This window comes from Streptomyces sp. NPDC057900, from assembly GCF_042887885.1.
Classification (GTDB): domain Bacteria; phylum Actinomycetota; class Actinomycetes; order Streptomycetales; family Streptomycetaceae; genus Streptomyces.
The window spans coordinates 1-115,343 of record NZ_JBHVOI010000015.1 but is presented as its reverse complement, the minus strand read 5'-3'; the positions used below and the strand labels follow the sequence as shown (position 1 = coordinate 115,343).

At 71.1% G+C, this 115,343-nt stretch carries 86 protein-coding genes, 1 tRNA gene, 1 other RNA gene and 1 pseudogene (1 of these 89 running past the window's edge); 32 read left to right on the top strand and 57 right to left on the bottom strand.

Translation table 11 applies throughout. From position 1 onward, the window contains the following. Window positions 1-1,245, bottom strand: partial view of an FAD-binding oxidoreductase gene (locus ACFVQ0_RS33595; RefSeq protein ID WP_390092954.1) — the 5' portion only. Its footprint begins 123 nt before the window's first position; 1,245 of the gene's 1,368 nt are visible here — the first part of the coding sequence; it begins with the start codon at window positions 1,243-1,245; its stop codon lies beyond the left edge, outside the window. Window positions 1,246-1,342: 97 nt separating this feature from the next. Between ACFVQ0_RS33595 and ACFVQ0_RS33590 the strand changes: the two genes are divergently transcribed. From ACFVQ0_RS33590 to ACFVQ0_RS33580, 3 genes are all read left to right on the top strand, one after another. Beyond that, window positions 1,343-3,022 (top strand): tetratricopeptide repeat protein, encoded by a 1,680-nt coding sequence (locus ACFVQ0_RS33590; protein WP_390092953.1) that lies wholly within the window; start codon window positions 1,343-1,345, stop codon window positions 3,020-3,022. Window positions 3,023-3,128: 106 nt separating this feature from the next. Further along, window positions 3,129-3,659 carry an SMI1/KNR4 family protein gene (locus tag ACFVQ0_RS33585; RefSeq protein ID WP_390092952.1) on the top strand — a complete coding sequence of 177 codons (531 nt, stop codon included), beginning with the start codon at window positions 3,129-3,131 and terminating at the stop codon, window positions 3,657-3,659. A 125-nt stretch (window positions 3,660-3,784) separates the two neighbouring features. Further along, window positions 3,785-4,582: an SDR family NAD(P)-dependent oxidoreductase gene (locus ACFVQ0_RS33580; protein WP_390092951.1), complete on the top strand. Its 798-nt coding sequence runs from the start codon at window positions 3,785-3,787 to the stop codon at window positions 4,580-4,582. A gap of 54 nt (window positions 4,583-4,636) precedes the next feature. Here ACFVQ0_RS33580 and ACFVQ0_RS33575 read toward each other — a convergent pair whose 3' ends face one another. Further along, entirely contained in the window at window positions 4,637-5,410 is a 774-nt protein-coding gene (locus ACFVQ0_RS33575; protein WP_390092950.1) for a glycosyltransferase family 2 protein, read from the bottom strand. 144 nt (window positions 5,411-5,554) lie between these two features. Continuing rightward, window positions 5,555-6,700, bottom strand: coding sequence for a 4-hydroxyphenylpyruvate dioxygenase (gene hppD / locus ACFVQ0_RS33570; RefSeq protein WP_390092949.1), 1,146 nt, complete (start codon window positions 6,698-6,700; stop codon window positions 5,555-5,557). Window positions 6,701-6,834: 134 nt separating this feature from the next. Here hppD and ACFVQ0_RS33565 point away from each other — a divergent pair, with 134 nt between their 5' ends. The 8 genes from ACFVQ0_RS33565 (at window position 6,835) to ACFVQ0_RS33530 (ending at window position 13,478) form a co-directional block, all read left to right on the top strand. After that, window positions 6,835-7,308, top strand: coding sequence for an Lrp/AsnC family transcriptional regulator (locus ACFVQ0_RS33565; RefSeq protein ID WP_390092948.1), 474 nt, complete (start codon window positions 6,835-6,837; stop codon window positions 7,306-7,308). Between the two features lie 16 nt (window positions 7,309-7,324). Then, the gene (locus ACFVQ0_RS33560; protein WP_390092947.1) at window positions 7,325-7,972 is read left to right on the top strand and encodes an ABC transporter permease; all 648 of its coding nucleotides are present in this window, start codon (window positions 7,325-7,327) and stop codon (window positions 7,970-7,972) included. Next, entirely contained in the window at window positions 7,965-9,227 is a 1,263-nt protein-coding gene (locus ACFVQ0_RS33555) for an ABC transporter ATP-binding protein (RefSeq protein ID WP_390092946.1), read from the top strand. Before ACFVQ0_RS33560 ends, ACFVQ0_RS33555 begins: the two co-directional genes overlap by 8 nt. After that, window positions 9,224-10,099 carry an ABC transporter permease gene (locus ACFVQ0_RS33550; protein WP_390092945.1) on the top strand — a complete coding sequence of 292 codons (876 nt, stop codon included), beginning with the start codon at window positions 9,224-9,226 and terminating at the stop codon, window positions 10,097-10,099. Before ACFVQ0_RS33555 ends, ACFVQ0_RS33550 begins: the two co-directional genes overlap by 4 nt. An 11-nt stretch (window positions 10,100-10,110) precedes the next feature. Next, entirely contained in the window at window positions 10,111-11,076 is a 966-nt protein-coding gene (locus tag ACFVQ0_RS33545) for a glycine betaine ABC transporter substrate-binding protein (RefSeq protein ID WP_390092944.1), read from the top strand. Window positions 11,077-11,160: 84 nt separating this feature from the next. After that, on the top strand, window positions 11,161-11,763 hold the full coding sequence (locus ACFVQ0_RS33540; protein ID WP_390092943.1) for an ArsR/SmtB family transcription factor: 603 nt from the start codon (window positions 11,161-11,163) through the stop codon (window positions 11,761-11,763). A 125-nt stretch (window positions 11,764-11,888) separates the two neighbouring features. Then, window positions 11,889-12,119, top strand: a complete 231-nt coding sequence (locus ACFVQ0_RS33535) for a hypothetical protein (RefSeq protein WP_390092942.1) — start codon at window positions 11,889-11,891, stop codon at window positions 12,117-12,119. A gap of 3 nt (window positions 12,120-12,122) precedes the next feature. Then, the gene (locus ACFVQ0_RS33530; protein ID WP_390092941.1) at window positions 12,123-13,478 is read left to right on the top strand and encodes an MFS transporter; all 1,356 of its coding nucleotides are present in this window, start codon (window positions 12,123-12,125) and stop codon (window positions 13,476-13,478) included. Here the strand turns inward: ACFVQ0_RS33530 and ACFVQ0_RS33525 are convergent. From ACFVQ0_RS33525 to ACFVQ0_RS33510, 4 genes are all read right to left on the bottom strand, one after another. Beyond that, window positions 13,408-14,196, bottom strand: coding sequence for a S16 family serine protease (locus ACFVQ0_RS33525; protein WP_390092940.1), 789 nt, complete (start codon window positions 14,194-14,196; stop codon window positions 13,408-13,410). The genes ACFVQ0_RS33530 and ACFVQ0_RS33525 overlap by 71 nt on opposite strands. Window positions 14,197-14,679: 483 nt before the next feature. Further along, window positions 14,680-15,321 (bottom strand): IclR family transcriptional regulator, encoded by a 642-nt coding sequence (locus tag ACFVQ0_RS33520; protein ID WP_024489166.1) that lies wholly within the window; start codon window positions 15,319-15,321, stop codon window positions 14,680-14,682. A gap of 337 nt (window positions 15,322-15,658) precedes the next feature. Continuing rightward, a complete protein-coding gene (locus ACFVQ0_RS33515) occupies window positions 15,659-17,677 on the bottom strand; it encodes a hypothetical protein (protein ID WP_390092939.1) in 2,019 nt (672 codons plus the stop codon). 156 nt (window positions 17,678-17,833) lie between these two features. Further along, window positions 17,834-19,456, bottom strand: coding sequence for a hypothetical protein (locus ACFVQ0_RS33510; protein ID WP_390092938.1), 1,623 nt, complete (start codon window positions 19,454-19,456; stop codon window positions 17,834-17,836). Window positions 19,457-19,730: 274 nt separating this feature from the next. Here ACFVQ0_RS33510 and ACFVQ0_RS33505 point away from each other — a divergent pair, with 274 nt between their 5' ends. After that, window positions 19,731-20,282, top strand: a complete 552-nt coding sequence (locus tag ACFVQ0_RS33505; RefSeq protein WP_390092937.1) for a hypothetical protein — start codon at window positions 19,731-19,733, stop codon at window positions 20,280-20,282. 120 nt (window positions 20,283-20,402) lie between these two features. On the opposite strand, the gene ACFVQ0_RS33500 is transcribed toward ACFVQ0_RS33505, so the two are convergent. Both ACFVQ0_RS33500 and ACFVQ0_RS33495 read right to left on the bottom strand, forming a co-directional pair. After that, window positions 20,403-22,184 (bottom strand): DEAD/DEAH box helicase, encoded by a 1,782-nt coding sequence (locus ACFVQ0_RS33500; RefSeq protein WP_390092936.1) that lies wholly within the window; start codon window positions 22,182-22,184, stop codon window positions 20,403-20,405. Window positions 22,185-22,464: 280 nt separating this feature from the next. Next, complete coding sequence (locus ACFVQ0_RS33495; protein ID WP_390092935.1) at window positions 22,465-23,946, bottom strand: MFS transporter; 1,482 nt, start codon at window positions 23,944-23,946, stop codon at window positions 22,465-22,467. A 183-nt stretch (window positions 23,947-24,129) separates the two neighbouring features. On the opposite strand from ACFVQ0_RS33495, the gene ACFVQ0_RS33490 reads away from it, so the two are divergent. Next, window positions 24,130-24,201: transfer RNA gene (locus ACFVQ0_RS33490), tRNA-Cys, on the top strand. A 65-nt stretch (window positions 24,202-24,266) separates the two neighbouring features. Here ACFVQ0_RS33490 and ACFVQ0_RS33485 read toward each other — a convergent pair. From ACFVQ0_RS33485 to ACFVQ0_RS33425, 13 genes are all read right to left on the bottom strand, one after another. Further along, window positions 24,267-25,709: an amino acid permease gene (locus ACFVQ0_RS33485; RefSeq protein WP_390092934.1), complete on the bottom strand. Its 1,443-nt coding sequence runs from the start codon at window positions 25,707-25,709 to the stop codon at window positions 24,267-24,269. Between the two features lie 81 nt (window positions 25,710-25,790). Then, window positions 25,791-26,624 (bottom strand): M55 family metallopeptidase, encoded by an 834-nt coding sequence (locus ACFVQ0_RS33480; protein ID WP_390092933.1) that lies wholly within the window; start codon window positions 26,622-26,624, stop codon window positions 25,791-25,793. Further along, window positions 26,621-28,000, bottom strand: coding sequence for a diaminopimelate decarboxylase (locus ACFVQ0_RS33475; protein WP_390092932.1), 1,380 nt, complete (start codon window positions 27,998-28,000; stop codon window positions 26,621-26,623). The genes ACFVQ0_RS33480 and ACFVQ0_RS33475 overlap by 4 nt, the downstream gene beginning before the upstream one ends. 208 nt (window positions 28,001-28,208) lie before the next feature. Then, window positions 28,209-29,870 (bottom strand): PucR family transcriptional regulator, encoded by a 1,662-nt coding sequence (locus tag ACFVQ0_RS33470; protein ID WP_390092931.1) that lies wholly within the window; start codon window positions 29,868-29,870, stop codon window positions 28,209-28,211. 67 nt (window positions 29,871-29,937) lie between these two features. Then, complete coding sequence (locus ACFVQ0_RS33465) at window positions 29,938-32,283, bottom strand: xanthine dehydrogenase family protein molybdopterin-binding subunit (RefSeq protein ID WP_390092930.1); 2,346 nt, start codon at window positions 32,281-32,283, stop codon at window positions 29,938-29,940. Then, window positions 32,280-33,959: a 2Fe-2S iron-sulfur cluster-binding protein gene (locus tag ACFVQ0_RS33460; protein WP_390092929.1), complete on the bottom strand. Its 1,680-nt coding sequence runs from the start codon at window positions 33,957-33,959 to the stop codon at window positions 32,280-32,282. The genes ACFVQ0_RS33465 and ACFVQ0_RS33460 overlap by 4 nt, the downstream gene beginning before the upstream one ends. After that, the gene (locus ACFVQ0_RS33455; protein WP_073738181.1) at window positions 33,956-34,852 is read right to left on the bottom strand and encodes a xanthine dehydrogenase family protein subunit M; all 897 of its coding nucleotides are present in this window, start codon (window positions 34,850-34,852) and stop codon (window positions 33,956-33,958) included. The genes ACFVQ0_RS33460 and ACFVQ0_RS33455 overlap by 4 nt, the downstream gene beginning before the upstream one ends. A gap of 288 nt (window positions 34,853-35,140) precedes the next feature. Next, complete coding sequence (locus ACFVQ0_RS33450) at window positions 35,141-36,775, bottom strand: beta-N-acetylhexosaminidase (RefSeq protein ID WP_390092928.1); 1,635 nt, start codon at window positions 36,773-36,775, stop codon at window positions 35,141-35,143. Between the two features lie 4 nt (window positions 36,776-36,779). Further along, complete coding sequence (locus ACFVQ0_RS33445; RefSeq protein WP_311305420.1) at window positions 36,780-37,628, bottom strand: carbohydrate ABC transporter permease; 849 nt, start codon at window positions 37,626-37,628, stop codon at window positions 36,780-36,782. Next, a complete protein-coding gene (locus ACFVQ0_RS33440) occupies window positions 37,625-38,599 on the bottom strand; it encodes a carbohydrate ABC transporter permease (protein WP_390092927.1) in 975 nt (324 codons plus the stop codon). The genes ACFVQ0_RS33445 and ACFVQ0_RS33440 overlap by 4 nt, the downstream gene beginning before the upstream one ends. Window positions 38,600-38,601: 2 nt before the next feature. Next, a complete protein-coding gene (locus ACFVQ0_RS33435; RefSeq protein ID WP_390092926.1) occupies window positions 38,602-39,906 on the bottom strand; it encodes an extracellular solute-binding protein in 1,305 nt (434 codons plus the stop codon). A gap of 250 nt (window positions 39,907-40,156) precedes the next feature. Next, entirely contained in the window at window positions 40,157-40,450 is a 294-nt protein-coding gene (locus tag ACFVQ0_RS33430; RefSeq protein ID WP_073723799.1) for a DUF3039 domain-containing protein, read from the bottom strand. Window positions 40,451-40,480: 30 nt separating this feature from the next. Next, window positions 40,481-41,041 (bottom strand): YqgE/AlgH family protein, encoded by a 561-nt coding sequence (locus tag ACFVQ0_RS33425; RefSeq protein WP_073738176.1) that lies wholly within the window; start codon window positions 41,039-41,041, stop codon window positions 40,481-40,483. A gap of 274 nt (window positions 41,042-41,315) precedes the next feature. Between ACFVQ0_RS33425 and murA the strand changes: the two genes are divergently transcribed. Next, window positions 41,316-42,656: a UDP-N-acetylglucosamine 1-carboxyvinyltransferase gene (murA, locus tag ACFVQ0_RS33420; protein ID WP_327337128.1), complete on the top strand. Its 1,341-nt coding sequence runs from the start codon at window positions 41,316-41,318 to the stop codon at window positions 42,654-42,656. Window positions 42,657-42,795: 139 nt separating this feature from the next. Here murA and ACFVQ0_RS33415 read toward each other — a convergent pair whose 3' ends face one another. The 5 genes from ACFVQ0_RS33415 to ACFVQ0_RS33395 all read right to left on the bottom strand — a co-directional run bounded on the left by ACFVQ0_RS33415 (window position 42,796) and on the right by ACFVQ0_RS33395 (window position 49,106). Then, a complete protein-coding gene (locus ACFVQ0_RS33415; RefSeq protein ID WP_003968811.1) occupies window positions 42,796-43,077 on the bottom strand; it encodes an HU family DNA-binding protein in 282 nt (93 codons plus the stop codon). Window positions 43,078-43,421: 344 nt separating this feature from the next. Beyond that, complete coding sequence (locus ACFVQ0_RS33410) at window positions 43,422-44,855, bottom strand: NAD-dependent malic enzyme (RefSeq protein WP_390092925.1); 1,434 nt, start codon at window positions 44,853-44,855, stop codon at window positions 43,422-43,424. A 459-nt stretch (window positions 44,856-45,314) separates the two neighbouring features. Continuing rightward, window positions 45,315-47,693, bottom strand: a complete 2,379-nt coding sequence (locus ACFVQ0_RS33405) for a HelD family protein (protein WP_390092924.1) — start codon at window positions 47,691-47,693, stop codon at window positions 45,315-45,317. A gap of 107 nt (window positions 47,694-47,800) precedes the next feature. After that, window positions 47,801-48,409, bottom strand: a complete 609-nt coding sequence (locus ACFVQ0_RS33400) for a CGNR zinc finger domain-containing protein (protein WP_390092923.1) — start codon at window positions 48,407-48,409, stop codon at window positions 47,801-47,803. A 112-nt stretch (window positions 48,410-48,521) separates the two neighbouring features. Further along, window positions 48,522-49,106: a GNAT family N-acetyltransferase gene (locus ACFVQ0_RS33395; RefSeq protein ID WP_390092922.1), complete on the bottom strand. Its 585-nt coding sequence runs from the start codon at window positions 49,104-49,106 to the stop codon at window positions 48,522-48,524. Between the two features lie 92 nt (window positions 49,107-49,198). Between ACFVQ0_RS33395 and ACFVQ0_RS33390 the strand changes: the two genes are divergently transcribed. After that, window positions 49,199-49,768 (top strand): DUF1772 domain-containing protein, encoded by a 570-nt coding sequence (locus ACFVQ0_RS33390; RefSeq protein ID WP_390092921.1) that lies wholly within the window; start codon window positions 49,199-49,201, stop codon window positions 49,766-49,768. Here the strand turns inward: ACFVQ0_RS33390 and ACFVQ0_RS33385 are convergent. The 10 genes from ACFVQ0_RS33385 to ftsE form a co-directional block, all read right to left on the bottom strand. Then, window positions 49,717-50,859, bottom strand: a complete 1,143-nt coding sequence (locus ACFVQ0_RS33385; protein ID WP_390092997.1) for a uroporphyrinogen-III synthase — start codon at window positions 50,857-50,859, stop codon at window positions 49,717-49,719. The two genes, ACFVQ0_RS33390 and ACFVQ0_RS33385, sit on opposite strands and share 52 nt — an antisense overlap. Window positions 50,860-51,150: 291 nt before the next feature. Further along, the gene (locus ACFVQ0_RS33380) at window positions 51,151-52,482 is read right to left on the bottom strand and encodes a nitrate/nitrite transporter (RefSeq protein WP_390092920.1); all 1,332 of its coding nucleotides are present in this window, start codon (window positions 52,480-52,482) and stop codon (window positions 51,151-51,153) included. A gap of 128 nt (window positions 52,483-52,610) precedes the next feature. Beyond that, window positions 52,611-53,930, bottom strand: a complete 1,320-nt coding sequence (locus tag ACFVQ0_RS33375; protein WP_390092919.1) for an acyltransferase — start codon at window positions 53,928-53,930, stop codon at window positions 52,611-52,613. Next, the gene (locus ACFVQ0_RS33370) at window positions 53,927-56,053 is read right to left on the bottom strand and encodes a glycosyltransferase (protein WP_390092996.1); all 2,127 of its coding nucleotides are present in this window, start codon (window positions 56,051-56,053) and stop codon (window positions 53,927-53,929) included. Before ACFVQ0_RS33370 ends, ACFVQ0_RS33375 begins: the two co-directional genes overlap by 4 nt. A 66-nt stretch (window positions 56,054-56,119) precedes the next feature. Further along, entirely contained in the window at window positions 56,120-56,815 is a 696-nt protein-coding gene (locus tag ACFVQ0_RS33365; protein ID WP_390092918.1) for a hypothetical protein, read from the bottom strand. Window positions 56,816-57,129: 314 nt separating this feature from the next. Next, window positions 57,130-57,517, bottom strand: a transfer-messenger RNA (tmRNA) gene (gene ssrA / locus ACFVQ0_RS33360). Window positions 57,518-57,638: 121 nt separating this feature from the next. Beyond that, on the bottom strand, window positions 57,639-58,127 hold the full coding sequence (gene smpB, locus ACFVQ0_RS33355) for an SsrA-binding protein SmpB (protein ID WP_311305408.1): 489 nt from the start codon (window positions 58,125-58,127) through the stop codon (window positions 57,639-57,641). An 18-nt stretch (window positions 58,128-58,145) separates the two neighbouring features. Next, the gene (locus ACFVQ0_RS33350; protein WP_390092917.1) at window positions 58,146-59,333 is read right to left on the bottom strand and encodes a S41 family peptidase; all 1,188 of its coding nucleotides are present in this window, start codon (window positions 59,331-59,333) and stop codon (window positions 58,146-58,148) included. 67 nt (window positions 59,334-59,400) lie between these two features. Further along, window positions 59,401-60,318 carry a permease-like cell division protein FtsX gene (gene ftsX, locus ACFVQ0_RS33345; RefSeq protein WP_024489198.1) on the bottom strand — a complete coding sequence of 306 codons (918 nt, stop codon included), beginning with the start codon at window positions 60,316-60,318 and terminating at the stop codon, window positions 59,401-59,403. 23 nt (window positions 60,319-60,341) lie between these two features. Further along, complete coding sequence (gene ftsE, locus ACFVQ0_RS33340) at window positions 60,342-61,031, bottom strand: cell division ATP-binding protein FtsE (protein WP_390092916.1); 690 nt, start codon at window positions 61,029-61,031, stop codon at window positions 60,342-60,344. Window positions 61,032-61,290: 259 nt separating this feature from the next. Here ftsE and ACFVQ0_RS33335 point away from each other — a divergent pair, with 259 nt between their 5' ends. Next, on the top strand, window positions 61,291-61,494 hold the full coding sequence (locus ACFVQ0_RS33335) for a hypothetical protein (RefSeq protein ID WP_390092915.1): 204 nt from the start codon (window positions 61,291-61,293) through the stop codon (window positions 61,492-61,494). Window positions 61,495-61,707: 213 nt separating this feature from the next. On the opposite strand, the gene ACFVQ0_RS33330 is transcribed toward ACFVQ0_RS33335, so the two are convergent. The 4 genes from ACFVQ0_RS33330 to ACFVQ0_RS33315 form a co-directional block, all read right to left on the bottom strand. After that, the gene (locus ACFVQ0_RS33330) at window positions 61,708-62,502 is read right to left on the bottom strand and encodes an LPXTG cell wall anchor domain-containing protein (protein ID WP_390092914.1); all 795 of its coding nucleotides are present in this window, start codon (window positions 62,500-62,502) and stop codon (window positions 61,708-61,710) included. A 345-nt stretch (window positions 62,503-62,847) separates the two neighbouring features. Further along, window positions 62,848-63,954, bottom strand: a complete 1,107-nt coding sequence (gene prfB, locus ACFVQ0_RS33325) for a peptide chain release factor 2 (RefSeq protein ID WP_390092913.1) — start codon at window positions 63,952-63,954, stop codon at window positions 62,848-62,850. 91 nt (window positions 63,955-64,045) lie between these two features. Beyond that, window positions 64,046-65,296: a serine/threonine-protein kinase gene (locus ACFVQ0_RS33320; RefSeq protein WP_390092912.1), complete on the bottom strand. Its 1,251-nt coding sequence runs from the start codon at window positions 65,294-65,296 to the stop codon at window positions 64,046-64,048. A 204-nt stretch (window positions 65,297-65,500) separates the two neighbouring features. Next, window positions 65,501-67,132: a protein kinase gene (locus tag ACFVQ0_RS33315; protein WP_390092911.1), complete on the bottom strand. Its 1,632-nt coding sequence runs from the start codon at window positions 67,130-67,132 to the stop codon at window positions 65,501-65,503. Between the two features lie 502 nt (window positions 67,133-67,634). On the opposite strand from ACFVQ0_RS33315, the gene ACFVQ0_RS33310 reads away from it, so the two are divergent. The 5 genes from ACFVQ0_RS33310 (at window position 67,635) to ACFVQ0_RS33290 (ending at window position 77,629) form a co-directional block, all read left to right on the top strand. Further along, window positions 67,635-71,180 carry an FHA domain-containing protein gene (locus ACFVQ0_RS33310; protein WP_390092910.1) on the top strand — a complete coding sequence of 1,182 codons (3,546 nt, stop codon included), beginning with the start codon at window positions 67,635-67,637 and terminating at the stop codon, window positions 71,178-71,180. A gap of 227 nt (window positions 71,181-71,407) precedes the next feature. Further along, a complete protein-coding gene (locus tag ACFVQ0_RS33305) occupies window positions 71,408-72,778 on the top strand; it encodes an ABC transporter substrate-binding protein (protein ID WP_390092909.1) in 1,371 nt (456 codons plus the stop codon). Between the two features lie 4 nt (window positions 72,779-72,782). Beyond that, window positions 72,783-74,207 carry a carbohydrate ABC transporter permease gene (locus ACFVQ0_RS33300; protein WP_390092908.1) on the top strand — a complete coding sequence of 475 codons (1,425 nt, stop codon included), beginning with the start codon at window positions 72,783-72,785 and terminating at the stop codon, window positions 74,205-74,207. Continuing rightward, on the top strand, window positions 74,204-75,127 hold the full coding sequence (locus tag ACFVQ0_RS33295) for a carbohydrate ABC transporter permease (RefSeq protein WP_390092907.1): 924 nt from the start codon (window positions 74,204-74,206) through the stop codon (window positions 75,125-75,127). The genes ACFVQ0_RS33300 and ACFVQ0_RS33295 overlap by 4 nt, the downstream gene beginning before the upstream one ends. Before the next feature lie 330 nt (window positions 75,128-75,457). Continuing rightward, window positions 75,458-77,629 carry a CDP-glycerol glycerophosphotransferase family protein gene (locus ACFVQ0_RS33290; RefSeq protein WP_390092906.1) on the top strand — a complete coding sequence of 724 codons (2,172 nt, stop codon included), beginning with the start codon at window positions 75,458-75,460 and terminating at the stop codon, window positions 77,627-77,629. A 66-nt stretch (window positions 77,630-77,695) separates the two neighbouring features. On the opposite strand, the gene ACFVQ0_RS33285 is transcribed toward ACFVQ0_RS33290, so the two are convergent. The 5 genes from ACFVQ0_RS33285 to ACFVQ0_RS33265 all read right to left on the bottom strand — a co-directional run bounded on the left by ACFVQ0_RS33285 (window position 77,696) and on the right by ACFVQ0_RS33265 (window position 85,711). Then, window positions 77,696-78,070, bottom strand: coding sequence for a hypothetical protein (locus ACFVQ0_RS33285; protein ID WP_390092905.1), 375 nt, complete (start codon window positions 78,068-78,070; stop codon window positions 77,696-77,698). 70 nt (window positions 78,071-78,140) lie between these two features. Beyond that, window positions 78,141-79,655, bottom strand: coding sequence for a methyltransferase domain-containing protein (locus ACFVQ0_RS33280; RefSeq protein ID WP_390092904.1), 1,515 nt, complete (start codon window positions 79,653-79,655; stop codon window positions 78,141-78,143). Between the two features lie 83 nt (window positions 79,656-79,738). Beyond that, complete coding sequence (locus ACFVQ0_RS33275) at window positions 79,739-80,914, bottom strand: glycosyltransferase family 39 protein (RefSeq protein WP_390092903.1); 1,176 nt, start codon at window positions 80,912-80,914, stop codon at window positions 79,739-79,741. Between the two features lie 322 nt (window positions 80,915-81,236). Beyond that, window positions 81,237-84,773 carry a CDP-glycerol glycerophosphotransferase family protein gene (locus ACFVQ0_RS33270; RefSeq protein ID WP_390092901.1) on the bottom strand — a complete coding sequence of 1,179 codons (3,537 nt, stop codon included), beginning with the start codon at window positions 84,771-84,773 and terminating at the stop codon, window positions 81,237-81,239. A gap of 320 nt (window positions 84,774-85,093) precedes the next feature. Continuing rightward, a complete protein-coding gene (locus tag ACFVQ0_RS33265) occupies window positions 85,094-85,711 on the bottom strand; it encodes a TetR/AcrR family transcriptional regulator (RefSeq protein ID WP_390092900.1) in 618 nt (205 codons plus the stop codon). 116 nt (window positions 85,712-85,827) lie between these two features. Here ACFVQ0_RS33265 and ACFVQ0_RS33260 point away from each other — a divergent pair, with 116 nt between their 5' ends. Together ACFVQ0_RS33260 and ACFVQ0_RS33255 are read left to right on the top strand one after the other, a co-directional pair. Beyond that, complete coding sequence (locus tag ACFVQ0_RS33260) at window positions 85,828-86,778, top strand: ABC transporter permease (protein ID WP_390092899.1); 951 nt, start codon at window positions 85,828-85,830, stop codon at window positions 86,776-86,778. Then, window positions 86,771-87,550 carry an ABC transporter ATP-binding protein gene (locus ACFVQ0_RS33255; RefSeq protein ID WP_390092898.1) on the top strand — a complete coding sequence of 260 codons (780 nt, stop codon included), beginning with the start codon at window positions 86,771-86,773 and terminating at the stop codon, window positions 87,548-87,550. Before ACFVQ0_RS33260 ends, ACFVQ0_RS33255 begins: the two co-directional genes overlap by 8 nt. A gap of 112 nt (window positions 87,551-87,662) precedes the next feature. Here ACFVQ0_RS33255 and ACFVQ0_RS33250 read toward each other — a convergent pair whose 3' ends face one another. Next, a complete protein-coding gene (locus ACFVQ0_RS33250; RefSeq protein ID WP_390092897.1) occupies window positions 87,663-92,696 on the bottom strand; it encodes an NAD-glutamate dehydrogenase in 5,034 nt (1,677 codons plus the stop codon). A 425-nt stretch (window positions 92,697-93,121) separates the two neighbouring features. Here ACFVQ0_RS33250 and ACFVQ0_RS33245 point away from each other — a divergent pair, with 425 nt between their 5' ends. Then, complete coding sequence (locus tag ACFVQ0_RS33245) at window positions 93,122-93,688, top strand: DJ-1/PfpI family protein (protein WP_390092896.1); 567 nt, start codon at window positions 93,122-93,124, stop codon at window positions 93,686-93,688. A gap of 29 nt (window positions 93,689-93,717) precedes the next feature. On the opposite strand, the pseudogene ACFVQ0_RS33240 reads toward ACFVQ0_RS33245, so the two are convergent. Together ACFVQ0_RS33240 and ACFVQ0_RS33235 are read right to left on the bottom strand one after the other, a co-directional pair. Beyond that, a pseudogene (locus ACFVQ0_RS33240) lies at window positions 93,718-94,371 on the bottom strand (HAD family hydrolase); the annotation flags it as partial. A gap of 63 nt (window positions 94,372-94,434) precedes the next feature. Next, window positions 94,435-94,941 carry a DUF6912 family protein gene (locus ACFVQ0_RS33235; protein WP_390092895.1) on the bottom strand — a complete coding sequence of 169 codons (507 nt, stop codon included), beginning with the start codon at window positions 94,939-94,941 and terminating at the stop codon, window positions 94,435-94,437. A gap of 289 nt (window positions 94,942-95,230) precedes the next feature. Between ACFVQ0_RS33235 and ACFVQ0_RS33230 the strand changes: the two genes are divergently transcribed. Continuing rightward, the gene (locus ACFVQ0_RS33230) at window positions 95,231-95,650 is read left to right on the top strand and encodes an Rv3235 family protein (RefSeq protein ID WP_390092894.1); all 420 of its coding nucleotides are present in this window, start codon (window positions 95,231-95,233) and stop codon (window positions 95,648-95,650) included. Window positions 95,651-96,146: 496 nt separating this feature from the next. On the opposite strand, the gene secA is transcribed toward ACFVQ0_RS33230, so the two are convergent. Further along, window positions 96,147-98,978 (bottom strand): preprotein translocase subunit SecA, encoded by a 2,832-nt coding sequence (gene secA, locus ACFVQ0_RS33225; protein WP_390092893.1) that lies wholly within the window; start codon window positions 98,976-98,978, stop codon window positions 96,147-96,149. Window positions 98,979-99,219: 241 nt separating this feature from the next. Here secA and ACFVQ0_RS33220 point away from each other — a divergent pair, with 241 nt between their 5' ends. Together ACFVQ0_RS33220 and ACFVQ0_RS33215 are read left to right on the top strand one after the other, a co-directional pair. Next, window positions 99,220-99,807, top strand: coding sequence for a GNAT family N-acetyltransferase (locus tag ACFVQ0_RS33220; protein WP_390092892.1), 588 nt, complete (start codon window positions 99,220-99,222; stop codon window positions 99,805-99,807). A 52-nt stretch (window positions 99,808-99,859) separates the two neighbouring features. Then, window positions 99,860-101,035, top strand: coding sequence for a winged helix-turn-helix domain-containing protein (locus ACFVQ0_RS33215; protein WP_390092891.1), 1,176 nt, complete (start codon window positions 99,860-99,862; stop codon window positions 101,033-101,035). Between the two features lie 33 nt (window positions 101,036-101,068). Here the strand turns inward: ACFVQ0_RS33215 and ACFVQ0_RS33210 are convergent, their stop codons facing one another. The 7 genes from ACFVQ0_RS33210 to mtnA all read right to left on the bottom strand — a co-directional run bounded on the left by ACFVQ0_RS33210 (window position 101,069) and on the right by mtnA (window position 109,581). Further along, window positions 101,069-101,824, bottom strand: a complete 756-nt coding sequence (locus ACFVQ0_RS33210) for a response regulator transcription factor (RefSeq protein WP_073738141.1) — start codon at window positions 101,822-101,824, stop codon at window positions 101,069-101,071. A 186-nt stretch (window positions 101,825-102,010) separates the two neighbouring features. Then, entirely contained in the window at window positions 102,011-102,700 is a 690-nt protein-coding gene (gene hpf / locus ACFVQ0_RS33205) for a ribosome hibernation-promoting factor, HPF/YfiA family (protein WP_327337159.1), read from the bottom strand. A 322-nt stretch (window positions 102,701-103,022) separates the two neighbouring features. Beyond that, complete coding sequence (locus ACFVQ0_RS33200) at window positions 103,023-103,751, bottom strand: ComF family protein (protein ID WP_390092890.1); 729 nt, start codon at window positions 103,749-103,751, stop codon at window positions 103,023-103,025. Window positions 103,752-103,854: 103 nt separating this feature from the next. Further along, window positions 103,855-105,624, bottom strand: a complete 1,770-nt coding sequence (locus ACFVQ0_RS33195) for an LpqB family beta-propeller domain-containing protein (protein WP_390092995.1) — start codon at window positions 105,622-105,624, stop codon at window positions 103,855-103,857. An 85-nt stretch (window positions 105,625-105,709) separates the two neighbouring features. Next, complete coding sequence (gene mtrB, locus ACFVQ0_RS33190; RefSeq protein WP_390092889.1) at window positions 105,710-107,740, bottom strand: MtrAB system histidine kinase MtrB; 2,031 nt, start codon at window positions 107,738-107,740, stop codon at window positions 105,710-105,712. A 1-nt stretch (window position 107,741) separates the two neighbouring features. Further along, on the bottom strand, window positions 107,742-108,431 hold the full coding sequence (mtrA, locus tag ACFVQ0_RS33185) for a two-component system response regulator MtrA (RefSeq protein ID WP_187740742.1): 690 nt from the start codon (window positions 108,429-108,431) through the stop codon (window positions 107,742-107,744). A 4-nt stretch (window positions 108,432-108,435) separates the two neighbouring features. Next, window positions 108,436-109,581: an S-methyl-5-thioribose-1-phosphate isomerase gene (gene mtnA / locus ACFVQ0_RS33180; RefSeq protein WP_390092888.1), complete on the bottom strand. Its 1,146-nt coding sequence runs from the start codon at window positions 109,579-109,581 to the stop codon at window positions 108,436-108,438. Window positions 109,582-109,721: 140 nt separating this feature from the next. Between mtnA and ACFVQ0_RS33175 the strand changes: the two genes are divergently transcribed. Genes ACFVQ0_RS33175 through ACFVQ0_RS33155 form a run of 5 tightly spaced genes read left to right on the top strand, consistent with a single transcriptional unit; the run spans window position 109,722 to window position 115,158 of the window. After that, window positions 109,722-110,921: a hypothetical protein gene (locus ACFVQ0_RS33175; protein ID WP_390092887.1), complete on the top strand. Its 1,200-nt coding sequence runs from the start codon at window positions 109,722-109,724 to the stop codon at window positions 110,919-110,921. 4 nt (window positions 110,922-110,925) lie between these two features. After that, a complete protein-coding gene (locus ACFVQ0_RS33170; protein WP_390092886.1) occupies window positions 110,926-111,615 on the top strand; it encodes a DUF4129 domain-containing protein in 690 nt (229 codons plus the stop codon). After that, on the top strand, window positions 111,612-112,838 hold the full coding sequence (locus tag ACFVQ0_RS33165) for a DUF4350 domain-containing protein (RefSeq protein ID WP_390092885.1): 1,227 nt from the start codon (window positions 111,612-111,614) through the stop codon (window positions 112,836-112,838). The genes ACFVQ0_RS33170 and ACFVQ0_RS33165 overlap by 4 nt, the downstream gene beginning before the upstream one ends. Next, on the top strand, window positions 112,835-113,836 hold the full coding sequence (locus tag ACFVQ0_RS33160; RefSeq protein WP_390092884.1) for an AAA family ATPase: 1,002 nt from the start codon (window positions 112,835-112,837) through the stop codon (window positions 113,834-113,836). Before ACFVQ0_RS33165 ends, ACFVQ0_RS33160 begins: the two co-directional genes overlap by 4 nt. An 11-nt stretch (window positions 113,837-113,847) precedes the next feature. Then, window positions 113,848-115,158 (top strand): DUF58 domain-containing protein, encoded by a 1,311-nt coding sequence (locus tag ACFVQ0_RS33155; protein WP_390092883.1) that lies wholly within the window; start codon window positions 113,848-113,850, stop codon window positions 115,156-115,158. Window positions 115,159-115,343 lie beyond the last annotated feature (185 nt).

Genomic DNA, 115,343 nt, shown 5'->3' with positions numbered 1-115,343 from the left:
GCCGTGTTCGCCGGTGATGGTGCCGCCGAGTTCGAGGCCGAGCGCCATGATCTCGTCGAAGGACTCGCGGGCCCGCCGGGACTCGTCGGCGTCGGTGTGGTCGAAGCAGACGACGGGGTGGGTGTTGCCGTCGCCCGCGTGGGCGCAGACGCCGATGGTGAGGCCGTACTTCTCCGCGACGGCGGCGGTGCCCTCCAGCATGGCGCCGAGCTGGGAACGCGGTACGCACACGTCGTCGATCATCGTGGCGGACTTGATGGTCTCCAGCGCGGTGAGCGACATCCGCCGGGCCTGGAGCAGCATTTCGGATTCGGCCGCGTCGTCCGCCGGGACGACCTCGGTGGCACCGGCGGCCGTGCAGAGTTCCGCGACGGCGGCCAGATCGGCGGCCGGGTCCGGCGTGTCGAAGGCGGCGAGCAGCAGCGCCTCCGTGGAGTCGGGGAGGCCCATGTTCGCCATCTTGTTGACGGCTCGGACTGTCGTACGGTCCATCAGTTCGAGGAGTGACGGGGTGTGCCCCCGCTCCATGATCGCGCAGATCGCGTCGCAGGCACTGGCCGCACTGGGGAACTCGGCGGCCAGCGCGAGCTGCCGGGGCGGCTTCGGCTTGAGCGCGAGCACGGCCTTGACGACGATCCCGAGGCTGCCCTCCGAGCCGACGAGGAGCCGGGTGAGGTCGTATCCGGCGACGCCCTTCGCGGTGCGGCGGCCGGTGCTGAGGAGGCGTCCGTCCGCGAGAACGACGTCGAGGCCGAGGACGTATTCGGCGGTGACCCCGTACTTGACGCAGCACAGTCCGCCGGAGGCGGTCCCGATGTTGCCGCCGATGGTGCACATCTCCCAGCTGGAGGGGTCCGGCGGGTAGTACAGCCCGTGCTCGTCGACCGCGCGGGACAGCACGGCGTTGATGACGCCCGGCTCCACGACGGCGATCCGGTCGACAGGGCTGATCTCCAGGATGCGGTCCATCTTGGTCAGGGAGAGCACGATGCAGCCGTCGGAGGCGTTGGCGGCGCCCGACAGGCCCGTGCGGGCCCCCTGCGGGACGACCGGGACGCGCAGGGCCGTGGCGGTGCGCATGACGTGCTGGACCTGCTCGACGTTACGTGGGAGCGCGACGACGGCCGGGGTGCCCGCCTCGCAGAAGCTCGCCATGTCGTTGGCGTAGGAGGCGGTGATGTCCGGGTCGGTGATCAGAGCCTCGGCCGGGAGCCCCGCACGCAGTAGTTCGAGAAGATCGTCCATGATCCAAGACTCGCATCCGGGCCCATTGGTGTGAACCCGTAAGCGCCTGTCATCCCAAGACGCGGTGCGATCTTCGTACTGACGCAGAGTGATCGGCATGGACGTCACTCCGCAGCAGCCCCCGGCGGCCCACGGGCCGGACCACTCCCCCGAGACCCCGGACACCGCCTACGCCCCGCCCTGCGAATCCCCTCCCGCCCTGCCCCCCGACCCCGTGTCCCTGGCCGAGCCGCCGCCCGCCTCGCTGCGCACGACGCTGCGCCGGGCCGCGTTCGGCGTGGTGGCGGGCGCGGTGCTGGTGACGGGTGCGGTGGTCGCCGTGCCGGACGAGGACAAGGACGCGGCGCCGCCGGTGTCCGGTCCGGTGTCGCGTGCGATGACCGCGACGGCGGCCGGTTCCCCCGCCTCGCTCTCCGATCTGACGGCGCTGATCGGGGACCGGCAGGCGTGGGTGGGCACCCACCCCTCGGACGCGCGGTCGTGGGCGGAGCTGGGCTCCGCGTACGTGGAGTGGGGGCGGCGGGGAGCGGACGCGGCGTACTACACCCGCGCCGAGCAGGCGCTGAAGCGGTCGCTGAACGTGCTGCCGGGCGACCGGGGGAACGAGGCGGCCTGGATCGGCCTCGCCTCGCTCGCCAACGCCCGGCACGACTACGTGACGGCGAAGAAGTGGGGCGAGACGGTACGGCGCCGGCAGCCGAAGCAGTGGACGGTGTACCCGGAGCTGATCGACGCGTACAACGGCCTAGGCGACCAGAAGTCGGCGATCACGGCGGTGGAGAAGTACACGGAGCTGCGGGCCGGGGTGCCCGCGCTGGGCCGGACAGCGGAGATGTACCGCGACCGGGGCTGGCGCGAGGACGCGCTCGCCACCGCCCAGGACGCCGCGAACCGGGCGAAGGCACCCGCGGAGAAGGCGGCCTGCCTCTCCCGGCTGGGCGACCTGGCCTGGGAGCGGGGCGAACCGGAGGAGGCCGTGGCCCAGTACGGGGCGGCGCTGCGCACCGACCGCGCCCACCACGCCGCCCTCGCGGGCCGCGCCCGCGCGCTGGCGGCCCTCGGCCGCACGGACGAGGCCCAGCGGGACTACCAGGCGGCGCTGGCCAAGTCCCCGCGCCCCGAGTACATGCTGGAGCTGGGCGAGCTGTACGAGTCGCTGGGCCTGGACGGCGACTCCGTCAACCAGTACACCCGGCTGCGCAAGGCGCTGTCCCGGGCCGGGACCCAGGGCGTGGACGAGGCCCTGCTGCTCGGCCGCTTCGAGGCAGCACACGGTGACGCGGACGCGGCGGTGGAGCAGCTGCGCGCGGAGTGGGACCTCGGGCACCGCAGCGCGGCGGTGGCGGACGCGCTGGGCTGGGCACTGCACCGCTCGGGCGATTCGGACTCGGCTCTGGAGTACGCGGAGAAGGCGGTCGACACGGGGGGCCAGAACGCCTCGTACGCGTACCACCTCGGCATGGTCCAGCGCGCGCTGAGCGACTTCGGGCCGGCCCGCCGCAACCTGGAGGACGCGCTGCGCACCAACCCGCGGTTCTCGCCGCTGGACGCCCCGAGCGCGCAGGAGGCCCTGGACACGATGGGCCCGCCCCCGGCGGGCGGCCCCCAGGACATGCGGCCCGCACCCCCGCCGGCCCCACCGCGGGCACCGGCCCCGGCGCAGGCCCCGGCCCCGGCGCAGGTCCCCGCGCCGCCGAAGCAGGGCGCGGCGGGTGCCCCGGCGACGGCCGCGGCCAAGCCGTCGGCGTCGGCGTCGGGGGCGTCATCGGGCCACTGACATCCGGAAATGCTCCCGCCCGAGGCGGCGCGGACGGTCCCACCCACCTGTGCGTCCGCCCGTCTCGACCGGCCGCCGGATACCGCGTCGTATATAGGCTCGGCCCATGACCTCGTTCGACGACCTCACCCGTCTCGTCCCTCCGCCGCAACAGCCCCATGGGGCGCATGGCGACTGGAGTGCGGTCGAGACGGCACTGGCACTGGAACTCCCCTCGGACTTCAAGCGGTTGATCGAGTCCTACGGGGCTTACTACTTCTCCGAGTTCCTGACGCCGCTCGCGCCGTTCGGCGGGCGGGACCTGCTCGTCGGCCCGGCCAAGCGGCTGCTGGACCAGGAACGCGGCTTCCGGGACCGTAACCCCGAGAAGTGTCCGTACCCCTTCTACCCGGAGCCGGGAGGGCTCCTGCCGTGGGCGGGAACCGACAACGGGGACCGGGTCTGCTGGCTCACCGAGGGGCCACCGGACGAGTGGACGGTCGTCTGCTGGAATCCGAGGGGCTGGTACTACGACGCCCATCCCGTGGGCGCGACCGGGTTCCTGGCCGGCTGGCTGTCGGGGGACATCAGCACCAGCGTCTTTCCTGACGCCGCCGAATTCGCCGCCGAGGAGGACGAGTTCGACGAGGAGGACTGATCCGCCAGCTGTCCGGCGCGCGGGATGAACCGGGCTTGTTTGTGCACAGTGCACACTATGTGTACCGTGAAATAGAAATGCATAGTGCACAACACTGCCGGGGCAGCGCCCGTAAGGAAGCGAACATGAACCGTCTGCACGACAAAGTGGCCGTCATCACCGGAGCCGGAAGCGGTATCGGCCGCGCCGCCGCCGAACTCATGAGCAAGGAGGGCGCCCGCGTCGTCGTGGCCGACCACGACACCCGGGCGGCCGAGGAGACGGCCGCGCTCATCACCGCGGCGGGGGGCCGGGCGATGCCCCTCACGGTGGACGTCATGGAGGAGGACTCCATCGTGGACATGATCAGCGCCACGGTGAACGAGTACGGCGCCCTGAACGTCCTGTGCAACCACGTCGGCGGCACCAACCCGCGTACCGACCTCGACGTGCTCCGCATGGACATGGACGAGTTCGACCGGGCCGTCGCCCTCAACATGCGCAGCACCCTGCTGGGTTCCCGGCACGCGATCCCCCACATGATCCGGGCCGGTGGCGGCTCGGTCATCAACACCGCGTCCGTCGCCGCGCTCGTCGGCGACGTCCTGCAAACCTCCTACGGGGCGGTCAAGGCCGCGGTGGTCAGCATCACCAAGTCGGTCGCCACCCAGTACGGGCCGCAGAACATCCGCTGCAACGCGATCGCCCCCGGCGCGGTGGTGACGCCCGCCCTGGAGAACAACCTCCCCCAGGAAGTGGTCGACAGCCTCAAGCGCGGCAACGCCCTCCCCTACCTGGGCGCCCCCGAGGACATCGGCCACACCATGGTCTTCCTCGCCTCCGACGAGTCCCGCTACCTCACCGGCCAACTCCTCGTGGTGGACGGCGGAATGACCGCGCAGTCGTCCGCCGCCCCGGGCCGCCGGGCCATGCTCCCCGCGTAGCGCCTCCGACGGGCCCGGCGGCGGAGGGGCCCCTGGGGATCAGCCGCCCCCGCGTCAGATGCGCGAGTTCCGCAGTGACTGCCACACCGCGCCGGCCAGTGCGCGCGTCGCCCGGGGGACCGACAGGTGCTCGTGCTCGCGGTAGAGGTTCCAGTTGTAGGGGACGAGCGACAGCTTGTTGGAGGACAGCGATCCCGCCTGGTGGGCCCGGTACACGGCGAGTGGTTCGGTGAGGCCCCTGGCGTCGGCGCCGTCGCGCATGATCGACAGCCACAGGGCGTAGTCCTGGCGCTTGCGCATCTCCGGCATCAGCCTCGTGCCCAGGGCGTTGCGGTCGTACATCGCGGTGAGGGCGCCGATGTAGTCCTTGACCAGCATCGCGCGGTAGTCCACGTGCGCCCGCGCACCGATCACCCGGCCGTTCGGGACCCAGTCGGTGCTGTCGCCCGCGTAGTCGGCGTCCATCTTGAAGTACGAGGTGAACGTCAGGGGCGCGGTGCCCTCCGCGGCGAAGGCGAGCTGCTTCTCGGTCTTCTCCGGGAGCCACATGTCGTCGGAGTCGAGGAAGGCGATGTAGTCCCCGCGGGCGCGCTCGATCGCGAGGTTGCGGGCGCGGCCCGCGCCGCCGCGCTCGGGCGCGGACTCCGGCAGGACGCGCTCGTCCCGGGCGGCGAACTCGCGGAGCAGGTCCATGGAGTCGTCGGAGGACTGGTCGTCGGTGACGAGCAGTTCCACATCGGTATGGGTCTGCGTCAGCACCGACCGGACCGCGGCGCCCAACGTGGCGGCCGAGTTGTACACGGGCATCACGACAGACACCAGGGGCACAGCGCATCTCCTTGTGGGATCAGGAACGACGGTCCATTCAAGCACCGCCGTGGAGCGGCGGCCGACACGCGGGTGGCCGCTCCGCGACCCGCGACGGGCGGGCCGGAAGCATCCGGTCCGCCCGTCGTGTCGTTCCCGTACCGCTCAGAGGTTGCCGCGGCGCTCCTGCTCGCGCTCGATCGCCTCGAACAGGGCCTTGAAGTTGCCCTTGCCGAAGCCCATCGAGCCGTGCCGCTCGATCATCTCGAAGAACACCGTCGGCCGGTCCTGGACCGGCTTGGTGAAGATCTGGAGCAGGTAGCCGTCCTCGTCGCGGTCCACCAGGATCTTCTGCTCGCGCAGGGTCTCCACCGGCACCCGGGTCTCGCCCGCCCACTCGCCCAGCGTGTCGTAGTACGAGTCCGGGGTGTCCAGGAACTGGACGCCGGCCTCGCGCATCGCCTTCACGGAGGCGACGATGTCGTTCGTGGCGAGCGCGATGTGCTGGACGCCCGCGCTGCCGTAGAACTCCAGGTACTCGTCGATCTGGGACTTCTTCTTGGCGACGGCCGGCTCGTTGATCGGGAACTTGACCTTGAGGGTGCCGTCCGCGACCACCTTGGACATGAGCGCGGAGTACTCGGTGGCGATGTCGTCGCCCACGAACTCCTTCATGTTGGTGAAGCCCATGACCTTGTTGTAGAAGCCGACCCACTCGTTCATCCGGCCGAGCTCGACGTTGCCGACGCAGTGGTCGATGGCCTGGAAGGTGCGCTTGGCGGGCGGCGCGACGATGGGCTCGGCCGCGGCGTAGCCGGGGAGGTAGGGGCCGTCGTAGCCGCCGCGCTCCACGAGGGTGTGGCGGGTCTGGCCGTACGTGGCGATGGCGGCCAGGACGACCGTGCCGTGCTCGTCCTTCACCTCGTGCGGTTCGGTCAGGCCCCGGGCGCCGTGCTCGACCGCGTAGGCGTACGCGGCGCGGGCGTCCGGGACCTCGATGGCCAGGTCGACGACGCCGTCGCCGTGCTCGTTGACGTGCTCCGCCAGGAAGCGGCCGTGGTCCGTGGCCGGCTTGATGACGGAGGTGAAGACGAAGCGGGCGGAGCCGGTCGTCAGGACGTAACTGGCCGTCTCGCGGCTGCCGTTCTCCGGTCCGGAGTAGGCGACCAGCTTCATGCCGAAGGCGGTGGAGTAGTAGTGCGCGGCCTGCTTGGCGTTGCCGACGGCGAAGACGACGGCGTCCATTCCCTTGACCGGGAAGGGGTCGGCCTGCCGTGCACTGTCGGGGGTGCTGTGCATCGTCTCAGTCATGTCCGAAGGGTCTCCCCGCTTCGCAAGGTGCGCAACAGTTCGCGAAATCACTGGGCAGTCTGTGCAGTGGTTGGCCATGATGGGCGGGCTATCTGTACATGCTGACCATCCCCGCGACTCCCCGGAGGCAGACCTTGGCGATCGACCGGCTGGACGGACGGCTCATCGTGCTGCTGGCACGTGAACCCAGGATCGGGGTACTGGAGGCTTCGCGCAGGCTCGGCGTGGCGCGCGGGACGGTGCAGGCGCGTCTCGACCGCCTTCAGTCGAATGGCGTCATCCGCGGATTCGGTCCGGACGTGGACCCGGCGGCGCTCGGCTACCCGGTCACCGCCTTCGCGACGCTGGAGATCAAACAGGGCCAAGGGGCCGACGTACGGGCGCACTTGAGTGGCGTACCGGAGGTGCTCGAACTGCACACCACCACCGGGCAGGGCGATATGTTCTGCCGGCTCGTGGCCCGTTCCAACGCGGATCTCCAACGGGTGATCGACCTCGTTGTCGGATTTGATGGCATTGTCCGGGCCTCCACGGCCATCGTCATGGAGAACCCCGTACCCCTGCGCGTCATCCCCCTCGTCGAACAGGCGGCGGAGGACATCAACTGAGCCGAGGAGTGCCGAGTTGAGCTTCTGGGAGTATCTGGGCAATCGGCACCAGCAGCTGCTCACCGACGCGTTCCAGCACGCCAGCGCCGTGTTCCAGTGCATGGTCATCGCGACGGTGCTCGGCGTCCTGATCGGCATCGTCAGCTATCGCAGCGGCTGGGGCGGCTCCCTGGCGATCACCTCGACGGCGGCCATCCTGACCATTCCGTCCCTCGCCGCGATCGGTCTGCTGATCCCGCTGGTCGGACTCGGTGTGGCGCCGACCGTGATCACGCTGACGCTGTACGGGCTGCTGCCCATCGTCCGGAACTCCATCGTCGGGCTGCGCGGCGTCGATCCGGCGCTCGTGGACGCGGCGAAGGGCATCGGGATGTCGCGGATCGCCCGGCTCTGCAAGGTGGAGCTGCCGCTCGCCTGGCCGCCGATCCTGACCGGCATCCGGGTCGCCACCCAGATGCTGATGGGCATCGCCGCCATCGCCGCGTACGCCTCGGGGCCGGGGCTCGGCAACGAGATCTTCCGCGGGATCGCCTCGCTGGGCAGCGCCAACGCGATCAATCAGGTGCTCGCGGGCACTCTCGGCATCGTCGTCCTCGCCCTGCTCTTCGACGCCGCGTACGTACTGCTGGGGCGGCTCACCATCCCGAGGGGGATCCGTGTCTGAGACCGAGGCGGAAGCCGGGGAGAAGCCCGCCGTCAACGCCACCTCCGGTGCCACCATCCAGCTGGAGAACCTGACCAAGCTCTATCCGGGCAACCCGAGCCCGGCCGTGGACAACGTCTCGATGGACATCAAGGCCGGCGAGACCGTGATCCTCGTCGGCCCGTCCGGCTGCGGGAAGTCGACCACGCTGAAGATGATCAACCGGCTGATCGAGCCGACGTCCGGCCGGATCAGGATCGGCGACGAGGACGTCACCGACATGGACCCGGTGAAGCTGCGCCGGAAGATCGGTTACGCGATCCAGTCGTCCGGGCTCTTCCCGCACATGACGGTCGCGGAGAACATCGCCCTGGTGCCGAAGATGATCGGCTGGTCGAAGTCGAGGGTGAAGGACCGGGTCGAGGAGATGCTCGACCTGGTCGGGCTCGACCCGCGCGAGTACCACGGCCGCTATCCGCGCGCCCTGTCCGGCGGCCAGCAGCAGCGGGTCGGCGTGGCACGGGCGCTGGCCGCGGACCCGCCCGTGCTGCTGATGGACGAACCGTTCGGCGCGGTCGACCCGATCACCCGCGACCACCTCCAGGACGAGCTGATCCGGCTCCAGCACGAACTGCACAAGACCATCGTCTTCGTCACCCATGACTTCGACGAGGCGATCAAACTCGGTGACCGGATCGCCGTGCTGCGCGAGCGCTCGCACATCGCGCAGTTCGACACCCCGGAGGCCATCCTGACCAACCCGACGGACGACTTCGTCTCGGGCTTCGTCGGGGCCGGCGCGGCGCTGAAGCGGCTCAACCTCACCCGGGTACGGGACGTGGAGATCGCCGAGTTCCCGACGGTGACGGTCGACGACCCACTCCAGTCGGTCTTCAACAAGCTGGGCGGCGGCCCGCACAACGAACTGCTGATGCTGGACCGCAGGAACCGCCCCTACAAGTGGCTGCGGCGCGGCGACCTGATGCGCGCCCGGGGTTCACTGGCGCGGGCCGGGCAGCTGGTGCACGACACGGTGACCAGGGACGCCACGCTGCACGACGCGCTGGAGGCGGTGCTGACCGACAGCGGCGGGCGGGTCGCGGTGACCGGGCGGCGCGGCGAGTTCATCGGGGTCGTCGACATGCACACCCTGATGAACTCGGTGCACGAACTGCTGGAGGCCGACCGGCTCACCGCCATCGAGCACCAGCACGAGCTCCAGGAGCTGCGCAGTCACCAGACCGTGCAGGAGCTGGAGGGCGGTGCGGACGTATGACTCCCAGCTCCCGCTCCCCCGCCCCCTCCGACCCCGAGTCCGACCGGGACCGCCCGCCGGGCGAGCACGACGTCAAGGGCCATGCCTTCCGTGACCAGGAGGATGAGGAGCCGCCCGCCGCGGCCCGGCCGGCCCGCCGGATCACCTGGCGCAAGCTGGTGACGGTGCCCGCGGCGCTCGCGGTGGTCCTGATCGTCACCTACGTATGGATCAACAACGTCCACCTCGACGCCATCGCGCAGAACTCCCTCGCGGGCGACACCGTCGAACTGCGCTGGTGGCAGCACGTCAGGCTGACCGCGATCTCGACCTTCTGGGTGCTGATCATCGCCATTCCGCTGGGCATCGCGCTGACCCGGCGGGGGCTGAACAAGGCCGCCCCGGTGGTCACCGCGATCGCCAACATCGGCCAGGCGACCCCGGCGATCGGGCTGCTGGCGCTGCTGGTCATCTGGCTGGGCATCGGCCCGTCGACGGCGATCACCGGCATGGTGATCTACGCGGTGCTGCCGGTGCTCTCCAACACCGTCGCCGGTCTGAAGGCCATCGAGCCGACCCTGGTGGAGGCCTCGCGCGGGATCGGGATGTCCGCGATGGGGACGCTCTCCAAGGTCGAACTGCCGCTCGCGGTGCCGCTGATCCTGGCCGGGGTACGGACCGCGCTGGTGCTCAACGTGGGTACGGCGACCCTGGCGACGTTCGGGGGCGGCGGCGGGCTCGGGGACCTGATCACCTCGGGCATCCAGACCCAGCGGATGCCGGTGCTGGTGCTCGGTTCGGTACTGACGGTGGTGCTGGCGCTGCTGGTGGACTGGCTGGCGTCGCTGGTCGAGGTCGTGCTGACACCGCGCGGGCTGGAGGCGGGGGTATGAGGAGGAGGCGGATGCGTACGGCGTCGGTGGCGGCGGCCGCCCTGGCGCTGGTGCTCTCCGGGTGCGGCCTGAAGAGCGGATCCCCGATGGTCGACGACGTGAAGCCGGGGTCCGTGGGGAAGGGGGAGCCGCTGCACGGCGCCTCGCTGACCGTCACCTCGAAGAACTTCAGCGAGAACATCATCCTGGGCCAGATGATCGGCCTGATCTTCAAGGCCGCCGGGGCCGAGGTGCTCGACCGGACGAACCTGCCCGGTTCGATCAGCGCGCGCGAGGCGATCCGCCAGGGCGACGCCGATGCGATGTACGAGTACACGGGAACCGCCTGGATCACCTATCTGGGCCATTCGAAGCCGATCACCAGCCCGCTGAAGCAGTGGGAGGCGGTACGCGACGCGGACCGGAAGAACGGGGTGACGTGGCTGCCGCAGTCCACCCTGAACAACACGTACGCGCTCGCCATCAGCAAGCGGAACAACGCGAAGTACCACCTCAAGACGCTCTCCGACGTCGCCGCACTGGCCAAGAAGAACCCCTCGGCGGTGACGGTCTGCGTGGAGAACGAGTTCGCCTCCCGCAACGACGGACTGCCGGGCATGGAGAAGGCGTACGGGATGTCCATCCCCGGTGCCAACATCAAGAAGATGGACGCCGGGATCGTCTACACCCAGGTGTCGAAGTCCAACTCCTGCCTGCTGGGCGAGGTGTTCACCACCGACGGCCGGATCAAGGCGATGAACCTCGACGTGCTGACGGACAACAAGCACTTCTTCCCCAACTACAACGCGGCGCCCGTCATCCACACCCCGACCTTCGAGAAGTACCCGGTCATCGCCGCCCTGCTGGACCCGCTCAGCGCCCGGCTGACCACGGAGGTCGCGCAGCAGCTGAACGCCAAGGTCGACGTCGACGGCGACGACCCGCACCAGGTGGCGAAGGACTGGCTGGTCGCGGAGGGGTTCATCAGGACGGGGTGAGCGGATGCGGGCCGCCCGGAGTTACAAAGAAAGCGATGCAAAGAATCTGTTGCAAAGCTTTCTTTGTAACTCTATGGTTGGGGCATGACAGAGAAAGAGACCGGTCGGGACGGCACCCCGAACATGCACACGGTGGACGCCCGCTCCCTGCGCGGGCTCGCCCACCCCCTGCGGATGCGGCTGCTGACCGCCCTCCGGGAGTTCGGCCCGGCCACCGCGTCCGGTCTGGCGGACCGGCTCGGCGAGTCCAGCGGCGCCACCAGCTACCACCTGCGCCAGCTCGCCTCGTACGGCTTCGTGGAGGACGACCCCGAGCGCGGCAAGGGGCGCGAGCGGTGGTGGAGGGCCGTCCACGGAGGCATGGCGTTCGAACACGGCGCGGACTTCCTCCGCGACCCGGACCCGGAGATCCGCGGCGCCATGGAAGTCGTCCTGCACGAGAGCGCCACCCGGCACGCCCAGGAGCTGAACACCTGGATCGGCACCACGCACGAGTGGCCCAAGGAGTGGGTGCGCTCCTCCGACCTCAGCGATTTCAAGATGCGCCTCACGCCCGAACTCGCCCAGGAACTGACGGAGAAGGTCCACGCGCTGATCGAGAGCTACTGGGATCGGGTCCCGGAGGGAACCGAGGGCTCCGCCTTGGTCCGCACCCACCTGCACGTCTTCCCGCGCCCAGCCGAGTGACCCGCGGAGTGACCCGCCGCTCGACCCGCCTGACGGGTCATTCGGCAGACCCGTTACCGACCGACTGACCGGCCGACCGGCCTGACTGGCCCGACCGGCCCGACTGAACGAGGGGACCACCAGCCATGCATCCCGAGACGCACCTTCAGCTGCACACCATCCGCTCCGCCGAACTCCAGCGCCACGCGGCCGACTTCCGCCTCACCCACCCCCGGCCCGGCATCGACACCGAGACCGGCGCCCGCGCCCCGCACACCGGCCTGCGCACCCGACTGGGCCTGACCATGGTCGAGTTGGGGCTGCGGTTGCTGCCGGACGGGTCCGCCGTACCGTCCCGCACCGCCCGAGCGGCGTAGTCCGTGGACGGGGGGAAGAACACACGGAACCGGCTGCCGCTCGTCGCCGTACTGTCCGCCAACTCCATATCCACCGCCGGTACTTCACTCACGCTCATCGGTGTCCCGTGGTTCGTCCTCGAAACCACGGGCAGCGCCGGACGGGCCGGGCTCGTCGCCTTCTGCGCGACCCTCCCGATCGTCGTCTCCGCCCTGATCGGCGGGCCCGTCATCGACCGGATCGGCCGCCGCCGGGTCTCCGTCGCCTCCGACACGGTGTGCGGACTGGCCGTCGCCGCGGTGCCGTTGCTCCACTACGCCGACGCCCTCACCTTCTGGATGCTCTGCGCCCTGATGGCCGTCAACGGGCTGTTCCACACGCCCGGCAACACCGCGCGCTACGTCCTGGTCCCCGACCTCGCCGAATACGCCGGCACCACACTCCCCCGCGCCGCCAGCCTCTTCGACGCGGTCTCGCGCGGGGCCAGGATGGTCGGCGCGGCGCTGGCCGGGGTACTGATCGCGCTGGTCGGCGCCGAGACCGTACTGCTGCTGGACGCGGCCACCTTCCTCACCTCCGCCGCGCTCATCGCGGCAGGGCTGCGGGGCGTGCGCGCGGCCGAGCCGGTCAGGAACGCCGAACCGGTCTCGCTGCCCACCTACAAGCGTGAACTGTGCGAGGGGTACGCCTACTTGTTCGGCAACCGGCTGCTGCTGGGCGTCGTGGTGATGGTCCTGTTCATGAACGGGACCGACCAGGGCTGGGCCGCCGTCCTGCTGCCGGTCCACGCCTCCGACGAACTCGGCGGGGCCCGGGATCTGGGGCTGCTCACCGCGCTGTTCGGAGCGGGCGGCCTGACCGGGGCCCTGCTGTACGGGGCGGTCGGGCACCGCTACTCGCGGCGGGCCGTGTTCAGCGTCTGCGTGGTGCTGTGCGGGGCGCCGAGGTTCCTGGTCGCGGCGCTGACCGGGACGACGCTGCCGCTGGCCGTGACGATGGTGCTGAGCGGTGTCGCGGGCGGCGTGCTGAACCCGATCCTGACGACGGTGATCTACGGGAGCGTCCCCGACGCGCTGCGCAGCCGGGTCTCCGGAGCGATCACCGCCGGCTGCGAGCTGGCCATGCCGGTGGGTGGTCTCGCGGCCGGACTGCTGGTGGAGAGCGCGGGCGCCTCCGGGGCGCTGCTGGCGATGGGCGGGTGCTACCTGCTCGCGACGCTGAGCCCGCTCGTCTTCCCGGCCTGGCGGACGATGGACGACGAACCGGCGAAGGAGCCGGGGGAGCCCTCGGGCCTTCCGGAGCAGCAGGTCAGCAGCTCGGGACCTTGCCCCCGTGATCCAGTGCCCGCAGCGAGGAGACCGCGCCCTTCAGGGTCGTGACCGGGATCAGCCGCAGCCCGTCGGGCAGCTCGGCGTGCGCCTCCTTGCACTCCGCCTTGGGCACGAGGAAGACGCTCGCCCCGTCCCGGCGGGCCGCCTGCGTCTTCAGCGAGACGCCGCCGACCGCGCCGACCTTGCCGTCCGCCTCGATGGTGCCGGTCCCGGCGATGGTGCGGCCGCCGGTGAGATCGCCCCCTGAGCCGTCGCCGTCGAGCTTGTCGACGATCCCGAGCGCGAAGAACAGTCCCGCGCTCGGGCCGCCCACGTCGGCGAGGTGCAGGGTGACGTCGACGGAGCCCGGCTTCCTGCCGAGGTAGTTCAGCGCGGCGTCCACGGCCGAGTTCTGCGATTCCACCATGTCGTCGAGGTTGTGCTTCTCGATCTCCTTCTCGGAGCCGCCGGTCGGGTAGACCGAGTCCCGGGGCATGACCGCCCGGTCCGTACGGAACCAGCTGTCGATCACGTCACTGATCCCGACATCGGCGTCGGGCCCGGTCGCCACGATCGTCGTCATCCGCAGCTGGCCCTTGGTGGGCCGGGTGGGGGTGCCCTCAATGGTGATCACAGGGGCGCCCTTGTCGTCCCCGAGCACATTCGCCGTCGTACCGGGCTGCGCCAGCGTGAACGGCAGCGGCGCGAAGGCGGCCACACCGAAGAGGGCGAGCACGGGCAGGGCACAGAGGGCGAGGGTGCGGGGGCGCGAGAGACGTGTGAGCACCCGCCCAATCTAACCGGACCGGCCTGTGCGGGGTTCTTTGGTGCGGGGTTCTGGGGTGCGGGCTGTTCGTGGGGTGCGCCTGCCCCGGTGGGTGGGGGGCGGTGCCCCTCCGGGGAGACTCCTCGGAAATGGCGTGTTCACCCAGGACCGAGAGGGACCCGGGTCGTACGCCATTTTCTGCGGGGACTCCCCTGCACGTCCCCACCCCGGCATCACTCGCGTCCGACGCGCGACGGGCGGGTTCGGGGGCGTGCAGGGGAGTCCCCGCAGGACGACGAACACAGACCCGGGTACGCAATACGGACCCGCCGCACGTTCGTCGTTCGAGGAGTCTCCCCGGAGGGCCCCCGAACCCCCACCCACCGGGCAGGCGCACCCCACGGAGCACCCGCACAAACAACCCCGTCCGGCGATTGAGGACGGAACCCCGCGCCAAGGAGACCGGCGCACGAACCCCGCGCGCCCGCCCGGCCGAGGGCCCCGTCAGCGCAGCGCGTCCGCCACTTCGCGTGCCGCGTCGACGACGCGGGGGCCGACCCGTTCCGGGACCGCGTCCGCGAGCATCACCACGCCCACGCTGCCCTCGACCCCCGTCACCCCCATCAGCGCGGCCGCCGCACCGCTCGCCCCGGCTTCCAGCTCACCGTGGGTGAGGGTGAACGCGGTCTCGCCCACCGGCTTCTGCCGGGCCGCGAGGATGGCCCGGCCCGCGGCGCCCCGGTCGAGCGGGTGGCGGAAGCCGGCCCGGTACGCGACGTGGTAGTCCGTCCAGGTCGGTTCGACGACCGCGACGGCCAGCGCGTCCGTGCCGTCGACGAGCGTGAGGTGGGCCGTGGCCCCTATGTCCTCCGCCAGTGAGCGCAGCGCGGGCAGCGCGGCCTCCCGGACGAGCGGGTGCACCTGCCGGCCCAGGCGCAGCACGCCGAGGCCGACTCTGGCTCTTCCGCCCAAATCGCGTCGGATCAGGGTGTGTTGCTCCAGGGTGGCGAGCAGACGGTAGACCACGGTGCGGTTGACGCCGAGTTTGTTGGACAACTCGGTGACCGTCAGTCCGTGGTCGGTGTCGGCAAGCAGTTTGAGGACACGCAGTCCCCGGTCGAGCGTCTGCGAGGTCTCCGCGGTCACGACGCCCTCTCCTCTTTGGTGAGCGGCGGCGGCTGGTTCCCACGGATTGTGCGTCACCGGTCCCAGCGGCGACGCACGGAGAGGCCGCCGGCCTGGCCAAGGCACCGGCTGCGCTCCGCGGCGGCGTTGCCACGGGGCGTTCACATTTTTGGGACAGTAGCGAGCCAGTCCGCTCAGCGGAAGACCTCGTCCAGAATCCGGGCGCCTGCGGAAAAGCGCTTGTGCGCGGCGAGCATAAGTGCCGGTCAGCGGGGCGCCGGCCGGATGGCGCGGATCTACGCGCGTCCATGTCGGCCGACTCCCTCGCGACGCTCCGTACACCGGAGGTGAACCAGCGTTAACTCACCGTGAACAATTGTTGGACGGTTTTACCGTTCACGAGCACTTCGCAGGCCCGGATCGACTTCGTCGCCGGGTCCCGGACGGTGAAGTTGAGGGCGAACGTGCCGTCGAGTCCGATGATCCGGGTGACGTAGGAGTCGGAGGTCTGCTTCCCGTCCGCGGTGCGTCCGGTCACCGAGACCGTGGCGACGGGTGCGAAACCCCGGCCGGTCACCTGGACCACCGTGCCGACCGGCCCTTCGGGCGGCGAGAGCGCGAAGGACGGGCCGGCCGGGACCGTGCCGTCCTGGACGGTGAAGGCGGCCGTCTCGGTACGTGGGTTGACGAGGACCTCGCGGACCCGGATCGCGACGGTGTCGGCCGCCTTGACGGTGAACGTCTGCGAGAACGCCCCGTCGAGGCCGACCACCTTGGTCCGCACCGGGTCGGAGGTCTGCGAGCCGTCCGCCCGCAGCCCGACGATGGATACGGTCGCGACCTTCGCGAAGCCCTGTCCCAGGACGGTGACCGCGGTGCCCTTCGGGCCGGCTGCCGGGGTGAGGACGATGTACGTGGGTGAGACGGTCAGCTGGGTGAGGGCCTCCGAGCTGCCGGCGGTGACGCGGAGCGCGTACACGGCGCGCGGGGTGGAGCCGGCGACGGTGACCGTGCCGCTCAGGTTGCCGTCGGCGGTGATCCGGAGGGTGGAGCCGCTGATCCGGGCCGCGTCGCAGCCGGTGCCGTCGGCGGCGCACAGCTGGGCGGCCGGGGTGACGCCGGACGGCCAGCCGTCGCCGGAGACGCCGATGGACCCGCCCGGTTTGACCTTGGCCGTGCCTGCCGAGAGCGTCGCGGTGGCCTCGGTCACGGTGAACGGCGTGGTGAGTACGGTCGCCGGGTCGTTGGCCTCGTCGACCTGGACCGAGGCGATCGCCGGGTCGGAGACGGTGAGCTCCACGCTGAACTTCCCGTCGGACCCGCTCTTCACGTAGACGGCGGTGTCGTCGAGGGTCGCCCCGCTCGCGTCGAGGGCCACCGTGTTGATCCACCGGTCCTGGAAGTAGTTGCTCCCGGTGACGGTGATGACGCTGCCGACCGGCCCGCTGCTCCGGGACAGCGCGATCGCGCGGGGCCCGTCGGGAACGAAGGCGCGGACGGTCAGCGGCGCGGTCGTCTCCTTCGTACCGTCGCCGACCTTCACCAGGTACGAGCCGTCCGGCACGGCGCCCGCCTCCGCGAGCACGGCCTTGCCGGTCAGCTGCCCGGAGCCGTCGATCGCGAGGGTGGAGGAGGCGAACTTGGCGGGGTCGCAGCCGCCGCCGTCCGCCGCGCAGAGCGACGGTACGGGGGTGGCGGACGGTGTCCACCGGCTGCCCGCCAGGGTGACCGCGGTGGACGGGCGCACCGGGGTGGTGGGGGCGATCAGCGTGGCCGGCTGTCCGGCGCTGCCCTCCACGGTGACGGTGCCGATGGACCCGCCGCCCGCGGTCACGACGCACGGCGTCTCGTAGGTGCCGCCGAGCACCTTGGTACGGGTGAGGTTGCGCAGCGGGGTGAAGGAGACCGGCCCGCTCGCGTTGGCGGGGACGATGAAGTCCCCTTCGTAAGGCGGGATCTCGATCGGTTTCCCGGACGGGATGTTGAGGGAGACCTGGGGTCCGGTGACGGTCACCGTGCCGGTGGCGCCGCCTGACATGGCGAGGTCGAGGCTCGGGGTGGTGGGCACGTCGTTGAGGGTGAGCCCGCTGGTGGCCGGGGACGGGCCGAGCGTCACCTTGGCGTGGACCTTGCCGCCCGGGTCGACGACGTCGGGGGTGAGTTCGACGTTCATCTGCTGCGGCCCGGTCGCCTCGCCCTGGCCGGCCGGCAGGGTGCAGTGCACGGTCGGGGTGACGGTACCGGCGTGCGCGAGGGGGGCCAGGGCGGCGGATCCGCCGGTCCAGACGAGCAGGGTGGTGGCGCCGAGTGCGACGGCACGGCGTAATGCCGAGCCACCCGGTCTTCTCGTGCCGGCGGATCTGCGATGCGCGAACATACGGCTCCTCCAAAGGAAGCGGAATGCGAATGATGCGAATGGTTCAGATGCTGGGAATGGACTGAATGGCGCGGATGCGGAACGGGAAACGCCCGTCCGCTCCATTGCCGTACGGAGCGGGCGGGCGTCCGGAAGGACTTTTCCCGGTGACCCCTGTTACAGCAGGGTCAGGGTCAGGGTCGCACTGTAATCTCCGGGCCGGGTGAATTCGGGAACGGTGAGGGCGAGGTCCGCGTCGGCGTCGAACTTCCCGCCGGTGAACGGACGTGATCCGTCCGGATCCACCCGGCAGAGGCTCGCCGCCTCGCTCCCGAGCGCGGTGGGCGCTCCGGCCACCGGCGTCCCCACACTCCCGTCCTGTGCCGAGCAGGCCGGGGTCCACCGCACGGCATAGGCCGGGATGATGTTCCCGTCGGCGTTCGTGAAGCGGCTCAGGGTGGCGGTCAGCGACCATCCGCTGTTGACGCCTCTGGCGTCCTCGACCTCGACCCGGTTGAGCCGGGCCCGCTGTGCTCCGGTGTCCGTGCCCAGCACCGTGGTGCCGAAGTCGACGGTGTCACCGGCCTGGGTCATGGACAGCGTCCCGGCCCTGACCTCGGTGGACAGCCGCTGCTCCGCCGTACCGCCGCCGTCCCCGCCGCCCTCCGTGGTGACGGTGAACGGCGCCGTGCGGACGGTCGCCGGGTCGTTGCCCTCGTCGGCCTGGACGGCGACGACGGCGTCGGAGATGACGGTGAACTCGACGGCGAAGGTGCCGTCCGGGCCGCTCTTGACGTAGACCGCGCTGTCGTCGAGCCCGGTGCCCGACGCGTCGAGGCCGATGATGTTGATCCAGCGGTCCGGGTTGTAGTTCCGGCCGCTGACCGTGACCACGCTGCCGACCGGGCCGCTGTCCGCCGACAGCGAGATCTCCCGGTTGCCCGCCGCGACGGCCTTCACGGTGAGGGGTGCGGTGGCCTCCTTCGTGCCGTCGTTGACCTTCACCTCGTAGCTGCCGTCGGGCACCGCCCCGGCCTCGCCGAGGGTCGCGGTGCCGGTGAGCGTGCCGTAGGAGTCGATCCGCAGGGTGTTCGAGGTGAACTTCAGCGGATCGCAGCCGCCACCGCCCGCCGCGCAGAGCGACGGTACGGGTTTGCCGTCCGGCGTCCACTGCGAACCGCGCAGCTTGACGGCGGTGTTGGGGCGTACGGGGTCTGCCGGGGCGGTCAGGGTGGCGGGCTCCGAGGTGGAGCCCTCCGCCGTGACGGTGCCGACGCTGCCCACGTCGCCCACGACGTCGCACGGTGTCTCGAAGACCGAGCCGAGGACCTTGGTCTGGGTGAGGGTGCGGACCGGGGCAAGCGATATCTCGCCGGAGGCGTCCACCGGAACCAGGAAGTCGCCCTCGTACGCGGGAATCTCGATGGGCTGCCCGGCCGGCACGTCCATGGTGAACTCGGCGCCCCGCACGGTGACGGTGCCGGTGGCCCCGCCGGACATCGCGAGGTCGAGGCTGGGGATGGTCGGCACGTCGTCCAGGGCGATGGCGCTGGTGGCGGGGGACGCGCCGAGCGTCACCTTGGCGTGCACCTTGCCGCCCGGGGCGACGACCTCGGGCGACAGCTCGACGTTCATCTCCTGCGGCCCGGTCGCCTCGCCCTGGCCCGCGGGCAGGGTGCAGTGCACGGTCGGGTTCACCGTGCCGGCCGCCGCCGCAGTCGGGTGGTACGGGGGAAGCGGCGCGGCGGCCCCGACGCAGCCCAGCGACAGTACGAAGCAGGCTGCGAGCAGACCGGTCACCCCGGGTCTTCGACGTCGGATCACCTGACACCCTTTCATGGCCCATTGATTGCGCACATTGAGGAGCTCTGGTGCAGAGAAGTCAAGAGAGACCGAATTGATCCTTTCGGAAATGCCCGAAAAGCATTTCAGCACGCGTTTTCGGCACATCCGTTGACATCTTTGAAGATCACCGTTTCACTGCACCCGACATGCCGGGCCCGGCACGCAGATCCGCAGGCTGGTACCGATCCAGCGAATCTGCGGAATTCAACCGGAAGGAGTTCCACCCGTCATGTCGATCTCCCCACGCCTCACCCGGAGCCGAAGACGCCTGCCGCTGGTGGTGGGCACCACGTGTGCCGTCGGCGCCATGCTCGCGCTGTCGTCCCCGACCGCCTCGGCCGTCGCCCCGCTCACCGCGACGGCGAGCTACAACTGCGGATCCTGGGGCAGCGGCGTCGCCACCCTGACCGCCGCCGACTCGGGCACGAACAAGACCATCAAGATCACCTCCACGGCGATCACCATGCCGGCCGGTACGAGTGCCGACCCGAACAGCATCACGACGACGCTCAAGCTGACCAAGACCTCGGGCGGCGTCACCAGCCAGGTCCAGTTCTCCGCGAAGGCCAACCCCGGCCTGAGCGGCGGCAACCCGATCACCCTCGGCCCGCTGAAGCTCACCTCCGGCACACTCGCGGCCGGGGACAGCACCAACTCCACGGTGCTGCCCGCTCCCCCGAGCACCACCAACTGGTCGCTGCAGATCGTGGCCTCGTCCCCGACGTCGGCCACCGTGCCGTGCGTGGCGACGACCAGCCAGTCCGCACCGTTCGTCTGGTAGCGGCGGGCCCCCTCGTGGCACCGGCCCCAGCCCGCTGAAGCCGGTCCTCCCATGACACCGGCCCGGGGCGAGGACAACCGTCCTGCGCCCCGGGCCGGTGCCCGTACGTTCCGGCCGGGCTCACGTCATGCGGGTGGCCCACTCCTGGACCTTCTTGATCCGCTGCTCGATCTGCCCGGCGGTGGCCTCCGCGCTCGGCGGCCCGCCGCACACCCGCCGCAGCTCGGTGTGGATGACCCCGTGCGGTTTGCCGCTCTGGTGCGTATAGGCCGACACCATGGTGTTCAGCTGCTTGCGCAGGCTCAGCAGCTGCTTGTGCGTGACCACCGGCCGGTCCTCGGCGGGCTTCTCCAGCAGATCCGCCTCGGAGGCCGGCTTCTGGCGGCTGTGCGCGATCTGCCGGGTCTGCCGCTTCTGGAGCAGCAGCTGCACCTGGTCGGGCTCCAGCAGCCCCGGAATCCCGAGGTAGTCCTGCTCCTCCTCGCTGCCCGGGTGCGCCTGCATGCCGAACTCGGCACCGTCGTACAGCACCCGGTCGAAGACCGCGTCGGATTCGAGGGCCTCGAAGGGCAGCTGCTCCTCGGTCTCCTCGTCCTCCAGCTTCTCCGCGTCGGCGAGGAGCTTGTCCTCCTCCGCGAACGGGTTCTCCTCGTCGCTGCCCTTCTTGGGCTTGTCGAGGACGTGGTCCCGTTCGACCTCCATCTCGTTGGCGAAGTCGAGCAGCATCGGGATCGTCGGTACGAAGACCGAGGCGGTCTCGCCGCGCTTGCGGGAGCGCACGAAGCGGCCGACGGCCTGGGCGAAGAACAGCGGCGTCGAGATGGTGGTGGCGTACACGCCGACCGCGAGGCGCGGCACGTCGACACCCTCGGACACCATCCGGACGGCGACCATCCAGCGCGAACCGTCCTCGGTGAACGCGTCGATCCGCTTGGACGCGGCCTTCTCGTCGGACAGGACGACGGTGGCCTTCTCGCCGGTCACCTTCTTCAGGATCTTGGCGTACTCGCGGGCGGACTCCTGGTCGGTCGCGATGACCAGACCGCCCGCGTCCGGAATGCCCTTGCGGACCTCGGTCAGCCGCTTGTCGGCGGCGCTGAGCACGTTGGGGATCCAGTCGCCGGTGGGCGAGAGCGCGGTGCGCCAGGCCTGCCCGATGGCGTCCTTGGTCATCGGCTCACCGAGCCGGGCGGCGATCTCGTCACCGGCCTTGGTGCGCCAGCGCATGTTGCCGCTGTAACTGAGGAAGATCACCGGGCGGACCACGCCGTCGGCGAGCGCGTTCCCGTAGCCGTAGGTGTAGTCGGCGGACGACCGGCGGATTCCGTCGTTGCCCTCCTCGTACGCGACGAACGGGATCGGGTTGGTGTCGGAGCGGAAGGGTGTGCCGGTGAGCGCGAGCCGGCGGGTCGCCGGGTCGAACGCCTCCTGGCACGCCTCGCCCCAGGACTTGGAGTCACCGGCGTGGTGGATCTCGTCGAGGATCACCAGGGTCTTGCGCTGCTCGCACCGGTTGCGGTGCAGCATCGGGCGGACCCCGACACCCGCGTACGTGACGGCGACCCCGTGGTACTCCTTGCTCACGGGGCCGGCGCTGTAGTCGGGGTCCAGCTTGATGCCTATCCGGGCGGCGGCCTCCGCCCACTGCTTCTTGAGGTGCTCGGTCGGTGCCACGACGGTGACCTGCTGCACGACGTGGTGGTGCAGCAGCCATGACGCGAGGGTCAGCGCGAAGGTGGTCTTACCGGCGCCGGGGGTCGCGACGGCGAGGAAATCGCGCGGCTGCTCCTGGATGTACCTCTCCATGGCGCCCTGCTGCCAGGCTCGCAGCTTCCCGGCCGTACCCCAGGGGGCGCGGCCGGGAAAGGCGGGTGAGAGGTGGTGGGAGGCGGTAGTAGTCACGGTCTCCGGTTCGGGTCTCTCGGGTACGTGGAGTGCTGTCCGCACGGACCGGGACGGGCCCGCACGCGATACGACAACCGGGCCACCTTACCGGGGGGCGGGGTGCGATCCGGCTCGGACTGCGCCGCCCGGTCCGCGATTGCGACGGCTCTCACACCTCGTCTACGACCAGTTCGCGCAGCCCCTGGGAGATGACTTCACCAAGTCGGCACGCTGCCGGAGAGCCTCGGCCTGATCGTCGCGAAGGTGCAGGTTCATGCCCATACGGGAACGGTATCGTTCACCGCTCGCGCACCCGCGTGGCCACCCACGCCCCCACCAGCGCGACCCCCGCCATCGGCAGGAACACCACCGCGAACGCCCCCGGGTGCGAGCCGGAGGAGCCCGCCTCGACGGCCTCGTGCACGGCCCCCACCGCTCCCCCGCCGAGCGCGCCGAACGCCGCGCCGCCGGCGGCCAGCAGCAGGGCGTTGGAGAGGCCGTCCGAGATCTGCAGGGCCGCGGAGTTCGCCCCCGCCTCGTGGGGTGCGGACAGCTTCAGCAGCAGCACGCTGGTCGACGCGATCACCGTGCCCATGCCGAGGCAGCCGACCGCCCAGGCCACGGCGACCGTCCAGACCGGCACCTCCTCGATCAGCACGGCGGGCGCGGCGGCGATCGCCGCGGCGACCAGCACCATGCCGCCCACCATCAGCCGCTCCCGGTGCGGCTCCAGGCGCGGCCGGGACTGCAGGAACGAGCCCAGCGCCCACGTCCCGCCACCGGCCGCGAGCGACAGCCCGGCCATCGTCGGGGACAGGCCGCGCTGGGTGACCAGCATCAGGGGTACGAACGACTCGGCGGCGATGAAAGAGCCGGCCGCCACCCCGCGCAGCAGCACCACGGAGGGCAGCCCGCGCGCCGCCCGTCCGGTGCCGCGGGGCAGCAGACCGCGCACCGCGGGGACGAGCAGGGCGAACCCGGCGACGAGCGGCAGCAGCGAGAACCAGTTCCGCTCCTGCCCGGCGTACTGGAGCAGCCCCGCGCCCAGCGAGATGCCCAGCGCGAGCACGATGCGCCGGCGGTCGAAGGGCTCGACGGGCGCCGCCGGGTCCGCGGGCCCGGACGCCATCCGCCGGATCGCGGGCAGCGCGAGCACCAGCGGGAAGACCACCAGGACCGGGATGCCGACGAAGACCCAGCGCCAGCCCAGGTGCTCGGTCACACTCCCGGAGGCCAGCGGCCCCACGACCGACGGGATGACCCAGCTCGCGGCGAACGCGGCGAGGATCGCCGGGCGCAGGTGCTCCGGGTAGGCCCGGCTGATCACCACGTACAGCGCGACGATCACCAGCCCGCCGCCGAGCCCCTGCACGGCCCGGCCCGCGATGAACATCCACATGGTGCCCGCGGTCCCGGACAGCAGCAGGCCCGCTCCGAAGGCGCTGATCCCGGCGGCGAGCGGCCCCAGCGGGCCGCGCCGGTCGGCCCACTGGCCGGAGAGCACCATGGCGAAGAGGCTGGTGGTGAAGTACGCGGAGAACGCGAACGCGTACAGCGGGATGCCGTGCAGCTCACGGGCGGCGACCGGCATCGCGGTCCCCACGGCGGTGGCCTCGAAGGCGATCAGGAACACGACGGAGACGATGCCGACGCTCAGCGCCCGGTAGGTCCGCCCGAGCACCCCTTCCATCGCGCCGACGACCGCGGTTCCGTGCGGTTCGACATCGATGGCTTCGGGGCGGGCCGAGACCTCGGCGTCACGCGGTTCCAGGGCGGTCATGAACCCTAGAGTAAGGGGCAAAATCCACCCTGGACCCTGTCGCGAGTCGCTCCCGTTCTGGTCCCTTGGTCGTAGGACCGGACGGCTGTTCGTGAACGGGGTGTGGCAGTCGCGTTGCGGGACGGCCCGCGCTCTTGGCGGCCGTGGTCACGGGCGCCTACGGTCGGAACCGGAACAACGCACGGCCGTGTGCCCGAGAGGCTCAGGGGCTCGACTGCAACTCGAGTTACACCGGTTCGAATCCGGTCACGGCCTCGGTATACGGAACCGCCCGCACCCCGTCCGGAAGGACGCGGGGGCGGGCGCTTCCGTGTGACGGCTCAGCCGGTGACCCCGGCGTCCGCCACCGGACGGCTGCCGCGCGCCCTGCGCACCGCGTACGCGACGAGGACGACGGCCAGGCTGCCGAGGCTGGTGAACAGCTGGGTGCGCTGGTCACCGATGACGGCCATAGCCACCAGTACCGCGGCGAATCCGGCCATCACCACCCAGGTCAGGTACGGGAAGAGCCACATGCGCAGGGTCAGCCGTTCGGGCTCCTCGCGCTCCAGCCGGCGCCGCATGCGCAGCTGGGAGACGCCGATCATCAGGTACATGAAGATGGCGATCGCACCGGAGGAGTTCACCAGATAGGTGAAGACGGTGTCCGGCGACAGGTAGGCCAGCAGCACCGAGATCCAGCCGACCACGGTGCCGGCCAGGATCGCGCGGGCCGGGACCTGGCGCTTGTTCGTCGCCACCAGCCAGGTGGGGGCGTCGCCGTGGGTGGCGAGCGCCCGCAGCATCCGCGAGGAGACGTAGACCGAGGAGTTGAGCACGCTCAGCACCGCCGTGAGGATCACGATGTCCATCACGACGCCCGCGCCCGGCAGCCCGATGATCTTCCAGGCCGCGACATACGGACTGGCCAGGACCTTGGCGCTGTCCCACGGGACGATGGTGACGACGAGGACGATGGAGCCGACGTAGAAGAGGATGATCCGCCAGATGATCCCGGTGGTGGCGCGGGCCACCGAACGCTCGGGCTCCTTGCTCTCCGCGGCGGCGATGGTGACGATCTCGGCTCCGCCGAACGCGAAGATGACCACGACGATCGCGGAGAAGATCGCGGTGAAACCGTTCGGGGCGAAGCCGCCGTGCGCGGTCAGGTTGGAGAAGTCGAAGGACGAGCCGGGCCAGCCGCCGAAGACGTAGAGCCCGCCGACGATCAGGAACGCCACGATCGCGGCGACCTTGACGGAGGAGAACCAGAACTCGAACTCGCCGAACGACTTCACGGAGAGCAGGTTGGTCGCGGTCATCACGACCATCAGGCCCATGGCCAGCACCCAGAGCGGCAGCCCGATCCACGCGTGCAGGATCGCCGCGCCCGCGACGGCCTCCACGGCCACGATGATGACGTAGTAGTACCAGTACAGCCATCCGATAGTGAAGCCCGCCCACGGCCCGATGGCGGTACGGGCGTAGTCGGCGAAGGAGCCCGAGGAGGGCCTCGCCACGACCATCTCACCGAGCATCCGCATGGTGCACAGCACGAGCGCGCCGGCCAGGCAGTACGACACGATCGCGGCGGGCCCCGCGGTCTTGATCACCGAGCCGCTGCCGACGAACAGTCCGGCGCCTATCGCGCCGCCGATCGCGATCATCGACATATGGCGGTTGCGCAGCGAACGGCTGAGTTCCGGCTGCGGGCTCCGCGGCGTCTTCTGCGAAGTCTTCGGCGGAGTCTTCTGCGGCGTTCTCTGCGGTACGGAGGAAGTCATGGCAGCTCCAGGTCATGGGCAACGTCGTACAAGGCGTGGGAAGGGCGTCATCGGCATCGGGCCGCCGGCGCCGCCGGGTCCTCAGGTCCAGTCGCCCTCGCGACCGCCGCCGATCACCCAGCTGAGCGCCCGGAAGCGGCGCAGGGCCGTCATGGCGTCCGGGGTGTCCATACGGACGGTGCGGGGGCCGGACCGTCCGACGCCGGACAGCGCGCTGGCGCGGTCCGCGAGGTGTGGACTGTCCACGTCGACCTCCACCACGTGCGGCGCGGGGTGCGCGGCGGGCCGGGGCGGGGGCGCCGAGAGGGCTGCCGCGGCCTCGCGGCGGATGTCGGCGCTCGTGACGGCCGGGGTGCGGCAGACGGCGGCGTGCCGGGAGATCGCCCTCTTCACGGTGACGGTCCGGCAGCCGGGCGCGTACCCGGTGGCTTCGCGGCAGGTCACGTCGTCGCCGGTGACCAGGACGACGGGGACACCGGCCTCGGCGGCGACCAGGGCGTTGAACTCGCCCTCTCCGACGGGCTCCCCGTCGATGCGGACGCCGAGGATGCTGTGCGAGAGGTAGGTGTGCGCGAGGACGCCCTGTTCGCCGGCGCCGGTGTGGTAGCCGACGAACGCCACCGCGTCGGGCCCCTCCGCCAGGCCCTCCATCATGCCGAGCGGCTTGTGCCGGCCGACGATCAGGACCGCGCGCGGGTCGAGTTCCTCGATGAGTACGTTGTCCATGCCGCAGTGCGCGTCGTTGACGACGATCTCTTCCGCGCCGGCGTCCGCGAACCCGGCGACCGCGGCGTTGACGTCCTGCGTGAGCAGTCGGCGGAAGCGTTCGTAGCGCGGTGTCCCGGCTGTGACGTCCGCCGGGGAGACGGTGCCCGTCGCCCCTTCCATGTCGGCGGATATGAGGACGTGCTTCACCCCGCCACCTCCTTCTTCGGTGTCTGCTCCGGCCCCCGCGCGCACAGCGCCACGAGCGCGTCCGCGTGGGAGAGGCCGCTCTCCTCGACGACTTCGCGCACGCTCTGGGCCTCGCGGACCATGGCGAGGCGGACCTGCCCCGCCGAATCCGTGCGATAACCGTATACAGCGGGTCTGGGCAGGGAATTGTATGAGAAGTGCGACGAGAAGTAGTACGCCCCGGTGTCGTACAGCGCCACCACGTCCCCGGGCTCGACCGCCGGGAGCTCGCGGGCGCTCGCGGTCAGGTCCCCGGCGAAGCAGCACGGCCCGGCGATGTCCACGACCTGGAGCGGTCCCTCCTTGGGCCGGCCGGAGGCGTCGAACACGCCGACGCGCAGGGGCCAGGCCTCGGGCATGAACACGGTGCGGGTGGCCACCTGGGCACCGGCGTGGGTCACCGCGATCCGCCGGCCGCCGGCCGACTTGGTGTACTCGACGAGCGAGCCGATGGTGCCGCTCTTCGCCAGCAGCGAGCGGCCGAACTCGGTGACGAGGGTGTAGCGGCCGTCGAAGAGCCCCGGGGCGGCGGCGCGCAGTTCGGTGACGTAGTCGGTGTAGGTGGGGCGGTCGTCCTCGCTGTCGAAGTTCACGGGCAGGCCGCCGCCGATGTCCAGGCCGGTGATCCGGGCGTGCCCGAGCAGGGTGTTGATCCGTTCCGCCAGCTCGTACGCGGCGCCGACCCCCTGCGCGATGAGCGGCAGCGGGCAGCCCTGGGAGCCGACGTGTGCGTGCAGGCGGTTGAGCCAGGGGCGGGTGGTGAAGGCCTCGATCACCGCGTCGACGGCTCCCGGGTCGCGCAGCGCGACGCCGAATTTGGACGTCGCGGTGGCGGTGCTCATCGCCCCGATGGCCCCGGCCCCGACCTGGGGGTTCACCCGGAGGCCGATGGGTCCGGCGGGCTCGCGGCCGGCCAGCAGGCGGTCGACGCGCTCAAGCTCCTGGAAGTTGTCCAGGTTGATCGCGATGCCGTGCTCAAGGGCGAACTCCAGCTCCTCGACGGTCTTCGCGGGGCTGTCGAACACCAGCCGGTCGTGGCTGAAGCCCGCGGCGAGGGCCTGTTCCAACTCGCCGGGCGACGCCACCTCGCAGCCCATGCCCGCCTCCGCGAGCAGCCGGAGCACCGGCACCAGTCCGCACGCCTTGGCCGCGAACGTGTGGTGGACCGTGGCCGGTCCCTCGAACGCCTCGTTCAGCGCGTCCACCGCGGCCAGCACCCCGTCGACGTCGAGCAGGCCGACCAGGGGCGATCCGGGGCCGAGCAGCCCGTCCTCGACGGCACGGGCGAGCGCCGCCTCACGGGCGCGCTTGCGCTGGGGGGCCGGACCGGAAGTCACCTGAAACACACTCCTACGTGATGGGTCGTCATGCACCGCGCCCGTCGGACCGCGGGCTGATGTGCCCAGCTTCGGTGCGCGGAGCCCGGCATGTCTTCGTCGTCAGGGACCAGGACCGACTGTTCCGCTTGTCTGTCCCGACAACAGAACGATCATGAACACAAGGAGCGGCGCCGCCCGAAAGACCGAACCGGAACCGGAACCGGAATCAGGTACGGGGCCGGCCGGGCCCGAGGCGCAGGCCGATCTCCGCCAGGAACCGCACCGCCGGATCGGCCAGGTCGACCCCGAACAGCTCCCGCGCCCGGCGCAGCCGGTACCGCAGGGTATTCGGGTGCACGTTGAGGTGTCGCGCGGCGGCGGCCGTGTCGCCGCAGGCGTCGAGGTACGCGGCGACGGACTCGCCGTAGCACGCCCCGTGCGACCGGTCGTGCTCCAGCATCGCGTGCACCGGCCCCGATATCTCCTGCCACAGCGGCTCCACCCGGTCGAGCAGCCGCAGCACCGCGGCCTCCGCCGCGACCTCCGCGTAAGACGCCACCGCAGACCCGGCCCCGGCAGGGGTCAGCCGCGCGGCGCGCTCCCGCAGCACCCGCACCACCAGCTCCGCGGCGTCCCGTGAGGCGGGCAGCTCCGCCGGATCCGAGACCACGGGCCCGGCTCCGGCGAAGACCACGCCCCGGGGCACGGAACGGGCCGTGGCCAGCAGGGTGCGCGCGGGGTCGCTCTCGCCGTCCGCGGCGGGCACCAGGACGTAGAGCCGCTGCCCGGACCGGGCGGTCACACAGCCGGGACGGTAGGCCGCGGCCTGTAGCGCCAGCACGTCGAGCACCCGCTGCACCCGCTGCCCGGCGTCACCCGGCGCGGGCTCCGGTCCGTCGTAGGCCTCCGCCACCAGCACGGCGTACGGCCGACCCCGGACGAGCCCCACATCGTGCGCCGCCTGCCCATTGCCCGACAGCAGCGCGTGCACCGAACCCTCGCGCGCCCAGGCCGCCGCCCGGCCCCAGGTCCGGTGGTGCGACAGGTGCGGGACGGCGGCGCGGGCCGCCGTCCGCAGCGCCGCCACCGCGTCCTCCGCCAGCGGCCGCCCGTCGGCCGCCGCCCAGATCGAGCCGAGCACCTCGGAGCCGTGCCGCACCGCGACGGCCAGCCGCTCGGCGTACCGCTCGTCGGCGGGGAGCCGCACCACGTCGTCGGTGTTCCACAGCGCCTGGAAGAAGCCGCTCTCCCGCAGCTGGACGACCCGCCAGCGGGGCACCTCCTGGCCGAGGATCGTGAGCCGGCGCATCGGGTCGGGCTCGTGGTCCATCCGCGAGTAGGCCAGCACCCGCGACTGCGGGTCCTCGATCGTGATCGCGCCGCCGACGAGGTCCGCCACGGTGTTGGCCAGCCCCGACAGATCGCCCAGCCGCAGCCCGTCCACACCGGCCGCGCTCCCCGACCGGTCCGGGACGCTGTGCACCAGCGCGGTCCGCAACTGCCCGAGCACCTCGGTCCAGCCCTGCCCGGCCCGCCGGGTCAGCAACGCCGTACGCCCCAGCTCCGCCGCCTCCAGCAGCGCCGCCCGGGGCCCCCGCGCGCCACGCCGCATCACCACGGCCGCCGCTCCGGCACGGTCCGCGGCGCGCAGCACGTCCACCGCCTCTGCCGAGGCGACCTCCACCCCGACCGCGAGCAGCACCAGCCCGCCGGCCGCCCAGGCGTCCTCGTCCCGCTCCTCACCCGGATCGTGCAGCACCACATCGGACACGGGCACGCCGGTCCCGCACGGCGCCACGACGACATCGAGCGTCCCGGCCGCGATCAGCGCGAGCAGCTGCGCCAGCGTGGGACCCCGCTCTGCCCGGTCCGTCTCGGAGATGTGCATCCGCCCATAGTCACCCCGCACCGCCACGACCTGCCATGTCCCCGGTCACTACGGGGCCGGGCAGGGCTCAGGACCTGGGGACCGCCACCGCCGCCTGCGGCCGGATCGGGAGGCGGTTGACCGGGCGGCCGGTCGCCGAGCGGACCGCGGCGGCCACGGCGGCCGGGGAGGTCACCACGGGGACCGCGGAGGCGGGTTTGGCGCCGAAGGGGGCTACCACGTCGCGCTCCTCGACGAGTCTGACGATGCGGATGTCCGGCGCGTCGAGGGAGGTCGGCAGGGCGTAGCCGGTGAGGTCGGGGTGGCGGACGATGCCGCGGGCGGTGCGGAGGTTCTCCGTGAGGGCGGTGCCGATGCCCTGGGTGATGCCCGCCTCGATCCGGGTCGCCAGCTGGGACGGGTTGAGGACCCGGCCGACGTCCTGGGCGACGGCCATCTCCACGACGCGGACGGAGCCGAGCTCGATGTCGACGTCCACCACCGCGCGGATCGCGCAGAAGGCGAGGCCGACGAAGGCGTCGCCCTGGCCGGACTCGTCCAGCGGCTCCGTGGGGTGGGGGCGGCACTGGGCGGTTGCCCAGAGCTCCTTGCCGTCCATCGCCTCCGTGACGGTCGTCGAGAGCACCCCGTCGTAACTGGTGATCTTGCCGTCGGCGATCTGGAGCAGTTCGGTGGACATGCCGAACTGGTGGGCCAGCGGCTGGAGCAGCTGGGTGCGGACCATCTTCGCTGCGCGTTCGACGGCTCCGGCGGAGACCCAGGTGTGGCGGCCGTGGGTGGCCGGGCCCGCCGGGGGCTGGTCGGTGTCGACGGAGGCCACGTGGACCTCCTCGATGCCCAGGGTCTCCTGGACGACCTGGCGGGCCAGTGTCGAGAAGCCCTGGCCCGTCTCGACGGCGGCGCAGATGACGGTGGCGACCCCGTCGTGGACCCGGACCGTGGCCGTGGAGACCTCGTCCGCGCCCTCGGCGCCGAGCATGTGGACCATGCCCAGCGCGTAGCCGACCCCGCGTCGTACCGCGCCGGGTTCGCCCGCGCCCTCCGGGCCGCCCGGGAGCAGCCAGTCGTCCTCCGGGGAGTCCTTGGGGAGCGAGGGGAGCCGGAAGTCCCGTACCGCTCCCAGGAGTTCCGCGACGGGGGCGGGGCAGGTCACGGTCTGTCCGGTGGGCAGGATGTCGCCGGTGGACAGGGCGTTGCGCAGCCGCAGTTCGGCCGGGTCGATGGAGAGCTTGGCGGCCAGCTTGTCCATCTGGCCCTCGTACGCGGCGCAGACCTGCATCGCGCCCTCGCCCCTGACATGGCCGGACGGCGGGTTGTTCGTACGGACGGCCCAGCCCTCGATGAAGGCGTGCGGGACGACGTAGGGGCCGCAGGCGAACGCGACGGCGGCGGCCAGCGATTCGGACGAGTCGTCGGCGTACGCGCCCGCGTCGAGGAGGATCTGCGCCTCGACCTTCACCAGCCGGCCCTCGGCGTCCGCGTGGTGGCGGTAGCGGAGCAGCGTCGGGTGGCGGTGCGCGTGGCCGAGGAAGGACTCCTCGCGGGTGGCGGCCAGCTTGACCGGGCAGCCGGTGCGCAGGGCGAGCAGCCCCAGCGGGAGCTGGAATCCGGGGTCCTCGCGGTCGCCGGTGGCGCCGGGGACGCCGGTCACGACGACCTTCACCCGGTCCGGTTCCAGGCCGAAGCAGGCGGCGGCGAGGTCGCGGTCGGTGTGCGGGTCGGTGGAGGCGGTGTAGATCTCCACGCCGCCGTCGGGGCGGGGTACGGCCAGCCCGGCCTCCGCGCCGATCGGCGCCGGGTCCTGGCGGCCGATGCGGTACAGGCCCTCGACGATGACCTCGCCCACGATCTCCGGATCGCCGTAGCGCAGCGGGATGTGGCGGATCAGGTTGCCGTCGGGGTGCAGGGGTTCGGCGGCGAAGGCCTTCTCCGGGTCGGTGACCGGTTCCAGCACCTCGTACTCGACGGCGATGGCGGCGGCGGCCAGCCTGGCGGTGTCGGGGTGGTCCGCGGCGACGGCGGCGATCGGCTCGCCGTGGTGGCGGACCAGGTCGGAGGCGAAGACGGGGCGGTCCACGACGCGGCGTCCGTAGGCGCTCTCGCCGGGCACGTCCTCGTGGGTGACGACCGCGCGCACGCCCGGCATTTCGAGTGCGGCGGAGGTGTCGATCGACAGGATGCGGGCGTGGGGGTGCGGGGAGCGGAGGACCGCCGCCCAGAGCAGTCCCTCGGCCCACAGGTCGGCGGCGTACGGGAAGGTGCCCTCGGTCTTGGGGCGGGCGTCGGCCGGCGGCAGCGAGGCGCCGAGGCCGAACACCGGCTGCTCGCCCTCGGGGCCGTCGGGCCCGTCCAGCGAGGGGATGCTGATCGCCGTGTGGGTCGCGCCGCCCGCGGTGGCTGCGTCGTTGCTCACGCCATGCCTCCGTCCTGCAGATGGGCCTGCACACTACCCGCGCCGGGGGGCGCCTGGTGCGGGATGCGCGCCTCGTCCTGTTTCGCGGACTGTTCCGTGGCCTGTGCCGACGGTTGTGCCGCGGATTCCGGTGCGGATACGGAGGCCGCCTCACGGCCCGCGATGACCTCGTTCACGGCGTCGAGCACGCCCCGGTACCCGGAGCAGCGGCACAGGTTGCCGCAGAGTGCCTGACGGGTCTCCAGCTCGCTGGGGGCGTGGTTGCCCTCCAGCAGGTCGTGGACGGTCATGGCCATGCCGGGGATGCAGAAGCCGCACTGGACGGCCCCGCAGTCGGCCAGCGCCCGCTGGACGTCGGACGGTTCGCCGTCGACGGCCAGGCCTTCGACGGTCCGCACCTCGCTGCCCGCCGCGGTGGCCGCGGGGACCAGGCAGGAGGCGACGAGCCGGCCGTCCACCTGGACGTTGCAGGCACCGCACTCGCCCTGCGAGCAGCCGTCCTTGGCACCGGCGAGGCCGAGGCGCTCGCGCAGCACGTAGAGCAGTGACTCACCGATCCAGGCGTCGGTGACGGGCCGGTCGACGCCGTTCACGTGCAGCGCGTACGAGACGGAGGGGTGCTCGCTGGGCAGGTCGAGCCGGGGGGCCGGGGCGGCCTCGGGGTCGGAGGCGCTGATGTCGGGGTCGGCTTCGGCATCGGCTTCGGCTTCGGCTTCGGGGGCGAAGTCGGTGGCTCCGGGGTCCGTGGCGTCGGCTTCGGCGGGCGTGTCCGCCGCGTCCGGGGCCGTGACATCGGTGTCCGGCGCCGCTTCGGCGTCCGTGGCCTCGGTGTCCGGCGCGTCCTCGGCAACCGGTTCCGCGACCGGGGCCTCGTCCGCGTCCGTGGCAGGTTCCGCCACCGGCTCCGTGACCGGTTCGGCCGGGCCGGGGTGCTCCATGGCGGGCTGCGACGCGTCCTGGAGGGCTGCCTCCGGCGGGACTTCGTGCGCGTCCGGTGTCCCGGTCCCGTCGTGGTCCGGCCCCTGCGGCGGGGCGCTGTCCCCGTCGTGGGGCTCCGGATCGCGCGTCGCCCAGGGGGCGGGCGCACCGCCGGGCAGGGTGGCCGGCGGCGTCCGGTCGGCGTACCAGCCGGCGGCCGCCGAGGCGGAGAACTCGCCGGACTCCTCGGGGAGATCGCCGTCGGCGACCGGGATCTGCCACTGGCCGGTGTGCCCGGCCGGTTCCGCGGCCTCGGCGGACTCCGCGAAGTTCCACTGGCCGGTCGCGGCCCGGTCCTCGCGGTACCGGTCCGGGTACTGCTCCCCCGGCGGGTGCGGCTGGTACGGGGTCGCCGGGTATCCGTACGGCGCCTGCTGCTGGTTCGGGTCGGGCCAGTGCACCGCCTCCGGGGCGGGCTGCTCGGCGTCCGGAGCGTGCTCCTGGCCACCGCCCTGCCCGTCCTGGCCGCCCGGTGTCCGGACGACCCAGCTGCCGGTGGCCGCCGGGTCGACCCCGGCCGCCGGGGTCAGCGGCAGGATCATCGGCGGTACGTAGCCCTGGCCTGGCGCGGCCAGCGGGATGTTCGCCAGGTCCTCCGGCGGCAGGTGGACGAAGGCGGTCGACTCGCCGTCGTAGTCGCCGCTCTGGGGGATCGGCTCCCATCCCCCGTGCTGTTCGGTGTGGTCCTCGTTGCTCACGACAGTGCCCTCCCCAGCGCGCGTCGGGCCAGCGCGGCGACGGTGCGCCGCAGGTGCAGTACGGCGGGGGACAGCGGTGGCGCCTCTCCCCCGTCGGCGGGCGGTGGCTCGTCCGGGATGCACGCCGCGGCGACGTACTCACCGAAGGCGGCCAGCGCGTCGGGCGCCAGGCCCCGTTCGCCGTCCCAGTCGATCAGCGAGGCGATCCAGCGTTCGGCCTCCAGCGGCCGCAGCGGCATCGGCGCGATGGCGCCGACCGCGCAGCGCACTCCGCGCCGGGCCGGGTCGAGGACGATCGCGACGGAGGCGGTGGCCCGGCCGGGGCCGGTGCGTCCGGTCGCCTTGAGGAAGACCTGCGGGGCGTGCAGCAGCGGGACGCGGACGAAGCCGATCAGCTCGGCGGGCTCCAGCATCTCGCGGCCGGCCAGCAGGTGCGAGACCGGGATCTCGCGGCGGGCGCCGCCGGGACCGGCGATGACCAGCTCGGCCTCCAGCGCCGCCAGGACCGGCAGGGCGTCTCCGGTCGGGGCGGCGGTGGCGATGTTGCCGCCGAGCGTCCCGGCGTTGCGGATCTGCGGCGGGCCGGCGGCGCGGGCGGAGGCGGCCAGGGCGGGGATGAGGGCGGCGAAGTCGGGGCGGCCCATCCGGGCGTGGGTGAGTCCGGCGCCGAGGAGGGCGTGGCCGTCCTGGTAGTGCCAGCCCCTCAGCTCGCTGATCCGGCCGAGGCCGACCAGCCCGGAGGGGCGCAGGAGGCCCTTGTTGACGGCCGACATCAGGTCCGTACCGCCCGCCACGGGGACGGCGGCAGGCATGGCGCCGAGTGCCGCCACTGCCTCGTCCAGCGAGGCGGGCAGCGTGACGGACTGCGTCGCCTGCGGTGCTTGCGTGGTCAACCCAGCTGCCCCTTCCCGGTGTCCCGGCTGTCCCGTCTGTTTCGCCGTACGGTACGTGCTCAAAGCCTGGACGTGGCAACTCTGGCACATCTTCGGACCGGCCCGACGCGAGGGTCCGCGAAGGGAGTATCCGTCCCTGGCCAGGGGGATGATCCCGATTCGCACCTCTTCGGAGCAGAGTGCGAATTGCCACTATTCAGCGAGCATGTACGACTTATTCCGTTCCACGGAAGGGTGGAACGGACGAGTTGGACGGGAGGGTCCGGGAGCACCGGGAAGGGGGAGGCCTCACACGTTCGGGGGCGCTCCCTCAAGCGGGCGGCCGAGGATGCCGGGCCGCCGCTGCCACGGCAACGGGCCGCCCGCGGGCCGGTAGTCGACGCCCAGCGCGTCGAGTCGCGCGTAGTGCGCGGCCATCCGCCGCTCGAAGCCGGCGAAGTCCCGGTCCCCGGGGGCGGGCAGGGCCGACCAGGCGACCTCCGCGAAGGCGGCCAGGCGCGGGAAGATCTGGTAGTCGACGCGGGCCCGGTTCTGCATGACCTCGGTCCAGACGTTGGCCTGGGTGCCCAGGACGTGCCGGGCCGCCTCCTCGGAGAGGCCCGGCGGGACGGGTTCGAAGCGGTAGACGTCCTCCAGGGTGCGGACGTAGCCGATCGGCATCGGCTCGTCGGGGCCGCCGTCCTGACGGTGGTCCAGGTAGACCTGCTGCTCCGGGCACATCACCACGTCGTGTCCGGCCTCCGCCGCGGCGATGCCGCCCGCGTAGCCGCGCCACGAGGAGACGGCCGCGCCCTCGGCGAGCCCGCCCTCCAGGATCTCGTCCCAGCCGATCAGCCGGCGGCCGCGTGCGGTGAGCCAGCTGTCGAAGTGCCGGATGAACCAGGACTGGAGCTCGTCCTCGTCGGCCAGGCCCAGTTCCTTGATGCGGGCCTGGGCGGCGGGCGACGCCTTCCACTGGTCCTTGGGGCACTCGTCGCCGCCGACGTGGATGAACGGCGAGGTGTCGGCGGGGAAGAGTTCGAGGAGTTCCTCGAAGACGCCCTCGAAGAAGCGCAGGGTCCGCTCGGTGGGGGCGAGGACGTTCGGGCTGACGCCCCAGTCGTCCCAGACGGTCAGGGCGGTGGTGTCGACGACGTCGGTGTTGCCCAGCTCCGGGTAGGCGGTGATGGTCGCCTGCGAGTGGCCCGGGATGTCGATCTCGGGGACGACCCGGATGTGCCGGGCGGCCGCGTACGCCACGATCTCGCGGATGTCGTCCTGGGTGTAGAAACCGCCGTGCGGGGTCTCGTCCCAGAGTTCGGAGGCCCGGTGCCCGTGCTTGGTGCGCGAGCGCCACGCGGCGACCTCGGTCAGCCTCGGGTGGCGCTTGATCTCGACGCGCCAGCCCTGGTCGTCACTGAGGTGGAAGTGGAAGACGTTCAGCTTGTGGGCGGCGAGGAGGTCGAGATAGCGCAGGACGTCGGTCTTGGGCATGAAGTGCCGTGACACGTCGAGCATCATGCCGCGCCAGCCGAAGCGCGGGCCGTCCTCGATGTCGGTGAACCCGAAGCCGGGCCGGGCGGCGCCGTCCACGGGCGCCCGGCGGAACGCCTCGGGGCCCAGCAGCTGACGCAGCGTCTGCGCGCCCCAGAAGACCCCGGCGGGGCTGCCCCCGGTGATCGAGACGCTGTTGCCGGGCAGCGTGGTCAGCCGGTAGGCCTCGGGCTCCAGCGCGGGGTCGGTCAGCAGCCGGACGGCCCCCTCCGCGCCCTCCGCCGCCGGGGCGAGCGACAGGCCGAAGGCCGCGCCGAGCGTGGCGCGCAGCCAGCGTTCCGTGGTCTCGGTACCGGGGGCCGCCGTGATGGTGGTGGCCGCGTCCAGGACGAATCCGCACCGCCCCCGGTCGTCGGCGCGCGCGGGGGCCGGGATCAGATCCATGTCCATCAGGTCAGTCCTTAACCGCTCCGCCCAGTCCCGAGACCAGGCGTCGCTGTACGAGTACGAAGAAGACCAGCACGGGGATGGTCATCACCGTCGAGGCTGCCATGATCCCTCCCCAGTCGTTCTCATCGGGTTTGAAGAAGACCAGCAGCGCCATCGGGAGCGTCGACTGGGAGGTGTCGCTGATGATGAACGACTTCGCGAAGAGGAAGTCGTTCCAGGTCGAGATGAACGAGAAGACGCTCGTCGCCACCAGTCCCGGGAAGACCAGCGGGAAGAGGATCTGCCACAGGAAGCGGGCCCGGCTCGCGCCGTCGATGTACGCCGCCTCCTCCAGGGCGTCCGGGACGGCCTTGACGAAGCCGCGCAGCATCCAGATCGCGAACGGCAGCGAGAACGCCAGGTGCGGCAGGATCAGCGAACCGAGCGTGTTCAGCTGGCCGAAGTCGCGCATCAGGAAGAACAGCGGGATCGTCAGCGCCTCGACCGGCACCATCTGCGCGACCAGGAACATGATCAGCAGGGTGGTGCGGAAGCGGAACCGGAACCGGGTGACCGCCGTCGCCGCCAGGAAGGCGATCAGCGCGGAGACGATGACGACCGTACCGGCGACGATCAGGCTGTTGAGGAAGTAGCGCCCGAAGTCCTGCTGCTGGAAGACCCGGCGGAAGGAGTCCAGGGACGGCGACAGCGTCCACGGCCTCGGGTGCGCGGACTGGACCTCTCCGGCCGGTTTGAAGGCCGAGAGCACCATCCAGTACAGCGGGAAGGCCACGGCGGCGGCGATCAGCAGCGCGGCGGCCTCGGCGGCGAGCCGGCCGGGCCGGCGGACGCGCGACAGGGACGGCAGGCTCACAGTTCCTCCCCCTGGCGCCTCACCAGGCGCAGATAGACCAGCGTGACCGCCAGCAGGATGACCAGCATCACGACGCCGATGGCCGAGCCGAGGCTGTACTGCGAGGACGCGAACGCCTTCTGGTAGGCGTACACGTTGAGCACCAGGTTCTGTCCGGCGATGCCGCCGCCGTTGGTCATCACGTAGATCTGCGTGAAGACCTTGAAGTCCCAGATGATCGACTGGATGGTGACGACGATCAGGATCGGCCGCAGCATCGGCGCCATGACGGAGCGCCAGATCCGCCACTGCGAGGCGCCGTCCAGCGCCGCCGCCTCCAGCACCTCGGTGGGGATCGCCCGGATGCCCGCGTACACGGTGACCATCACGAACGGGAACGAGCACCACAGGACTTCGAGGAGCACCAGCGCGAAGGCGCTGTAGCGCCCGTACGTCCAGGAGAAGTCACCGAGCCCCAGCACCCGGTTGACCGGTCCGAAGTCGGCGTCGAAGAGGAAGACCCAGACGGTCGAGCCGGTGATCGCCGGGGTCGCCCAGGCGCCGAGCGCGGCCATCATCAGCGCGAGCCGGGGCAGGGCCCGTACCCGGGTCAGCAGGACGGCCAGGGCGCAGCCGACCAGCAGGGTGGCGAGCACGCAGAGGGCCGCGAAGACCACGGTGGCCGCCAGCACCTGCCAGAACTGGCTGTCCTGGAAGAGCGTCGCGTAGTTGCCGAACCCCTGGAAGGTGGCCGGTTCGCCGCCGCTGACCTGGGCCTGGGTGTACTCCAGGAAGGAGATCAGGCCGAGTTGGTAGATCGGGTAGACCAGCAGCCCGCCCAGCAGGACGAGCGCGGGCAGGAGGTAGAGCCAGGGGGTCCAGCCGGACCGCCCGGCCGGGGAGGCCGAGGGGCGGCGCCGGCGCGGACGGGGGGTGGCCCCGCCCGTGCCGGGTGCGCCCGGCGCCTTGTACGCCGTGCTGTTCGCCGTCATCGTCAGCCCGCGGCGGCGAACGCGGCGTCCATCTTCTTCGCCGCCTCGTCCGAGGCGCCGGCCACGTCCTTACGGCCGCTGACGATCTCCTGGAACATCGTCGGCAGGATCAGCGAGGAGTCGATCTGGCCCCAGGCGGCGGAGGCGGGGACGAACTTGGCGCCCGCGCCCAGGGTCCTGACGAACGGTTCGACGAACGGTTCCTTCTTCGCGGCCGCGTCGAGCACGTCCGTGTACGTCGGCAGGAAGCCCATCGCGTCGAACATCTTCGCCTGGGTCGCCTTGCCGGTCAGCGACTTCATCAGGTCGACGGCGAGGGTGCGGTGCTTGCTGCTCTTCAGTACGCCGATGTTGTTGCCGCCCGCGAACGCCGGGGCGACCGAGCCCTCGGCCACACCGGGCAGCGGCACGACCGCGTACTTGCCCTTCACCGTGCCCGCCTCGACGGCCGCGTGGCTGAAGTCGCCGCCGATGGCCATGGCGGCCTTGCCGGAGGCGAAGGCGGTGACGGTCGCGTTGCCGCCCATGCCCGCGCACTTGGCGGCCGGGCAGTTGGCGCCGCCGAAGAGCGAGGTGTAGGCGGCGATGCCCTTGCGGGCCTTCTCGCTGTTGATGGCCGCCTTGTACGAAGTCCCGCCGCCCGTGGCAAGTTCGCCGCCGTTGGCCCAGATGAACGGCATGGCGCCATAGGTGTACGCGCCGCCCACCGCGAGCCCGTAGAGGTCCGGCTTCTTCTTGTGGATCTTCTTGGCGGTGGAGATCAGCTCCGCCTGGGACTTGGGCGCCTCGATGCCCAGGTCCTTGAAGACGTCGGTGCGGTAGTAGAGCGCCCGGACGCCGACGAAGAGCGGCGCCCCGTAGATCTTGCCGTCGACCGTCACGGACTGCTTGGCCGTCGGGTCGGTGTCCTTGGCGTCCGCCCACGCGCCGAACTCGGCGCTGACGTCGGCCAGTCCGCCGTCCTTCACGTAGCCGGCGGTGTCGGTGTTGCCGTACTCGATCAGGTCCGGGGCGCTCTTGGGGTCGTTGAACGCGGCCTTGACGCGCTGGGCGCGGGTGTCGACCGGTATGTACTCGATCTCGACCTTCGCGTCCTCGTGGGCCTTCCGGAAGTCCGCGACCGCGGCGTCGACGACCTTCTCCTTGGGCTTGTTGCCCACCTCCTGGAAGAGCCAGACGCGCAGTGTGCCGGTCTTCTCGTCCCCCTTGGCGCCGGTGTCGGAGGTCTGCGGCGCGCAGGCGGTGGCGGTGAGACCCGCCAGCACAAGCGCCGCAGCCGGGGCGGCAATTCGGGCAGAAAGCTTCATCCGGGACCCCTACCGGTAAGCGTTGCAACATGCGCAACGCGCGTTTCGTTCTGCACAACTGGCAGGAGGGTAGGTCTAGACGAAGTCTCCGACAAGTGGTCTCAACCACTCTGTGACCCGCGAGGGGCGGCGGCCCGCACGACGGGGCCGCCCCCGGACGACGGAGAACCCCCGGGGCACGCGGCTGCGCGCCCCGGGGGTTCTCCCGGGCAGGTCCGTTCTGCTGCTGCGGCCAGAAAGTGCCGGCCCGCTACTTCTTGTCCTTGCCGCCCTTGCCCTTGTCCTTGTCGCCGCCGGCGCCCATGGACTCGTAGATCTCCTTGCACATGGGGCACACCGGGTACTTCTTGGGGTCGCGCCCCGGTACCCAGACCTTGCCGCACAGCGCCACCACGGGGGTGCCCTCCAGGGCACTCGCCATGATCTTGTCCTTCTGGACGTAATGGGCGTAGCGCTCGTGGTCGCCGTCGCCGTTCGACACCTGTGGCGTCGGCTCCACGAGGGTTCCCGTACCTGCCCCGCGATCGGGCTCAAGAGTGCTCATAACCGCCAAGCGTACTGAAAGCCCGGCGGATCAGTTCAGCGAAGGGTCGTCCGGGTACGTGGCGACCATGGCCAGTTCGCTGCGCTGACGGCGCAGGACGGCCCTCCACAGGCCCTCCGGGCGCGGGGACGAGACATCCCCCGGCTCCGACTCGACGACGTACCAGGCGCCCTCGGAGAGTTCCGCCTCCAGCTGTCCGGGCCCCCAGCCCGCGTATCCGGCGAAGATCCGCAGCGAGCCGAGGGCCGGGGCCAGCAGCTCGGGCGGCGCCTCCAGGTCCACCAGGCCGATCGCCCCGTGCACCCGGCGCCAGCCGAGGGGACCCTCCTCCCCGGGGATCACCGCCACCCCCAGCGCCGAGTCGAGGGAGACCGGGCCGCCCTGGAAGACGACACCGGGCTCACCGGCCAGTCCGGCCCAGGACAGGAGGATGTCGGCGACGCCGACCGGGGTCGGGCGGTTCAGGACAACACCGAGCGAGCCCTCCTCGTCGTGGTCGAGGAGCAGCACCACCGCGCGGTCGAAATTCGGGTCCGCCAGGGCGGGTGCGGCCACGAGCAGCCGCCCTGTGAGCGAGGACACCTCGGTCATGCCAGAAATGATCCCGCATCTTCGTCGTTCGTGGGGGCCAAGTGGCCCGGCCGCCGCCCCGGGGACCCGAGCGCAGCTCAGGGCGCACGGGTGCACGGGGAGCGCACGACCGGGCACCCATCCGGACGGTAACCCTCCGCAAGATCCAGGAAGCGGAGCGTGTTGTGGCGGATTCATGACGTTCGCGTACCCCCCGCTTTCTTACGGAGGAGGGGTGCGCGGCCATTACCCTTTCGATTGGCCCCCTGCCCGACCACTCCGGAACGCGAGATTCATGACCGGCACAGACGATGTCCTGCTTGTCCACGGCGGAACCCCGCTGGAGGGCGAGATCCGCGTCCGAGGCGCCAAGAACCTGGTGCCGAAGGCAATGGTCGCCGCGCTGCTCGGCAGCGGGCCCAGCCGACTGCGCAACGTCCCCGACATCCGCGATGTGCGGGTGGTCCGCGGGCTCCTGCAGCTGCACGGCGTGACGGTCCGTCCGGGTGACGAACCGGGCGAGCTGATCCTGGACCCCACCCACGTCGAGAGCGCGAACGTCGCCGACATCGACGCCCACGCGGGTTCTTCGCGCATCCCGATCCTCTTCTGCGGCCCGCTGCTGCATCGGCTGGGCCACGCGTTCATCCCGGGGCTCGGCGGCTGCGACATCGGCGGCCGGCCGATCGACTTCCACTTCGACGTGCTGCGCCAGTTCGGCGCGACGATCGAGAAGCGGGCGGACGGCCAGTACCTGGAGGCCCCGCAGCGGCTGCGCGGCACCAAGATCCGGCTGCCGTACCCGTCGGTGGGCTCCACCGAGCAGGTACTGCTGACCGCCGTGCTGGCCGAGGGCGTCACCGAGCTGTCGAACGCGGCCGTGGAGCCGGAGATCGAGGACCTCATCTGCGTACTGCAGAAGATGGGCGCGATCATCTCCCTGGACACCGACCGGACCATCCGGATCACCGGTGTCGACCGGCTGGACGGCTACACCCACCGGGCCATCCCGGACCGCCTGGAGGCGGCCTCCTGGGCGTCCGCGGCGCTGGCGACCGAGGGCAACATCTACGTCCACGGGGCGCAGCAGCGCTCGATGATGACGTTCCTGAACACCTTCCGCCGGGTCGGCGGCGCCTTCGAGATCGACGACGAGGGCATCCGGTTCTGGCATCCGGGCGGCGCGCTGAACGCCATCGCGCTGGAGACGGACGTGCACCCCGGCTTCCAGACCGACTGGCAGCAGCCGCTGGTCGTGGCGCTGACGCAGGCCGCGGGTCTGTCGATCGTGCACGAGACGGTGTACGAGTCGCGGCTCGGCTTCACCTCCGCGCTGAACCAGATGGGCGCGCACATCCAGCTCTACCGCGAGTGCCTGGGCGGCTCCGACTGCCGCTTCGGCCAGCGCAACTTCCTGCACTCCGCGGTCGTCTCCGGGCCGACGAAGCTGCAGGGCGCGGATCTGGTCATCCCCGACCTGCGCGGCGGCTTCTCGTACCTGATCGCCGCTCTGGCGGCGCAGGGGACGTCCCGGGTGCACGGGATCGACCTGATCAACCGGGGCTACGAGAACTTCATGGACAAGCTGGAGAAGCTCGGCGCGAAGGTGGAACTGCCGGGCGGTTCACTCGTCTGAGCCGGGTCCCCGGGGGCGGTGAGCCCCCGGGGAGCGGCTCCGTACCCGCACAGAGGCCCGCAAACGGCTCTCTGCGGCCCGCACGCCGAAGGGCGGCCACCCTGGTCGGGGTGACCGCCCTTCGTCGTGCCAGAAGGTGTTACTTGCCCTTGGCGGCTTCCTTGAGCTTCGAGCCCGCGGAGACCTTCACGCTGTAGCCGGCCGGGATGTTGATCGGGTCGCCGGTCTGCGGGTTACGAGCGGTGCGAGCGGCACGGTGGGTGCGCTCGAAGGTCAGGAAGCCGGGGATGGTGACCTTCTCGTCGCCCTTGGCGACGATCTCACCGACGGTCTCGGCGAGCGCGGCCAGCACGGCGTCGGCGTCCTTGCGAGTCACCTCGGCGCGGTCGGCCAGGGCGGCCACCAGCTCACTGCGGTTCATGTTGTTACTCCCGTGTTCTTCTTGCCTGTGAGGCGTGAGATCGAAGCCGATGCTGCCAGGGCCCTCGGACAGTCCCCGGACTCGGGTCCGTGTAAGGAACCCTCGCGCCCCGTGGGGGTCTCCCCCCGGACGAAGTCCTTGGGAAAGCATCCTGCCCCCACCTGCGGCGGGAAAGCCAATCCGGCACCCTCCGGAGTCACACGAAAAGCGCCACTGCCTCGTCGTGGTGACGTTCCGTCGACTCCCCGAAAGCGGTCCGCAGCTGTTGCGGGGCTCTGCGGGACGCGTCGCCCGCCCACCCTAAAGGGGCGTTTGGGGCGCCGCGACCCGCGACGCGCCGGACATCAGACGGACGTGGGGCCCGTCACAGTCACGCCGGCCGCCTTGGCGGCGTCCCGGACGGCTCCGGCGACCGCTCCGGCGACCTTGTCGTTGAAGACCGAGGGGATGATGTAGTTCGCGTTCACCTCGTCCTCCGCGACGACACCGGCGAGGGCGCGTGCGGCGGCGAGCATCATCTCGGTGTTGACGGTCCGGGACTGGGCGTCCAGGAGGCCGCGGAAGACGCCGGGGAAGACCAGGACGTTGTTGATCTGGTTGGGGAAGTCGGAGCGGCCGGTGGCCACGACGGCGGCCGTCTCGCGGGCGACCGCGGGGTCGACCTCGGGGTCCGGGTTCGCGAGCGCGAACACGATCGCGCCGTCCGCCATGGCCGCGACGTCGGTCCCGTCCAGCACGTTCGGGGCCGAGACGCCGATGAAGACGTCGGCGCCCACGACGGCCTGCTTGAGGGTGCCGGTGACGGACTCCGGGTTGGTGTTGTCCGCGATCCAGCGCAGCGGCGAGTCGGCGTCGGCGGAGACCAGGTCCTCGCGGCCGGCGTGCACCACACCGTGGATGTCGGCGACGACCGCGTGCTTGACGCCCGCGGCGAGGAGGAGCTTCAGGATGGCCGTACCGGCCGCACCGGCGCCGGACATGACGACCCGTACGTCCCCGATGGCCTTGCCCACCACGCGCAGCGCGTTGGTCAGCGAGGCCAGGACGACGATGGCGGTGCCGTGCTGGTCGTCGTGGAAGACGGGGATGTCCAGGGCCTCGCGCAGCCGGGCCTCGATCTCGAAGCAGCGCGGCGCGGAGATGTCCTCCAGGTTGATGCCCGCGAAGCCGGGGGCGATCGCCTTGACGATCTCGACGATGGCGTCGGTGTCCTGGGTGTCCAGGCAGATCGGCCAGGCGTCGATGCCGGCGAACCGCTTGAAGAGGGCCGCCTTGCCCTCCATCACCGGGAGCGCGGCCTTCGGGCCGATGTTGCCGAGGCCGAGCACCGCGGAGCCGTCCGTCACGACTGCGACGGAGTTGCGCTTGATGGTGAGCCGGCGGGCGTCCTCGGGGTTCTCCGCGATCGCCATGCAGACCCGCGCCACACCGGGGGTGTAGATCATCGAGAGGTCGTCACGGTTGCGGATGGGGTGCTTCGACTGCATCTCGATCTTGCCGCCGAGGTGCATCAGGAACGTACGGTCGGACACCTTGCCGAGGATGACGCCGTCGATGCCGCGCAGGCCTTCGACGATCTCGTCGGCGTGCGAGGTGGAGGAGGCCGCGATCGTGACGTCGATCCGGAGCTTGTCGTGGCCGGAAGCGGTCACGTCGAGGCCGGTGACCGAACCACCGGAGGACTCCACGGCCGTGGTGAGCTGGGAGACCGCTGTGCCGCTCGCGGGCACCTCCAGCCTGACCGTCATCGAGTACGAGACGCTGGGCGCCGTTGCCATGGCCGAGTCCTTCGCTTTCCTTAGCTTCATTGCTACGCGGCCGGGTCCGAAATCAGGATCAGACCCGCACACGCCTTCAGATATTCGCACCTACCGGTGGGTAGCCGGTAATGACTGCCGCACTTCGGAAAGTTGTTTCCACCATACGAGATATGAGGGCTCCAGCGGAACCCCTGAAGACGCACCTCCGGGATGCCGACGCGATCCCGGTGGGCCCGTAAACAGAAACAGACCCGCGTCACCGGGAGGTGACGCGGGTCTGTCTTCTTCGGTTAAGCGGCACCGGCCCGCCATGCTCGCCTCGCGGCAAGTGGTCGCTCGAAGCGACTAAGGTTGGGCCCGGGGGCTTGGATCGAGCCGATGCCGACTCCAGGCTAACAAACACCCCGGAGAAGTGATTCCCCACGGCGCGGGTTGACTCCGAAGAGGTCCCGCGCCGGCTGGAGCGGCGGCCGGGCGTCAGTCCCTCAGCAGGTCCGGCACCCCGTCCTCGTCGGGCAGGTCCCGCTCCCCCGAGACGACCGTGAGCTGCTGCGTCGCCCGCGTCAACGCGACGTACAGCACCCGCAGCCCCGCCGGGGACTCGTCCGCGATCTCCGCGGGCGAGACGACCACCGTGGCGTCGTACTCAAGACCCTTCGCCTCCAGGCTGCCGAGCGCCACCACCCGCTCGCCCAGCTCCGCGAGCCAGGCGCGGGCCTGCGCCCGCCGGTTCATCGCGACGACGACGCCGACGGTGCCGTCCACCTCGCCCAGCAGCCGCCGCGCCTCCTCGCGCACGGTCCCGGCCAGATCGCCGTCCCGTACGGTCTCGAAGCGCGGCCGCACGCCCGTGGAGCGGACGGCGGCCGGTGACTCCATGCCGGGCATCGCGAGCGCGAGGACCTTGGCCGCGAGCTCGGCGATCTCCGCCGGGTTGCGGTAGTTGACGGTCAGCGTGAAATTCCGGCGCGGGCGGCTGCCGAGCGCCTCGTCGCGCGCCGCGGCCGCCTCGTCCGGGTCGGACCAGGAGGACTGCGCCGGGTCCCCGACGATCGTCCAGGTGGCGTGCCGGCCCCGGCGGCCGACCATCCGCCACTGCATGGGCGTGAGGTCCTGCGCCTCGTCGACGATGACGTGCGCGTACTCGGTGCGCTCCGCCGCGAGCCGCTCGGCCCGCTCCCACTGGGTCTCCTCCCGCTGCGGCATCAGCTCCTCCAGACCGGTGAGCTGGTCCAGCGGGTCGAACTCCCGTTTGCGCTTGGGCCGGTTCGGGGTGCCGATCAGATGCTGCAACTCGTCCAGCATCGCCACGTCGTGGACGGACAGCGGCCCCCGGCCCGCACTGTCGAGACGCTTCAGGGACCGCGCGAGCCGCCGCACCTCGCCCTGGTTGAGGGTCCGCCTGGCCCAGCGGGAGAGCCGCTTCTCGTCGGACATCGCGGCGAGCACCCCGCGCGGGGTGAGCTCGGGCCACCAGGCGTTCAGGAACGCGATGAACGGCGCCTCCGTGGAGACGTCCTCGTCGAACGAGGAGCGCAGTTCGACGGCCAGCTCCGGATCGGTGTAGCGGCCCCGGCCGGACGACCTGCTCCACAGCGCGTCCAGCAGCAGTTTGCGGGCGCGCGGGCGCAGCAGGTTGACCGGTGCGGTGCCGCTGAGGACGTTGTTCCTGATGCGCCGGAGCTCGTCCTCGTTGAGCTCGACCCGGGCGCCGAAGGCCACCACCCGGAGCCTCGTGGGCGTGGCGGTCTCCTGAGGGGCCTCCTCCTCACCGAATGCCAGCTGGCCGTCGTCCCCGGCAGCGGGCCGGACCACCGGCTGTTCCAGCGCCCCGCGGGCCGCCTTGCGCAGCACGTGCAGGATCCGGGAGGAGCCCTTGATCCGGGCGACGGCCGGTTCGTCGTAGGTGGTGGCGCCTTCGATGCCCGCCGCCTCGTCCGACAGCGAGCCGACCGCGCGGATCGCGACCTGGCCCTCCTCACCGAGCGAGGGCAGCACCCCCTCGGTGTACGCGACCAGCAGCGGCGTAGGCGAGACGACGAGGATGCCGCCCGCGTACCGCCGCCGGTCCTGGTAGAGGAGGTAGGCGGCCCGGTGCAGGGCGACCGCGGTCTTGCCGGTGCCGGGGCCGCCGGAGACCTCGGTGACCGAGGCGGCGGGCGCCCTGATCACCATGTCCTGCTCGGCCTGGATGGAGGAGACGATGTCCCGCATGGTGTGGCTGCGGGCCTGTCCGAGCGCCGCCATCAGCGCCCCGTCCCCGACGACGGGGAGCTTCTCGCCCGCGAGGTAGCCGGTCAGCTCGGGGCGCATCAGGTCGTCCTCGACGCCGAGGACCCGGCGGCCCTTGGAGCGGATGACGCGGCGGCGGACCACCCGGCCCGGTTCCTTCGGCGTGGACCGGTAGAAGGGCGCGGCGGCGGGCGCCCGCCAGTCGATGACCAGGGGCGCGTAGTCGGAGTCCAGGACCCCGATCCGGCCGATGTGCAGCGTCTCCGCGATGTCTGCGGTGCTGTCCTCCCGTACTGCGTCGTCGGCCGGCTCCACGGAGGTGAACGCGCCGTCGGGGCCGCGCTCGCCGTCCTTGCCGAGCAGCAGGTCGATCCTCCCGAAGAGGAAGTCCTCGAACTCGCTGTTCAGCCGGTTGAGGTGGATCCCGGCCCGGAACACCTGGGCGTCGCGTTCCGCGAGTGCCCCCGGTGTCCCGACCTGGCCGCGTTTGACGGCATCACTCATGAGAAATTCCGCCTCGTGGATCTTCTCCTCAAGGCGGTGGTACACACGGTCGAGATGTTCCTGCTCGACACCGATTTCCCGGTCCCGCAACGAATCGACAGCGGCATCCTGCGCGGCCACCGAGACCCCCTTCTGACGTGCATTGGGCAGCCGTCAACCCTATGCGACGCGGGGCCCGTCGCGCACCTGCCACGAGCATGTGATCGAGCCGGTGCCGTACGGGGCCGTCACGGCGGAGCGGACCGCCCGGCCGGGTCCGCGTTGCGCCGCCGGTGCCGGGCCACCCGTTCGCGGTTCCCGCACACCTCGCTGGAGCACCAGCGGCGGCGCCTGCCGCGTGAGGTGTCCAGGTAGATCCGGCGGCAGTTGTCGCCCTCGCAGCGGCGCAGGCCGCCCAGCGCCACCGGGTCGGTGAGGAGCTCCACCGCGTCGCGGGCCACGGTGGCGAGCAGTGCCCGGCAGTCGGGTTCGGTGCTGAGCCCGCGCACCAGGGCGCCGCTCCCGGTGCGCACGGCGCGCACGCCGGGCGGTGCCCCGGCGGCGAGCGCGTTGACGCGCTCCAGCGCGCCCTCGGCTCCGCGCCCGCCGAGCTGTGCGGTCAGCAGCCGGTCGACGGCGGTCCTCAGCTGGCGGAAGAGCAGCAGCCAGTGGTGGTCCACGGCGGTGAGCCGGGTGCCCTGCGGTACGGCTCCGGAGGCCATCAGCCAGTGGGCGAGCCGCTCGGGCGCGTCCAGCGGGTCGGGGGCGTCGGCGCGGCCGGACCCGGTCGCGACCAGGTCCAGGCAGAGCCGCCCGGCGTCGAACCGCCAGTCGCACGATCCCTTGCGCGTTGCCATGCGCATGTCACCGCCTCGGTCCGGCCCGACGTCCCCACCAGAGTGCCCGTCCGGCCCCCCGCCCGTAACCCCTGGCGCCGCGCGGACCGTACGGGCGGCGCCAGGCGGGCGCTCAGGCCCCGGCGGTGGCCGGCGCCCCGGTGACCGGGCCGTCGTGCAGGATGCGCTGGAAGAGGCGGTGATCGCGCCAGTCGCCGTCGATGTGCATATAGCGCGGGACCGTCGCGAACTGCTCGAAGCCGCACTTGGTGAGCACCCGCCGCGACGCGTCGTTGTGCAGCAGCGTGCCCGCCTCGACCCGGTGCAGCCGCAGCTCGTCCCGGGCCAGGTCGCAGATGAGCCGCACCGCGGCGGTGGCCAGGCCGCGGCCCGCGTACTCGACGTCCACCCAGTAGCCGAGCGTGGCGCTGCGGAACGGTCCGAGCACGATGGCGTTGAGGTTGAACCCGCCGACCGCCCGGTCCTCCTCGTCGGCCAGCACCCAGGACCGCACGCGCCCCGCCGCCTGGTCGGCCAGGATCCCGGCCAGCCGCTCGCCCTGCCCCTGCTCGGTGTAGAAGGCGTCGGGCCGCCGGGGCTCCCACGGACTCATGTACGTACGGCTGCGGGTCAGCGACGCGGCGAGGGAGGCGGCGTCGGACGCGGTGACGGGACGGAGCCGTATCCCGGGGTCGAGCCGGTGGATGTCATCGATCATCCCAGCACGGTAACCCGGGCCCTGGACGCCCGCGTAGGCAGTTGCGCGCCTGGACGATGGAGCGGGAGCGGCCGCGCGAATTGACTGGAGCCATGACAACCAGCCAGGCCCACCGGCCGCACCGCACCCTTCGCCACCTCGTCCTCGGCGGCGCCGCCGTCACCACCGGGCTCACCGCGGGCACCTTCTACGTCTTCTCCTGCGCGGTCATGCCCGCGCTCGGCCGCAGCGACGACCGGACCTTCATCGAGGTCATGCGGAACATCAACGACGTCATAGAGAACCCGGTGTTCTTCGCGGGCTTCTTCGGCGCGCTGATCCTCACCGCGGTGGCCGCCTGGCAGCAGCGACGCTCCCCCGGCCCGCGCGGCTGGCTCTTCGCCGCGCTCGCGGTGTACGCCGTCGCCTTCCTGCTCACCTGTGGCGTCAACGTCCCGCTCAACGACGAGCTCGCGCGGGCCGGCGACCCGGCGCGCATCGCGGACCCGGCCGCCGTGCGGGACCGGTTCGAGGACGCGTGGGTCGCCTGGAACGCCGTACGGGCGGTCCTGTGCACCGCGGCACTGGCCCTCCTGCTGCGCGCCTCGTACCTGACGGCGCGCCATCTCCCTCAGGAGTCGGCGTACTTGGCGTCGGCGGCCGGGTCGAGGGCCAGCCGGTAGCCGCGCTTGACGACCGTCTGGACGATCCTGGGCACCCCGAGCGCGGTGCGCAGCCGGGCCATGGCCGTCTCCACCGCGTGCTCGTCCGTGCCGCTGCCGGGCAGCGCGCGCAGCAGCTCCGCGCGGGCCACCACCCAGCCCGGCCTGCGGGCCAGGGCGTGCAGCAGGGCCATCCCGGCGGGCGGCACCGGGCGCAGTTCGTCGTCGACCAGGACGGCATGGCCCCGGATCTCGACCCGGTGCCCGGCGATGGGCAACGTCCGGGCACGGGAGGGCAGTTCGCGGCAGAGGGCCTGGACGAGCGGGCCGAGGCGGAAGCGCTCCGGCTGGACGGTGTCGAGCCCGTGGGCCTGCAACGGCAGGGCGGTGACCGGTCCGACGCACGCCGATACGACGTCGTCCCGCAGCGCGCCCAGGAGTTCGGGAAGCATGCCGCGCTCCTCCGCCCGGCGCAGCAGCGAGGCCGCGGCGGGGGCGCTGGTGAAGGTGAGCGCGTCCAGGCCGCGGGTGACGGTGAGGTCGAGGAGCCGGTCGAGCGGGGTGATGTCCTCGGGCGGCATCCAGCGGTAGACGGGGACGCCGACGACCTCCGCGCCCGCCGCCCGGAGCGACTCGACGAAGCCGGGGAGCGGTTCGCCGTGCAGCTGGAGGGCGAGGCGGCGGCCCTCCACGCCCTCCGCGAGCAGCCGTTCCAGCACTTCGGCCATGGATTCGGAGGCGGGTGACCAGGCCTCGGTCAGCCCGGCGGCCCGGACCGCGCCCTTGACCTTGGGGCCGCGCGCCAGCAGTTCGACGCCGCGCAGCCGGTCCAGCAGCCGGTCGCCGATCCCCCAGCCGTCGGCCGCCTCGATCCAGCCCCGGAAGCCGATCGCGGTGGTGGCGATGACCACGTCGGGGACGCTGGCGAGGAGCTCCTGCGTGGCGGCGAGGAGCTCCCTGTCGTCGGCGAGCGGCACGATCCGCAGGGCGGGCGCGTGCACCACGGTGGCGCCGCGCCGCCGCAGCAGCGTGGCGAGTTCCTCCGCCCGGCGCGCGGCGGTGACGCCGACCGTGAAGCCCGCGAGGGGCCCGTGCTGTTCGTCGTCGTGCATAAGGTCTACCCGGCTCTCGTCCCGCTGCTGCTCGGTGGTGCGGAGGTCCGAGACTGTCAACGGCGCGTGACAGGCTCGGTTCACCCGTATTTCCCGCCCGTTACGTCACTCGACATCGCAGGGCCGTTCGTTTGGATCAGGCTGGATCAGGGAGCGGGGTCCGGTGCCGTGCATCGCAAGGCGGAGGAGGGAGTCATGGCGGAGCCATGGCGACCGACGACAACGCCGCGAGGTGCGGCACCGGACCCCGCGAGCCCAGCCTGATCCAAACGAACGGCCCCTCGGTCATCATCACACCTCGGCGTAGCTGAGCTGCGGCTTCGCCGGCACCGGAGCCGTGCGGCGAAGGTATACCGCCCAGGTGAGTACGGAACACACCCCGTAGAAGGCCAGGAAGGACCAGAAGGCGGCCGTCCCGGTGCCCGTGTTCTGGAAGGACTGCCGGAAGGCGAGGTTGATGCCGAGCCCGCCGAGCGCTCCGACCGCGCCGATGAGCCCCATGGCCGCGCCGGACAGCCGCCGCCCGTGCGCCGCGGCCGCCTCACCGCGCAGGCCGCGCGCGATGGCCTTGGCGTGGAAGATGCCCGGGATCATCTTGTACGTCGATCCGTTGCCGAGGCCGCTCAGTGCGAAGAGCGCGGTGAAGCCGGTCAGGAAGACGGGGAGCGATTCGATGCCGGAGGCGTACACGACGACTCCGGTCGCGGCGGCCATCGCGACGAAGGTCCCCATGGTGATGCGGGCGCCGCCGTACCGGTCGGCCAGCCGGCCGCCGACCGGCCGGATCAGGGAGCCCAGCAGCGGGCCGATGAAGGTGAGCGAGGCGGCCTCCAGCGGGGTGCGGCCGAACTGGGTCTGGAGCACGAGGCCGAAGGCGAAGCTGTAGCCGATGAAGGAGCCGAAGGTGCCGATGTAGAGCACCGCCATGATCCAGGTGTGCGGGTCGCGGACGGCGTCCCCGGCGGCCCCGGTGTCGTTCTGCACGGGCGCCAGGTTGTCCATGAAGTACGCGGCGCACAGGGCGGCGACGACGATCAGCGGGATGTACGCGCCGAGCACGATCCGTGGATGCGCGGCGCCCGCCGTCCCGATCACCAGCAGCCCGGCGAGCTGCACGACGGGCACCCCCACGTTGCCGCCGCCCGCGTTGAGCCCGAGCGCCCAGCCCTTCTCCCGCAGCGGGAAGAAGGCGTTGATGTTCGTCATGGAGGAGGCGAAGTTGCCGCCGCCGATCCCGGTCAGCGCGGCCACCACCAGGAAGGTGGTGTACGAGGTCCCCGGCTCCATCACCACATAGGCGGCGACGGTCGGCACCAGCAGGGTGAACGCGCTGAACACGGTCCAGTTCCGGCCGCCGAACCGGGCCACCGCGAAGGTGTAGGGCACCCGCACGACCGCGCCCACCAGGGTCGCGGTCGAGATCAGGAAGAACTTCCCGGCCGGGTCGACCCCGTACTCCGGTCCCATGAACAGGACCATCACCGACCACAGGGTCCAGATCGAGAAGCCGATGTGCTCGGACAGGACGGAGAACCACAGATTCCGGCGGGCGATCCGCTCGCCCCTCTCCCGCCAGAACGTCTCGTCCTCCGGTTCCCACTGCTCGATCCAACGGCCAGCCATCACGCGCCTCCACAGGGGGTCGGGGTGTTGTTCCCGAACCTAGGGAGCGCGCGTTTCGGCGCGGTGCCGTGAGGTGACCGGTGCGCAACCTTGCTCTCACCGGGGCGCGGGCGCCCCGGTGAGGGGGTTCACCGGCCGCGCCGCCCTGGAGTCCCGGCCGGTTCCGGCGTGCCGCGTCCGGCTCCCCGCCTCCCGGTCCGCCTCGGCTCGCCGTTGGGCCAGAGCCGGGGCCGCCGCTTCGCCGCCACGTCCTCGACCCAGCCGACCGCGACGATCATCACCCCTATCAGCGGCCAGATCAGGATCAGCATCAGCACGTTGTAGGAGGCGTCGATGTACGTGCCGAGGTGGTCACCGACCCACGGGACGTTCCACAGCTGGTCGATGATCGGCATCGTCGCCATGAACAGCAGGTTGTGCCAGAGGTAGATCGTCACGGCCCGGTTGTTGGCCAGGGTGATCGGGCTGTCCCAGTCGGCCAGCCGGCCGGGCAGTTGCTTCCACGAGGGCGCGTACTGGAGCAGGATCGCGCAGAAGCCGAGTGACCAGGTGGCCTGGGCGAGCGGGATCTCGTCGAGGTTCCAGCCCTCCTCCGTGAGGTGTCCGGACGCCCACCAGAGGCCGAAGGCCATGATGACGGCGGCCGAGGAGACCGAGATGTAGCGCGGGATCTTCTTCAGCAGTCCGTCGTTGTGGGCGAAGCCCAGGATCCAGCAGGCGCCGAACGTGCCGAAGTCGACGAGCGCCTCGCCGGTCGCCCCGTCCACGGTCACCAGGCCGGTGCCGATGACGGCGGTGAGGCCGACCGGCGCGAGCATCGTCGCCCAGGGCAGCCTGCGGAACGCCTTCAGCAGCAGCGGTGAGGCCAGCACGAACCACAGGTAGGCGCGGATGTACCAGAGCGGGCCCACCGCCTGCTCGGCCCACGACTGTTCCAGGAACCCGCTCTCGGAGCCGCTCTCCCAGGGGAACGGCGGCGAGCCGACCGGCAGGATGTAGCAGCCGAGCTTCAGGAACCACCAGATGCCCTCCTCCCGTACCGGTTTGAGGCCCATCACGAACATCATCGGTACGACGAGTGCGGCGAACGCCCACATCGGCGGCAGCAGTCTGCGCAGCCGGCCGCGCAGGACGCTCCAGGCGGGCCGGGCCAGCGACCGGGCCATCAGGGAGCCGGCCAGCGCGAACATCACGCCCATGGACGGGAAGAGGATGGTCAGCCAGGCCCAGCCGAAGAGGTGGAAGACGACGACGCGGACGAGCGCGACGGCCCGGAGCAGGTCGAGATAGCGGTCACGGCCGCTCCCCTTCGCCGGGGGCGGCTGCTCGTCCTCGCCGGGAACGGCGGGCGGGGACGGCGACTGCACCGGGAACACCGGGAACGGCACCGTGTGCGGCTCTCCGGGCGGCTGCTGCGGGTACGCGGAGGGATAGCTGGGGTGGGTCATGCGACGGGCCTCCGGTCGTTGCTGCCGCGCCGCTGGCCGGTCATCGCGCCGGGCGCCTCCACGACACCGGTGCGGCGCAGCTTCTGCCAGCGCAGCCGGCCGCCGGTGAGAGCGGTGATCCAGGACTGGAGCAGCACCACGTACATGAGCTGCCGGTAGAGGATCTGCTGGAGGGGCAGCGAGATCAGGTGCGTCATGCGTTCCCGGTCGAGCCGGAAGGCGTACGCGGCGCAGACCGCCTGTACCGCGAGGACGCCGAGCCAGGCGACGACCGTCTTCTGGGTGGGCCCGAAGACGATTCCGTACAGCAGGAAGACGTCGATGAGGGGGGCGAGCAGCGGGGCGACGACCATGAACAGGGCGACGAACGGCAGTCCGACGCGCCCGAAGCGGCCGGACGGGCCGCGCTCGATCACCGCGCGGCGGTGCTTCCAGATGGCCTGCATCGTGCCGTACGACCACCGGTAGCGCTGCGACCAGAGCTGCTGCACGGTCTCCGGTGCCTCGGTCCAGGCGCGGGCGTTCTCCGCGTACACGACGCGCCAGCCGTCCCGGTGCAGGGCCATCGTGACGTCGGTGTCCTCCGCGAGGGTGTCCTCGCTCATGCCGCCGATCCGGTCCAGCGCGTCCCGGCGGAACGCCCCGACCGCGCCGGGGATGGTGGGCATGCAGCGCAGCAGGTCGTACATCCTGCGGTCGAGGTTGAAGCCCATCACGTACTCGATGTGCTGCCAGGCCCCGATCATCGAGTCCCGGTTGCCGACCTTGGCGTTGCCCGCGACGGCCCCGACCCTCGGGTCCGCGAAGGGCTGTACGAGCTCGCGGACGGTGGACGGCTCGAAGACGGTGTCCCCGTCCATCATCACGATGATGTCGTGGCGGGCGTGCGCGATGCCGTTGTTGAGGGCCGCGGGCTTCCCCGCGTTGCGCTGGCGCACCACCCTCACATCCGGCAGCCACATCGCCTCGACGATGTCCGCGGTGCCGTCCGTGGACCCGTCGTCGATCACGATGACTTCGACCGGATAGTCACTTGCCACCAGGGAGCGCACCGTGTTGGCGATGCACTCGCGTTCGTTGTACGCGGGCACCAGGACGGTCACCGGGCGGGTCACCGGTTCGCCCCAGCCGAAGCCCTGTCGCCGGACCTTTCGGGCGTGCGCGAAGGAGAGCAGCAGCATCAGCCCGAAGCGGGAGATGACCAGTACCCCGATGACGGCGAGGCCGGCCACCATCACATCGGTGATGTGGTCGGAGACGCCGACAGCGTAGACGAACGCCTTGCCCTGCCACAGCGCGAGACCCGTGACGGGGGTGTGCGCGCTGGGGGCGCCGAGGGCGTCGGTGAGGTTGGTGAACTCGTAGCCCTTTTCCTGCATTCCGGGCAGGAAGCGGTCGAGCGCGGCCACGGTCTGGGAGCGGTCGCCGCCCGAGTCGTGCATCAGGACGATGGCGCCCTTGCCGTGCTTCGGGGTGGCGTTCTCGATGATGGTGCGGACGCCAGGGCGCTTCCAGTCCTCGCTGTCGGTGTTGTTGACGACGGTGAGGTAGCCGAGGCCGCCGATGTACTGGGTGACCGGCCAGGACTTGTCGTCCATGGCATCGGCGAATGAGGAGTACGGGGGCCGGAAGAGCGAGCTGCGGATTCCGGCCGCGCCCGCCAGCACCAGCTGGTTCTGCGAGAGCTCCCAGTCGACGCGGGTGTGCGACTGGTAGGAGAGGTCGGGGTGGTTGAAGGTGTGCAGCCCGACCTCGTGCCCCTCGTCGACCATGCGCTTCACCAGCTGGGGGTAGCGCGAGGCCATGGTGCCGGTGACGAAGAAGACGGCGTGCGCGTGGTGCTCCTTGAGCTTGTCGAGCACGCGCGGGGTCCACTCCGGGTCCGGGCCGTCGTCGAAGGTCAGCACGATGCGGTGATCGGGGATGCGCAGGGACTTGGCCGGTTCGCTCGCGCTGCGCGCGTCGATGACGGGTCCGCCTTCGAGGACCTGCTCGGGCACCGTGTCGGTCGCCGCCGGTGGCTGGATCCGGTGGTCGGCAAGGATTTCGCTGTGCACGTAGCCGCGCAGCATCAGCATGGCGAGCAGGGCGACGAGGAGCAGGAACGGCAGGAGATAGCGCATGGGAAGCCTGCGCCGCCGGGTCTGCTTCTTGCGGTTGTGCCTGCCCCGTGTGACGGGGGTGGTCATTTAGTTGGCGCCTTCTTGCTCTTCCACAGGAGGGTCGGCGGACTCGGCGGGGGGCGGCGTCGTCGTGGTGTCCGACGGCTCCGTCTCCGGCTCCGCGGGAGGCGCCCCGGTGTCGGCGGCAGGCGGCGTCGATGCCGGGGTGCCGGCGGACGACGCGGTGCCCCCACCACCGGTGGTGGCCGCTGAGCGGTCCCCGACCGGTACGACGGCGGGGGGCGCGGAGGGGCCGGTGCCGGCGGCCGGGGAGCCGGCCGCGGCGGAGCTGCCCGGCGGTACGGGGGCGCTGTTTCCGGCCATGGGCGCGGACGGCGAGGTGCCGGCCGTCGCGCCCGGCGAAGCGGAGGCGTCCGCGCTCCCGACCGGCGCGGACGGCGGCACCTGGACCTCGTCCGCGTTCCGGTGCTCCTCCTGACCGGAGAGCGGCAGGAACGGGGCGCTGGAGTTGCCGCCGAGGACGGTGCCGACGAGCGTCGCCGCGAAGCAGACGCAGACCGCCGCGATCACCCAGCCGAACCGCCGGAACGTTTTACTCCGGCGCCCGCTCTCGTCGACGAAGACGGGGCCCTCCGAGCCTTCCGGAGCGCCGGGTTCCGGCAGCAGTTCGGAGAGCTGGCGTCCCAGACCGTCAAGTTGGATGGTGACTTCGTTCGGCTCGTGTGTGTGCCCCGCACGGGCACCTTCACGCCAAGTTTCCACTGTTGTACGCACTTCCCCCACTCAGGAACGGGTGCGCGCAACTGACCGGTTATACGCCGCCGGACCGGGCCCCCACCCTGTCCACGCGCCCCCACCACAGTGCACCCGGACGACGAATGTAGCGCACGCCGAGGACGCCGCGACCCTACTGTCCGGTGTTGTTCATCATGAGTGGTACATCTGTTCCACCTCGCACGCCGCCGCACGCCGGGACGCGCGCCCCCGCGCACCGGGCATGGCCTGCGGGCCTGTCGGCAGACAGAAAAACGAGGACCCCGTTGCCGGTGGCAACGGGGTCCTCGTTCACATGGGAATTGTGGAGATGGCGGGAATCGAACCCGCGTCCAACGGTGCGGAATCAGGGCTTCTCCGAGTGCAGTTCGCTGCGCTTTTCTCGGCCCCGGAGGTCACGCGAACAAGCCTCCGACAGGCCCAGTCACTGTTTGATTTCCTTCAGGGCCCCGTGACCGGGCCTAGAAGTTTAGATCCCTTAATGATGCCAGGATCCGGGTCGGGATCACCCCCGGGCTGACACTCCGCAGAGTCTTCGCTTAGCTGCTAATTAGGCAGCGAGGGCGAAGGCGGAGGAATCGCGCTTGGAATTGGCGATTATTGGTTGCGACATATGGTTAACGAGATCATTGCCGCTTCCTCGACTCGCTTCCCCTGCTTCGACATCCGCTGTCGAAACCGATCATCCCCATGTTGATTTTTCAAAGGTGGTACACACCCCGTGGGGTGCAGTGCCATCGTACGTGACCAACGTGCGCCGATGCCAGCGTATTCCTGGCGGGCCGGCCGCCGGCCCGCCGTGACCGCCCGGTCAGGCGGCCCGCTGGCGGCGGCGGGCCGCCGAGATCGCCCGGTTCGTCTCCCTGGTGTCCTGCTTCTCGCGCAGCGTCTGCCGCTTGTCGTACTCCTTCTTGCCCTTCGCCAGCGCGATCTCGACCTTGACCCGGCCGCTGCGGAAGTACAGGGCGAGCGGCACGATCGTGTGCCCGGTCTCCTGCGCCTTCGACTCCAGCTTGTCGATCTCGGCCCGGTGCATCAGCAGCTTGCGCTTGCGCTTGGCGGAGTGGTTGGTCCAGGTGCCCTGGACGTACTCGGGGACGTGGATGTTGTGCAGCCACGCCTCGCCGCCGTCGATCTGCACGAAGCCGTCCACCAGGGAGGCCCGGCCCATGCGCAGCGATTTGACCTCGGTCCCCATGAGCACGAGGCCGCACTCGTAGGTGTCGAGGATGGTGTAGTCGTGGCGCGCCTTCTTGTTCTGCGCGATGATCTTGCGCTCTGGGTCCTTTTCCTTAGCCATAGTGCGGCCATTTTCGCACTACGACCCACCCCCGAGGCCACTCAATACCGTCTCGGCCCGCTTCTGGGCCCCCGAGCTCACCGCGAGGTCCGGTGTGATGCCCCGGTCGTCGACGCTGCGGCCCGCCGGGGTGCGGTAGTGGCCCACGGTCAGCTCGGCCACCGCACCGCCCGCGAGCTTGCTCGGCATCTGGACGGAGCCCTTGCCGAAGGTGCGCGATCCGACCGTGACGGCCCGCCCCCGGTCCTGCAGCGCGCCGGTCAGCAGCTCGGCCGCGCTCATCGTGCCGCCGTCTATGAGGACGACGACGGGGCGCTCGGTGTCGCCCCCCGCGTCCGCGTACAGGGCGCGCTGCTCCCCGTGCACGTCGTAGGTGGCGACGAGGCCGCCGTCGAGGAAGGCGGAGGCGGCGGTGACGGCCTCCGTGACCAGCCCACCGGAGTTGCCGCGCAGGTCCAGCAGCACCCCGGCGCCCGCCGGTGCCTTCCGGACGGCGTCACGGACCCGGGTTCCGGAACCCTTGGTGAACGAGCCGACCTCGATCAGTACGGCCGCGCCGGAATCGGGCCGCTGTGGACCGAGCCGCCGCACGGTGACCGCCTCCGTGGTGAGCCGGGCCCGGCGCAGCGTCTGCGTCCGGCTGACGGAACCCCGCTGCATCCCGAGCACCACGGTGCTCCCCTCGGCCGCGCCCTTGCGGTCACCGCGCAGCAGGGCCACCACGTCGGAGACCGGGCGCCGGTCGACCCGGCTGCCGTCGACCGTGCGGATCAGGTCGCCCGCGCGGACACCGGCCCGGTCCGCGGGGCTGCCCGGCTGGACCCGGGCGACCGCGACCAGCCCGTCGGCGGAGCGTCTGGCGGCGATCCCGACGCCCGTGTACGAGCCGTCGAGGGCCCGCTCGAACTCCTGGTACTCCCGCTCGTCGTAGACCGCGCCCCAGCGGTCCCCGCTGCGGCTGACGACCTCCTCGGCGGCTTCCGTACCGGACTTGCCGTCCGCCACCGCGTCGGCCGCGGCGTCGGCCACCGCGTCGCGGTCCGCGACGGAGGCGACGGGCCGGGTCTCCGCGTCCCGGCTCCGCCCGTCGCCGCGGGGCAGCGAACCGGTGGCGGCGCCGGTGGCGAGCACACTCGCGAAAACCAATGTCAGGGCGGCCCCGCGGCAGAGGCCGCGGGGCCCTGCGCGGTGCACGGGGCCGGACATGGCGCCTAGCCTAGGACAAGGCTCCGGGGCGCACGGGCCGTTGGCCGCGCGCCCCGGGAGGCGATCGTCATACCTTGAGGTACTTGCGCAGCGCGAAGAGTGCGGCAACAGCGGGCATCAGCAGGCCGATCGCCAGTACCAGCGGAAGCTTGGTGAGCACCGCGTCCCAGCCGATGAAGTCGATCAGGTTCAGCTTGTCCTGGAGCGCGAGGCCGCCGTCGATCAGGAAATAGCGCCCGGCCAGCAGCATGACGCAGGCCAGCACGCCGCCGATCAGGCCGGCGAACGCGGCCTCCATGATGAACGGCATCTGGATGTAGAACCCGGAGGCGCCGACGAGCCGCATGATGCCCGTCTCCCGCCGTCGGCTGAACGCGGACACCCGGACGGTGTTCACGATCAGCATCAGCGCGATGACCAGCATCAGCGCCATCACGAACAGCGCGGCGACGTTCATGCCGTTCATCAGCCCGAAGAGGTTGTCCAGGATGCTTCTCTGGTCCTGGACCGACTGCACCCCGTTACGTCCGGCGAACGCGGTGGCGACGACCTTGTACTTCGTCGGGTCGTGCAGCTTGACGCGGAAGGACTCCGGCATCTGGTCCGGCGTGATGTTGCCGGCCATCGGGGAGTCGCCGAACTCCTCCTGGTAGTGCTTGTACGCCTCGTCGGACGATTCGTACGTCACCGTCTCGACGACGTCCATCTTCTTGAGATCGCCCTCGATCTCCTTCTTCTGCTGCGCGGTGACAGCGCCCTTGGCGCACTGGACCACCGTCTCCGCGTCACCCTTGCCGCAGAGGTAGATGGAGACGTTGACCTTGTCGTACCAGTAGTCCTTCATCGTGCTGACCTGCTCGCGCATGAGCAGCGCGCCGCCGAACAGGGCAAGCGAGAGGGCGACGGAGACGACGACGGCGAAGGTCATCGTGAGGTTGCGACGGAGGCCGACGCCGATCTCCGACAGGACGAACTGGGCGCGCATGGCGTCCTTTCAGTACTCGGTGCTCAGTGCTGGTAGCCGTAGACGCCGCGCGCCTGGTCGCGTACGAGACGGCCCTGCTCAAGCTCGATGACGCGTTTACGCATCTGGTCGACGATGTTCTGGTCATGGGTCGCCATGATCACGGTGGTGCCGGTCCGGTTGATCCGGTCCAGCAGCTTCATGATGCCGACGGAGGTCTGCGGGTCGAGGTTGCCGGTCGGCTCGTCCGCGATCAGCATCATGGGCCGGTTCACGAAGGCCCGCGCGATCGCCACGCGCTGCTGCTCGCCACCGGAGAGCTCGCCGGGCATCCGTTCCTCCTTCCCGCCGAGACCGACGAGGTCGAGGACCTGCGGGACCGCCTTGCGGATCTCGCCGCGCGGTTTGCCGATCACTTCCTGGGCGAACGCCACGTTCTCCGCGACGGTCTTGTTGGGAAGCAGCCGGAAGTCCTGGAATACGGTGCCCAACTGGCGCCGCATGTGCGGCACCTTCCAGTTGGACATGCGCGCGAGGTCCTTGCCCAGGACGTGGACCATGCCCTGGCTGGCGCGCTCCTCGCGGAGGATGAGTCGCATGAAGGTGGACTTGCCGGAGCCGGATGAGCCCACCAGGAAGACGAACTCGCCCTTCTCGATATCGAGAGACACATCCCGTAGAGCGGGACGGCTCTGCTTGGGGTAGGTCTTGGAGACGTTGTCGAATCGGATCACGGATGCACCACGGTCGGCCGGGAGTAGGTGAGCGTGACCATACGCGAACCCGACTCACGCGTGCAGGCGCGCGTACCGGGATGGGTGATTTATGCCGGAACGCAGGCGAACGCGAACCGGGACCTTCCGTTACCTGTACGGCGGGCCGCGCCGAAATCCTCGCGAGCTGGCACAGTGGTAGGGGGAACGGTCGCGTTTCCGTGAGCGTTGTGCGGAGAGATGGCTTGTGCGGCTCCGCCGCGCGGGAGGAGGAAAGCGCATGACCTATGACCGATTGGTGTGCGCGAACTGTGCGGCGCCCGTGGCCGAGGGCCGCTGCCCCGTCTGCCGGGCCAGCCGCGCGCGGCTGGAGCAGCAGGGACAGGGCCAGGGCCCCTTCGGCGGGATGAGCCCCATGATGCTGATCGCCCTGCTGGTGGTGCTGCTGTGCGCCCTGGCGCTGCTCGCGCACCAGGCGGCGTGACCGAGAGCGACCACCTCGTTACCTGAACACCCCCGAAGGCCGGGACGCCCTCTGCGAGCGGTTGCCGCAGGGTACGACGGCCCGTGGGGCCGATTCCGTGGGGACCCGCGCAGAGAGGGCCCTCAGGGGCGGGGAAGGCCGTACACGCACTGGGACCCGGTCCGCCGAGGCGGACCGGGTCCCAGTGGTCGTTCAGGTGCCGCTACCGGGCCGTCAGGCGGCCGTGCGGCCGTTCACCAGGCGCGGGAGGATCCGGAAGCCGATGCCTCCGGCGATCATCGTCGCGGCACCGACGAGCAGGAACGTGGTCTCGGCCGCACCGGTCTCGGCGAGCTCGTCCTTGCCCTTGCCCTGCTCGGCCGGCTGGTTGCCGACCGAGTCGGTGTCGGTGTTGTCGGCGCACTCGGCACCGTTCAGGTCGACGGTGCAGTCGCTGCCGCTACCGCCGTCGGTCGCGGAGCCGGAGCCGCCGGTCGTCTGGCCGCCACCGGCCGCGGCACCGCCGCCGGAGGTGTTGCCGCCACCGTTGGAGTCGCCACCGCCGACAGCCGCGTCGCCACCACCAGCGGCGTCACCGCCACCAGCAGTCGCGTCGCCGCCACCTGCGGCAGCATCGCCACCACCCGCGGCGTCGTCACCACCAGCGGCAGCGTCACCGCCACCAGCAGCGTCGTCACCACCAGCAGCCGCATCGCCACCACCAGCAGCGTCGTCACCACCAGCAGCCGCGTCACCGCCACCGGCCACGTCCGCGCCACCGGCGACATCCGCGCCACCCGCGACATCGGCGCCACCGGCCGCGTCGCCACCGCCGGCAGCGGCGTCACCGCCACCGTCCTCCTCGCCGGCGATGCCGATGTTCACGACATCGTTGTTGGCCGCGTCGTTGACGCCGATGTCGACGATCCCGACGGCCTGCGCCGCACCCGCGGCGGTGAGCGAGGCGCCTGCGGCAATGACCGCACCCGCGGCTATCCGCGCGACGCGTACTCGCGTCTTCTTCGTCATGTGCTGCTACCCCCAGTAGCTGTTCTCGTCAATGGAGCAGCCATATGCGGGGCCACGGCCCTGCGGGGTTTGCTCCGAGCGTCGGCCGACGTCGTACCGCGGCCCTGCCGCCCGCCCCCGATCACACCCGTCCCAGACATACGCATGCTGCTCCAGCAGCCTGTCCAGAGTTAAGGACTACGTCAAGGCCGATCCACGCAATGTGCGGCGTTTTGGAGCCAATTGACCTTCATTCGGCATCAGGACTGTGACGCACTCACCACGTCGCCCCCAACTGCCGTTCCGGAAAGCGAAGGAGCCCGGACGGCGGTCGCCGTCCGGGCTCAACTGCTTCAAAAGCGCAGGCTACTTCTCGTTCTGCTTGCGCCAGCGGATACCGGCCTCGACGAATCCGTCGATCTCGCCGTTGAAGACCGCCTCGGGGTTGCCCATCTCGAACTCCGTACGCAGGTCCTTGACCATCTGGTACGGGTGCAGGACGTACGAACGCATCTGGTTGCCCCAGGAGTTGCCGCCGTCGCCCTTGAGGGCGTTCATCTTGGCCTGCTCCTCCTGGCGGCGGCGCTCAAGGAGCTTCGCCTGGAGGACGTTCATCGCGGACGCCTTGTTCTGGATCTGCGAGCGCTCGTTCTGGCAGGAGACGACGATGCCGGTCGGCAGGTGGGTCAGCCGGACCGCGGAGTCCGTGGTGTTGACGCCCTGGCCGCCGGGGCCGGAGGAGCGGTAGACGTCGATGCGGAGCTCGGACTCGTCGATCTCGACGTGGTCCGTCTGCTCGACGACCGGCAGCACCTCGACGCCCGCGAAGGACGTCTGGCGGCGGCCCTGGTTGTCGAAGGGCGAGATCCGGACGAGCCGGTGGGTGCCCTGCTCGACGGAGAGCGTGCCGTAGGCGTACGGCACCTCCACGGCGAAGGTGGTCGACTTGATGCCGGCCTCTTCGGCGTACGCCGTCTCGTAGACCTCGGTCTTGTAGTTGTGCCGCTCGGCCCAGCGCAGGTACATGCGCTGGAGCTTCTCCGCGAAGTCCGCCGCGTCGACGCCGCCGGCCTCGGCCCGGATGGTGACCAGGGCCTCCCGCGCGTCGTACTCCCCGGACAGGAGGGTGCGGACCTCCATCTCGTCGAGCGCCTTCTTCACGGAGGCCAGCTCGGACTCGGCCTCCGCGAGCGCGTCGGCGTCGCCCTCGTCCTCGGCGAGCTCGAAGAGAACTTCGAGATCGTCGATGCGGCCCCGCAGGGCCTCCGTCTTTCGGACCTCGGCCTGCATGTGCGAAAGCTTGCTGGTGATCTTCTGCGCCGCCTCCGGGTCATCCCAGAGAGACGGCGCCGCCGCCTGCTCCTCAAGCGCGGCGATGTCCGCCCTCAGCGCATCCAGGTCCAGGACGGCCTCGATCGACCCCATGGTCGAGGAGAGGGACTTCAGCTCTTCGGAAATATCGACGACTGCCACGGGTCCAGCGTAACGGCTGTCGGCGCGGACGTTCCTCGGGCCGCGTGATCGCGGCCCGCCGCCCCCTCGTTCTCAGGGGTGCCGGAGGCTCTCAGGGGGTGCCGGGGGCGGAGCTGCCGGTGTCCTGCGGGGTCGCGCCCGCGTCGTCACCGCTCATCGCCAGCCAGCCGCCGACACCGAGTCCGGCGACGAGTATCAGCGCCGCCGCGCCCAGGGTGAGGCGGCGCTTGCGGATGGCCGCCGACTTGTTGCGCGCGGAGCCGGGCCGGGGGCGGCCGGGGGCGCGCGGGGCGCGGGCGGTGCCCCGGGGGCCGCCGGAGAGCTCGTCGGGGGCCGGAACGCGCATGCTCGTGTGGGTGTCCCGGTTGGAGTCCGGTGACGAGCCGGGGACCAGCGGCACCGCGCCCCGGCGGCGGGGTTCCTCTGCCGCCGGGGTGTACTGCTGCTCGTCGTAGCTCTGCCCGTGCGGCTGGGGCTCCGGTTCGTCGTCCGGCTCGTCCACGTCCAGCGGCGGGATACCGGCGAGCTGCGGGAGCTGTTCGCGCAGCCGGGCCGCCAGCTCGGAGGCGCGCAGCCGGGAGGCGGGGGCCTTGGCCAGGCACTGGACCAGCAGCTGCCAGAGCTCGTCCGGGATGCCGGGGAGCGGGACGACGGTCTCGGTGACATGGCGGCGCAGTACGGCGCCGGGGTGGCCGCCGCCGAAGGGCGTGAAGCCCGCGAGGAGCTCGTACAGCACCGTCGCGAGGGCGTAGATGTCGACGGCGGCGCGCGGCGGGAGGCCCTCGACGATCTCCGGGGCCAGGTAGTCGGGCGTCCCGATGATCTTCGTGGCCTTGGTGCGGCGCGGGGTGTCGATCAGCTTGGCCACACCGAAGTCGGTGAGCAGCGCGGGGTGGGAGTTGCCGGGGCCGAGCGGGCCCTCCATGTCGAGCAGGATGTTCTCCGGCTTGACGTCGCGGTGGACCACCCCGGCGGCGTGCGCGGCGGCGAGGCCGTCCGCGACGTCCGCGACGATCGCGACGGCGGCCTCCGGGGCCAGCCTGCGCTCGCGGTCGAGCCGGGTGCGCAGATCCGTGCCGCGCACCAGGTCCATGACCAGCGCCAGATCGTTGCCGTCCACCACGAGGTCGCGGACGGCGACGATGTGCGGATGGTCGAGGCCCAGCAGGGCGGTGCGCTCCTGGACGAACCGGCCGACGAGTTCCTGGTCCGACGCTAGATCCTCGCGGAGCAGTTTGATGGCGACGGGCCCTTCGGGGCCGTCGCCGAGCCACACCGTGCCGGCGCTGCCGCGCCCCAGGATCTGGTGGGCGGTGTACCGGCTGCCGATATTCCGTGCCAAGACTGCTCCCTCAGCGGCTGGCGATTGGGCCCTCGCGCAACAACCCCCGGTCGACAAAGTTACGCGGCGATCGGGGGGTTGCGTGCCCCGGATGGCACCAACCTTCACTTCTGCGTACGAATTGCCAGGGAATTGGTCCGCGGAAGTCGATATAGCTACAGAATTGACGGGGCGTCCGGCCGGATCGGCGGCGCCCCGTCCCCGTCAGTTGCCGCTGTCGCCGCCCAGCGCCGAGACCCAGTCGCTGATCTTGCCGGCGGCGTCGCTGATCGCGTGCCAGTAGCTCTGGCCCTGCCCGATCCAGTCCTTCAGCGGCGTGAGTTCCCAGATCAGCCAGCTCGCGACGACGAGCAGGACCAGCGTGAACAGGCAGCCCTTCAGGCAGCCGAGGCCGGGGATCTTCATCGGGTTGGCACTGCGCTGCCTGGGCTCGCGCGGCGCGCGCTGAGCGGGCTGCTGGGGTTGCTGCGGCTGCTGCGGCGCGTACTGCTGACGCTGCTGCTGCGGCTGGTACTGCTGCTGGGGCTGAGGCTGGTACTGCTGCTGCGGGGGGTACTGCTGCTGCCGAGGCTGCTGCTGCCGGTTCTGCGGGGGGTACTGCTGCTGTTGCTGCTGCGGCTGGCGCTGGGGGCGGCGGCGCAGCGGGTCCTGGCTCGGGTCGAGGTACTGGACCTGCGTCTGGTCGTTGCGGTCGCGGGCGGCCTGGAGCTGGGACTGCCAGGGGTGCGGCCCGTCGGGCTGGGGGGCACCCTCGGGCTGCGCCGGTACGGGCGGCATGACCGCGGTCGGGTCCGCGTGGCCGCCGCCCTGGCCGGCGTTCTGCCGCATGACGCTGGTGGCCGCGTTCGGGTCGTAAGAGCCGGCGTTGCTCGGCAGCACCTGCGTCGGGTCCGCCGCTCCGGGCGTCTCCGGGACGGCGGTGGGCGCCGGGTCGGGCGCCAGCAGGGCGGCCACCCCGTCGGCGGCGGCGATCTGCGCCGAGTTCGCGTGCACGCCGATGCCGGCGGCGACGGTGCGCAGCGCGCGGGCCAGGTTCTCGGCACTGGGCCGCCGGTCCGGGTCCTTGCTCAGACAGCGCTCTATGACGGTCCACAGCGGCGCGGGGACCGTGCTGGGGCGGCGGGGCTCCTCGCTGAGGTGCCGCTGCAGGACTTCGAGCGCGGTGCCCCCGGCGAACGGCGGGCGGCCGGTGAGCAGCTCGTACAGCAGGATTCCGGCGCCGTAGATGTCGACGGCGGAGGTCTGCGGGCGGCCCTCCGCCGACTCGGGCGCCACATAGGCCGGGGTGCCGACGAACTCGTGGGTCCGGGTCAGGCCGGGGGAGTCCGCGAGCCGGGCGATGCCGAAGTCGGTGAGCATCGGGTGCATCTGGCCGTCGCGCTCGGAGACCAGCACGTTGGCGGGCTTCAGGTCGCGGTGGACGACGCCGTCGGCGTGGCTGGCGGCGAGCGCGTCCGCGATCTGCGCGGTGAGCAGCGAGGCGGCGACCGGGGTGAGCGGGCCGTTGTCGCGCAGGTAGCGGTGCAGGTCGGGCCCGTCGATCAGGTCCATCACCAGGGCGAGGAGGTCTCCCTCCACGACCAGGTCCCGGGTGCGCACGATGTTCTCGTGGGTCAGCCGCAGCAGCACGGAGCGCTCGCGCAGGAACCGCATCACGACATCCGCGTCGTTGGCGAGCTCCTCCTTGAGGACCTTGATCGCGACGAGCTCGCCGGGCTGGCCGGTGACGGCCGCCTCCGCGCCCGCGGCCTCGCGCTGGCGGGCGCGCCAGACGGTGCCCGTGGCGCCGCGTCCCAGCGGCTCTTCGAGCAGGTACTTGCTGCCTACCGGCCGCACGTCATGCGCTCCCTGCTGATCGTGGTGCTTTGCGGTCCCCCGGATTCCCTCCAGGAGTTTCCGGCCCACTCTAGAGCCTGTCCGGGGGTGGGTGACCGGCTCCGTCCGGTTGCCGCTTTGTCCGGAATTCCCCGAGGGGGCGGGTCTCGGCGCTCCGGGGTGCGCCGGTTACGGGGGAAGACGCCCACTTCGTACGGATGGTTGCCGCACCGGGGGGGCGCGCGATCTCTCCGGGCACCGGAGCGGCCCCTGCCGGCCGTGCCGGGAACGGTCCAAGCAGGCACTTTTGTGCGCACAGCAGACCTTTCAAGATCACTTAGCGGTGACCCCCGGGCGTGTTGTCAGTGGCAGGTGCGAGGATGCCTCCAGCACGGAACTGTGGGTGCGGGAGCCCCGCGGTACGTGACGAACCTGTACCGGACGACGCGTCCGTGCCGGGTGGGGGGAATCACAGGGCTTTTCCCCTGCCGGGCACCCCGCGCAGAAGGGACCGCTGACGGCGATGCAGATCCGGCTGACCGTCCTCGCGCCGCGCAGCGGCCAGACCCCGGCGCGCGCCTGCGATGTGCTGGTCACCGCCCCCGTCGGGACGGCGCTGGCCACCGTGGCGTCCGGCCTGGCCGCGGCCGTCTCCGGGCCCGACGGCTCCCTCGGCAGCGGTGCGGTGGTGCTGTTCGCCGGGCGGGAGCGGCTCGACGCGCAGCGCAGCGCCCTCGGTGAGCCGCCCCTGGTCGACGGGGCGGTGCTCTCGCTCCAGGTCCCCGGCGAGGACGAGTCGACGGACGAGACGGTTCCGGCCCGGCTGCACGTGATCGCCGGACCGGACGCGGGCGGGGTCCACCTGCTGCACGGCGGGCAGATCCGGATCGGGCGCTCGGCAGAGGCCGATGTGCCGCTCGACGATCCGGACGTCTCGCGGCTGCACTGCGCGGTGACCGTCTCCGACGACGGCCGGGTCTCCGTGGCCGACCTGGGCTCCACCAACGGCACCTCGCTGGACGGCGCGGAGGTCCGCGACCGGCCGGTCCTGCTGCAGTCCGGTGCGCTGCTGCGGCTGGGCGAGTCGACGCTCAAGCTGACCTCGGGGGCGCGTACGCCGACGCTGGCGACTGCGCCGGACGGCGAGGGTCACCTGCGGGTGGCCGGCGCCCCGGCCGGTCACGGGGACGGTTCCGCCCACGCGTACAGCACGGCCCCGCCCCCCGGCCCCGGTACCGACGACGAAGCCGCCTTTCACGGGCACGGCCACGAACACGCCCCCGGCCACGAGCGCAGCGCGGACGACGACGGGCGCGGGCAGTCCCGGGCCCGCCCCCGGCCCGGCTCCGGGCTCCCGGGCCGCCACCCGGACGAGGAGGCGCCCCGGCGCGGCATAGGCGCCTGGGCCCGCCGGTTCGCGGGCGGCAAGGGCGATCCGGTGCACGAGAGCGCGCCCGACGAGACGCCCGCGCCGGTCCCGGCCCCCGCCACCTTCACCGCACTGCCCACCGCTCCGGAGGGCACCTGGCCCGATCCGGCCTCCGTACTGCTGACCGCGCTCGGCCCCGGCCCCCGGCTGTGGGAGCGCGACACCGCGCATCCGGAGGCGCTGGTGGTCCGGCTGGGCACCACGGAGCGGGCCGAGCTGCCGGCCGTGCCGGTGACCGTGGGGCTGCGGGAGGCGGGCTCCCTGGGGCTCGCCGGACCACGGGACCGGCTGTCCGGGCTCGCCCGCTCGGCCGTGGCCCAGCTCGCCGCCCTGCACTCCCCCGCCGATCTGGAGATCGTGCTGATCAGCACGGACCGGGCGCGCGGGCTCGACGAGCGCAGGCGCGAGTGGTCCTGGCTCGGCTGGCTGCCGCATCTGCGCCCGATGCACGGCCAGGACTGCCGGCTGCTGCTCGCGTACGACCGTGAGCAGGCCGCCGCCCGGACCACGGAGCTGGTGCGCCGGCTGGACGACGGGCCGCTGGGCCCCGGCTGGGCGAGCCTGGACCGCGCGACGGTCGCCGAGGCCGCCCGGCACTACGAGGGTCCGTTCACCGTGGTGATCGTGGACGGCGACCCCGGCTCCTCCGCGCTGCGGGAGAGCACCGCCCGGCTGGCCTCCGCGGGCGCGGCGGCGGGCATCCACCTGATCTGCCTGGCCGAGACCCCGGCCGCCACCCCCACCTCCCCGGTCGCGGCGACGTACGAAGCGGCGTGCCACGCCTCCATCGCGTTCCGGGAGTGCGGGGCCGTGGCGATGCTCAGCGGTGACGTGGCGACGGCCCTGCGGCTGCTGCGCACGGCGGGCGGCCGGGCGGCGGGCCACGGCACGGTCGCCACGGTGGACGCGGTCTCCGCGCACTGGGCGCAACGATTCGGCAGGGCGCTGGCCCCGCTGCGCGCGGAGGGCCCGTCGGGGCTGCCGGGCCGGCCGGCCGCGGTGGCGCTCCCGCCCTCCGCCCGCCTCCTGGACGAACTGGGCCTGGCCCGCGCCACCCCGGCCTCCCTGATGGCCCGCTGGGCCTCCACGGCGGAGGACCAGCCGGGTGCGACGGTGCGCGGTTCCGGCAACTGGGCGGGCGCCCGCGCTCCGGGCCCGCGCGTGGGCGCGCAGCGCACGAGCACCGAATCAACCCGCACGGACGGCCCCGGCTCGGGCCGCACCCCGTACCCGGACCGTTCCGGCGCGTACGACAGCAGCGCCTCCGGCCGCACCCCCTACCCCGACCGGTCCGGCGCGAACGACAGCACCGACTCGGCCGGGTCCGGCCGCACCCCGCATCCGCGGGTGGGCGGGCAGTGGTACGACGCGGAGGCCCGGGAGTCGCAGAGTTCGCGCACCCTGCCCGGCTCGGACACCCGCGGCTCCGACACACGCGGCTGGGACGGGTCCGCGGATGTGCGGGACAGCGACAGCCTGCGGTCCGCCGGTTCCGGGCGTACTTCCGGCCGGGTCAGCGGGCCGCGCCAGGGCGACGCCCCCCGGATCGCCACCGCGGACACCGGTGCCCGCCCGGCGGCCCGTACCGACGAGGGCGCGGCGTTCGCCGGGCGGCCCGTCGTCGTGCTCGGGGCCGGTCCCCGGGGCCCGGTGAGCGTGGATCTCGCCGACGAGGGGCCGCACCTCCTCATCGAGGGACCGGGCGGCAGCGGGCGTACCGAGCTGCTGAGGGCCGTCGCCGCGTCGCTGGCGGCCGCCGCACGGCCCGACCGGCTGGGCATCCTGCTGGTCGACGGCGCCGGGGGCGAGCGCGGCGAGAGCCTGCGCCCCTGCACCGAACTCCCGCATGTTTTCACGCACTTGGTGGCGTCGGACCCAGTGAGGATGCGGGAGTTCGCGCAGGCGCTGGGCGCCGAAGTGAAGCGACGGGCCGAGCTGCTCGGCGGGCTCGACTTCACCGAGTGGCACAGCCGTTCGGACGCGGCACGGCGTACGGCGGGCCGGCGGCCGGCCAACCCGTCCGACGGCGGGCACGGCGACGTCGACTCCCAGACGAGCGGCACCCTGCAACTGCGGCCGATGACCCGGCCACCGGAGCCGGGTCCGTCACCGCTGCCGAGGCTCGTCGTGCTGGTCGACGACTTCGACGCGCTGATCGCCCCCGCCCTGGGCAGTCCGGGCCGGCCGGCCGCCGGTTCGGTCGTCAGGGCGCTGGAGACCGTGGCCAGGGAGGGCGGCCGGCTCGGCGTCCACCTGGTCGCGACGTCCGCGCGGCCGGACCGCACCGAGGACACCGACCTGGCGCACGGGGCCCGGCTGCGGGTCGTGCTCGATCCGCCCACCGTGCCGCCCACGCCGGACGGCCCGGCGCCGGGCCGGGGCCGGCTGGGCCATCCGGACGGGCGGGTGACGCCGTTCCAGGGCGGCCGGGTCACGGGCCGCATTCCGCGTACGGCGACGCTGCGGCCCACGGTCGTACCGCTGGAGTGGGAGCGGATGGGCGACCCGCCGACCCGCCGCCCGGTGCGCGAACTGGGCAACGGGCCGACCGACCTGGCGCTGCTGGCCAGCGCGCTGGAGCGGGCGGCGCGTTCGGTCAACGCCGAGCCGCTGGCACCGCTCGCGCCCGCTCGCTCCTAGGGCGACCGGCCCGCGAAGAACCGGCCGGTCGTCCCCAATCTCCGTATACCGTCACTGACTTGACGTCACGAGCCCACAACGATCATTGAGTTGGGCCCGATTCCGGTATTGCGGCACCCGGATGCCGGGCGTAGGACTGTGCGCATACGACCGAGTGAAGAATGACCGGAACCGTCGGAGTCCGGCGGTTCCGATCGGTGCACGCGCACAGGAGAGACGGGGCAGGGATGCGCACAACGCTTCGGATTCGCAGGGCCGCCATGGTCTTCACAGCCATCGGAGCACTGGCCCTCACCGGCTGCGGCGACGACGGTGACGGCGGAAAGGGCAAGGCCGACGGGGGCGGCTCCGAGGGGGGCAAGGACAGCGCGTCGAGCGTCGTCCTGCCGAAGCTGAACGGCGAGAAGATCTCCGTGGCGGCTGTCTGGACCGGCCCGGAACAGGCCAACTTCGTCAAGGTCCTCAAGGAGTTCGAGAAGCGCACGGGGGCGACGGTCACCTTCGTCCCGGCGCAGGACCCGATCGTCAATTTCCTCGGTACGAAGATCGCGGGCGGCCAGCCGCCGGACGTCGCGATGATCCCGCAGGTAGGCGCGGTCCAGCAGGCCGTCGCCAAGAAGTGGGCGAAGCCCGCCGGGGACGCGGCGAAGGCGCAGCTGACCAAGAACTACTCCAAGGTCTGGCAGGACCTGGGCTCCGTGGACGGCACCCAGTACGGGGTGTACTTCAAGGCCGCCAACAAGTCGCTGATCTGGTACAACGCCAAGGCGTTCGAGAACGCCGGGGCGACGGAGGCGAAGACCTGGAAGGACTTCCTGGCCACGGCGGAGACGGTGTCCGCCTCGGGTGTCACCCCGGTCTCGGTCGCCGGTGCGGACGGCTGGACGCTCACCGACTGGTTCGAGAACATCTACCTCTCCCAGGCGGGCCCGGAGAAGTACGACCAGCTGGCCCAGCACAAGATCAAGTGGACGGACCCGTCCGTCAAGGACGCGCTGACCACCCTCGGGCAGCTCTTCGGCAAGCCCTCCCTGATCGCGGGCGGCGCCGACGGCGCGCTCCAGACAGAGTTCCCGGCGTCGGTCACCCAGACCTTCACCGGTGGTGACCAGCCCAAGGGCGCGATGGTCTTCGAGGCCGACTTCGTCGGCGTCAACATCCAGCAGACCAAGGCCAAGATCGGTACGGACGCCAAGGTGTTCCCGTTCCCCGCGGTCGGCGCCGATTCGCCCGTGGTGACCGGCGGGGACGCGGCGGTCGCGCTGAAGGACACCAAGGGCGCCCAGGCCCTGCTGACCTGGCTGGCCTCCGCGGACGCCGCGAAGATCGCGGCCGAGCAGGGCGGGTTCATCTCGCCCAACAAGGCCATGGACGTGGCCGCCTACCCCAACGAGGTGCAGCGCACGATCGCCAAGGCGCTGATCGCGGCCGGTGACGACGTCCGGTTCGACATGTCCGACCAGGCCCCGCAGTCGTTCGGCGGGACGCCCGGCAAGGGTGAGTGGAAGAGCCTGCAGGACTTCCTGAAGAACCCGAAGGACATCGCGGGGACCCAGGCCAAACTGGAGTCCGACGCGGCCAAGGCGTACAAGAGCTGACGGGATGACGACAGCCGCAGCGGGGGGCGCCGAAGAGGCGCCCTCCGCCGACACCGGATCCCGCGGCGGGACCTCGGTACCCGCCCCCAGAAAGCCCGGCGACGGGCAGCCGCCCGTCCGCCGGGTACCCAGCCGCAAGAGCGTGACCGGTACCCGGAGGATCATCGCGGCGCTCTTCCTGCTGCCCGCGCTGGTGCTGCTCGGCGCGCTCGTGGTCTATCCGATCGTGTACTCCGTCTACCGGTCCTTCTTCGACCAGGCGGGGACCGGATTCGCCGGACTCGACAACTACAAGGCGCTGTTCTCCGACGACACCATCCGTACCGCGATCAAGAACAACGCGATCTGGGTCGTCCTCGCACCGACCGTCTCCACCGTTCTCGGCCTGATCTTCGCCGTGCTGACCGAACGGATCCGCTGGGGAACCGCGTTCAAGCTGATCGTCTTCATGCCGATGGCCATCTCGATGCTCGCCGCGGGCATCATCTTCCGGCTGGTGTACGACCAGGCACCGGAGCGCGGGATCGCCAACGCCGTCGCGGTGGGCGTGCACGACACGTTCTCCGGCTCTACCGGCTTCCCCAAGGCGCATCCGCTGCCCGTCCACCCGCTCAAGGCGGCCGGCGGCGGGGCGTTCGTGACCAAGACGCCGGTCCGGGCCGGGGAACCGGTCCAGCTGCCCCTGGTCGGGGTGGCGCCCGCGAAGATGCCCGGCGACGCGAAGCCCGCACGGACCCCGGCGAAGGCGGACGGCGGGCAGATCACCGGCACCGCCTGGCTGGACTTCACCAAGGGCGGCGGCGGAAAGCCCAACGTCATCGACCCCTCGGAGCTCGGCCTCAAGGGCATCGAGGTCGAGGCCGTCAAGGGCGGCGAGGTAGTCGCCTCTGCCACCGCGGGCGCCGACGGCACGTTCACCCTGCCCGCCGCGGCGGACGGCGCCGAACTCCGGCTCCCCGCCTCCAACTTCAGGGAGCCGTACAACGGCGTCGACTGGCTCGGGCCGAGCCTCGTGACACCCGGCATCATCGGCAGCTACGTCTGGATGTGGGCGGGCTTCGCCATGGTGCTGATCGCGGCAGGCCTGGCGGGTCTGCCGCGTGAACTCCTCGAAGCGGCCCGGGTCGACGGCGCGAACGAGTGGCAGGTGTTCCGCCGGATCACGGTGCCGATGCTCGCCCCGGTCCTCGCGGTGGTGCTGGTGACGCTGATGATCAACGTCCTCAAGGTCTTCGACCTGGTCTTCATCATCGCGCCCGGCTCCTCGCAGGACGACGCGAACGTGCTGGCGCTCCAGCTGTACCGGTCCTCGTTCGGCACGGACGCGGACCTCGGGATCGGCAGCGCCATCGCCGTACTCCTGCTGCTGCTGGTGGTCCCGGTGATGCTCTTCAACATCAGGCGGATACGTAAGGAGGGGCGCCGATGACGGCACCCACGGCCACGGCCACGGCCGCCGGGGCGGGCGGGGCCCCGGACACCGGCACGGCGAAGGCCGGGCGGTCGCTCGGCGCCCGGATCGCGGCACGGGCCGGCGGCGGCGTGCTGCGGGTCGTCCTGGTCCTGGTGGCACTGTTCTGGCTGATGCCCACCATCGGGCTGTTCCTGTCCTCGCTGCGTAGTGCGGACAAGATCGCGGCGACCGGCTGGTGGAAGATCTTCACCACCCCGTCCGAGCTCACCTTCGACAACTACTCGCGGCTGCTGGACAATTCGACGATCACCGACTCGCTGTTCAGTACGGTGATGATCACCGTCCCGTCGACCGTTCTGGTCGTGGTGATCGGCTCGCTCGCCGGATACGCCTTCGCCTGGATGGAGTTCCCGGGCCGCGACTGGTGGTTCCTGGTCGTGGTGGGGCTGTTGGTGGTCCCGGTGCAGGTGGCGCTGATCCCGGTCTCCAAGCTCTTCGGCACGGTCGGCATCTTCGAGACGACCTTCGGTGTGATCATCTTCCACACCGCCTTCGGACTCCCGTTCGCCATCTTCCTGTTGCGCAACTTCTTCGCGGAGATCCCGCGGGAACTGCTGGAGGCGGCACGGCTCGACGGGGCGGGCGAGATCAGGCTCTTCACCCGGGTCGTGATGCCGCTGGGCGGTCCGGCAATCGCCTCGCTGGGGATCTTCCAGTTCCTCTGGGTGTGGAACGACATGCTGGTCGCACTGATCTTCGCGGACTCCGACTCGCCGCCGATCACGGTCGCACTCCAGCAGCAGGTACGGCAGTTCGGCAACAACATCGATGTGCTGGCGCCCGGCGCCTTCGTCTCGATGGTGATTCCGCTCGCGGTGTTCTTCGCCTTCCAGCGCCAGTTCGTCTCCGGCGTCATGGCGGGTGCGGTCAAGTAGCCGCCGGACATGACCCAGGTGTCCGTCAACACGGGGCAGCCCAGCAGTCACCACGGGCTGCCCCGTACGCGTGCCCGGGGGCCTCGGCCCCCGGGTCGGCTGTACCACACCCCGCGCCTCCTTGGATGTCCAAGGTTCACTTAAGGGTGTGCGTAGTATGATAAGTAGGGCCTTCATCAGCCGCGCGGCCGACCACCGCGGCCGCCCCAGCGGGGCCCCACCCTCCCCCTCCCCCGCTGTCGCACCGTTGCCCTCCCCCTGCCCGTTCTGCTGGGCACTCCGCAGTAATCTGTCTGCGCCCCAGTACGCACAGTCCGAGAAAGAGTCTGTATGCCCCGGCTGAGTGTCATCATCCCCGTCCGCCGCGCCCGAGGAAGCCTGCGCGAGTGCCTGGAGTCGGTGCTCTCGCAGTCCTTCACGGACATCGAGGTGATCGGTGTGGATGACGACGCTCCGGACGGCTCGGGGCTCGTACTGGACGAGTTCGCCGCGCTCGACAGCCGGGTCCGGGCCGTCCACCTGCCCGCGGGCGCGGGAGCCCACGGCCGGCGCAACGCCGGTGCCGAGCAGGCCACCGGGGACTACCTGCTGTTCCTGGAGGGTCACTACGTCTACCTGCCGGACGCGCTGCGGGAGATCGTGGACCGGCTGGACGCCACCGGCGACCCCGATGTGCTGGTCTTCGGCCACCGCAAGCGCCCGTTCCGGGGCAAGACCCGGGCGACCCGGTCGCTGGAGCTGCTGAGCGGCATGCCCCAGGGCCCGCACACCCTGGCCGGGCGCAACGACCTCCTGGACATCGCGCCCGTCTCCTGGAACCGGGCGGTCCGCCGCACCGTCGCCGAGCGCGAGAGCCTGGCCTTCGGCCCCGGCCCGCACGGTGAGCGCACGTACGCGCTCCTGACGCTCGCCGTCGCCGGCTCCGTCGCCACACTGGGCACCGCCTGCGTCGAGCACCGCCAGCAGCGCTACCTGCCCGGCCTGGCGGACGAGGCGGAGCCCACGGCCGGCACGACGCCGCTGGAGCTGATCGACGCCTACGGGGACCTGATGACCTCCGTGGAGGCGCGCCCGGCCCTGAGCCCCGTACGCGGACCGCTCTTCGACCGCGCCATCCAGGAGCTGCTCTCCGCGTACCCGACGGTGACCAAGCGCCGCAGGCAGTACGTCAGCGCCGTCGCCGCGTTCCACAGCGCCCACCGCCCCGACGGCTTCACCTTCCCGGGCGGCGCGAAGGGGCTCCGGCCGCAGCTGATGAGCGGCGGGAAGTACGCCGCGCTCGGCGCCCTGGACACGGCCCTGGCCACCCGCCGCGGCCTGCGCTCGGCGCCCACCACGGCACGGGCGAAGGCGAAGAAGTCGTTCACCGCGCGCTACTACAAGGCGCAGCGCAGGCTTCCGCTGGACCCGAAGCTCGCCGTCTACGCGGCCTACTGGAACCGCGGTGTGAGCTGCAACCCCGAGGCGATCTACCGCAAGGCCCAGGAGCTGGCCCCCGATGTGCACGGGGTCTGGGTGGTGTCGAAGAACCAGGTGGACTCGCTGCCGAAGGGCATCGACTACGTGGTGCCCGGCACCCGCCGCTACTGGTCGGTGCTGGCCCGCGCCACGTACTTCTTCAACAACGTCAACTTCGCCGACCACCTGGTCAAGCGCCCCGGTCAGATCCACGTGATGACGCACCACGGCACCCCGCTGAAGATCATGGGGATGGACCAGCAGAACTATCCGGCGGCCGCCCAGGGGCTCAACTTCGACCGGCTGCTCAAGCGGGTCGACCGCTGGGACTGGAGCGTCTCCGCCAACCCGCACTCCACCGAGGTGTGGTCCCGCGCCTACCCGAGCGCCGCGCGTTCGCTGGAGACGGGCTACCCGCGCAACGACGTCTTCGCGACGGCGACGCGGGAGCAGATCGACACGATCCGCGAGGGCCTCGGCATCCGGCCGGGCCAGCGCGCCCTGCTCTACGCGCCCACCCATCGCGACTACGAGGCCGGCTTCACCAGCCGTCTCGACCTGGAGCGGTTCTGCGCGGCCGTCGGCCCGGACACCGTGGTGATGGTGCGCGCGCACTACTTCTACGGCGGCGCCGGCCTCCCGGAGAACCCGCAGATCATCGACGTCAGCGAGCACCCCAGGATCGAGGACCTCTGCCTCGCGGCCGACGCGCTGATCACGGACTACTCCTCCGTGATGTTCGACTACGCGCACCTGAACCGCCCGATCGTGGTGCACGCCCCGGACTGGGAGACGTACCGCACGGTCCGCGGTGTCGTCTTCGACCTGCTGTCCGGCAAGCCCGGCGAGACCCCGGGCGCCGTCGCGACGACCACGGACGAGCTGGCGCGGGCGTTCACCGACGGCGGCTGGGACAGCCCGGCGAACGAGGCGCTGCTGAAGGCGTTCCGTGAGCGGTTCTGCCCGTACGACGACGGCCGCGCGGCCGAGCGCGTGGTGCGCCGCGTCATCCTGGGCGAGGAGCCCGCGCCCGGCACGGCCTGACCCGCCGCGCCCCGGACCGTGAGGGCCCGCCACCGGAACGCTCCGGTGGCGGGCCCTTCGCCGTGCTCAGCGCTGCTGGCCCGCCATGACGGTGGCGAGGCCGACGACCACGAGGGCGGAGCCGCCCCAGGTCCACACCGAGGTCCGCTCGTGCAGCACGGTCGCCCCGGCCCCCACGATCAGCAGGTAGCCGAGCGCGTTGAACGGGTACGCGATGGAGAGCGGCACCTTGGCCAGGGTGGACATCCAGGCGAGGGCGGAGACCGCGAAGATCACCAGGCCGACGACCACCCAGGGGCTGGTGGCGGCCCGCAGGGCGACGGAGCCGCCGTGCTCCCCGGCGGCGGCCGCGGCGCCCTTCATCCCGTGTTTGAGCATGATCTGGCCGCCCGCCGACGAGAACACGGCGAACAGCAGCAGCATCAGACTGGGAAGGGACAAGACCTTGCTCCTGACGGCGGCGGCCGGGTTCTCGGACGCGTGGGCTGCGGTGGGTGGGGGGATGGTCGCCTCAGACGCCGACCCGGTCGGCGGGGACGTACTGTCGGTTGAGGATGTCCTGTACATCGACGTGCTCTCCAGCGATGATCGTCTCGGCCGCATGCGGGGTGAGCAGTGCGACGTGCTGATAGCCGAACAGCGTCGGCCGGATCCGGGTCAGCAGCCTCGAAAGACCGCCGAGTACCGCCGCGAGCGGGCCGCGCCCGAGCAGTGACCAGAACGGCGCCCCCGTCGAGGCGATGTCCAGGACGTCGTAGCCCGCGGCGCGTACCGTGCGGCGCAGGCTGGCCCGGGTGAAGAAGCGCAGATGCGTTTCGTCGAGGATGCCCCGGCGGTCGTAGTCGAAGGCGCCGATCGCGACCCGCATCCGTGAGTACCAGTGGCTGAAGTTCGGTACGGACAGCAGCACCTGTCCGCCGGGCCTGAGTACGGTGGCGACCTCGGTGAGCACCCGCTCCGGACGGGAGAGGTGCTCGATGACGTCACCGGCGACGACGTAGTCGAAGTCGGTGCGGAGCTCCGGCGGCAGGCCCTCCTCCAGGTTGGCGAGGTGGAAGTGCGTGCACTTCTCGCGCACTCCGGGCACCTCGACGAAGTCCACCCCGGTCACCTCGTGGCCGAGCGCCTCCAACCGCTGCGCGAACAGGCCTCCGGAGCAGCCGAGGTCCAGGACCCGGCCGGGCGGCAGCTTGCGCATCTTCTCCAGGATGACCGCGTGCGAGGAGCCGTCGCCCTCCTTGAAGGCGTACTCGACGGGCTTCGGGATCCAGGCGCAGGTGCCGAACCCCTTGACCGCCAGGCGGTATTCGAGGACGTCCTTGACGACGTCCTTGGCGTACTTCATGCCGTTGACGTAGCAGATCTCGTCGCCGTAGTACGTGGGCACGGGGATCTCCTTGATCCGCATGCCCGCGTCGATCAGCTGGACGATGATCTGGGTGTCGAAGTCGAAGGCGTCGGTGTTCCGGTCGACCGGCAGCTTCTTCAGGGCCTCGACGCTGTAGGCGCGGTATCCGGAGTGGAATTCGGTCAGCCGCGAGCCGAGGAGACCGTTCTCCAGCCGGGTGAGAATGCGGTTGCCGAGCCATTTGTAGAGCGGCATACCGCCCTTGAGGGCGTGCCCGGTCTTCATCATCCGGGACCCGAACACCGCCTCGCAATCGCCGCGTTCGATGGGTGCGACCATTTCGGGGAGCAGTTCGGGGGCGTACTGTCCGTCGCCGTGCAGGAGCACGATGATGTCCAGTCCGTGTGCGGCCGCCAGTGCGTATCCGGCTTTCTGGTTTCCGCCGTATCCGAGGTTCTTGGTGTGCCGCATCACCACGGTGCGCGGCATTCCCTCCGCCTGCGACCAGCGACAGCCTGCGGTGAAGGTCGCGTCGTGACTGGCGTCGTCGAGAATGAGAATCTCGTCGATCCTGGACCGGAAATCCTCCGGAATCCGGTCGAGGGTCTTCTCCAGCGTTGTCTCCGCGTTGTACGCGACCACCAGGATGCCGATCCTGGGACTCGGGCTTTCCTTCACGGGGCGTTCTCCAGTTGCGCTCGGTGCTCGTTGCTGGGGCAGGGAACAGGTCGGTGAGGGGGCTGTGGCCCCGGTGCTCGCGGTCAGTTGACGGCGGTACCGGAACGCTGCGACGTACGGGGGCCGGCGAGCGGCGGGCAGGCGACGGGGGGTGTGTCCCTGGTGGCGAGGATGTGGCGGACGCCGGTGGCGAGGCCGGCCGCGAGGACGACCCAGCCGGCGGCGCCCAGCTCCAGCACCGGCTCGCTCCAGCGCACCGAGGAGCGCCCGCTGTAGCCGAGGACGGCCGTCAGCCCCAGCACGCTGTTGTACGCGAGCCCTTCCCAGAACCCGAGAACGAACGTTCCGGCGGCCGCCCAGGTCAGGTACTGGAGGCCGGAGGCGGTGGACAGGAGCAGCAGCAGGCCCAGCGTGACGGCAACGACGCCGGGCAGCTGCGCGGGCCGCAGCCACGCCAGCCAGACGCCCGCGGCCACACAGGCGAGCACGAAGAGGAAGTGGCCGCCGCCCTGCATGAAGGTGACGACGGAATCCGGCAGTCCGAAGACGTCGGCGAACCGGACCAGCCCCCAGAGGTGGTAGGTGCCGCCCGCGTACTCCAGGACGTTCTCCTTCAGGTGCACCGGCACGGTCACCAGGGCCGGCCCCCAGACCAGCGCGAACAGTGCCCCGAATCCGGCGGCGAAGCGGACCAGCACCGGCCGGCCGTCGCGCAGCGCGGCGACGAACAGGGCCGGGATCACCACCACCGGGATGAACTTGACGCTGATCGAGAGCGCCGCGGCCACCCCGGCGGCCAGCGGTGACTTCCGGTCGGCCAGCAGATGGGCGGCTGCCAGCGCGAACGCGATGGCGACCGCGTCGGTGTTGCCGTGGTAACCGGAGGTGGCGATCAGTACCGGGCTGACGGCGACTCCGACACCGCACAGCACCGCCGTCGTCTGGCCGGCCCGGCGCCGGACGATCTCGAACACGAGAATCGCGCAGCAGAAATCAGCGAGGGAGGCGGGGGAACGGATGAGCGTGGCGAACGACATTCCGAGTTCGGATAGTCCGTTCAGACCGAGCAGCATCCAGCCCGCCAGGGGCGGGTGGTTGTAGACGGGAAGTCCGGGCAGCGGGTGCTCGTAGATCCGGACGGGGCCGTACACGGTGACCGCCTTGGCGAATCCCGCGAAGATGCGTACATCGGCCGGGCCCGGCGAATTCGCCGCGATGAGCATGCGAGTCAGCAGGCCGGCGGCCGCGGCAATGAGCACTACGGCTCTTGCGCGTCGCACGTCCCAGGATTCGCACCGCATTCGGATACCCATGAAAACAGAACGTAGCAACCCGGCGACGCTATGCAACGCACCGATGAGCACACTTTTGCGGCGCACGGCTCGAATGCGCCGCGCGTCCGCGCAAACACCGGAAACGCGGAATCACCCGAACGGTTCACCCCGTTCGTACGGTCCGTACGCCGGATTCCGTATCCGGCGGCGCGGCCAGGGGGTTCGGCACACGCCGGTGCCCGGCCGGTACGGGCACCGGCCGGGCACATGTGCCCCTGCGGGGGCGGTGTTTCTCGCGGCGCGCGGACTACAGCATCCGGTCGACCACCCGGGCGGTCGCACGGCCGTCGTCGAGGTCGCAGAAGTCCCGCTTGAATGCCTCGTACGCTTCCGCGTGTCCCGCGACGGCCCGGACCGGGTCGCGCAGGGCCTGGATCAGCTCGTCCGAGCCCGGGATCAGCGGGCCGGGGGCACGCTCCTCGAACGCGAAGCTGAATCCGCGCAGCGTGTCGCGGTAGTGCTCCAGGTCGTAGGTGTGGAACAGCATCGGACGGCCGGTCTGGGCGAAGTCGAACATCAGCGAGGAGTAGTCGGTGACCAGCGCGTCGCTGATCAGCATCAGCTCGCCGACGTCCGGGTAGCGCGAGACGTCGCGGACGAATCCGGTGCCGCTGTCCGGCAGCCGGTCGGTGACCATGTAGTGGCGGCGCACCAGCAGTACGGTGTCCGCGCCCAGTTCGCGTTCGGCGGCGGCCAGGTCGAGCTGGAGGCCCAGCGAATAGCGCCCGCCGCCCAGCTGCTGGTCCTCGCGCCAGGTCGGCGCGTACAGCACGACCCGCTTGTCCTTGGGGATCCCGAGCCGCTCCCTTACCGCCGCCGCGACCTTCGTCCGGTCGGCGGCGTGGAAGAGGTCGTTACGGGGATAGCCGCACTCCAGGACCTCGCCGTCGAAGCCGAACGAGCGGCGCAGGACGGGGGTGGAGAAGGTGTTCGGGGAGACCAGGAAGCTCCACTGCTGGGCGCGCCGCTTCAGGGTGCCGATGTAGTCGGCGTTCGACTGGACCGTGCCCGCGAGCTCCAGGCCGATCCGCTTGAGCGGGGTGCCGTGCCAGGTCTGGACGACGGTCTGGTCCTCGCGGCGCTCGAACCACTCGGGCAGCTGCGTGTTGGTGACGACGTACCGGCTGCGGGCCAGCGCCTCGTGCCAGGCGGCCGAGCCGTGCTCCACGGCGACGGTGCCCGCGGGGATGATGGCCTGCTGGTCGCGGACCACCCACAGGTGCTCCAACTCGGCGCCTCTGGAGACCAGTTCCTCGTAGACCGCCCGCGGCGAGTCGGAGAACTGGCGGCCGTCGAAGGTGCTGTACAGGGCTGCCTCGCGCAGCGGCGCGGTGCGCTGCGCGGCATAGGCGTCGCTGAGCAGCTTCTTGGCGCGGAGGCCGCGCTCGGAGGCGGCGAGCACCGGGGCGGAGACCACCAGCAGCTGGTCGCCGAAGCGCCGCGCGATGGTGTAGTCCCGGCCGGTCAGGGTGCGGGTGGCGGGCAGGGTGCGGAAGGCGGAGGCGGGGATGCGCAGCGCGATGTCGCCGCTCTCGTCGGCCGCGCCCTTCTCGCGGAAGAAGAAGTACCAGTTGCCCTCGGCCAGCGGGAGCGGGCCGCCGGGTCCCTCGACGGCGTCGGGGCGCAGTTCGGCGTGGAAGCGCCGGGCGTCCTCGTCCCCGGAGAACTCGACCGGGAAGGTCGCCTCCTCGCGGTGCGCGCTGTTCTGGACCACCAGCTCGACGGGGTGTGCGCGGTCCTCGGGGAACGTGCCCTCCAGGAGGAGCCGCCCGTCGTCGGTCCAGCCGGCCAGCTCGACGTGGGGCTGCACGGTGCGGTCGCTGATCAGCAGGTTGCCGCGCGCGCTCGTGACGAAGGCGAGCTCGCGGCGTGCGCCGTCCTCGCCGTCGTCGAGCGGGTAGCGGCCGGGCAGCACCGGGCCGGGCACGTCGATCGGCGTCCGCTGGTCCTTGGGGCCGACGAGGTGGACGCTGTAGCCGAGGTTCTTCGGCGTGTCGTCCGCCGCCGGGCGGGCCTCCGGGAGGGCCGCGAGCGGGAGTTCGGCGGTGAAGCGGCGCCAGCCGGCGGCGGAGGACTCGGCGCCCTCGCCCACCGTGACCGGGAAGTCGCAGGTGGCGCCGGTGGCCTTGTGGGTGAGGCCGAGCCGCAGTTCGCCCTTGGCGAGGCGGTCGCGGACCATGCCGGACACCAGGACGGTGGAGGCGGTGTCGCCCGCGCGGTGGGTCTCGAACCGGGCGTCGATGCGCTCCGCGTGCAGGACCAGCTTGTCGCCGTCGAAGGCCGGGGCGATGCGGTGGTCGCCGTCCGGACGGTAGACGGGCGGTGCCACGGTGGCCTCGCGGACGGAGGGGTAGGCGCGGCGCAGCAGGCCGTTCCTGGCGACGCCGATCTCCAGGTTCCAACTGAGCTGCCTGGGCTTGCCGTCGGCGGCGATGCGGAGCTTCGCCGGGTCGACGACCGCCTCGAAACCCGCGCGGTCGTAGTCGTGCAGGCTCTGCCGGGAGCGGGCGGTGGCATCCGGCTCCTCCGTCCTGCGCAGCCGCAGCGGCACCACGTTGCGCCGGCCGGCCCGCAGCCAGCCGATCCGGAACTCCCCGGGGCCCGAACCCGCGGGCAGGTTGCGGATGTAGGCGTACCCCGTGAGGTGCAGCTTGCCGTCGCGCCACTGGGCGTCCCGCAGCCGGGCGGCGAGCGGGAGGTCGCGGTCGGCCACGCGCAGCACCTGGGCGGGCACCGGCTGCTTCAGCACGGGGTACTCGGCCTGCCGGCGGCGCACGCCGCGTGCGGCGAAGGCACCGGGCTCGCGCTTGTCGTAGGTGAGCAGCGCGAGAAGCTCTTCCATGCGGTGCTCGCGCACCAGGTACCACATCACGCGCAGCCGCAGCGGGAGCCCGTCCAGGACCTTCGGGGCGACCTGGTCGATGAACGCGTTGCAGTGCGTCAGGAAGGCCTCGCGGTATTCCGCGTCGCCGTCGGGGAGGACCTCCATGAAGTACCAGAGGTCGTTGGCGAGGGCGTGTGCCTCGTAGTGGTTCTTGTCGGCGGCCGGGCGGTTCTCCGCCAGGAAGGTGGAGACCCCCTGCACGTGCGCGACCCGGTCGCGGATGCCCCGGACGACGGCCCGGCTGGTGGTGATCGAGCCCGGCCGGTCCCGCCAGTGGTAGACGGGGTCCTTCACGATGTCGACAGAGCCGGCCAGGAAGTGGGCGGGCAGCACGACGGGGATGTCCTCGTAGAGCGCGCCGACCGGGAAGGCGAACTCGTGCTTGTCCCAGAAGGAGCGGCGGAAGACCTTGTTGCAGGCGATCCGGTCCCCGAGGAGCTCCAGGTCGCGGGAGACGTGGGTGCGCATCCGCGTCGTCGCCATCGGCTTGCGGAACATCGGCGACTGCTGGAGCTTGCCGCCGGCGCGCAGCCGCAGCACGTTGCCGGACGCGAGGTCGGAACCGGTCTCCTCCAGCGCCCCGACGAGCAGTTCGTACGCGTTCGGCGGGATGATGTCGTCACTGTCGACGAAGGCCAGGTAGCGGCTCTCCGGATCGCAGTTGCGGACACCGGTGTTACGGGCGTGCCCCAGCCCGCCGTTCTGCTGGCTCACCAGCCGGAAGCGGTCGTCCCGCGCGGCGAACTCGGCGGCCAGTGCCGCGCTGCCGTCGGTGGACCCGTCGTCGACCATCACCACCTCAAGGTCGGCCATGGTCTGGTCCGCGAGGGACTGGAGGCACTCCGTGAGGAAGAGCTCCACGTTGTAGACGGGGACAACGACACTGAGCCGTGGCGGCATGTTGAGCACGTCCGTTCATCGGGGGCCTGGCTGTCCGTATGGCTCAACCGTGAATACGGTCGGGGGTCACCGGTTACGGTCCCGAACGAGTGACTACGCCTGCCCCTTGCTCACCCCGTGGACAGAGCCGCTCGGGGGGCGACGGCCGTGCCGGGGGCTTCGCCCGGACGGTCCTGGAGCACGCTCGGCGCATGCTCCGGAAGGCCCGGTGGGGCGGCCCGCCAACCACACTAGCGGATGGCCGGGGGCCCCCGAAAAACGTGCTGGACGCCCGTACGGACAGCACTCCGGTGTGCGGGCGATCACCCCGCGGTCCGTGCTCAACGGGTGAGCGCGGCCACCGCGGAGAGCGCCAGGTCGTCCAGGTATCCGGCGGGCAGCTCGCCCCTGACCACCGCGAGGCGCCAGTAGAGCGGGCCGACGATCAGGTCGAGGGCGCGGTCGGGGTCGCTGTCCTCCGGCAGTTCTCCGCGCGCCACCGCGTCCCGTACGACGACGGCGGCGATGCCCTGCTGCGGGTCGAGCAGGGCGGCCTTGATGGTGGCGGAGATCTCCGGGTTGCGGGCCGCCTCGACGAGCAGGTCCGGGATGACCTGGGAGGCGAGCGGGTGGCGCAGGGCGTAGGCGGCCAGTTCGAGCACGGCGCGCACGTCCCCGTACAGCGAGCCGGTGGCCGGGGCCGGCATGCCCTGCACCGCGACGGCGGAGACCAGGTCGAGGACCAGGTGCAGCTTGGACTTCCAGCGGCGGTAGACCGCCGTCTTGCCGACGCCCGCGCGCCGGGCGATGCCCTCGATGGACATCCGGGCGAACCCGACCGCGGCCAGTTCCTCGAAGACCGCGCTGCGGATCGCATCGGTCACGTCCTCGCGGAGCACGGCTGCTCCGGCGGGGGCACGGCGGCGGCTTCCCGGCTCTGTGGTCATGGCCCGAATCATAGTCCGTTACGACGAAACGGTTGCGTTGCGACGTCACTGCGTCCTACCCTCGGCGTTGCGACGATACGGTTGCGTCCCGTCGCCCGTATGTTTCCTGCCCCTCGACGAAAGCGATCGTGGTGAGCCAGACAACAGCCCCGGCGACCCCGGCGACCCCGGTGGTCACCCCGCCGGCCGCGTCCCTTCCCGTGTACGCGCCGGGCGAGCTCGCCGCCCTCGCCGCCCGGCACGGGCTGACCGTGAGCGGCGCCCGGCCGTCCCTTCCCGCGTACGTACGGGAGCTGTGGGGGCGGCGGCACTTCATCACGGCGTTCGCCACCGCCAAGCTGACCGCCCAGTACAGCCAGGCGAAGCTCGGCCAGATCTGGCAGATCATGACCCCGCTGCTCAACGCGACGGTCTACTACTTCATCTTCGGCGTCCTGATGAAGACGAAGCACGGCGTCCCCGACTACGTACCCTTCCTGGTCACCGGCGTCTTCATCTGGACCTTCACCAGCAGCTCGATCACCGTGGGAACCCGGGCGATCAGCGGCAACATCGGGCTCGTACGGGCCCTGCACTTCCCACGCGCCTCACTGCCGATCGCGCTGGCCCTGCAACAGCTCCAGCAGCTCCTCTTCTCGATGGGCGCACTGGTGGTGATCCTGCTGGTGTTCGGCCAGTACCCGCAGGCCTCCTGGCTGCTGACGCTGCCGGCCCTCGCCCTGCAGGCCGTCTTCAACACCGGCATCTCGATGGTCATGGCCCGGCTCGCCGCACGCACCCCGGACATCGCCCAGCTGACACCGTTCATCCTGCGCACCTGGATGTACGCGTCGGGCGTCATGTGGAGCATCGGCACGATGCTCCAGGGCGACCGGGTCCCGCACGCGGTGAAGCTGGCCCTTGAGATCAACCCGGCCGCCGTCTTCATCGACCTGATGCGGTTCGCGCTCATCGACAGCTTCGACGGCGGTCAGCTGCCCCCGCACGTGTGGCTCATCGCCACGGGCTGGGCGCTGGTGTGCGGCGTGGGCGGATTCATCTACTTCTGGCAGGCAGAGGAGAGTTACGGACGTGGCTGACAGCACTTCGCCCGGAGTACCCACGGTCGTCGTCGACGACGTCCACATCACGTACAAGGTCAACGGCGCCCGCACCGGCAAGGGCAGCGCCACCTCGGCCCTCAGCCGGCTCGCCTCGCGCCGGCAGTCCCCCGGAGTGCGCGAGGTGCACGCCGTGAAGGGGGTCAGCTTCGCCGCGTACAAGGGGGAGGCGATCGGACTGATCGGCTCCAACGGTTCGGGGAAGTCGACGCTGCTGAAGGCCATCGCCGGACTGCTGCCCGCCACCAGGGGCCGCGTCCACACCCAGGGCCAGCCCTCGCTGCTCGGGGTGAACGCCGCGCTCATGAGCGATCTGACCGGCGAGCGCAACGTCGTGCTCGGCGGCCTCGCGATGGGCATGACCCGCGCCGAGATCCGCGAGCGCTACGAGGAGATCGTGGAGTTCTCCGGCATCAACGAGAAGGGCGACTTCATCACCCTGCCGATGCGGACGTACTCCTCCGGCATGGGCGCCCGGCTGCGCTTCTCGATCGCCGCCGCCAAGAACCACGACGTCCTGCTGATCGACGAGGCGCTGTCCACGGGCGACGCGAAGTTCCAGCGGCGCAGCAAGGACCGGATCATCGAGCTGCGCCAGCAGGCCGGCACGGTCTTCCTGGTGAGCCACAACAACAAGTCGATCACCGAGACCTGCGACCGGGCGATCTGGCTGGAGGCGGGCACGCTGCGGATGGACGGCCCGGCGAAGGAAGTGGTCGCCGCCTACGAGAAGTTCACCAAGAAAAAGTAGCCCCCACCCCCCAACCGGTCCCGCCGAGACCGTTCGGGCCCGTCCGGCGATAGACGACGAGGCGGCCACCGGATGTGGATCCGGTGGCCGCCTCGCCCTCATCTCCGTACCGCTACACGTGCGTACGCAGCAGCGTCCGCATCGTCCGCATGGCCACCGAGAGGTTCGCCAGGTCGAACGCGTCCGACCCCTGGATCTCCTCCAGCGTGGAGCGCGACCGCGTCAGGATCGCCGCGTTCTTCTCCTCCCACGCCTCGAACCGCTCCTGCGGCGTGGCGGAGTCGTCACCGACGCTCAGCACGTCACCGGTGAGCGCCGCGTGCGCGGCGTACAGGTCCTCGCGGATGGAGGCACGGGCCATCGACTGCCAGCGGTCGGCCCTCGGCAGCTCGATGATCCGGTCCATCAGCTGGGTGATGGACAGCCGGTCCGCGAGGTCGTAGTACACCTCGGCGACGGCCAGCGGGTCCGTCCCCGTCCGGTCCGCGATCGCCACGATGTCGAGCGCCGGGAAGGCGGACGAGAATCCGGCGACGCGCTGCGCCAGCTCGTCCGGGACACCCGCCTCCGTGAGCTCGTCCAGGATCGAGCGGTACCACTCCTGGTCGGCGCCCATCAGCATCTTGGGCAGCTCGGCCCAGACCTGCTCGACCCCGGCCCGGAAGAAGTCGATCGTCCCGGCGATCTCCAGCGGCTGCGGACGGTTGCCGAGCAGCCAGCGCGCACCGCGCTCGACGAGCCGCCGCGAGTGCAGCCTGATCCGGGTCTGCACATCGGCGGCCACCTGGTTGTCGAGCGCCTCCACGGCGTCCCACACGTTGGCGAGCCCGAAGATCTCGCGGGCCGCGACCTGCGCCCGCACGATCTCCTCGATCGAGGCGCCGGTCTCCTCCCGGAGGCGGTGCAGGAACGTCGATCCGCCGCTGTTCACCGTGTCGTTGACCAGCACCGTGGTGATGATCTCGCGCCGCAGCGCGTGCCCGTCGACCGCCTCGGGGAACCGCTCGCGCAGCTGCCGGGGGAAGTAGGCGTGCAGCAGCTTCTGCAGGTGCTCGTCGTCCGGCAGGCTCGTCCCGATGAGCTCCTGCGCCGCGGTGATCTTGGTGTAGGCGAGCAGCACGGCCAGCTCGGGCTGGCTGAGCCCCTTGCCGGCGCCGAGCAGCTCGCGGATCTGCCGGTCGGTGGGCAGGAACTCCAGCGCCCGGTCGAGATGTCCGTCGCGGCCGAGCCTGCGCATGAAGCGCTGGTGGGCGTGGAGCAGCGAGGGCGCCTGGGCGACCGCGTTGGCGAGCGCCGTGTTCTGCGCGTAGTTGTTGCGCAGCACCAGGTGGCCGATCTCCTCGGTCATCTCGGCCAGCAGCTTGTTGCGCTGCTTGACGGTCATGTCGCCGTCCCGCACCAGACCGTTGAGCAGGATCTTGATGTTCACCTCGTGGTCGGAGGTGTCGACGCCGGCGCTGTTGTCGATCGCGTCGGTGTTGATCCGGCCGCCGGTACGGGCGAACTCGATCCGGCCGAGCTGGGTGGCGCCGAGGTTGCCGCCCTCACCGACGACCCTGGCCCGCAGGTCCTCGCCGTTGACGCGGATCGCGTCGTTGGCCTTGTCACCGACGTCCGCGTTCGACTCGGCGGAGGACTTGATGTACGTACCGATGCCGCCGTTCCACAGCAGGTCGACGCGCGCCTTGAGGATCGTCTGCATCAGGTCGGCGGGCGTCATCTTGGTGACTCCCGGCTCGATGCCGAGCGCCTCGCGGATGTGCGCGTTGACCGGGATCGACTTGGCGCTGCGCGGGTGGATGCCACCGCCCGCGGAGATCAGCTCCTTCTTGTAGTCGGCCCAGGAGCTGCGCGGCAGGTCGAAGAGGCGGCGCCGCTCGGCGTACGAGACGGCGGCGTCCGGCTTCGGGTCGATGAAGATGTGCCGGTGGTCGAAGGCCGCGACGAGCCGGATGTGCTCGGAGAGCAGCATTCCGTTGCCGAACACGTCACCCGACATGTCACCGACACCGACGACGGTGAAGTCCTCGGTCTGGGTGTCGTGGCCGAGCTCCCTGAAGTGCCGCTTGACGGACTCCCAGGCGCCCCGGGCGGTGATGCCCATGCCCTTGTGGTCGTAGCCGGCCGAGCCGCCGGAGGCGAACGCGTCACCCAGCCAGAAGCCGTACGCGACGGCGACCTCGTTGGCGATGTCGGAGAACTTCGCGGTGCCCTTGTCGGCCGCGACGACGAGGTAGGTGTCGTCCTCGTCGTGCCGCACGACGCCCTTGGGGTGCACGACCTCGCCGGCCACCATGTTGTCGGTGATGTCGAGCAGCGCCGAGATGAAGGTGCGGTACGAGGCGATGCCCTCGGCCAGCCAGGCGTCACGGTCGACGGCCGGGTCGGGGAGCTGCTTGGCGACGAAGCCGCCCTTGGCGCCGACCGGCACGATGACGGTGTTCTTCACCATCTGCGCCTTGACCAGGCCGAGGATCTCCGTACGGAAGTCCTCGCGCCGGTCCGACCAGCGCAGGCCACCGCGGGCGACCTTGCCGAACCGCAGGTGGACGCCCTCGACCCGGGGCGAGTAGACCCAGATCTCGAACGCCGGGCGGGGCGCCGGGAGGTCGGGGATGGACTGCGGGTCGAACTTCATCGACACGTAGTTGTGCGGCTTGCCGCTGTCCGCGCGCTGGAAGAAGTTGGTGCGCAGGGTGGCCTTGATGACGGTGAGGAAGGACCGCAGGATCCGGTCCTCGTCGAGCGAGGCGACCTGGTCCAGGGCCCCGTCGAGCTCTTCGAGGAGCCCGTCGGTCAGCTCGGTGCCCGCGCTCTGGCGCTCCGGCGCCATCCGGGCCTCGAAGAGCGAGACCAGCAGCCGGGTGGTGTGGACGTTGTTCTGGAGAGTGCTCTCCATGTAGTCCTGGCTGAAGGTCGACCCGGCCTGGCGCAGGTACTTCGCGTAGGCGCGCAGCACCATCGCCTGCCGCCAGTTCAGACCGGCGCTCAGCACCAGCGCGTTGAAGCCGTCGTTCTCGGCCTCGCCGGTCCACACGGCGGCGAAGGTCTCCTGGAACCGCTCGCGGGCGTCGTCGGCGAGGTAGCCGCCGTTGCCGGTGGCCTGCGGCATCCGCAGCCCGAAGTCGTAGATCCAGGCGTGCGTGCGGTCCGCGCAGCGCAGCTCGTACGGGCGCTCGTCGACGACCTCGACACCGAGGCGCTGGAGCGCCGGGAGGACGGCGGACAGGGAGACCTGCTCACCGGTCCGGTAGATCTTGAAGCGGCGCTCGCCGGGGGCGGAGCCGACCGGCTCGTACAGGCTGAGCGCGAAGTCCCGCTCGTTCTCCTTGAGGGCTTCGAGGTGGACCAGGTCGGCCACGGCGGCACGCGCCGAATGGTCGGCCTTGTAGCCCTCGGGGAACGAGTGCCCGTACTGGCGCAGCAGCTCGGCGGCGCGCTCCTCGCCGCACTCGGCGTTCAGCGCCTCCTGGAAGCCGTCGGCCCAGGAGCGGGCGGCCTCGACGAGCCGGGCCTCGATGCGGTCGGCCTCGGCGTCGGTGAGGGTGGTGAGCTCGCTGCCGGGGGCGACCCGGACGACGAAGTGCAGCCTGGAGAGGATCGATTCGGTGTTCCAGGCGGTGAAGTCGACGCTGGTGCCGTTCAGCTCCTCCTTGAGGATGTCGATCAGCCGCAGGCGTACGCCGGTGGTGTAGCGGTCGCGCGGCAGGTAGACGATCGCGGAGTAGTAGCGCCCGTACTCGTCCTGGCGCAGGTAGAGCCGGAGCCGGCGCCGCTCCTGGAGGTAGAGCACCGAGGTGACGATGGAGCGCAGCTGGTCGGGCGGCGTCTGGAACAGCTCGTCGCGCGGGTACGTCTCCAGGATCTGGAGCAGGTCGCGGCCGTCGTGGCTGTTGTACGAGAAGCCCGCGCCCTCCAGTACCTCCGCGACCTTGCGGCGGACGACGGGCACCCGGCGCACGGACTCGGTGTAGGCGGCGGACGAGAACAGTCCGAGGAAGCGGCGCTCACCGGTGACGTTGCCCTCGGCGTCGAACTTCTTCACGCCGACGTAGTCGAGGTAGCTGGGGCGGTGCACGGTCGCCCGGCTGTTCGCCTTGGTGAGGATGAGGAGCTTGTGCTCCCGGGCCTTGGCGCGGGCGTCGGCGGGCAGCCGGTCGAAGGAGGGGCTGACCGGGTGCGCCTCGTCCTCCGTGTGGTGCGGGTCGGAGCGCAGGATGCCGAGGCCGGTGCCGGGTACGGCGGTCAGCGCGTCGGAGTCCCTCAGCTCGTACTCGCGGTAGCCCAGGAAGGTGAAGTGGTCGGCGGCGAGCCAGCGCAGCAGCTCCCTGGCCTCGTTCACCTCGTCGTCGGCGAGGTCGTCGAGCGGTTCGCCGGGCAGGTCGTCGGCGATGCGCAGCGCGGCGTCCCGCATCTTCTCCCAGTCCTCGACGGTCTCCCGTACGTCGGACAGCACGCGCAGCAGGTCGGACTGGATCTGCTGGAGGTCGGCGCGGTCGGACTCGCGGTCGATCTCGACGTGGATCCAGGACTCGACGAGCGCGTCGTGCGGGAGCTCGGCCTTGGCGTCCTTGGCCCCCTTGGCGTTCTTGCGCCCGTTCTGGGGACCGGTCGAGATGCCGGCGCCGTCGGTGAGGACCTCGATCAGCTTGCCGGCCACATCGCGGCGGACGATGACCTGCGGGTGGATCACGACGTGGATGCCGCGCCCCTGGCGGGACAGCTCATTGGTGACGGAGTCGACCAGGAACGGCATGTCGTCGGTGACGACCTCGACGACCGTGTGCGTGCACGTCCAGCCGTTCTCCTCGACGGTCGGGGTGTGCACCCGGACGTTCGCCGTGCCCTGCGGGCGGTTCTCCGCCAGCCGGTAGTGCGAGGAGGCAGCGCCGAAGACGTCGACCGGGTCCCGGCCGCCGATGTCCTCCGGAGCGGTGTGGAGGTAGTAGCGCTGGAGGTAGGCGAGCAGTACGTCCTGGCCCGAACGCTCCTGCCCGGCCCCGTCGCCGTTGTCGGCCCCGGTGGCGGCAACGTGCACCCGGGGGGTACCCCCCGGGCCACCGACACCACCGCCCGGGCTGTTGTCAGCTACCTTGGCGGCCCGTGCGAGCAGCTCGGCCTTGGCTTCGTCCAGCTTGGTCTGCATGTCCTCTGGCTCCTGTCGCGCGCCGTTGCGTGACGTAGGTGAAAAAGACGACGTACCGCCACGACACGGGGTTTCCGGTCTGAGTCGACGCTATGCCGCTATGAGAGACGCCCGGGACCTTATTGGCCATTTTTGGCAGTCGGGTCGGGCTGAGGGGATCAGTCGGGGCCCGGGTGCTGTGGCACTCCGGGCGCAGGCCGGGGGCTTCACTGCCCCCGAGGGCTATCGCGCTGATCACGGGGTCCAGGCTATCTCCCCCGGCCCGGTAACCGTCACGAGCCGGATGTGTACAAAAGAAAGCCCCAGACTTTGACACTCTGGACAGCGCGTCGAGCCGCTGTGTCGCACTCTGGTATCCGGACCGGTACCCGGAGCAGGCACCCCCGGGTACCCGGAACAGGCCGACGAACCGTGGGAGCCCCGCCATGGCACCGAAGATCCTCATCGTCACCGGCGACGCCGCCGAGTCCCTCGAAGTCCTCTACCCGTACCAGCGGCTGCGCGAGGAGGGGTACGAGGTCCACATCGCCGCCCCCACCCGCAAGACGCTCCGCTTCGTCGTGCACGACTTCGAGCCCGGTTTCGACACGTACACGGAGAAGCCCGGCTACACCTGGCCCGCCGACCTGGCCTTCGCGGACGTCGACCCGGACGACTACGTGGCCGTGGTCGTCCCGGGCGGGCGCGCTCCCGAGTACCTCCGCAACGACGCCCGGCTGCGCGAGATCCTCAAGGCCTTCTTCGACACGGACCGCCCGGTGGCCCAGATCTGCCACGGCCCGCTGATGACGGCCGCTGCGGGCGCGCTGAAGGACCGCCGGGTCACGGCCTATCCCGCGCTGAAACCGGACATGGAGTCGGCCGGAGCCGCCTTCCAGGACACCGAGGTCGTGGTGGACGGCACGCTGGTCTCGTCCCGCGCCTGGCCGGACCACTCGGCCTGGATGCGTGAGTTCCTGACCGTGCTCCGCGCGAAGGCCCCGATCGCCTGACGACGGCCTACGTGGGCGCCGCCCGCCGCCGCCGCCACCGCCGCTTCGGCCAGGGTGTCCACGACGGGCACCCCGGCCGCCTCCAGGCTGGTCCGGCTGTGCGAACCGCCGGTGTAGAGCACCGCTCGCGCGCCGACGTGGGCGGCGGCCACCGCGTCGTCCACCGCGTCACCGATGATCACCGCGTGCTCCGGAGATATCCCGTCCAGCGCCGCGAAATGCCGCTCCATGTGCTGTGCCTTGCTGCCGCCGGAACGCCCGGTGCGGCCGTCGACGCGCACGAACCGCGGTTCGATGCCGTATCCCCGCACCACGGGGACCAGCTCGTCGTGCCCGTACATGCTCAGCAGGGACTGGCTCCGGCCGGCCTGCTGCCACCCCGCGAGCAGCTCCGCGGCCCCCGCCGTCAGCCCGCAGCCGCCGCGCTGCTCGGTGTAGTGGCGGTGGAAGACCAGATCCATCCGGTCCCACTCGGTCTCGGTGGGCAGCCGGCCCATCAGCCGTTCGTAGAACCGGGGTATCGGTATGCAGTACATCTCCCGGTACTGCTCCAGGGTGATCGGCGCCACGCCGACCTCACCGAAGGCGGCGTTGGTCGCGCCGACGACCGCGAGGTTGTCGTCGAGCAGCGTGCCGTTCCAGTCCCAGACCAGATGTGTGCGGTATTTCCCCTGCGTCCCCATGCCAAGAAAAATACCCGCCGCCACCGACAACCGGCGAAGCGGCGGCCGCCCTCGGTCTCTCCCTCAGCCGATCAGGTTCGGAATCTCCTGGATCCCGAACCACAGCAGCTCGTGGTCCTCCGCGCCGTCCACGGTGAACTGGGCGTCGTCGTCACCGAGGTCCGCCGCTCCCAGCGCGGCCGCGGCCGCCGTGACGTCCTTGTCGGCCTCGTCCGAGTCGACGTGCACCGCGGCCGCCTTCGCCAGCGCCACCGCGGAGGCGATCGTGACCTCACCGAGCGAGGAGGCGTCCAGGATGTGATCCGGGTCGGCGACCGCGTCCCCGTCCGGTACGTCGACCGCGACGACGACGCGGCGGCGGGCGGCGGCGGGGTCCCCGGCGATCAGCCGCAGCGAGGCGGACGCGGCCCGGTTGAGCGCCGCGTACTCCAGCTCCTCGATGTCGTCGGAGACGTACCACTCGCGCAGCCCGGGGGTCACCGCGTAGGCGGTGAGCGGGCCGGGGCCCAGTTCGCCCGCCCCGTGCGCCGCTGCGAGACCGGAGAGGGTCAGGGGGACGTACACGCGCATGGCTTGGCCGCTTTCGTAGTCGGAGACGCCCTCAGGATACGTGCGGCGTCCCCCTTTGGGGTTACCTGTACGGGCCCCGCCCCGTCCACCCGGCAACCGCCGCTCACCCTGCCCGCCCCGTCCCCGCTCCCCGCTCCGTACCGGGTCCGCCACCCGGATAGGTGAATCCCGGGCCCGCTCCCCCGCGCCCTCGGACGCTTGCGGCCGGTCCGCCGCCCCCGTAGAAGATCCACAGCAGAAGTTACCGCCCGGTATTTGCCGGGCCTCTGAAGCACGGGGGCGATGAGCAGTGACCATGAACAGGACCCGGCCCGCCGGACGGCACGACGCACGCAGGCCCGAGACCGTCCCCTCGCAACGCCTCCGGACACCCCGGCGCGTCCGCCCCCACCAGTGGTTCGCGGAACGCCTCCTGGCCGTCCTCAGCGGCCAGCGCCCCGTCCACTGGATGCTCGGCCACACCATCGGCGAGGCCTACGACCAGCTGGCCGAACTGGCCCCCACCACACCCCTCAGGAGCCACGGCGCCCGCCCGGTGATCCGGATGTGCCGGGGCGCCCAGCCGGCCCCCGGCGTGGTGGAGGCCTGCGCGAGCATCGCGGCGGGCGAACAGGTCCGGGCCATGGCCTTCCGCCTGGAACAGGGCCCCGATCTCCGCTGGCGCTGCGCCGCGGTGGAGCTGGGCAGCACCCCGGCCCGCCACCCCTGACGAGAGGAGCCCACCACCGCCCCGCACGAGCCCGATCGCGGACCTCACCATCAATCCCTACCCGCGGGCCACCCCAGAGCCCTCACACCCCCACAAAACCCCACCCACCCACCTCCCAACCCCAACCCACCCCTACCCCCACCCCCAACCCCTCCAGCGCCCCCACCCAGCCCCTCCACCCCACTCCCAGTCCCACTGCCCCATCCAGTTCCACAGCCCACCCACCCAGCCCCTCCACCCCCTTCCCGTCCCGCGCCCCACCCAGCCCCTCCAGCGGCCCCACCCAGCCCCTCCGGCGTTTGAGGAGCGGGGTCCGGGGCGGAGCCCCGGTTACGGGAAGGGGCGGGGAGGGGAACAGGCCCGCCGCAGGCGCCCCACCCCCTCAACCCGCCCCACCGCACCGCACCTCAGCCGCCACCAAACGGAACGGCCGGGGCCGGACACCCAAACGGTGCCCGGCCCCGGCCGTAATCCAGATCGAAGCGATCAGCGCGCGCTACTTCTTGCGGCGCCGCCCACCCCCACCACTCTTCTGCGCCTTGCGCCGCTCAGCCCGAGTAAGCCCGTCGGACTCGCCGCCCGCACCCGCACCGACCGCGTCACCGTCGACGTTGGAGAAGTCGCCCTCGACGACACCGCCCTCACCGTCCACCGTGGGAGCGGAGAAGTGCAGCCGGTCGGGACGCTGCGGAGCGTCGAGCCCCTTCGCCCGGATCTCCGGACGCGCCGCCGGAACGGCGTCCTCCTTGGTCAGCGAGGTCGCCGCCGAGTCCTCCACCGGCACCTCCTCGACCTGCTGCTCGACCTGGACCTCCAGGTTGAACAGGTAGCCGACGGACTCCTCCTTGATGCCCTCCATCATGGCGTTGAACATGTCGAAGCCCTCACGCTGGTACTCGACCAGCGGGTCCTTCTGCGCCATGGCCCGCAGCCCGATGCCCTCCTGGAGATAGTCCATCTCGTAGAGGTGCTCACGCCACTTGCGGTCCAGCACGGACAGCACCACGCGCCGCTCCAGCTCACGCATGATGTCGGAGCCGAGCGTCTTCTCGCGCTCGTCGTACTGCTCGTGGATGTCGTCCTTGACGGACTCCGCGATGAACTCGGCGGTGACCCCGGCGAGATCCCCGGCGGCCTCCTCCAGCTCGACGACCGTGACCTTCACCGGGTAGAGCTGCTTGAAGGCGCCCCACAGCCGGTCCAGGTCCCACTCCTCGGCGAACCCTTCCGCCGTCTCCTGGCGGATGTAGTCGTCGATGGTGTCGTCCATGAAGTGACGGATCTGGTCCTGGAGGTCCTCGCCCTCAAGCACCCGGCGCCGCTCGCCGTAGATGACCTCACGCTGCCGGTTGAGCACCTCGTCGTACTTCAGGACGTTCTTACGCGTCTCGAAGTTCTGCTGCTCGACCTGCGACTGGGCCGACGCGATCGCCCGCGTCACCATCTTGTTCTCGATCGGGACGTCGTCCGGCACATTGGCCATCGACATCACGCGCTCGACCATCTGCGCCTTGAACAGGCGCATCAGGTCATCGCCCAGCGACAGGTAGAAACGGGACTCGCCCGGGTCGCCCTGACGGCCGGAACGACCGCGCAGCTGGTTGTCGATGCGGCGCGACTCGTGCCGCTCGGTGCCCAGGACGTAGAGCCCGCCGAGGTCCTTGACCTCGTCGTGCTCGGCCTTCACCGCCTGCTCGGCCTTCTCCAGCGCCGCCGGCAGCGCGGCCGCCCACTCCTCGACGTGCTCGACCGGGTCGAGTCCGCGCTGACGCAGATCCGCCTCCGCCAGGTCGTCGGGGTTGCCGCCCAGCTTGATGTCGGTACCGCGGCCGGCCATGTTCGTCGCGACCGTGACGGCACCCTTGCGGCCGGCCTGCGCGATGATCGGCGCCTCCCGGTCGTGCTGCTTGGCGTTGAGGACCTCGTGCTGCACACCGCGCTTGGAGAGCTGCTGCGAGAGGTACTCGGACTTCTCGACCGAGGTGGTGCCCACCAGGATCGGCTGGCCCTTCTCGTGCTTCTCCGCGATGTCGTCGACGACGGCGGCGAACTTCGCGACCTCGGTGCGGTAGATCAGGTCCGACTGGTCGGCCCGGACCATCGGCCGGTTGGTCGGGATCGGCACCACGCCGAGCTTGTAGATCTGGTGGAACTCGGCGGCCTCGGTCATCGCCGTACCGGTCATGCCGGAGAGCTTGCCGTAGAGGCGGAAGAAGTTCTGCAGGGTGATCGTGGCGAGGGTCTGGTTCTCGTCCTTGATGTCCACCCCTTCCTTCGCCTCGATCGCCTGGTGCATGCCCTCGTTGTAGCGGCGGCCGGCGAGGATACGGCCGGTGTGCTCGTCGACGATCATGACTTCGCCGTCGATGACGACGTAGTCCTTGTCCTTCTTGAAGAGTTCCTTGGCCTTGATCGCGTTGTTGAGGTACCCGACGAGGGGGGTGTTCACCGACTCGTAGAGGTTCTCGATGCCGAGCCAGTCCTCCACCTTCGCGACACCGGGCTCGTGGATCGCCACGGTCCGCTTCTTCTCGTCGACCTCGTAGTCGCCGGTCTCCTCGATGCCCTTGAGCGGGTTGCCCGCCTCGCCCTTGGCGAGCCGGGTGACCAGCTTGGCGAAGTCGCCGTACCACTTGGTGGCCTGGTCGGCGGGGCCGGAGATGATCAGCGGCGTACGGGCCTCGTCGACCAGGATCGAGTCGACCTCGTCGACGATCGCGAAGTTGTGACCGCGCTGGACGAGCTCGTCCTGCGACCACGCCATGTTGTCGCGGAGGTAGTCAAAACCGAACTCGTTGTTCGTGCCGTACGTGATGTCGCAGCCGTACTGCTCGCGGCGCTGGGCCGGAGTCATGTTGGCGATGATGCAGCCGACACTCAGTCCGAGGAACTTGTGGACCCGGCCCATCATCTCCGAGTCACGCTCGGCCAGATAGTCGTTGACCGTGATCAGGTGCACGCCCTTGCCGGAGAGCGCGTTGAGATACGCGGGCAGCGTGCCGACCAGGGTCTTGCCCTCACCGGTCTTCATCTCGGCCACATAGCCGAGGTGCAGGGCTGCGCCGCCCATCATCTGAACGTCGTAGTGGCGCTGTCCGAGGACTCGCTTGGCGGCCTCACGGACGGTCGCGAATGCTTCGGGAAGCAGGTCGTCCAGGCTCTCGCCGTCCGCGTACCGTTCCTTGTACTCGTCGGTGAGCGCCCGCAGCTCGGCGTCGGAGAGGTTGACGAAGTCCTCTTCGATGGAGCTGACCTGGTCCGCGATGCGGTGCAGTTTGCGCAGGATCTTGCCTTCGCCTGCACGCATGAGCTTGTTGAAGACGGACACTGAGGCTGGTCTCCTTGCCGGTCGGGCCTGGCACTGGGTCGTGTTATGGACTCTGGCGCGGGCACGGCAGGTGGGCCCCACCGCAACGGCCATCGTAAGCGAGGACCCCGCCGCGCCGGGAGGGCTGCCACTGCCTTGAGCTCGCAGTGCCCTCCCGGATCAACGGACGAAGGGCGCCGAAGGTGCCGGGAAGGGCGAAAAGTGCTCGCCCCGAGCCCGGGCCGGTCAGCAGAATCCGTACATGGAACCGATCACCCTCACCACCGACCGTCTGCTGCTCCGCCCCTTCGCCCCTGACGACGCGGCCGAGGTGTACGCCGCCTGTCAGGACCCCGACATCCAGCGCTGGACGGTCGTCCCCTCTCCGTACAGCCGCGCCGACGCGGAGCTCTTCACCGGCCGGCTCTCGCCCGCCGGCTGGCAGGACGACTCCATGTACAACTTCGCCGTCGCACTGCGTGACGGCGGGGCGCTGACCGGTGCGCTCGGCATCAACCGAGGCAACCAGCCGGGCACCTACGAGGTGGGTTTCTGGGCCGCTGGGGAGCATCGCGGCCGCGGCTACATGACGGAAGCGGTTCGCCGCGCCGCCCACTGGACCTTCACCTCGCTCGGCGGGGACCGGCTGGAGTGGCGGGCCGAGACGGGCAACGTCCCCTCACGGGCCGTGGCGCTGCGGGCCGGTTTCGTCATGGAGGGCGATCAGCGCTCGGGGCTGCTCAACAAGGGAGTGCGACGCGATACGTGGACCGGCGCGCTGCTCCCGTCCGACCTCGGGCTGCCGGGGACCTGCGCCTACCTTCCGGCGAGCGCCCCCGCCCGCCCATGAGTACCGCGGAGGCCGGGCCGCAGTGTCAGTGCCGCCCTCTAGGGTTCGAGGCATGACGCCTGTGCAGCCTCCCGCAGTCGAACTCTCCGCCGATCAGGCCCGCAGGATCGCCCTGCGCGCCCAGGGCTTCCTGGGCGCTCCGGACCGCCGGGCCGGGGTGCCGGGCGTGCTGCGGCATCTCGGCGCCGTCCAGCTCGACACGATCTCGGTGCTCGCGCGGTCGCACGAGCTGATTCCGTACGCCCGCCTCGGCGCGATCGGCCGTCGCCCGGTCGAGGAGGCGTACTGGTCGGGCGGCCGCGCCTTCGAGTACTGGTCGCACGCGGCATGCGTCCTGCCGGTCGAGGAGTGGCCGCATTTCGCCTTCCGCCGCCGCGCCTACCGCGCTCGCCCGCAGTGGCACCACGATCTGCCGGACGGCGCGTACGACACGGTCATCAAGCAGCTGCGCGCCGAGGGCCCGCTGACGGCCACGGAGCTGGGCGGTGCGAACAACGGCGGGGAGTGGTGGGACTGGTCCGCCTCGAAGGTCGCCGTCGAGCGGGCCCTGATGTACGGCGAGGTGGTGTGCACGGAGCGGCGCGGCTGGAAGCGGGTCTACGACCTCGCGGAGCGCGCCCTGCCGGCCGCCGTGCTGCACGACGATCTGGACGACGCGGAGTGCGTGCGCCGGCTGGTGGCACTGGCCGGGCAGTCGCTGGGCGTCGGCACCCGCGCGGACATCGCCGACTACCACCGGCTCAAGGCGGAGCAGTTCGACGCGGTGGTCGCGGACTCCGGCCTGGTGCCGGTGGCGGTGCGGGGCTGGACGAAGCCGGCCTGGGCCGATCCGGCGGCGCTGGCCTCCGAGCCGCGCGGCCGGCACCGTACGACGCTGCTGTCGCCGTTCGACTCGCTGGTCTGGGAGCGGGCGCGCACCGAGCGGATCTTCGCCTTCACGCACCGGCTGGAGGCCTACGTCCCCAAGCCCAAGCGGGTCCACGGCTACTTCGCGATGCCCCTGCTGGCGGGCGGCAGGCTTCAGGGCCGGGTCGACCCGGCGCGCGAGGGGACGACGCTGGTCGCCCGGCAGGTGTCCCTGGCGGGACCGAAGGCCGTGCCGCCGATGGCGGAGGCGCTGGTCGAGGCCGCCTCCTGGGTCGACTGCACGGACGTCCGCCTGGAGCGGGTCGACGCACCGGAGCTGCGCGGGCCGCTCACCCGGGAAATCGCGCGCCTTCTGGCATAGCCCCAGGCATTCCCAGGCCTTTACCCGGCCCGGTCACCTGATCTCAAGGATTTTCTCCCGCATGGCGTAGACGACGGCTTCCATCCTGGAGTGCAGCTGGAGCTTCTCCAGAATGTTGCGGACGTGGTTCTTCACGGTGTTCTCGGAAATGAAGAGTTCCTTCGCGATATCGCGATTGTTCATGCCCGTGGCGACCAGTTTGAGGACTTCGAGCTCACGTTCGGTGAGCCGGGGCGCCGGTACCAGCCGGCGTTCGTCGGTCCGCTGGATCATCGATTTGAACTCGGTGAGCAGTTTCGACGCCATGGACGGGCTGATCTGGGACTGCCCGTCCGCCACCGCACGGATCGCCGTGGCGACCTCGTCCGTCGAGATCTCCTTGAGGAGGTAGCCGGTGGCGCCCGCCTTGATGGCGTCGTAGAGGTCGGCCTCCTCGTCGCTGATCGTCAGCATGATGATCTTCGCGCTGGGGGCCACCTCCTTGATGGCGGTGCAGGCCTCGATGCCGCCGCGTTTGGGCATCCGCACATCCATCAGCACGATGTCGGGCAGCAGATCGGCCGCCTTGTCCACGGCTTCCGCCCCGTCCCCGGCCTCACCGACGACCTGGATGTCCTCCTCCTGCGCGAGGACGATCTCCAGTCCTCTGCGGAAGAGGGCGTGGTCGTCGACCACGAGGACCCGGATCGGTTCCTTGCCTGAACCGCCGTCGTCGTCCGTTCCGGTGCGGGCACCGGAAGCAGCGTCGGCATCATTCGCATCGCGCACGGGCCCGAAGGTGTCCGCCATCGTTCCTCCCCCTGAAGGCCACGGCCTGAAGTTCACAAACTGTCCGCCAACGGCAGTTCACACAGCACAGATTGGCTTGGGCCGCCATGATTTCATGCCTGGACGTCAGAGCGGTGATCCAGTGGTCGCACACGGGTGCCCCTGGGGGCGCACAAGGCGCTCCAGGGGCACCACGGAGTGGTGGTGTCAGCCGCCGAGCGCCCCACCCGCGCCGCCCGCCTCATCGGCGGCCAGCGGGTCGGTCCTCAGGTGGATGACGCCGTAGTCGTACGCGTGCCGCCGGTAGACGACACTCGGTTCCTTCGTGTCGGAATCGACGAACAGATAGAAGTCGTGTCCGACCAGCTCCATCTCGTAGAGCGCCTGGTCGAGCGACATGGGCGCCGCGACATGCGTCTTCTCGCGCATCACCAGCGGTCCTTCGCCCTGTACTTCGAGCGAGCCGATCCTGGTGGTGGGCACCGGCTTCGTACCTTCGTCGGCGATCAACTCGCCGTCACCGTTGAACGAAGCCGCTTCCGGCACCACTTCGCCGACCTCGGCGGCCGGGGTGCGGCCCGAGCCACGACGGCTGTAGCGCTTGTCGTGCTGCTTGCGCAGCCTGGCCTCCAGCTTGCCGGTGGCCAGGTCCAGCGCTGCGTACGGGTCGCCTGCGGCCGCTTCCGCCCTGATCACCGGTCCACGCGAGCGGAGCGTGATCTCCACCCGGTCGGAACGGTCGGCCTGACGGGGATTCGGCTCCTTGGACACCTCCACGTCGAGGCTGATCACCTTGCCGTCGAACTTCTGGATCTTGTCCAGCTTCAGCTTCTCGGCCACGTGCTTGCGGAACCGCTCGGGCACCTCGGTCTTGCGGCCCTTGACGACGATGTCCACGCAGAACTCCGTTCCCGGATCGCTCCGCTCGGCGGCGGAGCATCTCCCTTTTGCACCAGGCCCCGGTGGTAACCGGAGCCGCGGACTCGGTGGTTTCCACCTTCTCCTCCCCCGGCGGCGAGGTCTGCACCCCACCGGATTTCCGGGATCTGAACTGCTGGTGGGTCACCTGCCCGAAACCTGGTAGTGCATTCGTCGAGGTCTGGCATTCACCATTCCTCACAACCGAACATAGCCTGCTCGGCCGTCTGTCGGCACCCGCTACTCGCACGTACCTCCGTTCAGGTCTTTTTACCCACTCACTACCTGCAACGATGCAAGTTCAGTTCCAGTTCCGGTTTATTTCGAAGGCGGACGGAGATACTGCGACGACGGCCGCCCGGCGCTCCCCGGAACCCGTGCGTTCCGGCCCTGCCGCCCGGTCGATCGCGCGTGCCGCCTCGGCCAGTGAGGCACCCGTGGTGAGCAGGTCGTCGACCAGCACCACCCGCCCGGTGTCCAGCAGCCGCCCGCCTCCGGCCACCACCTGCAACGCCCCCGCCAAATTCGCCCGGCGGTCCCCGGCGCCGAGCCCCGACTGGTCGGCCACCCGGCGTCGCTGCCGCAGCACCGCCGCCACCCCGGCCGGGGTGCCCGCGCGCCGCAGTTCCGCCGCGGCCGCCAGCGCGATCCGGCGCGTCGGATCGTGTCCGCGCGCCGCCACGGCCCGGCGCGACGACGGCACCGGTACGAGCAGCAGCGGTCCGGGACCGGGCGGCGGGCCCGCCCCGGCCCTCACCGCAGCCGCCAGCGCCTTGCCGAGCGCCCCCGCCAGGCCGAGCGCGCCCCGCTCCTTGTGGGCCAGGAGCAGCGCGCGTACCGCGTTCTCGTAGCGGGCGGCCGCGTGCACGGCGGGCAGACCGGCCGGCTCGGGATCGGGGCGCACCCGGCGCGGCGGTGTGCCGTGGAGCTCGGCGGCGCACTCCTCGCACAGCTCCGTCCGCGGTCTGCCGCAGCCTCCACAGGCCACCGGCAGGACCAGTCCGGTGATCTCCCGCCACCACCCGCGCATGACTCCACTGTGCCCCCGCCGGGGCCGCCGGACCACCCCTGTGGAAAACCTCCCGGGACCGCGGACGCGCCCAGTGCGGACGGGCTCGCACGCGGTATCGGCGTCAGCCCGGGTAGACCAGCGCCGAGCCCTCCTTGAGGACCGTCTGCCAGTTGTCCCCGGGCAGCAGCTTCACTATTCCGTCGCCCTGGGTGTCCGCCATCAGGGGCAGCTGCTCGTCGTCCGCCGCGGCGATCGCCCGTACCTGGTTCACCCCGGGGAGCACACCGGAGGACGGTGTCGAGCCGTCCGCCTGCACATAGCGGACCTGCTGCACGCCGCCCTGCTCCTTGCCGACCACCACGAGGCGGCTGCCGCCCGACCAGGACATCGCGGTGACATCCGCCAGCTGCGGGGCCGCCTGCCGCAGGTCGACCACGGAGACCCGCTGCTTGTCCGGCGGTCCGTGGCGCTCGATCCGGCCGATCTTGAGCGTCGTATGGCCGTCGCTCGTCAGCAGCAGCGCGATGCGCACCCCGTCCGAGGACAGCCGCAGTCCCTTGATCCGGCTGCCGTTCAGACTCGGCACCGTGACCTCCTGCGGCTTGCCCGCGCCACCGGTCAGCCGCAGCAGCCGGGGATTGTCCGGGTTCCGGTCGGCGACCCAGAGGTCGCCCCTGCCGTCCCAGCTGGGCGCCGTCAGTCGGTTGTCGGCGCCACTGCCCCCGCTCGTCACCGCAGGCGCCGGCAGCTGCCCGTCCTCGGTGATGGAAGCCACGTAGAGCGCGTCGCGATGCTGCGAGAGCGCCGCCGCCAGCTGCTCGTCCCGGGCCACGCCGACCTCGCTCACCCGCGCCGGACCCGCGCCGAACGGTCCGGGCACCGGCTCCGGTTCCCCGCTGCCCCGGGTGCTCCCCGGAATGCGCTGCACATGCCCCTTGGCATCGACGAAGTACTGGCTGTCGGGTCCGCCGGAGGAACCGTCGGGGGCGTACTCCTCCGCCTGGTCGGAGTCGAGCACGCACAACGGCGAACCGTCCGAGCGCTGGAGCTCCACCTGCTCGACCCGGGCCGAGGTCAGGTCCCGGAGGGTGAAGAGCACCTGCGACGCCATCATCCGGCAGGAGCGCTGACCTGCCCCGTCCACCTTCTTGTTGAGCGGAACCTTGAGGACGTTGCGGTCGTCGGGCGTCAGCGAGACGACGTCCTTCCGCAGCTTCGTCCCGGCGGGGAAGCGCGATCCGACCACCGGCCGCAGCCAGTCGGTCGGGCCCCCCAGCAGGCTGCGGACCGCCTGCGTGACGGTGTCCATCCCGGTGGTGGGGTCCGTCCGGTTACGGATGTAGACGGGGTCGGCGACGAGCGTGGACTGCGCCTCCGACAGCCCGGTGGCGAAGTAGAACTTGTTGACGGAACGGTAGAGCCGCTTGAAGTCCGACTGCCCGAGCACCAGACCGTCCGGCACCGTGTCGATGCGCCACTCCTTGCCGTCCGGCCCGTTCCGCCGCACCAGGTGGAGGGCGCCGGTGTAGTCCACCGGGGCCAGCGGCTGGTACGCGTTCTGCTCGTCGACCGTCGCCACCTTCTCGCCGGACAGGGTGTAGCTGACCTCGGTCGTGGAGCGGTCGCTCTCGTGGACCGGGCGGTCGCTCCGGTTCGGCGCCTTGGCCAGCACGGTGGTGAGCGCACTCGGCTTCCAGGACTTCGACGCCTCCGGCGTCAGGTATTTACGCGTCGTCTGGAAATCGGAGTCGTCGCTGGTCATCGACTCCAGGAAACCGTCGACCACCTCGTTCGGAGTGGCCCCTTCACGCGGTGCGACCGCGTACACCTGCACCTGGGAGTCGCCGGGCTGCGAGGCGTCCACAGCCTTGACGTCCCCGGTGACGGGCATCGAACCGCACGCGGTGAGCAGCAGCGCGCCGCATCCCAGCAGCACGGTCAGCTCCGCCGCACGTCCGCGGCCGCCCTGATGACGGTCAGTGCCCACGAGTCGTGTCCTCCCGCCCGGGATCCTGTCCCGGGGAGTCGTTGGCGCCGGTCCGCTCCCCGGCGGGGCGCGGTACCACCCGTGCGCCGTTGCCCGGCAGCGCGGCCGGGTGCACCGAGCCCGGTGCGGTCCTGGCGGTCGCGGGGGCGCGGGCGGGCACCGGCAGCGGTGAGCGGTCCGTGCCGGGCGTCTGCGAGGGGACCGCCATCAGCCGGTGTTCGCTGCCCGTGGCCTGCGCGGGCGCCACCGCGGCCCGCTCCCGGCTCTCCCGGTTGCGCCGCGAGTCCTCGGGCTCCAGCGGTATCGGTGAACCGCGCAGCGGCTCGTCCGCCGTGCGCGGCAGGGTCAGCCGGAACTGCGAGCCGCCGCCGGGTTCGCCCCAGGCCTGCAGCCAGCCGCCGTGCAGCCGGGCGTCCTCGACGGCGATCGACAGCCCCAGCCCGGTGCCGCCGGTCGTCCGTGCGCGGGCCGGGTCGGCCCGCCAGAAACGGTTGAACACCCGGGTCGCCTCGCCCGGCTTCAGGCCCACCCCGTAGTCCCGGACGGCCACGGCGACCGCTCCACCGGCCACCCCCATCCGCACCACGACATCGCGGCCCTCACCGTGCTCAACGGCGTTGACGACCAGATTGCGCAGGACCCGCTCGACGCGTCGCGCGTCGGCCTCCGCTATCACCGGCTGCTCGTCACCGACCACCCGGATCCTGGTGCCCTTGCGCTCGGCCAGCGGCTCGGCTCCGCCGATCACCCGCCGCACGACCTGCCGCAGGTCTATCGGCTCGGCCTCCAGCGCCGCGGCCCCCGCGTCGAACCGGCTGATCTCCAGCAGATCGGAGAGCAGCGACTCGAACCGGTCGAGCTGATCACCGAGCAGTTCCGCGGAGCGGGCCGTGACGGGGTCGAAGTCGACGCGTGCCTCATGGATGACATCGGCGGCCATACGGACCGTCGTCAGGGGGGTGCGCAGCTCGTGCGACACGTCCGAGACGAACCGCCGCTGCATCCGCGAGAGCTCCTCCAGCTGCTGGATCTTCAGCTGGAGGTTCTGCGCCATCTTGTTGAAGGCCTCGCCGAGCCGGGCGATGTCGTCCTCGCCGGTGACCTTCATCCGCTCCTGGAGCCGACCCGCCGAGAGGCGTTCAGCGATCCCTGCCGCCATTCGTACGGGGGTGACGACCTGGCGCACCACGAACCAGGCGATGGCCCCGAGCAGCACGACCACGAACAGACCCGCGGTGGCGAGCGTGCCCTTGACCAGGGTCAGCGACTTCTCCTCCTGCGTGAGCGGGAAGAGGTAGTAGAGCTGGTAGGGGTTGCGGTCGATGTCGTACAGCCGTTTGCCGACGACGAGACCCGGCTGCGATTCCTGCCCGTTCGCGTAGCGGATCAGGGAGTACGTCTGGAACGCTCCGGGGCCCTTGTTCACGGAGTCGCGGAGACTCTGCGGGATGCTCGCGGCTTCGACGCCGCCCGAGCCGCGGGGCGCACGGGAGCCCTCGTCGGCGCTGAGCGCCACGACGTTGAAGGCGTTCTTCCCGCCACTGGCGAGCTGGTCGACCAGTTCGGTCCGCCAGGAGTTGTTGGCCGTGGTGCCGTCCGCGGCGTCGCCGCCCTGCCCGGGAGTGGGGGTGAGCGGTGCGTTCGCCTTCTCCTGGGCGGCCGCGAATCCGCCCGCTGCCTGGGTCTGTGCCGCCTTGCCCTTGGCGTCCAGCAGGCCGTTGCGCACCTGCCCGATCACGACGAGGCCCAGCAGCAGCACCACACCGAGCGACATGAGCAGCGTGCCCGCGACGACCCGCAGCTGGAGGTTGCGCCGCCACAGCCGCACAGCCGGCAGCAGCGGACGCCGCACCCAGCGCATCAGCAGCCGGGGCACCGGCCCGCCGGGCGCCCGGTTCTGGAACAACCGGCCGCCCTGCAGGAAGAGCCCGACGTGAGACGGCGTGTGCCCTGAACCGGCAGCCCGCTCCGTACGGACTCCCGGCTCCCCGGGCTTCGGAGCAGCGCTACCCAGGGACATGTCAGCTCGGTCCGGCCTTGTAACCGACGCCTCGGACGGTCACCACGATCTCCGGCCGCTCCGGGTCCTTCTCGACCTTGGAACGCAGACGCTGGACGTGCACGTTCACCAGCCGGGTGTCGGCGGCATGGCGATATCCCCACACCTGCTCAAGCAGTACCTCACGGGTGAAGACCTGCCACGGCTTACGGGCGAGCGCGACCAGCAGGTCGAACTCCAGCGGGGTCAGGGCGATGGACTGCCCGTCCCGCTTCACCGAGTGCCCGGCCACGTCTATGACCAGATCACCAATGGTGAGCTGCTCCGGTGCCGGCTCCTCGGACCTCCGCAAACGTGCCCTGATCCGGGCAACCAACTCCTTAGGTTTGAACGGTTTGACGATGTAGTCGTCGGCCCCGGACTCCAGGCCCACCACCACGTCAACCGTGTCGCTCTTGGCAGTGAGCATGACGATCGGCACACCTGACTCGGCCCTGATCAGCCTGCAGACCTCGATGCCGTCCCTACCGGGCAGCATGAGATCCAGGAGAACCAGGTCCGGCTTCGCCTCACGAAATGCAGCAAGTGCCTTGTCGCCGTCCGCTACGAACGACGGCTCGAATCCCTCACCACGCAGCACAATGCCGAGCATCTCGGCCAGTGCGGTGTCGTCATCGACGACAAGGACGCGTCCCTTCATAATCGACATCATCCCATTAGCTAATCGTTATCTGCGATGACCTGGCACACAGCTCTGCCAGCCCGACCCCTGTGACCGGGGAGATTACGCCCTCCTCCGTGACGATCGCCGTGACCAGCTCCGGCGGTGTGACGTCGAAGGCGGGGTTGTACGCCGGGGATCCCTGCGGGGCCACGACGACACCGCCCGTTTCCCGGCCGACCGCCCCGGACCGAGAAAATGTGACCTCCGTCACCTCTCGCCCCGGTCGCTGCTCCACGGTGATCGACGCCCCGTCCGCGGTGTCCAGATCCACGGTCGTGGTCGGGGCCACCACGATGAACGGTACGTGGTGATACTGCGCGAGCACGGCCAGCGGATAGCTCCCCACCTTGTTGGCCACTGATCCGTCCGCGGCGATGCGGTCCGCCCCGATGAGCACGGCGTCCACCTCCCCCGCCGCGAACAGCGATCCTGCGGCGTTGTCCGTGAGCACGCTGTACGCCATGCCGTTGCGAGCCGCCTCGTACGCGGTCAGCCTCGCCCCCTGAAGCAGCGGACGGGTCTCGTCGACCCACAGCCGCCTCAGCCGGCCGGCCCGGTGCGCGCCGAGCGCCACCGCGAAGGCGGTCCCCTCTCCTCCCGAGACGAGCGCCCCGGTATTGCAGTGGGTCAGCAGCTGATGACCGCCGTCGGGCAGCAGCTCGTCCAGGAGGGCGAGCCCGAACCGCGCCATACGGGCACTGGCCTCGGCGTCCTCCCGGTGCAGGGCCCTGGCCTCCGCCAGCGCCTCCGCCGCCGCCTGCTCCCGGCCCGCGCCCTTCTCGACCGCGGCCCGGTACACCCCGGCGGCCCGCCGGACCCCGTAGCCGAGGTTCACCGCGGTGGGTCGCGCCCGCTCCAGCAGTTCCGCGGCAGCCTCCACGTCCTGACCCCGTACGGCGGCGAGAGCCACGCCGTAGGCCCCCGCGATGCCCAGCAGCGGCGCTCCCCGTACCGCCAGGGCCTGGATCGCCTCGACCAGTGCGGGCACACCGGCGCACACCAGCTCGGCTTCCTCGGCGGGCAGCCTCGTCTGGTCGAGGAGCACCACCGCGGGACCTTCCGGAGGCTCGTCCCAGCGAAGTACGGAGAGGGCCGAGGGGGCGATGCCCACCGGCGGTTGCGCGTCCTGATCAGCCATCCGCCCAGTCTGCCCGGTGACCCGCCCGGAAATGAAGGCACGAAGGAGATGGAGCACCAGGACCGGACCGGTGCGACGCGTGGCACGATGGCTGCCAACCTGCCGCCCCGATGAGCGGGCAGGACCGTTAAGGAGCGCGAATGAACGACACTCCGGGCTGGGCCTCGCCCGGATCTGCCCCCTCCGACGGCCAGGAGACGGGGATCCCCCGGCCCTCCGAGCCTGTCGACAGCAGCGGACCTGCGGGGAACTGGTCTTCCACGCAGCCACCCGCAGGGCAGTGGTCCCCGCCGAGCAGCGCCGGCACCGGTCCCGGCGCACCGCCTCCCGCTCCCGGCTGGGGCGGCCGGCCGCAGGGCCCCGGCTGGGGCCGGCCGCACGCGGCCCGGCCCGGCGTCATCCCGCTCCGGCCACTGGGCGTCGGCGAGATCCTGGACGGCGCGGTGTCCACCATGCGCGCCCACTGGCGCACGGTCCTCGGCCTCACACTCGCCGTCTCCGTGATCGCGCAGACCGCGATCATCCTCGTACAGCGCTATCTGCTGCCCGAGCCCCCGTCGATCGACGCGAACGCCACAGGCGCGGAGGCCCTGCGGCAGGCGGCCGACTCGCTCCAGGCCAGCCTGCTGGATCTCGGCCCGTTCCTGCTGATCACGATGCTCGCCACCATCTTCACCACAGCGGTGCTGACCGTGGTGATCAGCCGCTCGGTGCTCGGCCGCCCCGTCACCCTCTCCGACGCGTGGGCCGAGGCCCGGCCCCGGCTGCTCCCGCTGCTGGGCCTGACGCTCCTGCTCGCTGTCATGGCCGTGGCCATCCTGACCGTCGGGTTCCTCCCCGGATTCCTGATCGGAGACACGGCAGGAGTCGGGCTCGCCTTCCTCGGGCTTCTCGCCGCATGTGTCGTGCTGGCGTGGCTGATGGTCCGCTTCTGCCTCGCCTCGCCCGCGCTGATGCTGGAACGGCAGTCGATCACCGCGTCGATGCGGCGCTCCGCCAAACTGGTCCGGGGCGCCTGGTGGCGGACCTTCGGGATCCTGGTACTCACATGGCTGCTGACTCTCCTCGTGACCGTGGTGATCGGAATTCCGTTCGGCATCATCGCCATCGCTGTGGACGGTGGCGGAATGAGCTCGTTCCTCACCGATAGCGCCAACAGTTTCGGCTGGCCGTTCCTGATCGTCTCCGGAATCGGTGACGTGGTCGTCGCGACGATCACCTACCCGCTCTCCGCGGGAGTCACCGCACTGCTCTACGTGGACCAGCGCATCCGACGCGAGGCGCTCGACCTCGAACTCGCCAGGGCAGCCGGTCTGCCGGGCTACGACAACAGGAGTTGACGCCGTGTCGGGGGTGGGCGGCACGGCGGCCGCACAGCTGCTGATCCGGGCCGGCGGCGGCATACCCGTGGACACCCCACGGGTGCCCGCGCGCGAGGCTGCACGGCATGAACTGTCCAATCCGATGTACCACGAGAACGATCCGAACTTCCTCCAGCGTGCTCTCGACCACCTGTGGGAATGGGTCGGCGATCTCCTCTCGTCCGCCTCGGGCGCCGGCCTCGGCGGTCCGGCGGGGCTGGTCGTACTGGTCCTTGTCGTGCTCGCCCTGGCCGCCGCGCTCCGGTGGCGGCTGGGGACCCCGCAACGCGGTCCCGGACCGGCGGACGCCCTCTTCGAGAACGGCCCCCGCAGTGCCGCGGAACATCGCACCGCCGCGGAGACCCACGCCACCGCCGGCCGCTGGAACCAGGCGGTCCAGGAACGGATGCGCGCCATCGTCCGCTCCCTCGAAGAACGCGCCGTCCTGGACCCCCGCCCCGGCCGTACGGCCGACGAAGCCGCGGCAGAGGCCGGACGCCCCCTCCCCGCACACGCCACGCGACTGCACGCGGCCGCCCGGCAGTTCGACGACGTCACGTACGGCAGCCGCACCGCCGACCAGCAGGCATACCGGACCTTGGTCGACCTGGACCTGGAACTCGAATCCGCCAAGCCCCAGCTGACCGGCACGCTCCCGGGAGCCGCCGGATGACCGTGGTCACCACCGCTTCCTCCTCTGTCTCCCCGACCGCTCGTCAGGTCTGGACCCGCGCACGAGGGCTGCTGCTCGCCGTCCTCGTGCTCGTCGCCGCCGGAATCGCGCTGGCCGCCACCCACTCCGGCGACCTGCACGGACGCCTCGACCCCCGCTCCGCCGACCGCTACGGCAGCCGGGCCGTCGCCGAACTCCTCAAGGACCGCGGCGTCTCCGTCCGGGTCGTCACCACGCTCAAGGACGCCACGTCGGCGGCGGGCCCCGACACCACGCTGCTCGTCACCGCACCCAACCTGCTGACGCCCGACCAGCAGCACACGCTCCGCACGGCGACCACCGCCACCGCCGGCCGGACCGTACTCCTCGCCGCAGGACCTCCCTCCGTGCACACATTGGCCCCCGGTGTCCGCGCGGAGTCCGCCGCACCGGTGACCACTCGGGCTCCCCAGTGCTCCCTGGAAGCGGCCCGGCTGGCCGGCACCGCCGAGACAGGTGGCCTGCGCTACTCCACGGACAGCCTCGACAGCCTCGCCTGCTACCCGGCCGACGGCCTCCCCTCCCTGCTGCTCCTGCGCCATCCGGCAGCGGGCGACACCGTCCTTCTCGGCTCCCCCGACATCCTGTACAACGACCGGCTGGACAAGCAGGGCAATGCCTCGCTCGCCCTTCAACTCCTCGGCTCCCACCCGCATCTGGTCTGGTACCTCCCCTCGCTCGATGACCCCTCCGCCATAAGCGGCGGCGAACACGACGACGGCGGAACGGGGACCGAGAGCGAGGGCGGCGAGAGCAGTTTCATCGACCTGATCCCCTCGGGCTGGCTGTGGGGCGCCCTGCAACTCGCACTCGCCGCCGCACTCGCCGCCGTCTGGCGGTCACGTCGCCTGGGCCCCGTGATCGCTGAGCTGCTGCCCGTGGCCATCCGCGCCTCCGAGTCCACCGAGGGCCGCGCCCGCCTCCACCGCAAGACCAACGCCCGTGACCGGGCCGCCGCCGCACTGCGTCACGCCTCCCGCACCCGCATCGCCCCTCTCGTCGGCGTCTCCCCGCAGGACGCCCACTCCCCCACAACCCTCCTGCCCGCCATCTCCGCCCGCCTCAGTACGGCCGACGACGGCCTTCGAGAACTGATCTTCGGCTCGGCTCCTTCCGACGATGCCGCGCTCGTCCTTCTGGCAGACCAACTCGACTCCCTCGAAAGGGAGGTTCGTACCTCATGACCGCCCCGCCCCCCGTTTCCGCCGGGACAGCCGACACCAACCGGAACGACGACACCGCCCGCGCCTCCCTGGAAGCCCTGCGCTCCGAGATCGCCAAGGCCGTGGTCGGGCAGGACCCGGCGGTCACCGGCCTCGTCGTCGCACTGCTCTGCCGAGGCCACGTCCTGCTCGAAGGCGTGCCGGGCGTGGCCAAGACCCTCCTGGTCCGCTCCCTGGCGGCAGCGCTCGAACTCGACACCAAGCGCGTCCAGTTCACCCCCGACCTGATGCCCAGCGATGTCACCGGGTCGCTCGTCTACGACGCCCGTACCGCCGAGTTCTCCTTCCAGCAGGGCCCGGTCTTCACCAACCTCCTGCTCGCCGACGAGATCAACCGGACACCGCCCAAGACCCAGTCCTCCCTCCTGGAGGCGATGGAGGAGCGGCAGGTCACCGTCGACGGAACCCCCCGGCTCCTCCCCGACCCCTTCCTCGTCGCGGCAACCCAGAACCCGGTGGAGTACGAGGGCACATACCCGCTCCCCGAAGCCCAGTTGGACCGCTTCCTGCTCAAGCTGACGGTGCCTCTGCCGTCCCGAGAGGACGAGATCGACGTCCTGACCCGCCACGCCGACGGCTTCAACCCCCGAGATCTCAAAGCGGCGGGCATACGCCCGGTCGCGGGACCGGCCGATCTGGAAGCCGCTCGCGCCGCTGTCGCCAGGACCAGCGTCTCCCCCGAGATCGCCGGCTACGTCGTAGATATCTGTCGTGCCACGCGTGATTCCCCCTCGCTCTCCCTCGGGGTCTCACCCCGAGGTGCCACTGCTCTGCTCTCCACCGCACGGGCATGGGCCTGGCTCACGGGCCGCGACTACGTCATTCCGGACGACGTGAAAGCCCTGGCCCTCCCCACACTCCGCCACCGCGTCCAGCTCCGGCCCGAGGCGGAGATGGAAGGTGTCACCCCCGACTCCGTCATCACCGCGGTTCTCGCCCAAGTCCCCGTACCCCGATGAGGCGGTGAGTCGTGGCCCTCACCGGACGCACCGCGCTGCTCGCCGCCCTGGGGTCACTCCCCGTAGGCATCCTGGCCCCGAGCTGGACGGGCATGCTCGCGGTCAACGCCCCGCTGTCTCTAGCAATTCTGTGCGACTATGCCCTGGCTGCGCCAGTGCGTTCGCTCCAGTTCACCCGATCCGGTGATACAACCGTTCGACTTGGTGACGGCGCAGAAGTGCAACTCACCGTAGTCAATCCTTCCCGCCGGCGTCTGCGGGCACACCTCCGTGATGCCTGGCCTCCCAGCAGTTGGCAGGCCGGCACGGAACAGTCGGCGTCCCGCCACAGCCTGGCGGTCCCGCCGGGCGAACGCCGCCGCATCACCACATTCCTGCGTCCCACCCGGCGTGGCGACCGACGGGCCGAGCAGGTCACCGTTCGCTCGTACGGCCCGCTGGGTCTCGCGGCGCGCCAGGGCAACCATCAACTCCCATGGACAGTCCGGGTTCTGCCGCCGTTCACCAGTCGCAAGCATCTGCCGTCCCGTCTCGCCAGACTGCGAGAACTCGACGGCCGCACCAGCGTCCTGACCCGTGGCGAGGGTACGGAGTTCGACAGCCTTCGCGCCTACGTACCCGGCGACGACACCCGCTCGATCGACTGGCGGGCCACGGCCCGCCAGTCTGCCGTCGCCGTACGGACGTGGCGTCCCGAGCGCGACCGTCACATCCTCGTCGTCCTCGATACGGGCCGGACGTCGGCCGGGCGGGTCGGTGATGTTCCTCGTCTCGACGCTGCCATGGACGCCGCACTGCTCCTGGCCGCTCTCGCCACCCGCGCGGGCGACCGGGTCGATCTGCTCGCCTACGACCGCCGTGTACGCGCCCGCGTTCAGCGTCGGGCGGCCGGGGAGGTCCTGTCGGCCATGGTGGATGCCATGGCACCGCTCGAACCGGAGCTGGTGGAAACGGATGCGCGCGGCCTCAGTGCCATGGCTCTGGCGAACGCACCTCGCCGTTCCCTGATCGTGCTTCTGACCAGTCTCGACTCGGCCCCCGTCGAGGAGGGCCTGCTGCCCGTCCTGTCCCGCCTGACACAGCGGCACACCGTACTGCTGGCGGCTGTCAGCGATCCGCGCATCGAGGAGATGGCCGGCGCGAGAGGAACAGTGGACGCGGTGTACGAAGCGGCTGCCGCCGCCCAGGCCAAGGCCCGACGTCGCAGAACGGCGGATCAGCTCCAACGGCACGGAGTCGTTGTCGTCGACGCCACTCCAGACACCCTCGCACCGGCTCTTGCCGACGCCTATCTGGCTCTCAAAGCCGCAGGTCGTCTGTAGCTCCGGGCTACAGGATGCAGCGGATCGGTTCCGAGCCCGGCACTTCGGGAAGCAGCAGAAGTGCCGGGCCGGAATTTGATCGACAATATTGTCGGGAACGCAGAAAAGCCCCGTGCCACAAGGGCACGGGGCTTAACTATTTAAAAGGAGTTCGGCGGCGTCCTACTCTCCCACAGGGTCCCCCC

What these genes read in the sequence shown, in the direction of transcription:
- ACFVQ0_RS33385 (WP_390092997.1), bottom strand. Translation starts at nt 50,859, where the DNA reads ATGCACGACGACGAACAGCACGGGCCCCTCGCGGGCTTCACGGTCGGC.
- ACFVQ0_RS33550 (WP_390092945.1), top strand. Translation starts at nt 9,224, where the DNA reads ATGACTCCCAGCTCCCGCTCCCCCGCCCCCTCCGACCCCGAGTCCGAC.
- murA (WP_327337128.1), top strand. Translation starts at nt 41,316, where the DNA reads ATGACCGGCACAGACGATGTCCTGCTTGTCCACGGCGGAACCCCGCTG.
- ACFVQ0_RS33495 (WP_390092935.1), bottom strand. Translation starts at nt 23,946, where the DNA reads ATGACCGCCCTGGAACCGCGTGACGCCGAGGTCTCGGCCCGCCCCGAA.
- ftsX (WP_024489198.1), bottom strand. Translation starts at nt 60,318, where the DNA reads ATGCGCGCCCAGTTCGTCCTGTCGGAGATCGGCGTCGGCCTCCGTCGC.
- ACFVQ0_RS33440 (WP_390092927.1), bottom strand. Translation starts at nt 38,599, where the DNA reads ATGACGGCGAACAGCACGGCGTACAAGGCGCCGGGCGCACCCGGCACG.
- ACFVQ0_RS33220 (WP_390092892.1), top strand. Translation starts at nt 99,220, where the DNA reads ATGGAACCGATCACCCTCACCACCGACCGTCTGCTGCTCCGCCCCTTC.
- ACFVQ0_RS33380 (WP_390092920.1), bottom strand. Translation starts at nt 52,482, where the DNA reads ATGGCTGGCCGTTGGATCGAGCAGTGGGAACCGGAGGACGAGACGTTC.
- ACFVQ0_RS33540 (WP_390092943.1), top strand. Translation starts at nt 11,161, where the DNA reads ATGACAGAGAAAGAGACCGGTCGGGACGGCACCCCGAACATGCACACG.
- ACFVQ0_RS33485 (WP_390092934.1), bottom strand. Translation starts at nt 25,709, where the DNA reads ATGACTTCCTCCGTACCGCAGAGAACGCCGCAGAAGACTCCGCCGAAG.
- ACFVQ0_RS33330 (WP_390092914.1), bottom strand. Translation starts at nt 62,502, where the DNA reads ATGACGAAGAAGACGCGAGTACGCGTCGCGCGGATAGCCGCGGGTGCG.
- ACFVQ0_RS33580 (WP_390092951.1), top strand. Translation starts at nt 3,785, where the DNA reads ATGAACCGTCTGCACGACAAAGTGGCCGTCATCACCGGAGCCGGAAGC.
- mtrB (WP_390092889.1), bottom strand. Translation starts at nt 107,740, where the DNA reads ATGTCCCTGGGTAGCGCTGCTCCGAAGCCCGGGGAGCCGGGAGTCCGT.
- ACFVQ0_RS33415 (WP_003968811.1), bottom strand. Translation starts at nt 43,077, where the DNA reads ATGAACCGCAGTGAGCTGGTGGCCGCCCTGGCCGACCGCGCCGAGGTG.
- ACFVQ0_RS33450 (WP_390092928.1), bottom strand. Translation starts at nt 36,775, where the DNA reads ATGGACATGGATCTGATCCCGGCCCCCGCGCGCGCCGACGACCGGGGG.
- ACFVQ0_RS33400 (WP_390092923.1), bottom strand. Translation starts at nt 48,409, where the DNA reads ATGGCAACGCGCAAGGGATCGTGCGACTGGCGGTTCGACGCCGGGCGG.
- ACFVQ0_RS33195 (WP_390092995.1), bottom strand. Translation starts at nt 105,624, where the DNA reads ATGCCCGTCACCGGGGACGTCAAGGCTGTGGACGCCTCGCAGCCCGGC.
- ACFVQ0_RS33410 (WP_390092925.1), bottom strand. Translation starts at nt 44,855, where the DNA reads ATGGCAACGGCGCCCAGCGTCTCGTACTCGATGACGGTCAGGCTGGAG.
- ACFVQ0_RS33160 (WP_390092884.1), top strand. Translation starts at nt 112,835, where the DNA reads ATGACCGCCCCGCCCCCCGTTTCCGCCGGGACAGCCGACACCAACCGG.
- ACFVQ0_RS33250 (WP_390092897.1), bottom strand. Translation starts at nt 92,696, where the DNA reads ATGCAGACCAAGCTGGACGAAGCCAAGGCCGAGCTGCTCGCACGGGCC.
- hppD (WP_390092949.1), bottom strand. Translation starts at nt 6,700, where the DNA reads ATGACTGAGACGATGCACAGCACCCCCGACAGTGCACGGCAGGCCGAC.
- ACFVQ0_RS33470 (WP_390092931.1), bottom strand. Translation starts at nt 29,870, where the DNA reads ATGCACATCTCCGAGACGGACCGGGCAGAGCGGGGTCCCACGCTGGCG.
- smpB (WP_311305408.1), bottom strand. Translation starts at nt 58,127, where the DNA reads ATGGCTAAGGAAAAGGACCCAGAGCGCAAGATCATCGCGCAGAACAAG.
- ACFVQ0_RS33505 (WP_390092937.1), top strand. Translation starts at nt 19,731, where the DNA reads ATGTCGATCTCCCCACGCCTCACCCGGAGCCGAAGACGCCTGCCGCTG.
- ACFVQ0_RS33200 (WP_390092890.1), bottom strand. Translation starts at nt 103,751, where the DNA reads ATGCGCGGGTGGTGGCGGGAGATCACCGGACTGGTCCTGCCGGTGGCC.
- ACFVQ0_RS33265 (WP_390092900.1), bottom strand. Translation starts at nt 85,711, where the DNA reads ATGATTCGGGCCATGACCACAGAGCCGGGAAGCCGCCGCCGTGCCCCC.
- ACFVQ0_RS33215 (WP_390092891.1), top strand. Translation starts at nt 99,860, where the DNA reads ATGACGCCTGTGCAGCCTCCCGCAGTCGAACTCTCCGCCGATCAGGCC.
- ACFVQ0_RS33350 (WP_390092917.1), bottom strand. Translation starts at nt 59,333, where the DNA reads ATGTCCGGCCCCGTGCACCGCGCAGGGCCCCGCGGCCTCTGCCGCGGG.
- ACFVQ0_RS33390 (WP_390092921.1), top strand. Translation starts at nt 49,199, where the DNA reads ATGACAACCAGCCAGGCCCACCGGCCGCACCGCACCCTTCGCCACCTC.
- ACFVQ0_RS33305 (WP_390092909.1), top strand. Translation starts at nt 71,408, where the DNA reads ATGCGCACAACGCTTCGGATTCGCAGGGCCGCCATGGTCTTCACAGCC.
- ACFVQ0_RS33370 (WP_390092996.1), bottom strand. Translation starts at nt 56,053, where the DNA reads ATGCGCTATCTCCTGCCGTTCCTGCTCCTCGTCGCCCTGCTCGCCATG.
- ACFVQ0_RS33425 (WP_073738176.1), bottom strand. Translation starts at nt 41,041, where the DNA reads ATGACCGAGGTGTCCTCGCTCACAGGGCGGCTGCTCGTGGCCGCACCC.
- ACFVQ0_RS33310 (WP_390092910.1), top strand. Translation starts at nt 67,635, where the DNA reads ATGCAGATCCGGCTGACCGTCCTCGCGCCGCGCAGCGGCCAGACCCCG.
- ACFVQ0_RS33210 (WP_073738141.1), bottom strand. Translation starts at nt 101,824, where the DNA reads ATGGCGGACACCTTCGGGCCCGTGCGCGATGCGAATGATGCCGACGCT.
- ACFVQ0_RS33335 (WP_390092915.1), top strand. Translation starts at nt 61,291, where the DNA reads ATGACCTATGACCGATTGGTGTGCGCGAACTGTGCGGCGCCCGTGGCC.
- ACFVQ0_RS33430 (WP_073723799.1), bottom strand. Translation starts at nt 40,450, where the DNA reads ATGAGCACTCTTGAGCCCGATCGCGGGGCAGGTACGGGAACCCTCGTG.
- ACFVQ0_RS33290 (WP_390092906.1), top strand. Translation starts at nt 75,458, where the DNA reads ATGCCCCGGCTGAGTGTCATCATCCCCGTCCGCCGCGCCCGAGGAAGC.
- ACFVQ0_RS33235 (WP_390092895.1), bottom strand. Translation starts at nt 94,941, where the DNA reads ATGCGCGTGTACGTCCCCCTGACCCTCTCCGGTCTCGCAGCGGCGCAC.
- ACFVQ0_RS33435 (WP_390092926.1), bottom strand. Translation starts at nt 39,906, where the DNA reads ATGAAGCTTTCTGCCCGAATTGCCGCCCCGGCTGCGGCGCTTGTGCTG.
- ACFVQ0_RS33590 (WP_390092953.1), top strand. Translation starts at nt 1,343, where the DNA reads ATGGACGTCACTCCGCAGCAGCCCCCGGCGGCCCACGGGCCGGACCAC.
- mtnA (WP_390092888.1), bottom strand. Translation starts at nt 109,581, where the DNA reads ATGGCTGATCAGGACGCGCAACCGCCGGTGGGCATCGCCCCCTCGGCC.
- ACFVQ0_RS33585 (WP_390092952.1), top strand. Translation starts at nt 3,129, where the DNA reads ATGACCTCGTTCGACGACCTCACCCGTCTCGTCCCTCCGCCGCAACAG.
- ACFVQ0_RS33175 (WP_390092887.1), top strand. Translation starts at nt 109,722, where the DNA reads ATGAACGACACTCCGGGCTGGGCCTCGCCCGGATCTGCCCCCTCCGAC.
- ACFVQ0_RS33245 (WP_390092896.1), top strand. Translation starts at nt 93,122, where the DNA reads ATGGCACCGAAGATCCTCATCGTCACCGGCGACGCCGCCGAGTCCCTC.
- ACFVQ0_RS33375 (WP_390092919.1), bottom strand. Translation starts at nt 53,930, where the DNA reads ATGACCCACCCCAGCTATCCCTCCGCGTACCCGCAGCAGCCGCCCGGA.
- ACFVQ0_RS33535 (WP_390092942.1), top strand. Translation starts at nt 11,889, where the DNA reads ATGCATCCCGAGACGCACCTTCAGCTGCACACCATCCGCTCCGCCGAA.
- ACFVQ0_RS33545 (WP_390092944.1), top strand. Translation starts at nt 10,111, where the DNA reads ATGCGTACGGCGTCGGTGGCGGCGGCCGCCCTGGCGCTGGTGCTCTCC.
- ACFVQ0_RS33295 (WP_390092907.1), top strand. Translation starts at nt 74,204, where the DNA reads ATGACGGCACCCACGGCCACGGCCACGGCCGCCGGGGCGGGCGGGGCC.
- ACFVQ0_RS33395 (WP_390092922.1), bottom strand. Translation starts at nt 49,106, where the DNA reads ATGATCGATGACATCCACCGGCTCGACCCCGGGATACGGCTCCGTCCC.
- ACFVQ0_RS33515 (WP_390092939.1), bottom strand. Translation starts at nt 17,677, where the DNA reads ATGTTCGCGCATCGCAGATCCGCCGGCACGAGAAGACCGGGTGGCTCG.
- ACFVQ0_RS33300 (WP_390092908.1), top strand. Translation starts at nt 72,783, where the DNA reads ATGACGACAGCCGCAGCGGGGGGCGCCGAAGAGGCGCCCTCCGCCGAC.
- ACFVQ0_RS33270 (WP_390092901.1), bottom strand. Translation starts at nt 84,773, where the DNA reads ATGCCGCCACGGCTCAGTGTCGTTGTCCCCGTCTACAACGTGGAGCTC.
- mtrA (WP_187740742.1), bottom strand. Translation starts at nt 108,431, where the DNA reads ATGATGTCGATTATGAAGGGACGCGTCCTTGTCGTCGATGACGACACC.
- ACFVQ0_RS33165 (WP_390092885.1), top strand. Translation starts at nt 111,612, where the DNA reads ATGACCGTGGTCACCACCGCTTCCTCCTCTGTCTCCCCGACCGCTCGT.